The sequence below is a fragment of the Cupriavidus sp. 05T41 genome, assembly GCF_056396525.1.
Genome location: NZ_JBFTLQ010000023.1, coordinates 1 through 91,781, shown reverse-complemented (window position 1 = coordinate 91,781; position 91,781 = coordinate 1). Strand labels below are relative to the sequence as shown.

The following is a 91,781-nucleotide window of genomic DNA, read 5'->3' as shown; positions in this document are numbered from 1 at the left end:
AAGCCGCGCTGGCCGGGTTTGTCGCGGCGCTGTTCGGCGGCGACTACCGGCGCCAGTCCGTCGGCGCGCCGCCTGCGCCCAGCGAGCGCGGGCGCCTGGCCGGCCTGGTGGCGACCCTGCGCGAGCGCCATGCCGAGCCGCTGCCGCTGGCCGAGATGGCGCGCAGCGCCGGCATGAGCCGCTACCAGTTGATCCGCGCCTTCCGCGCCGAGACCGGCATGACCCCGCACGCTTACCAGCTCGACCTGCGCATCAACCACGCGCGCCTGTTGTTGCAGGCGGGCGGCGCGCCGGCGGACATCGCCCAGATGCTGGGCTTTTCCGACCAGAGCCATTTCCAGCGCGCCTTCAAGCAGCGCGTCGCGCTCACGCCGCGCGGCTTCCAGCGCCGCGCCGGCTGAGCCCGCGCGGGCCACCGCGTGCAATTTTCTCCAATACACCTGCCTGCCGCGCCGCCCACACTGGCTGCCTTTCACGAAAGGACCAGCATGGATTTCCTCGTCGCAGCGGGCTTCGGCCAATTCGCCCTGGTGGCGGGCGCGCACTTCCTCGCGCTGCTCAGCCCGGGGCCCGATTTCTTCCTGGTGGTGCGCAGCTCGCTGGTGCACGGCGTGGCCCGTGCCAGCGCCGTCTGCCTCGGCATCGCGCTGGGCAACGGCCTGTTCATCGCGCTGGCGATGGCCGGGCTGGCGGCCACGCGCGCGAGCCACGGGCTGTTCATGCTGCTGCAGTGGGGCGGCTGCCTGTACCTGGCGTGGCTCGGCTGGCGGCTGCTGCGCTCGGGCGGCGAGACCTCGCTGGCGCAGGCCGGCGGGTCGCCGCCGCCGGGCGACTACGCGGCGCAGTTCGCCACCGGCTTCCTGTCGGCCGCGCTCAACCCGAAGAACGGGCTGTTCTACGCCAGCCTGTTTTCCATGCTGGCCGGCAGCCGCACGCCGATCGTGGCGCAGTTCGGCTACGGCCTGTGGATGTTTGCCGTGGTCTTCGGCTGGGACCTGCTGGTGGCCTGGGGGGTACGGCTGCCGCCGGTGCGCGCGCGCTTCGCGCGTTCGGTGCGCGGCGTGGAGCGGGTGACGGGGCTGGTGCTGTGGGGCATCGCGCTGCTGGTGGCCCTGCATGCCTTGCGGGCTGGGGCCTGAGCCTTCGCAAACGCCGGGCGCAGGTGCTCGTGCCCGTACTGCCAGTTTTCAGGTCAACTGTACCGGTACTGTACTGAGTCATCTGGCTAGACTGGCTTGCATCGTTGTCCCAGATGGAGTCAGTCATGGTCGTGCCCCCGTTCGCCGCCGGATCCGGCGTGTTTGCCGCTTTCGCCTTGTTCGCGCTGGTCTCGTCGATCACGCCCGGTCCCAACAACACCATGGTGCTGGCTTCGGGCGTGAACTTCGGCTTTGCCCGCACCGTGCCGCACATCCTCGGCATCAGCGCCGGTTTCGCGCTGATGGTGGCCGTGGTGGGGCTCGGGCTGGGTTCGCTGTTCGCCGCCTTGCCCTGGACCTGGACCGTGCTGCGCGTGGTGGCAGCCCTCTATCTGGCGTGGCTGGCCTGGAAGCTGGCTACCTCGGGCGGGCTGCAGGAGCGCCAGGTGGCGCGGCCGATGGGCTTCCTGCAGGCCGCGGCGTTCCAGTGGGTCAACCCGAAGGCGTGGGTGATGGCGGTGGGCGCGTGCAGCACTTATGTGCTGGACGGCAATGTGTGGCTCAACGTGCTGTTGCTGGCCGGGATGTTTGCCGTGATCAACCTGCCCAGCGTGGCAATGTGGGCGGTGTTCGGCTCGGCCATGCGGCGCTGGCTGGCGCAGCCGCGTGTGCTGCGCCTGTTCAACGTGGCGATGGCGCTGCTGCTGCTGGCCTCGCTGTGGCCGATCCTCAGCGCAAGGCCCTGATGGCGGGCAGGTTGCGCCAGTAGCCGTGGGCGTCCATGCCGCAGCCGAAGACATAGCGCTCCGGCACGGTGAAGCCGCAGAAATCGGGGTGCATGGGCTTGGCCTTCTGCAGCGCCTTCTCGCACAGCACCGCCGCGTAGACGTTGGTGGCGCCCATGTCCATGATGCGCTGGCGGATCGCCGCCATGGTCTCGCCTTCGTCGAGGATGTCGTCCAGCACCAGCACGGTGCGGCCCTTGACGGACTCGCGCGGCGCCACGCGCCATTGCATCTCGCCGCCCACCGTCTTGTTGTTGTAGCGCGAGAGGTGGATGTAGTCGAACTCCAGCGGGAACGCCAGCTTGGGCAGCAGCATGCCGGTGAAGACCACGGCGCCGCCCATCACCGACAGCACCAGCGGAAAGGTGTCGCCCATCTTTTCCGTGATCTCGGCCGCCATGCGGTCCAGCGACTCATGCACGGCTTGCGCGCTGACGATTTCCTCGGAGTTGGCCCACAGTTCGCGGGCCTGTTCGGCGCTCATCATGATGTCGATCCTGTCTCTGACTGTCTTGTAGGTAGCTACCGGTGGCCGCTCAGCGGTTGAAGAGGCCCTTCATGCCGCCCTTCATGCCGCCCATCGAGCGCATCATCTTCATCATGCCGCCGCCCTTGAGCTTCTTCATCATGCCTTGCATCTGGTCGAACTGGTTGAGCAGGCGGTTGACTTCCTGCACCGGCACGCCGGCGCCGGTGGCGATGCGGCGCTTGCGGCTGGCCTTGATCAGATCCGGCTTGGCGCGCTCGGCGGCGGTCATGCTGTTGATGATGCCCTCCATGCGGCGCACCTGCTTTTCCGCCACGTCCATGTTGGCGCCCTGGGCCTGCTGGGCGAACTGGGCCGGCAGCTTGTCCACCAGGCTGCCCAGGCCGCCCATCTTGCGCATCTGGCCGATCTGGGCCTTGAAGTCTTCCAGGTCGAAGTCGCCGGTCTTCTTGATCTTCTTGGCCAGCTTTTCGGCGGCTTCCATGTCCACGCCGCGCTGGGCTTCCTCGACCAGCGCGAGGATGTCGCCCATGCCCAGGATGCGCTGGGCCATGCGATCGGGGTAGAAGGGCTCGAGCCCGTCGAGCTTTTCGCCGACGCCGACGAACTTGATCGGCCGGCCGGTGATATGGCGCACCGACAGCGCGGCGCCGCCGCGTGCATCGCCGTCCAGCTTGGTGAGCACCACGCCGGTGAGCGGCAGCGCGTCATGGAAGGCGCGCGCGGTGTTGACCGCGTCCTGGCCCAGCATGGCGTCGACCACGAAGAGCGTTTCGGCGGGCTTGAGCTCGGCGTGCAGCGCGGTGATTTCCTGCATCATCACCTCGTCGATGCCGAGGCGCCCGGCGGTGTCGACGATCAGCACGTCATGGTAGTGCTTGCGGGCCCAGTCGACCGCGGCGCGGGCGATGTCCACCGGCTTCTGGTCGGGCTGGGAAGGGAAGAAGTCGGCGCCGACCTGCTCCGAGACGGTCTTGAGCTGGGCGATGGCGGCGGGGCGGTACACGTCGCACGATACCGTCAGGACCTTCTTCTTCTTGTTTTCCTTGAGCCATTTGGCCAGCTTGCCCACGGTGGTGGTCTTGCCCGCACCCTGCAGGCCGGCCATCAGGATGATCGCGGGCGGCTGCACGGCCAGGTTGAGCTCGCCGCTCTTGTCGCCGGCCGAGAGGCTTTCCACGCCGCCGATGACCGCGGTCAGCTCGCGCTGCACCACGCCCACCAGCGCCTGGCCGGGGGTGAGGCTGGAAACCACGTCCTCGCCCAGCGCCTTTTCCTTCACGCGGGCGATGAATTCGCGCACCACCGGCAGGGCGACGTCGGCCTCCAGCATGGCCAGGCGCACTTCGCGCAGCATTTCGGCGGTATTGGCTTCGGTCAGGCGAGCCTCGCCGCGCATGGTCTTGACGACCCGCGCCAGGCGTTGAGTGAGATTGTCCAGCATGGCAGAAGTCCGGGGGATAGGCTTTATCGAGGCTTGAGGCTGGCGTCGGGCCCGGCTCAAGCGGGGCGCCACCGGGGCGGGGCGCTAAGGTAAACTGTGCAAATGGCCATTGTACTGTATGCCTTGACGGCACTTCTCTATTGCGGCCTGGCCTTTCATGGCTGGGCGACGCGCAACCCGCAGCTATCGGCTGCCGGCGCCGCCAGCGGCGCCCTGGGGGGCGCGGCAGCTACCGTGCTGCTGCAAGGCGCAGGCGGGGGGCGCGCCGAGGCGCGCCCGGCCTGGTGGCACGCGCTGATGCTGGCCGCGCTGGCCAGCCACGGGCTGCTGCTGCACGAGACCATCTTCCCGGCCGACCGCATGATGTTCGGCTTTGCCTTCGCGCTCTCGGCCATGCTGTGGCTGGGCGTGGGCATCTACTGGATAGAGAGCTTCTTCTTTTCGCTGGCCGGGCTCGGGCTGATCGTGTTCCCGGTGGCGATGCTGGCCAGCCTGATCCCGCTGGCCTTTCCCGGCGCGCAGATCCTGGGCTACGCGGCGGCGCCGCTGTTCAAGCTGCATTTCGTCATTGCCAACGTGGCCTACGGGCTGTTCACGCTTGCCGCCTTCCACGCCTTCCTGATGCTGCTGGCCGAGCGCCGGCTGCACGGCTTCAACCGCGCACCCCATGGCAGGCAGTCCGGGCAGGGTGGGCAGGGCGAGGATTCGGCGCAATGGATGGGGCGCTGGCTGGACCTGCTGCCGCCGCTGCTGACGCTGGAGAAACTGCTGTTCCGGCTGATCGGCGCCGGCTTCGTGTTGCTGACGCTGACCATCCTGTCGGGCCTGCTGTTCTCCGAGCAACTGTTCGGGCGCGCCTTCCGGCTGGACCACAAGACCGTGTTCGCACTGTTGTCCTGGGTGATGTTCGCCGGCATCCTGGCCGGACGCACCTTCTACGGCTGGCGCGGACGCACGGCCCTGCGCTGGGTGATCGCGTCCTTCGGCATCCTGCTGCTGGCCTACGTGGGCAGCCGCTTCGTCATCGAAGTCATCCTGCACCGACTCTGAACCCGGCATGGCACGCATCCTTCTAGTCCTGGCCGTGCTGCTGGGCTTCTTCTGGTGGTTGCGCCAGCGCGCGGAACGGCGCCAGGCCGGGCAAGACACCGTGCGGCCGCGCCAGCCCGCGGCGCCGCAGGAGGCCATGGTGCAATGCGCGTACTGCGCCGTGCACCTGCCGCGCGGCGAAGCCATCGCCTACCGCGGCCTGCATTATTGCCGGCGTGCCCACCTGCCGGCCGACAGCGACGCGGACAATCCCGCCGCATGAAGAGACCCGCCGCGCTCTCGTCCACGCCCACGTCCTCGCCAGGGCCCGGCCTCAAGGCCTGGCACATCGTCGCCGCCATGTGGCAGCGACCGGAACCGCCGGAATTCCACTGGCGACTGCTGCGCTATTTCTCCTGGACCCGGCTGGCGGTGGCCCTGCTCCTGCTCGGCTACGCCTGGCTGCCGTCCCAGCGCGCCGAGAGCGAGCGGCTGGCCGTGGCGGTGGGCCACGGCCTGGCGTCGCTGCCGCTGGCCGTGCCCTATGCCGTGATGGCGCTTGCCATGGCCGCCGCCGCCCTGTGGTGGCGCCGCGGCTTTCACCTGCGCGTGCATGCGCAGGTGCTGGCCGACCTTGTCCTGCTGGGCCTGATCTTCCTTGCCCAGGGCTATCGCGGCGAGGGCATGGCGATGATCTTCCTGCTGCCGGCGCTGCAGGCGGGCGCGCTCACCAGCCTGCTGTTCGCGCTGTCGGTCGCGGCGGCCTCGGCGCTGGTGGTGATGAGCGCCCCGTTCGCGCAGACCTTGCTGCTGCACCAGGCCGATGCGGGCCTGCTGGGCTCGGGGCTGTACGGCCTGGTGTTCATGATCGCGGCGTCGCTGATGTACCTGCTGGCCAACCGCCAGCTTGCGCAGGAACACCTGGCGCTGGCGCGCGAGCAGGAGCTGCGCCTGCAGCAACTGGTCAACCGGCTGATGGTCAACGACATGCAGGACGGCGTGATGCTGCTGCGCGCCAACGGCGCCGTGGTGGCCGCCAACCCGGCCGCGGTGGTGCTGCTCGGCGTGCAGCCGGCCGAGCGCGGCAAGCCTTCGGCCACGCCCGGCACCGGGCGCGACGCGCTGTTCGACGTGCGCCAGATCCCGCGCCTGCAGCCGCTTATGGAGATGCTGCGCGACTGGGTGCGCAGCAAGGATGATGCGCCACGCATCCTGCAGTTGCTGCCGCTGCCGTCGCGGCCCTCGTCGGCCCGCGGCCCGATCCTGCATACGCGCCTGCGGCTGCGCTTCCTGCTGCCGGGGCTGGCCAGCCTGCGCTCGACCTTCGCTTCGTCGCTGTCGGTCTCGCTGAGCGCGCAGCAGGCCATGAACACGGCCACCTGGAACGAGCTCACGCCTGAGGCGGCGGCGCGGCTGCGCCTGGCCATCGCGCAGAGCGAGGCCATGGCCTGGCGGCCCGAGGACGAAGCGCTGCTGCGCAGCGAGATGCGCGACACCGTGCTGGTCCATATCGAAAGCTGGGAGCGCATCGCCGAGCAGGTACAGCAGGAGAAGCTGGCCGCCATGGGCCGGCTGGTGGCCAGCGTCGCGCACCAGATCCGCAATCCGCTGGCCGCCATCAGCCAGGCCAGCGAGCTGCTTGCCGAGACCAGCCGCGGGCGCCCCGAAGGCGATGTCGACGCGCGCCTGCTGCGCATCATCCATGACAATGTGCAGCGGCTCGACCAGGTGGTGTCGGACGTGCTGCAGATGTCGCGCCGGCCGCGCACCGAACGCACCGCGGTGGACCTGAACCAGGCGCTGCCGGAGATCGTTGGCCGCTGGCGGCTGGAAATGCGCGCCCGCTCGACCAGCCATGACCCGGTCGGCGCGCGCCGCACGCCGCGCCCGGCCGAGATCAACGCCAACGCGGTGCGGGTCACGGTGGACGTGGCACGCCCGGTCATCTTCGATCCTTCGCAACTGCAGCAGGTGCTGGGCAACCTGCTCGACAATGCCTGGCGCTATTGCAGCCGCCTGCCCGGCGCGATCCGCCTGCTGGCCCACGCGCTGGACCAGCACCATGCCGAGCTGATCGTCTGGAATGACGGCGTCGAAGTGTCGCGCGAACACCAGCGCACGCTGTTCGAGCCGTTCTTCACCAGCAACGCGCAGGGCACCGGCCTAGGCCTGTTCATGGCACGCGAGCTGTGCGGCGCCAATGATGCCCAGGTGCGCTACGGCACCATCTCGCTCGACGCGCTGCTGGCGCAGACCGGCATGCTGGCCCCGGCGGCACGCGATACACTGCCGGCCAAGGCCTTTGTCCTGACCCTGCGCATCGATGCGCAGGACCAGGCGGGCGGCTGACTCGCCCCGGATCTGCCGATCCCGTTCCGCCAGACCGCACGACTACCACCAGACCCATGCCCGCCAAGACGCCAGGCTCCGATCCGATTCTCGTCATCGACGACGAGGCTGACCTGCGAGAGCTGCTCGATATCTCCATCCGCCGCATGGGCCACGACGTGGTCCTGGCGGGCTCCCTGGCCGAAGCGCGCGAGCAGCTCGCGGCGCGCCGCTACAGCCTGGTGCTGACCGACATGCGCCTGGGCGATGGCCTGGGCATCGACATCGTGCGCCAGCTGTCGAGCGCGCCAGAACGCGTGCCGGTGGCGGTGATCACCGCCTACGGCAGCGCCGACAACGCGGTGGAGGCACTCAAGGCGGGCGCCTTCGACTACATCGCCAAGCCGGTCTCGCTGGACCAGCTGCGCAGCCTGATCCTCAATGCGCTCGGCCGCCAGCAGCGCGACCACGCAGACGGCGGCGAGGGCGCCGCCGGGGCGGGCACGGCGGACCGCGCCTTCAACCTGCTGCCCGGCCATTCGCCGGCCATGCACGACGTGCGCCGCGCGCTGTCGCGGCTGGCGCGCAGCATGGCGCCGATCGTCATCAGCGGGGAATCCGGCAGCGGCAAGGAGCGCGCCGCGCGCGCCATCCACGCGATCAGCACGCGCGCCGCGCATCCCTTCGTGGCGGTGAACTGCGGCGCCATCCCCGAGACGCTGATGGAGTCGGAATTCTTCGGCCACGTGAAGGGCGCGTTCACCGGCGCCGACGCCGAGCGCGGCGGCTTCTTCCAGGCCGCCAACGGCGGCACGCTGCTGCTCGACGAAGTGGCGGACCTGCCGCTGGCCATGCAGGTCAAGCTGCTGCGCGTGCTGCAGGAGCGGCGCGTGCGCAAGATCGGCGCCAGCCGCGAGGAGAACGTGGATGTGCGCGTGCTGTGCGCCAGCCACAAGGACCTGGCCGCGATGGTCGCGGCCGGCCAGTTCCGCCAGGACCTGTTCTATCGCCTCAATGTGCTGGCGCTGCGCATGCCCACCCTGCGCGAGCGCCGCGAGGACCTGCCGGTACTGGCCGGCGCCATCCTGGAGCACCTGGCGGTGCGCTACGGCGACACCCACCCCAAGCGGCTGGCGGTGGCCGCGCAGCAGCGCCTGGCGGACTATCCCTTCCCGGGCAATGTGCGCGAACTGGAGAACCTGCTCGAGCGCGCGTACGCCTTTGCGGAGGGCGAGTCCATCGAGGTGGACGACCTCGGCGCGCTGGATGCCGGCGCGGCCGACGTCGCGCTGGTCGCGCCGCGCGGATACCAGTACCAGCCCGATCCACGCTACGCCGGACGCCACGATGCACCCGCGGCGCCGGCCGCGCCGGTCGATGCGGCGCCGGCGGGTGCCGTGCGCGAGGCCGCGGGCGAGGCTGGCCGCGTCACCTTCCCGATCGACCTGCCCGGCCGCCTGGAAGCGCTCGAGCGCGACCTGATCCTGCAGGCCTTGCAGCAGACCGGCTTCAACCGCACGGCAGCGGCGCCGCTGCTGGGCCTGAGCTTTCGCCAGCTGCGCTACCGCATCCAGCAGCTCGGCATCCGCGAAGGACGCGACGATGGTGCCGACGCGGGCGAGATGGCGGATGGCGTGGCCGGCGAAGGCCTGCGCGAGACCGCGCGCAGTGCCGTGGACGCCACCAGCGGAGTGCGCGATGCCTGAGCACGACATCGGCGGGCCGGCATCTGCGGCCACGCCCGGCAGCGCCGCCACTGACGCTGCTGCTGCTGCTGCTGCCTTCAGCCCCGACCCGTCGGGCTGGGTCCCGGCCGCGCGCCGCGTGCCGTCGCCCAATTTCGATGCCCGTCCCGCCGGCATGCCGGTGGACCTGGTGGTCATCCACAACATCAGCCTGCCGCCCGGGCAATTCGGCAGCGGCGATATCGAAGCGTTTTTCCAGAACCGGCTCGACCCGTCGCGCCATCCCTTCTTCGCCACTATCCATGAGGTGCGTGTTTCGGCGCATTTCCTGGTGACGCGCACAGGCGAACTGGTGCAGTTCGTGTCGTGCCGGGACCGGGCCTGGCATGCCGGTCAGTCGGCGTTCTTCGGCCGGACCCGCTGCAACGATTTTTCGATCGGCATCGAGATCGAAGGCAGCGACGACCAGCCGTTCACGTTGGCCCAGTACCACACCACCGCGGCGCTGGTGCGTGCGCTGCTCGTCGCCTATCCGGTGCGCGCGCTGGCCGGGCACAGCGATATCGCGCCCGGCCGCAAGACCGATCCGGGCCCGCATTTCGACTGGATTGGCTTCGCGGCCGCCGCCGGCCTGGCTCGGGCCATGTTGCCCTACCGCAAAGACGGGCCCTGAGGCAAGGGCCCGGCACGCGGTCTAGGGGGATCGAGCGATCTCGGGAAAACCCTGATAAAGTCCGGCCCCTATCGAAGCGGTCCGGGCAATCAAAAAAATTTCTTTTCATTGTGCGGTAACACACCGTCAGGCGGGATTCCTTACGTCTCTTGGGCTGGCGGGTTTGGCGCGGTGCCGCATGCCGTGGCCGTCACCGGCTTCGGCTCAAAAAGACGCTTGTCAAGACTGGTCAAGCCGCTTCGTTTCACTATACTTAGTCCAGTTTTTCGTATCGACCACTATATCTAGTGGTGCTTTCGGGGAGCCAGCCTAGGTGTGCAGTTACCGCCGCAGCGCTTTACAGCGTTTCACTGCGGCCCCGCCTAAGGACTGGCGCGTCACAAGAGTCCCAGCAGAATCCAGCAATGCAGCCCGCCCCCGGCCGTTCACGGCCCGGCGAATCTTTTCTGTCTTGCGCGTTTTGCTCGGGGCTCTTTGTCACTCATAAAACACGGGTCAGAACAGGAGTTCCTCATGCAGACAGCCCAGAACGAATTTTCCACCGGCGCCACCGCCGCCGGTGTGGCAGCGAACCCGCAGTCGAGCCCCGCTGCTGCCGGCGCTGGCGACTACCAGGACTACAAGATCATCCGACGCAACGGCGCCGTGGTGGCGTTCGAGCCGAGCAAGATCTCGGTGGCCGTGACCAAGGCCTTCCTGGCGGTCAACGGCGGGCAGGGCGCCGCTTCCGCGCGTGTGCGCGAAGTGGTCGAGCAAGTCACCCAGAATGTGGTGCGCGCGCTGCTGCGCAGCCGCCCCAGCGGCGGCACCTTCCATATCGAAGACGTGCAGGATCACGTGGAACTGGCGCTGATGCGCTCGGGCGAGCATGAGGTGGCCCGTTCCTACGTGCTGTACCGCGAGAAGCGCACCCAGGAACGCGCCCAGGCCAATGCCCAGGCGGTTGCCCGCGTGCAGGAAGGCGGCGTCACGTTCAACGTGACCGACGGCGGCGTGGCCCGCGTGCTGGACGTGAGCTCGCTGCATGCCCTGATCGACAATGCCTGCTCGGGCCTGGGCGACGCCGTCAGCGCCGAGCCGATCCTCAAGGAAACGCTGAAGAACCTGTACGACGGCGTGCCCATGACCCAGGTCTACGACTCGGCCATCCTGGCCGCGCGTACCCTGATCGAGAAGGACCCGGCCTACAGCCAGGTCACCGCGCGTATCCTGCTGCACACCATCCGCAAGGAAATCCTGGGCGCCGAAGTGACCCAGACCGAAATGGTGTCGCGCTACGCCGACTACTTCCCCAAGTTCATCGCGCGCGGCATCGAAGCCGAGCTGCTGGACGAGAAGCTGGCCACCTATGACCTGGCCCGCCTGGGCGCCGCGCTGGACGCCCAGCGCGACTTCCAGTTCAACTACCTCGGCCTGCAGACCCTGTACGACCGCTACTTCCTGCACATCGACGAAGCGCGCATCGAAATGCCGCAGGCTTTCTTCATGCGCGTGGCGATGGGCCTGGCGCTGGGCGAGAAGGACCGCGAAGCGCGCGCCATCGAGTTCTACCAGCTGCTGTCGTCGTTCGACTTCATGTCGTCCACGCCGACCCTGTTCAACTCTGGCACCCGCCGCTCGCAGCTGTCGTCGTGCTACCTGACCACCGTGTCGGACGACCTCGAGGGCATCTACGAAGCGCTCAAGGAAAACGCGCTGCTGTCCAAGTTCGCCGGCGGCCTGGGCAACGACTGGACCAATGTGCGCGCGCTCGGCTCGCACATCAAGGGCACCAACGGCAAGTCGCAAGGCGTGGTCCCGTTCCTGAAGGTCGTCAACGACACCGCGGTCGCGGTCAACCAGGGCGGCAAGCGCAAGGGCGCGGTGTGCGCCTACCTGGAGACGTGGCACCTGGACATCGAGGAATTCCTCGAGCTGCGCAAGAACACCGGCGACGACCGCCGCCGCACCCACGACATGAACACGGCGAACTGGATTCCCGACCTGTTCATGAAGCGCGTGATGGAAGCCGGCGAGTGGACGCTGTTCTCGCCCGCCACCTGCCCGGACCTGCACGACAAGGTCGGCCGCGCCTTCGAAGAAGCCTACCTGGGCTATGAAGCCAAGGCCGCCCGGGGCGAGCTGAAGCTGTTCAAGAAGATCCCCGCCATGCAGCTGTGGCGCAAGATGCTGGGCATGCTGTTCGAGACCGGCCATCCCTGGATCACCTTCAAGGATCCGTGCAACATCCGCAGCCCGCAGCAGCACGTGGGCGTGGTGCACAGCTCCAACCTGTGCACGGAAATCACGCTCAACACCAACGAGAGCGAGATCGCGGTATGCAACCTGGGTTCGGTGAACCTGGTCGCCCACCTGAAGCAACTGGCCGACGGCACCCAGGTGCTCGACCACGCCAAGCTCGAGAAGACCATCCGCACCGCCATGCGCATGCTCGACAACGTGATCGACATCAACTACTACGCGGTCGACAAGGCGAAGAACTCCAACCTGCGCCACCGCCCGGTCGGCATGGGCATCATGGGCTTCCAGGACTGCCTGCACCTGCTGCGCCTGCCGTACGCCAGCGACGCCGCCGTGCAGTTCGCCGACACCTCGATGGAAGCGGTGTGCTACTACGCCTACCGCGCCTCCAGCGAGCTGGCCGAGGAACGCGGCCGCTATAGCACGTACGAAGGCTCGCTGTGGGATCGCGGCATCCTGCCGCAGGACTCGCTCAAGCTGCTGGCCGAGGAACGCGGCGGCTACCTGGAAGTGGATCATTCCTCGACCATGGACTGGGACAGCCTGCGCGCGCGCATCAAGCAGCACGGCATGCGCAACTCGAACTGCATCGCGATCGCGCCCACGGCAACGATCTCGAACATCATCGGCGTGTCGGCCTGCATCGAACCGACCTTCCAGAACCTGTACGTCAAGTCCAACCTGTCGGGCGAGTTCACGGTGGTCAACGACTACCTGGTGCGCGACCTGAAGGCACGCGGCCTGTGGGACGAAGTGATGGTCGCCGACCTGAAGTATTTCGACGGCAAGCTGGCCCGCATCGACCGCATCCCGCAAGACCTGCGCGACATCTACGCCACCGCCTTCGAAGTCGAGCCGAGCTGGCTGGTGGAAGCCGCCAGCCGCCGCCAGAAGTGGATCGACCAGGCCCAGTCGCTGAACATCTACATGGCCGGCGCCTCGGGCAAGAAGCTGGACGACACCTACAAGCTGGCCTGGCTGCGCGGCCTGAAGACCACGTACTACCTGCGCACCATGGCAGCCACCCACGTGGAGAAATCCACCGTGTCGCGCGGCTCGCTCAACGCCGTGTCGTCGGGTAGCGACAGCGGTATCAGCGCCGCCGGCATCGACCAGGCCGCCGCCGCCGCCCCGGCCATGCCGGAAGCCGAAGGCGCGGTCTGCACGATGCGCCCGGGCGACGCCGGTTTCGACGAGTGCGAAGCCTGCCAATAAGCTGAAAGCCGCCCCCGTTAGCCCAGAGTGGGCCGCGGGTGCGGCCCACTGAAGAATTCCACGGAGAACCACATCATGCTGAGCTGGGACGACGACGTTCAAGCCACCCCGCAGGCCGCACCGCAGCCTGCTCCCCAACCCGCCCTGCCGGCCGGCCTCGCCGCCGACCAGCAAGGCGTGCTGCCGCCTGCCGCCACCCAGCCGGCCGGCTCGGGCATCCTTGGCAACCACCCGAACGCCGCCGCCGTGCAAAGCGACCGCCGCGTCAACGCTGCCGACAAGCGCGTGATCAACGGCTCGACCGACGTCAACCAGCTGGTGCCGTTCAAGTACAAATGGGCCTGGGAAAAGTACCTGGCCGGCTGCGCCAACCACTGGATGCCGCAGGAAATCAACATGTCGCGCGACATCGCGCTGTGGAAGGACCCGAACGGCCTGACCGAAGACGAGCGCCGCGTGATCAAGCGCAACCTCGGCTTCTTCGTCACCGCCGACTCGCTGGCCGCCAACAACATCGTGCTGGGCACCTACCGCCAGATCACCGCGCCGGAATGCCGCCAGTACCTGCTGCGCCAGGCCTTCGAGGAAGCGATCCACACGCACGCCTACCAGTACATCGTGGAGTCCCTCGGCCTCAATGAAGCCGAGATCTTCAACGCGTACCACGAGGTGAAGTCGATCCGCGACAAGGACGAGTTCCTGATCCCGTTCATCGACACGCTGACCGATCCGGCCTTCAAGACCGGCACGCCCGAGAACGACCAGAAGCTGCTCAAGTCGCTGATCGTGTTCGCCTGCATCATGGAAGGCCTGTTCTTCTACGTGGGCTTCACGCAGATCCTGGCCATGGGCCGCCAGAACAAGATGACCGGTGCCGCCGAGCAGTACCAGTACATCCTGCGCGACGAGTCCCTGCACTGCAATTTCGGCATCGACCTGATCAACCAGATCAAGCTCGAGAACCCGCACCTGTGGACCAACGAGTTCAAGGCCGAGATCACCGAGCTGTTCAAGAAGGCCGTGGACCTGGAATACCGCTACGCCGAGGACACCATGCCGCGCGGCGTGCTGGGTCTGAACGCGCCGATGTTCAAGGGCTACCTGCGCTTCATCTGCAACCGCCGCTGCCAGCAGATCGGCCTGGAGCAGCTGTTCCCGAACGAGGAAAACCCGTTCCCGTGGATGAGCGAGATGATCGACCTGAAGAAGGAACGCAACTTCTTCGAGACGCGCGTCATCGAGTACCAGACTGGCGGCGCGCTGTCGTGGGATTGAGTTGTTGTCGGCCGGCTGCCGGCGGTAGCGTAGCGATACGCCGAGCGGCACGAGGGCGCACTGGATAGCCGGTCTCGGGTCCGGACGCCAGGCTGACGCAGATGGGGGGTGGCAATCAACGGATTGCCACCCCCTGTTTTTTTGTCGCTTCGCCGGTCTGCGCGACGACTGACAAGGCGCAAAGGCGGCAGTCCTGGTGCCGCGGCGCGGCTCCCCATGCGGCCCGCCGGCTCAGGCGCCGATCTGCCGCAGCGCCTTCTCGATGGCCTCCGCGCTGTCCGGGCGTACCAGCCGCGCCACTTCCGCGCCGTCACGCATGAACACCAGCGTCGGCCACAGCTTGACGCGGAACGAGCGGCCCAGGGGCCTGCCGCTGCCGTCCTCGACCTTGAAGTGCTGCACGCCGGGGTGGCTGGCCAGCGCGCGGGCCAGGTGCGGCTGGGCGCGCAGGCAGTAGCCGCACCAGGGCGCGCCGAATTCGATCAGCGCCGCGCCCTTGATGGCGTCGATATCGGTTCGCGCGGGCTCGCGCGCGGCGTATTGCTCGGTCATCGTCATGCTGGAGTCTCCTGGTGCGTGGCGCATGCAGTGCGCATCGCGCCGCCGTCGCCGGCAGTCATTCTGGCATGAGGGCTGCGAAGCCGTGAAACGCATCCGGGAGCCGGCACAAGCTCACGCCTGCGATTGCCGGGGCAGCCCTGCGGGCGCGGAGGGCGGCGTGCCTTCGGCTGCTGCCTTGCCCCAGCGCACCGTCGCCAGCAGCGAGGCCGCCACGATGAGACCGCCGCCGATCCAGGCCGTGGCCGTGATCCGCTCTCCCAGCCAGATGGTGGCGAACACGGCGCCGAACGCGGGTTCGCTGCCCATCAGCAAGGCCACGCGCGTGGGGTTGCTGCGCTTGATGGCGTAGTTCTGCGCGAAGAAGGCGAACAGCGTGCAGGCGAGCACCAGGTAGAGCACGCTGGCCCAGAACGGGGCATGGCCGGCCAGCGAGGGCAGCGGCTGCCAATGCGCCGGCATCAGCACCAGTGCGGCCAAGGCGCTGCCGCCCGCCACCACGCCGGCCTGTACCGCGGTCACCGTCAGCGCCGGCAGCGGCGTGGCGCGCAGCACGCGCTTGGTTACGCAGACGATCACCGCGCGCAGCGCCGCGGCGGCCAGGATCAGCGCATCGCCGGGGTTGAAGGCAACGGCGCCGTCGCCGGCCAGCAGCCATGCGCCCGCCAGCGAGAGCGCCACCGCGGCCCATTCGATGCGCGCGGGCCGGCGCTTGAGCAGCAGCCATTCGGCCAGCGGCGTCAGCACCACGCACAAGCTGATGAGGAAGGCCGCGTTGGCCGCGTGCGTGAGCAGCACGCCGAAGGTCTCGCACAGGAAGATGCCGAGCAGCAGCACGCCGCTGCCGAGCACGCCGCGCAGCGTCGCGGCGTCAACGCGGCGCAGGGCGCCCAGCGCGGGCGAGAGGATCACGAAGGTGATGCCGAAGCGCAGCGCCAGCAGTCCCAGCACCGGATAGAAGAGCAGGGCGCCCTTGACGACGCCGTAGCTGCTGCCCCAGACGACAGCGACCGCGAGCAGCATGAGGTCGGACAGTATCAACAGGCGCTTTGGGGTAGGCATGATGGGTTCGGAGGTCGCAAGGGCGCGCAAAGGCCGGGAGAAGCATTGTCTGGCTTTGCGGCGGCGATGATAATCATGGTTGCATGCACATCTTTTATGTCGTGGGTGCATCAATGCCGGCTGACTCGCCTGGCCGTCGCCTCCGGAGCCATCCCTATGAACCCGACCGATTTCCTCGCCTTGCTGCCCGACATGGCCGTGTTCGCGCGCGTGGTGGACGCGGGTAATTTCTCGCTCGCCGCGCGCCAGCTCGGCAGCACGCCGTCGACGGTGAGCCGCCAGATCAAGCGGCTGGAGGAGGCGCTGGCCACGCGCTTGCTCGAGCGCTCCACGCGCCGGGTGCGCGTGACGGAATCCGGTGCGCAGGTGTACCGCTACTGCCGCGACATGGTGGGCGCGGCAGCGGGTGCGGTCGACGCGGCGGGCCAGTTGTCCGGCCGGCCCCAGGGCAGGGTCAGCGTGAGCGCGCCGACCGCGTTCGCCAAGACGGTGATCCATCCGCTGGTGGCGGGCTTCCTGCGCGCCTACGGCGAGATCGACCTGCAGTTGATGTTCACCGACCACGAGGTCGATCCACTCGAGCACGACCTCGACCTGGTGATCCGGCTGACCGAGCGGCCGCCGCCCGGTCTGGCCGGGCGCCGTCTCGGCGCGGTGCGCTGGGTCTTGTGCGCGTCGCCGGCTTACCTGGGCGCGCGCGGCACGCCCGTGCATCCGCGCGAACTGGCCTTGCACGACTGCCTGTACCTGGGGGAGACCGCCGACGACAACCGCTGGCGCCTGCGGCGCGAGGCGGAGACCCATACGGTGGCGGTGCGGGGGCGCTACATTGCCAATCACGCTGGCGCGCGCCTGGAAGCGGCGCAGCAGGACCTGGGCATCGCCTCGCTGCCCGAGTTCACCGCCGCCGGCGCGCTGCGCGACGGCACGCTGGTGCGCGTGCTGGCCGACTGGGAGTTGCAGGCGCGCGCCTATGTCGGGCCGGTGTGGCTGCTCTATCCGCCCAATCGCTTCCTGCCGCCCAAGGTGCGTGTGCTGATCGACTACCTCGCCGCGCATATCGGCGGGGCTGGCTGAGCGGCGGCGCAACGGCGTGGCGCGGTGCGGTGCGGTGCGGTTTTTCCCGCGCGCCGATCGGCGTGCGAGGAAAGTGAACGGCGCGAGCCTGTAGACTCATATTCCGTTTCGCCGTCTTGCTGTTTTGCAGTTTCGTTATTTGGCGCAGTTCTTCCCATCGTCCCCCGTTTTCAGGAGCCACAATCCATGTCGCAGCCCGAAATCACCCTGTACCACTCCCCCAACACGCGTTCCACCGGCGCGCTGATCCTGCTCGAGGAACTGGGCGTGCCATATCGCCTGCACCCGCTCAATATGAAGACGGGCGAGCAGCGCGAGCCGGCCTACCTGGCCATCAACCCGATGGGCAAGGTGCCGGCGATTCGCTACGGGGACGCGCTGGTGACCGAGCAGGCCGCCATCTTCATTTTCCTGGCCGACCTGTTCCCGCAGGCCAGGCTCGCCCCCGCGCTGACCGATCCGTTGCGTGGGCCGTACCTGCGCTGGCTGGCCTTCTACGGATCGAGCTTCGAGCCGGCGATCGTGGACCGCTCGCAGCAGCGCGAGACCCCGCGCGCGATGTGCCCTTACGGCGACTACGACACCGTCATCGGCACCCTGCTGGGGCAGCTCGAAAAGGGTCCTTACCTGCTGGGCGACACCTTCAGCGCGGCCGACGTGCTGTGGGGCACCGCGCTGGCCTGGATCACCCACTTCAAGCTGGTCGAGGCGACGCCGGCGGTGAAGGCGTATATCGAGCGCACCACCTCGCGGCCGGCGGTGGCGCGCGCCCGCGAGATCGATGCGAGGCTGGTGGCGCAGCAGGGCGCCTGACAGGCTGACAGCCCGGCACGCGCCGGCGCGCCGGCCCTGGCTATAGCTCCAGCACCAGCCGCTTGCAGGCAGCGCGCGAGCAGCAGGTCATCATCCTGCCGTTGGCCTCGCGCTCGGCGCGCGTCAGCACCACGTCACGGTGGTCGATCTCGCCGGCCAGCACACGCACCTCGCAGGAGCCGCACAGGCCTTCCTCGCAATCGCTCTGCATGTCGATATTGGCGGCGCGCAACGCCGCCAGCACGGTCTGGTCCGCCGCTACCGTGACCACGATGCCGGAGTCCTTCAGCTCCACCTCGAAGGCCTGCTCCCTGGCGGGGTCGAGCGTGCCCAGGGCGGATTCGAAATGCTCGATGCGCAGCGCGTCGCCGGGCCAGCTGGCGCAGCATTCCTGCAGCGCGCGAAGCATGGGCGCCGGGCCGCAGGCGTAGATCTGCGTGTGCGGGTCGGGCTGGCCGAGCAGTGCCTGGAGATCGGCGCGGCGGCCCTCGTCGCTTGCGTGCACGTGCAGGCGGTCCGCGTGCAGCGCCGCGAGTTCGTCGAGCAGCGCCATCGACGCGCGCGAACGGCCGCTGTAGTGCAGGGCGTAGTCGATCCCCAGCTGCCTTGCGCGCCGCGCCATCGCGCTCACCGGCGTGATGCCGATGCCCCCGGCGATGAAGATCAGCTTGCGCGCGCTCTCGTCGAGCCGGAAGTGATTGCGCGGACCGCGGATCTTGAGGCGGTCGCCTGGTTTCACATTGTCGTGCACCCAGGCCGAGCCGCCGCGGCCCTGCGCCTCGCGCAGCACGGCGATTTCCAGCGCGCTGCTGTCGGCCGGGTCGCCGCATAGCGAGTACTGGCGCGACAGCCCGGTGCCGCCGCATTCCACGTCGATGTGCGAGCCCGGTGTCCAGCGCGGCATCGGCCGGCCGTCGGGCGAGACCAGCCGCAGCCGGACGATGCCGTTGGCCGCGCGGCTCACGGCCTGCACCACCACTGGCCGGCTGGCCGCGTGCGCGGACGGTTCGCCGATGCGCACCTGCGCCTGCGCATCGAGCAGGGCGCGATCGGCGCGCTCGGGGTTCCGCGCGGGATCCCATTCCACCCACACATGCTCGGGGCCGCGGAACGAGGTGTTGGGCACGTAGCTGAAGCGCTGCTCGGCCAGGCGCATATGGGGCAGGCGCCGCGTGAGCTCCTGCAGGAAGACCTGCATCTCCATGCGTGCCAGGTTCTTGCCCATGCACTGGTGCGAGCCGTAGCCGAAGGTAAGCTGGTCGCTGGCGTTCTCGCGGCGGATATCGAAGAGATCGGCGTCGGTGAAGTGCCCTTCGTCATGGTTGGCCGACGAGGTCACGATCAACAGTTTCGAGCCGGCCGGGATGTCCACGCCGCCGACCTGCACGTCGCGCGTGGCCAGGCGCCGCCACGCCGCGACCGAGCCGTTGTGGCGCAGGCATTCTTCCACCGCGTTGGGGATCAGGCCGGGGTCTTCGCAGATCTCCTGCCAGGCGCGCGGATGCTGCAGCAGCAGCTTGATCGCATTGGCGGTCGCATTGGCCGTGGTCTCGTGCGCGGCGACGATGCCGGCCATCATCATCGAGTGCAGGTAGGAGTCGGTGACGACCTCCGGATGCTCCTGCTGCTTGCGGATGCCGTAGCGCATCCAGCCCGGGCCGGACGGATCCTGCCGCATCTTGTCGAGTATCTTGCCGGCGAGCTGCCAGAAGTTGCCCACCGCGTGCGCGACCTCCACCTGCTCCTCCGGCTTCGGCCGGCCCCAGGTGTTGACCGTATGCGCGATGGAATACTTGCGCAGCAGGTCCATGTCTTCCTCGGGCACGCCGAGGAAGTGCAGCGCCACCGTCAGCGGCACTTCCCACAGCATCTGATCGACCAGGTCGGCGCGGCCGTCATCGATGAAGCGGTCGACGTATTCGCGCGCCAGGCGGCGCACCATGGGCTCGTGGTGCCTGAGCTCCTCCGGTGTGAAGGGTTCCATCAGCACCCGGCGGCGCGGCATGTGGGCAGGCTCGTCCTCGTTGACCAGCGTGCGGTTCATCGCGTAGCCGTACGACGCGAGCACCGCGTTGGCCTCGGGCCCGGTGGGCGTGATCTTCTCCAGCGCGATCGACGGGCTGAAGGTGAGGTTGTCGCGGAAGATGGCCTTGATGTCGTCGTAGCGGGTCACCACCCAGTAGCCGAGCTTCGGGCTGTAGAAAACCGGCTCCTGCTCGCGCGCCCAGCGCACGTACTCGGGCGGGTCCTGCTGGTAGCCGTCCCCGAACGGGTCGAATTCCGCGGCGCGCGCGCTGACCGGGCAGCCGCTCGGCGTGCGCTGCGCCGTCAGCAGGCTGTGGTCAACGGGGCATCCCGATGCGCGCGGATTGTGGGTGTCGTTGGCCATCTGTGCTGCTCCGGTGTTCGTTGCTCAAAGGTTCAGGCGTTGCGCCGCTTGCTCAGTCCAGCGTGATCTTCAGGTCGCGGATCAGCTTGTGCCAGCGCGTGGTCTCGCTGCGCAACAGGTCGGCATATTGGGCCGGCGTATTGCCAACCGGCTCCACGCCGAAGTCCACCAGCCGCTTGTTGACGGCCGGCTCCCTGATGGCGGCAACCACTTGCTTGTTCAGCGTGGCGATCACTTCGGGCGGCGTGCCGGCGGGCACCACCATGCCTACCAGCGCCGCCGCTTCCACATTCTTGTAGCCGGCTTCGGCGAAGGTCGGCACGTCCGGCAGTTGCGGCAGGCGGGTCGGGTTTGCCACTGCCAGCGCCTTGACCTTGCCGCCCTTGATGAAGCCCGCGCCCGCGGCCAGGTCGACCATCATGGCCGGGACCTGTCCGCCGGCCACGTCGGCCAGTGCCGGCGCCGCGCCGCGGTAGGGCGCGTGGACCATGTTCAGTCCGGCCTCCACCTTGAGCAGTTCCATCGCGAGGTGGTGCGGGCTGCCGGCGCCGGCGGAGGCGTAGTCGATGCCGCCGCTCCTGGACTTGGCCTTGGCGATGAACTCCTGCACGGTGTTGACCGGCATGCCGGGACCGACCACGAGGATCATCGGGAACTTGCCCAGCAGCGTGACCGGCGCCAGATCCTTGACCGGGTTGTAGGAAAGCGTCTTGTACAGCGCCGGGTTGAAGACCAGCGTGCCGTTGTCCGCCGACAGCACCGTATAGCCATCGGCCGGTGCGCGCGCGGTCTCTGCCGCGGCGATCGCGGTGTTGCCGCCCGGCTTGTTGTCGACCACCACCGGCTGGCCCAGCCGGGCCGAAAGCGCCTGGCCGATCGAGCGCGCCAGGAAGTCCGAGCCGCCGCCGGCGGCGTACGGCACGATCCAGCGCACCGGCTTGGTCGGGAAGGCGGGGTCGGCAAAGGCGGCGCCCGGCAGCCAGGGAAGGGCGGCCAGGCCCAGGCCGAGGGCCATGAATTTGCGGCGGACGATGATCATCTTGTCTCCTGTTTCCGGTTCTCTTGTTTTTCCGGTCTGGATTCGTCCCGGCGTGCTTGGCGTCCGGGTTGTGTTTTGCGTAAATGATATACGCATTGCGTAATTTGGTGATGCGGGTTAACGTGAGGATCGGCACAAGGGGCCAGATGACGGCCAGTTGACGGCCATATGGCTACGCCGGCCTCGCCGCACGGCATTCTCCGCACTAGAATCTCCGCCCATGACGACATCACCCGATCCCATCGAAGCGGGCGCTCCCGCCGGCCCGCAGGCGCGCGAGCGCCGCCAGCGCGTGCAGTCCGCGCAGACCGGCATGGCCGTGCTCAAGGGCCTGGCCCGGCTCGGCGGGCGCGCCACGCTGACCGCGCTGGCCGCGCATGTCGGCGAGAGCCCGGCCAAGGTGCACCGCTACCTGGCCAGCCTGGTCGAGGAAGGGCTGGTGGCGCAGGAGGCCAGCACGCAGCAGTATTCCCTCGGCATGGAAGCCATGCTGATCGGGCTGGCGGCCATGCGGCAGGTCGATCCGGTGCGGGTGGCCGAGCCTTCCCTGGTCCGCCTGCGCGAGGCGCTGGGGGTGACGTGCTTCGTCGCGGTGATGGGCAACAAGGGGCCGACCATCGTGCGCTTCGAGGAGCCGGGCCTGCCGGTGACGGTGAACGTGCGGGTGGGTTCGGTCATGCCGCTGCTGTGGTCGGCCACCGGCCGCACCTTCCTGGGCATGCTGGACGAGCCGCCGGTGCTGGCGATGGCGGAGGCGGAACTGGCGGTGGCGCCGGCCGAGCTGCGCGCGCAGCTCGACGCCGGGGATCCCATCGGGCAGCTGCGGCGCGAAGTGCAGGCCGCCGGCTGCGCGGTGGTGCGCGATACCAACCTGAAGGGCATCAGCGCGGTGGCCGCGCCGCTGTACGACTACACCGGCCGCGTGTGCGCGGTGATCACGGCGCTGGGCGCCACGGGCGGCTTCGATGCCGCGATGGACGGGCCGGTCGGCACGGCAGTGCGCCGGGAGGCGCGGGCGGCCAGTGCGTTGCTGGGCCATCCGGGGGCGCCGCCTGCCGCATGACCTGGCGCCCGGACCAGCCGGGCAGGGGGCTCAGGCGGCCTTGCGTTCGGCGGCTTGCGCGCCGGCGGTGTCGGCCGTCTTGCGTTCGCCGCCCAGCGCTTCGGTCAGGTCGGCCAGCAGGCTGGCCAGCTCGCCCGCCATCATGGTGAAGTCGCCGTCGAAGCGTTCGTCCTCGTCGCGCGCGCTGGCGTCGGCCTGTTCCTTGATCACGTCGAGCGGGGCCACTCGCTTGATGGTCAGCGACTCGGTCAGCACGAAGGACACGCGGTCGTTCCAGGTCATGGCGAGGCGCGTGCAGCGCTTGCCCGCGGCAATGTGGCGGCGCAGGTCCTCGGCATCGAGCGGATGGCGCACGTAGCGCACCGTGGCCTTGCTCTCGGCGCTCGATTGCAGCTCGATTTCCTGGTCCACGGTGAAGCCGGCCGGCGCCGTGTCATTGGCCAGCCAGTCGGTCATGGCGGCGACCGGCGACTGGTTCACATGGAGGTTTTCCAGCGGCAGCGGGTCGATCGCCTTGAACAGCAGGCCCCGCACTTCGTCGGCCTTGGCCGGGGCGGCGGCATCGATGGCCAGCCAGCCGTTGACCGGGTCGATCCACACCCGGGTATCGCGGCGGATGCTGAAGGCGCGCGGCAGCAGTTCCTCGGTGACCTGCTCCTTGAGCTCGCGCATTTGCTTGCGGCCGGGCTTGAAGCCTTGCTGTTCCTCGAGTTCGAGGGCGCGCGCCTTGGTGACCTGGTTGACCACGGTGGACGGCAGCAGCTTCTTCTCGGTGCGCATGGTCAGCAGCATCTGCTTGCCGACCTGGTGGACCAGGGCGCCGTTTTCACGCGGCGAGGCCCAGCCCTGGGTCTGCATTTCCAGGCTGGTGCCCGGGAAGAAGGCATGGCGCGCCAGGCAGGCCTCGACTTCGTCGGCGGCGAGGGACCACGGTGCGGACAGACGGTGCAGCTGGAGATTCTTGAACCACATGGGAATTCGGCCAAAGGGACCGATTCTAGCCGGTTAGCGTGGCCGATGCGGTAACAATGCGTGAAAGCGGCGGATAGAAGGGCTGCACGGGCAACGGAGCGGCGCCGGGCGGGCCGGCGGAATGCGGCAGGGGCCGGGCTGCCTGCCGCAACCCGGCCCCTGCCGCGTGCCGGAGCCTCAGATGTCGAGCTTGCTGATCTTCGAGCCTTCCAGCGACAGGCCTGCCATCAGGCCGGCGTTGGTCACCACGAAGCCGATGATCGGCTGCTGGGCCGTGTTGGTGTCGATGGTGCCGTTGGCGCCGATCGTGGCCAGCGCCACTGTGGCATCGCCGCCAACGGTCCAGCCGCTGCTGTTGACGAACTTGTCGAGCGAGTCCTGAGTCATGAACATCAGGATGATGGCCTTGGACTGCGCGCCGATCTGCCAGCCCACCGAACCCGAGATGATGCGGTAGTAGCCATGCGTGGCGCCGCCCGCGCGCAGCGAGCCGTCGCCGTATTCGCCGCCCACCACGAAGCCGGCCGAGATGGTGTTGGGAAAGACCAGGATGCCGCGCGCGCGGTTGGCCAGCTGCCGCGAGCTGCTCGCCGTGGCGTACAGCTTGCTGAGCGCGCCGTCCACGCCGCCGTCGATCTCGCGGCGCTTGGCCGCCTTGTCCGTGGGGGCGCCCGGCGTGGTGGTGCAGGCACCCAGCAAGCCTGAAGAAGCCAGCACCAGGCCTGCGCCCGCCGTCAGAAACGATCTGCGTTCCATACTCACTCTCCTGATTGTTTTACGTCACAATGCACCGCTAACAGAGCACCGGTACCGGAGCCTTCCGTCCCCTCTCGCCTGCAAACTCGCTTTATCCAAGGATAGGCGTAATCGGCACTTGTAGAAACGTGAAATCGCAGGGCAGGAATTCCTCTCGGTTTTCCCTAAAGTGCCACTGGAATCCTCCGTTTCTGGAGAAATATACAAGCCTGCAGACCGAAGCGGTGTAGGACGAAGCTGCATTTCGCGACGAACCTGTCCTACAGATTCGTGCCCGACGCGGCGACATGTCCGTGGCCCGGCGGCGGGCCAGGAACCCGGGCGCGCCAGGCGTGTCCATCAAAGATGAAATCCGTGAAATTCCTCAAATCCGTGAAGTCCCTGACGTCCCTGAAGTCCAGTTTCGTCCTGATCCCCGTCACCCTGCTGGCCGCTGCCTGTGCCTCGCATTCGCCCGCTCCCGACCCGCAAGCCGCAGGCGAAGCCAATGCGCAGTGGCAGTCGCTGCGTGCCGACTACACCGCCTGCGCCAAGGGCCAGACCGACGCCGGCTTGTCCGGCAGCGCCTCGCCGCAGGATCTCGCCGGCGCCGCGCTGAAGGCGTGCCAGCCGAAGCTGGATGCCATGCGCAGCGCGTTCCGCGAATACCTGGATGCGCAGATGGTGTCCGCGCACGGGCGCGACGGCGCGCGCCAGGCCGCCGACCGCGTTTCGCGGGATACCGAGGCCAAGACCCGCAGCTACCTGGTTCGCTATGTAGAGGTGGAACGCTACAACGCCAAGCCGCACTAGCCCGCAAGCTGACCGGCCGGCGCGGGCCGCCGCGGCCTGCTGTGGTGTAATGCGCGGACGCGTCCCCTCAACACCCATGGCAGTCCATCCCGATGACCCTCTCCCCCGAACGCCTGCAGCTCGCCCACGAGCGCTTCCTTGACGAAAATCCCGAAGTGGTTTCGCTGCTCAAGGCCATCACCGAGCGTCATGCGCGCGCAGCCGGCATGAGCGTGGAAGCCTTCCAGCTTTCCGAACTGGAGCGCGCCATCGGGCGCGAAGCGCGGCTGCGGCGCATGACTGCAGACGAACTGTTGCTGGTCTACCTGGGGGAGCGCACAGCGCCGGCGCCCCGCCGCTGATGCGCATGGCCGCGCCGCCGCCTCAGGGCTTGGCCGGCGGCGCGCCAGCCGCATCTTCAGCCGCATCCTCTTGCGCCGGCCGCAACAGCAGCCACGCGCACGCCGCGCCACCGGCCGCCAGCAGCGCGGACAGCAGCATCACCCGGCGAAAGCCCGCCACGAAGGCATTGCTTACCGCATGACGGACGGCCTGCGCCGCCCGTGGCTCCGCCGTCGCGGGGATCTCGATGGCGGCAAGGCGGCCGCGCTGCGCCTGCACCGCCTGCACGACCTGCGCCGGCACCACCGCGCCGGACCCCGCCAGCGCGCGCTCCAGCCTGCGATCGAACACATTCGCCATCACGATCCCCAGCACCGCGATCGCCAGCAGCGTCGCCACCCGCGCGGCGGCATTGTTGATGCCGGATGCCGTGCCGGCCGAGCCAGGCGGTACCGCATTCATGACCGTGGTCGTCAACGGCGCCACGCTGATCGTCATGCCCGCGCCGAGCACCAGCACGGCGGGGAAGAACGTCGTCCAATAGCTGCCGCCGCCTGAGCCTGGCAGTGCGAACAGGGCAAAGCCCGCCGCCGCGACCAGCGGCCCCACGATCAGCGGGCCGCGCGCACCGTGCCGGTCCACCAGTCCACCCGCCCAGCCCGAGAGCAGGAACATCAGCAGGATGAAGGGCAGCAGCGCGGCCCCCGCGGCGGTCGATGAATAACCCTGCACCTGGATCAGGTTGAGCGGAAAGAAGAACAGGCCGCCGCCGAGCGCGGCGTAGAGCAGCAGGGTCAGCAGATTGGCCCCGAGAAAGGCGCGCGAGCGGAACAGCGCGGGCGGCATGATCGGATTGGCGACCCGCGTCTGCACCCACGCGAACAGGCCCAGCGCGAGCATGCCGGCGGCGCCGGGCAACCATACTTGCGCATGGCCCCAGCCCTGCCCCGGGGAAGCGATCAGGGCGTAGACCACACCACCCAGCCCCAGCGCCACCAGCAGGCTGCCCGCCCAGTCGAGCGACCCCGCCTGCCCGGGCGCGCGGCTTTCCGGCACGCGCCAGAACGCGATCACCAGCACCGCCGCGGCCAGCGGCAGGTTGACCAGGAAGGCGGCACGCCACGACAGATGCTCGATCAGCCAGCCGCCCGCCACCGGGCCGAGCGCGGCGGTCATGGCGGTGGCGCCGGACCAGGTGCCGATGGCCTTGCCGCGCCGGCTCTGGTCGAATGACGCGGACAGCAGCGCCAGGCTGCCCGGCACCAGCAGCGCGGCACCCACGCCCTGCGCCGCACGGGCCGCGACCAGGTGGCCGATATTGCCGGCCAGCCCGCACCAGGCCGAACTGGCGGCGAAAACCGCCACGCCCAGCGCGAACACGCGGCGCCGGCCGAAGCGGTCTCCCGCCGCGCCACCCACCAGCAGCAGCGCCGCCAGCAGCAGCGCATAGGCCTCCACCGCCCATTGCATGCCGCTCAGGCTGGCACCGAGATCCTTCTGCAATGCCGGCAGGGCCACGTTGACCACGGTGCTGTCGATGAACGCCATGCTCGACGCCAGGATGGTCGCGGCCAGCACCCATGGCTCGTCGGCGCGCGCGCAGCCGGCGCCGCCAGGCCGGGCCCGGATCGCGCTGTCGTCGCAGGGGCCCTGGGCCAGCGGCGTGGTCGACATGGCCGGCGACGCGCGGGCGCTATGCCACCGGCGCCAGCGGGCGCAGCTCGCCCAACATGGTCGGCACCAGCTCCGCTACGGTGGGATGGATGTGCATGGCGCGCTGGAGCACCGCGTAGGGCGCGCGCGCATACATGGTGTCGAGAATGCAGTGGATGACTTCGTCGCCGCCCACGCCCAGCACCATCGCGCCCAGGATCTCGCGGCTGTCGGCATCGACCAGGATCTTCATGAAGCCCAGCGTCTCGCCTTTTTCCACGGCGCGCCCCACCCGGGTCATGGGGCGCGTGCCCACCAGCACCCGGCGCCCGGACTGTCTTGCCTCGTGCTCGGTCATGCCGACGCGGCCCAGCGGCGGATCGGTGAAGAGCGCATAGGCAGGGATGCGGTCGTCCACGGTGCGCGGCGGCTCGCCTGACGCCGTGTCCAGCAGGTTCGCGGCGACGATCTCGAAGTCGTTATAGGCGGTATGGGTGAAGGCACCGCGCCCGTTGCAGTCGCCCAGCGCCCAGATCCCGGGCACATTGGTGCGCAGCTGCGTATCGACCTGGATATACCCGTGCGCATCGGTGGCGACGCCGGCGCGGTCCAGGCCGAGATCGTCGGTGTTCGGCCGGCGGCCCACCGCCAGCAGCACGTGCGAGCCGGCGATCTCGGGCGCGCCGTGCACGCAGTCCATCTTCACCACCACTTCGCCGCCGCGCTGCTCCAGCGCGATGCATTCGGCATCCAGGCGCAGGCCGATGCCCTCGGCCGCCAGGATGTCGCGCACCGCCTCGGACACTTCGGGGTCTTCGCGCTCGATCAGGCGCGGGCCGCGCTGCACGATGGTGACTTCGCTGCCGAAGCGGCGGAACATCTGGCCGAACTCCAGCCCGATGTAGCTGCCGCCCACCACCAGCAGGTGGCGCGGCAACTGGTCCACGCGCATCATGCCGGTATTGGTCAGGTAGTCCACCTGGTCCAGCCCCGGCATGGGCGGGGTGGCCGCGCGCCCGCCGACATTGATGAAGATCTGGGCGGCCCGCAGCACGGCATCGCCCACGCGCACGGTGTCCGGGCTCTCGAAACGGGCATGTCCAAGATAGACGGTGCCCCCTTCCAGCCTGCGCACCCACGCTTCCACGCCCCGGCTGGAGTTGCCGACCACGCCGTCCTTGCGCGCCTTGACGCGCGCCATGTCGACCGTCACCGGTCCGCCGGTGATCACGCCGAAATCGGCGCCGCGCCGCGCCAGATGGGCCGCGTAGGCGCTCGCCACCATGGTCTTGGTGGGGATGCAGCCATTGTTGACGCAGGTGCCGCCAAAGGCCAGGCGCTCGATCACGGCGACTTTGCGGCCGGCCGCGGTCAGGCGCTCGGCCAGCGGCGGGCCAGCCTGGCCGGTGCCAATGATGATGGCGTCGTAGTCGGTGGGCATGGCGAGGCTCCTGTGACTGCAAAGCGTGGTGCGCGGCCCGCGCGCGGGGTCAGAGCATATCCAGCGGGCGCGGGCCGCGCGGCGGCGGGAAGGCGGCATCCAGCGCCGCCAGCTGCTCCGGCGCGAGCCGGCAGGCGAGCGCGCCGTGGTTCTCGCGCAGGCGGTCGCGGTGGCTGGTCTTCGGAATGGCGACGACATCGTCGCGCGCCAGCAGCCAGGCCAGCGCGGCCTGGGCCGGGCTCATGCCGTGCTGCTCGGCAAAGCGCGCCAGGCGCGGGTTGCGCAGCAGCGCCGCCTGCTCGATCGGCGAGTAGGCCATGAGCGGCACATGGTGGCGTCGCAACCACGGCAGCAGGTCCCACTCGATGCCGCGGCGCGCGAGGTTGTAGAGCAGCTGGTTGACTGCTACCCGGTCGCCGCCAGGCACGCGCCACAGCGCTTCCATGTCGCCGAGGTCAAGGTTGCTGACGCCGAAATGACGGATCTTGCCGGCCTGCTGCAGAGCCAGGAAGGCGGCCACGGTTTCCGCCAGCGGCACGCCGCCGCGCCAGTGCAGCAGGTAGAGATCGAGGCGGTCGGTGCCGAGCCGGCGCAGGCTGTGCTCGCAGGCCGCCACCGCCCCCTTGCGCCCGGCGTTGTGCGGGTAGACCTTGCTGACCAGGAAGACCTCGTCGCGGCGCCCCGCAATGGCTTCGCCCACCAGTTCTTCCGAGCGGCCCTCGCCGTACATCTCGGCGGTGTCGATCAGGCGCAGGCCAAGTTCGAGGCCGAGGCGCAGCGTGGCGAGCTCTTCCGCGCGCGCGGCCGGATTCTCGCCCATGTTCCAGGTGCCCATGCCCAGCGCGGGAACGGCTTCGCCGCCGGGAAGATTCACGGTTTTCATGCTGGTATCCGTCGGGGGAGGGGGGGATGGCGCGCGTGCCGTGCAAGGCACGCGCCGCCGCGCGCCTACCCACCCAACACTAGGCAAGGACGGCGCGATGCACAAGGACAGCGGGGCGGGGGCGGCGGCCTGCCGCCGTGCTCAGACCAGGCCGGTCGCGTAGTAGGCCGTTTGCGTGCTGTTCGGGGCTTGCCGGCTCATCCGTGGTGATAGCGGTATTCCTGGGTCAGCCCGCCGTAGCCATAGGTGGCGGCGCGCGCGTCCACCACATGGATATACGACACCGGGTGCACGTTGCCGATCAGCTCGGCCATGGTGTCGAACACTTCGCGCAGGAACTGCGCTTTCTCGGCCTTGGTATTGGTCTCGTCGGTCACGCTGATATCGAGGTGGAAGGCGTTGCGCTTTTGCTCCGACAGCGGCGCGCCGCCGACGATCCAGGCGTCGTGGTCCACGTACTGCACGGCCACGACGATCACCTCCGGTTTCTTGCCGAGCACGCGCTGCGTGATCTCCGCCACGGCGGCGGCGGTGCGGCGGGTGAGGGCGGCGTCGGGTTTGCCGGAAATCTGCAGATTGATGTGGGGCATGGCTGGCTCCTGTTGGTCCGGGTCGGCGGCTGGGGATTCAGCCGCCTGGTGATGCCAGTCTAGGGCTTCCTGTTCAATCGAAAAAACGGGAATTTGCGATACTATCCATCGGAATATACGAAACATGCCGGAGATAGCCATGCGCGTCCTCGAACTCGATCAGCTACGTACCTTCGTGACGGTGGCGGAGGCCGGCAGCCTGTCGGCCGCGGCGCCACGGTTGTTTCTTTCGCAGTCGTCCGTCAGCGAGCAACTGCGCAAGCTGGAGGAGCGCGCCGGCGTGCCGCTGCTGGTGCGCGGCAAGCAAGGTGCCGCGCCCACGCCTGCCGGGCTGCGCTTGCTGGAACACGCACGGCGCATCCTTGCGCTGTCCGAGCTGGCGCTGCAGGATCTGCGCGGGCATACGCTCGACGGTGAACTGCGGCTGGCCGTGACGGACTACTTCCGCCCCGGCGAGATCGCCGGCATGCTGCGCCGGCTGCGCGAGCGCTATCCCTACCTGCGCCTGCACGTGACCGTGATGAAGAGCGGCATGATCGAAGCCGGCGCCGAGACCGACGCCTTCGACATCGGCCTGTCGATGCGCTTTCCCGGCGCGCGCGCGGCCGACAAGACGGGCAAAGGCGAACGGGGCGCGCGCGGCACCGTGCTGCGTCGTGAAACCCTGGCCTGGGTGGCTGCGCCGGGAGAGGCCGAAGGGGCCGAGGGCGCCGGCGCGCCGCTGCCGCTGGTGCTGCTGCCCGATACCTGCTCCCTGCATCAGTACGTGGTGCAGACCTTGTTGCGGCGCCGGCTCGACTACGTCATCGCGCATTCCGCCTCCGGCGTGGCCGGCCTGCAGCTGGCGCTGGCCGCAGGCCTCGGTATTTCCTGCCTGAACGAGTCCGCCATCGGGCCCGGCGTGGCGCGCATCGATGCCGCCACGATCGCCCGTCTCAGGCTGCCTGCGTTGCCGACGGCGGAGTTCTTCCTGCTGCCCGCGCGGGTGGGCGAAGCACCGCTGGTGGGCCAGGTGCGGGCCGCGCTGGCGGAACAATTTGCCTGAGCCCGCGGCGCCGGAGCCCCTCTGTTGCAGGGCGTGATCAAAAAAGAGCTTCATCAGCCGCTTTAATAAAAGATCACCATACTGCGCTTCGTTCCCATTGACATCTGTTGTAAATGAAAATGATAATGCGTCGCATTTGTAGTAAAACTATTACAATTCATTACACATGCGACTTAATCTACGCCCGATCCACGCCGCCGTATTGGGCGCCTTCGTTTCGCAAACCGCCGTGACCGGCACGGCCCTGGCACAGGAAGCCGGCGCCGCCAGCCTGCCGGAGGTGACAGTCAAGGCTGCGGCCGCCAGCGATCCGGGCGTGGGCTACAACCCGCCTTCCACCCGCAGCGCCACCAAGATCGATGCGCCGCTGCGCGATATCCCGCAGACCGTCAACGTGGTGACCGCCGAGGTCATGCGCGACCAGCACGCCACGTCGATCCAGGATGCCCTGAAGAACGTGCCAGGCGTGAGCTTCTCCACCGGCGACGGCCAGCGCGACCAGGTCAGCATCCGTGGCTTCTCGGCCATCGCCGACCAGTTCGTCGACGGCATCCGCGACGATGCGCTGTACTTCCGCGATCTCTCCAACGTAGACCGGATCGAAGTCATCAAGGGACCCGCGGCCGTGCTCTACGGACGCGGCTCGTCGGGTGGCCTGATCAACCGCGTCACCAAGAAGCCCGGCTTCGACGTCACCGATTTCGCGCTTAGCTACGGCTCCTGGCAGAATCGCCGCGCCGAGGCCGACGTAGGCCGCGTGATCAACGACGCTGCCGCATGGCGCATCACCGGCGCGGCGGAGCGGGGCAACAGCTACCGCGACCAGCAGTTCATCGACCGCTTCGCCGTGGCGCCGTCACTGGATCTGCGCCTGGCGCCCGAGACAACCCTGCTGCTGCAGGCCGACTACCTGCAGGACCGCCGCGTGACCGACTTCGGCATCCCGGCCTACCGGGGCCGCCCGGTCAACGTGCCGGCCTCCACTTACTACGGCGCGGCCAATGCGCGCGATGTGGACTACAGCCAGTCGCGCATCTATTCGGGCACCGCCACGCTGGACCACCGCTTCAACGAGCAGTGGTCGCTGCGCAACGCCACGCGCTACTACCACTACACGCTGGACCGCAACAACACGCTGCCGGGCGTGGTCAACGAAGCGCGCCAGACCGTCACGCTCACGCGCTCGAACGTGGCGCGCGCCGAGCGCGGCTGGTTCAATCAGACCGACCTGACGCAGAAGGCTTCGCTGTTCGGCATGAAGCACGAACTGCTGTACGGCGTGGAAGTCGGTCAGCAGAACAAGGACCTTGTCAGCTATTCGTCCGGCACGGTGGCGACCGTAGCGCTGTTCAACCCGGTGCTGCCCACGCTGCCGCTGCAGGGCGGCGCGCTGACCGCCAACAGCCTGGGCACGTTCAAGACGCTCGCCTTCTATGCGCAGGACATGGTGTCCCTGACGGAACACTGGAAGGCGCTGGTCGGCCTGCGCCATGACCGCTTCCAGCAGGAGACGGTCGACCACCGTCCCGGCCAGCCGGGCCTGTCGCGCACCGACAATGCCTGGAGCCCGCGCGCCGGCCTGGTGTGGCAGCCGAGCAAGGCACAGTCCTACTATGTGTCGTGGAGCCGTTCGTTCCAGCCTTCGGGCGAGGCCTTCGCGCTGGCGGCCAACAATGCCGACATCGCGCCGGAAAGCACGCGCAATACCGAAGTGGGCGCCAAGTACGACTGGCTCGATGGCCGCGCCAGCACCACGGTGTCGGTGTTCCGCCTCGAGCGGACCGGCATCAAGGCCACCAACCCGCTCACGCTGCAACTGGTGCCGATCGGCGAGCAGCGCACCGACGGCGTGGAGCTGTCCACCTCGGCGGACCTGTCGCAAGGCTGGCGCGTGCTGGCCGGCTATGCCTACCTCGATGCGCGCGTGACGCAGTCGGTCGCGGTCGACGCCGGCCAGCAGGTGCAAGGCAAGCGCGCCACGCTTACGCCGATGCACAGCGGCAATGTGTGGCTGACCAAGGCGCTCGGCAACGGCTTCGGCGTCGGCGGCGGCCTCAACCTGGTCGGGGCGCGCTTCGCCAATCCGGGCAACACCGTCACGCTGCCCGGCTACGTGACCGCCGACATGATGGCGTGGTACCGCCGCGGCCCGTTCGAAGCCCAGCTCAATCTCTACAACATCTTCAACCAGGGCTATATCGTCTCGGCCCACGGCACCAGCCCCAACCTGAACATGCCGGGCGCGCCGCGCAGCGTGATGGCGACCTTGCGCTATCGCATGTAAGAAAGCGAAAAGGCCTCGCAGCAAGCGAGGCCTTTTCGTATCGACGGTGCCGGAGCAAGGGGCGCGGAAATCGTAGCGGGCATCGCAGGGCCGGTCGCGCGCCGTGCGGCGGATCCATCCGTGCCTCTCAGGTCTCCGACCACTGGCGCAGCAGGTTGTGGTAGCAGCCGACCAGCGAGCGCCGCGCGCCTTCGTCGGCGCCGGTCTGGTTCAGTTTCTGGATGGCATTGTCCATGTCGAACAGCAGCGCACGCTGGCCATCGTCGCGGATCAGGCTCTGGATCCAGAAGAAGCTGGCCACGCGCGTGCCGCGCGTGATGGGGGTGACCTGGTGCAGGCTGGTGGCCGGGTAGACCACCATGTCGCCCGCTTCGAGCTTGACGCTGTGGATGCCGTAGGTGTCTTCCACCTGCAGCTCGCCCCCGTCATAGCTGGCGGGATCGCTGAGGAACAGCGTGGCGGAAATGTCGGTGCGCAGCTTGCGGCCGTTGTGCGGATGGATGCGCACGCTGCCGTCCACGTGGGCGCCGAAGGTCATGCCCTCGCCGTAGCGGTTGAACATCGGCGGGTAGACGATATTGGGCAGCGCCGCGCTGATGAACAGCGGATTGCGCTCCAGCATGGCGAGGATCAGCTGCTGACATTGCAGCGCCACGTCCGAACGCTCGTCGATCTGCTGGTTGAACTTGACGGGGGCGCCGGAATAGCCGGCGGTGACGCGGCCATCGACCCAGGCCTCGCCGGCCGAATCGAGCTGCTGGCGCAGCATGGCGAGCTGCTCGGCGTTGAGGACCTTGGGAATGCAGACAAGCATGGCGATCTCGGCAGGGTGTTGCGCCGGCGCCGGCAGGGGATGCGGCGCCGGGTGGCGTGACTTGGCGTCACGCCACTTTACCTCAGCTTATTGCCTTGGCTGCTTGCCTCGGCTTTACTGGCCCAACTTACATGCGATAGACGAAGGACAGCATGGCGGTGCGGCCCGTACCCGGCACCGAACGGCCACCGTCCGACTGGATCAGCGCATCGTAGTACTTCTTGTCGAAGATGTTGAACAGGTTCAGGCGCACATCGTACTTGGGCTGGTGGTAGGCGATCATGCCGTCCCAGCGCACGTAGCCGCCGACCTGCACGGTGTCGGTATTGTTGGCATAGCGCTGCGACATATAGAAGGCGCCGCCGCCGACTTCCCAGTTCGGCAGGACGGCATAGCTGGTCCAGGCCGTGGCGGTGTGCTTGGGCGTATTGCCCGGGATCTTGCCCTGCGTGCCGGCGGCGATGCCGTTCTCGATCACCGCATTGAGGTAGGTGTAGCCCGCGAAGACCTGCCACTTCGGCGTGATGCGACCCGTGGCGCCAAAGCGGAAGCCGTCCACCTGGATCTTGCCGGTCAGCGCGTAGGTGGTGGCGTCGATCTGGCTGCGCGCGTTGTCCTTGGTGATGCGGAAGATCGCCGAGCTCAGCGACAGATCGCCGCCGGCCAGGTCCCACTTGCCGCCCGCTTCATACGACTTGTTCTTTTCCGGGTCCAGGTTCTGCTGGCCGACGGTGCCGACCAGTTGCTCCAGCGAAGGATTGAACGAGGTGCCATACGACACATAGTAGGACTGTGCCTCGGTCGGCTGCCAGATGCCGCCCAGGCGCACGCTGGTGAAGTTGACGGTCTGGTCCGCATTGGCCAGCGCGGTGTTGCCAAGCGTGTTGGTCGAGTTGACCGAGTTGGTGATGCTGGCCATGTAGCGGTCATAGCGCAGGCCGGCCACCAGTTTCCACTGCTTGGTGAACTCGATCGAGTCGTTGGCGTAGACGGCGACGGTGTTGGCCGAGGCGCCCTGCAGGTTGCCGGTCGACTTCGGCACGTTGCTGGGCGAATCCATATACGTCGGGTTCACCACCGGCTCGCAGGCCACATAGCCGGAAGTGCCGGCCGCCGCCGTGGCCGTTGCCGGCGGGTTCAACGGCACGCCATTGCAGGTGCCGTTGCGATAGAAGTTCTGGTTGTTGTAGCCGTCGTGCCCGAGCTCCACGCCGGTCAGCAGCGTGTGCTTGATGGAGCCGGTTTCGAACTTCGCGGTCAGCTCGGTCTGGTTGAACACCGAGTAGTCGCGGATGCTGCGGTCATGGCTTTGCTGGCGCACGTACAGCGCGGACAGCGGCAGGTTGGTGGTGGTCAGCGGGATGAAGCCGGTGGCGCCGCCCAGCGTGCCGACCGCGTTCGGCGCGGTTTCGCGCGCATCGGTCTCTACATAGTTGAACTGGGTCTGGTTGCGCAGGCGCAGGTTCGGCGAGAACTTGTGATCGATGCCGGCGGACAGCGTTGCGATGTTCTGGCGCGTGTGATCGTTGTTGAAGCCGTAGAAGGTCTTGCGGTCCACATTCACCGGATGACCGTTGATGGCCGGCAGGCCGTAGTCGGGCATGTCCTCGTTGTGCTGCAGCAGCGCGGACAGGGTGATCTCGGTGGAGGTGCCGATGCCGTACTTCCACGACGGCGCAATGCCGAAGTCCATCACGGTCATCGCGTCGCGCGTGCTCGGCGGGCCATCCTGCGCCATGGCGGAGATGCGGAACGCGGAGGTGTCGCCGGTCGGCGTGTTGACGTCGGCGGTGGCGCGCACCAGGCCATTGGTGGTGACCGAGCCCGTCACTTCGGTGGCCGCCTTCAGCGACGGCTTCTTGGTGACCTGGTTGATCACGCCGCCGGTCGATCCACGTCCGAACAGCATCGACGACGGGCCCATCAGCACTTCCACGGAATCCAGCGCATACACGTCGCGATAGTACTGGCCGCGGTCGCGGAAGCCGTCCAGGTAGATGTCGGTGCGCGCGGAGAAACCGTTGAGGTTGATGTTGTTGCCAATCTGCCCGCCCTCGGCGCCGCCGATGGTGATGCCCGGGACGTTACGCAGCGCATCCGCCAGCGAGGTGGCGCCCTGTGCGTCGATCAGTGCCTTGTTGACCACCGTCACCGACTGCGGGACGTCGCGCAGTTCCGCGGGGAGCTTGCTCAGCGACGTCTTGCCCGTGTTGTAGTCGCCGGTGGACCGGTCGCCTTGCACCACCACCTCTTTCAGCGTCGCGGGGCTCTGCGCCGTGGCCGGCTCGGTCGCGGCCGTCTGGGCCAGGGTCACAACGGGAGTGGCGAAGAGCGCGAGCAGTGCGGTCGCGATCGGAGTGCGGCGATTCATGTCGTTTCTCGATTCCGGGTACGGCCGTGGGAGCGATCCGGCGGCTGCGGGAGAGACGTTGCATGCTTTCGGTTCGGCCAACGGCGGGGGCAAATTGGTTGGGCGAGGCGGAATATAAATGCGAATGATTTGCGTTGCAATTCAGCTTGGCTTTTTTATCACAGACATTACAAGCACACGCTGAATGTACTAAGTACAAAACAAAGCAATTACAGATAGTTACAAGGCCTCACATTTATTTCGCAAAGAGCCGCATAAGACGCAAACCGGAAATAAAAAAAGGCCTGTGTGTAACAGGCCTGATACAGACAATTGCCGCCGCCCAGCCGGGCGGCCGAAAATATTTCTTAATCTGCCGTCATATTGGCGGCCTTGGCGATGCGGCCCAGGCGTTCGCGCTCCGACTTGATGAAGGCGACAAAGCTCTCCTGGGAGCCGCCGGCGGGCTCGATGCCGTTGGGAATCAGGCGGTCGCGCGTTTCCTGCGTCTGCATGGCGATGCTCATCTCGGCGTTCAGCTTCTTCAGGATGGCGGGGTCGGTGCCCTTGGGTGCGAAGATGCCCGCCCAGTGGCCGATGCGCACTTCCGGCATGCCCTGCTCGGCGGTGGTCGGGATATTGGGTGCCGCGCTCATGCGCTTGTCCCAGGTTGCGCCGAGCGCCTTGAGCTTGCCCGCCTTGATGTTGGGCAGCACCACCACGCTGGCTTCCGAGGTGGCAGCCACCTGCCCGCCGATCACGGCGGTGATGCTTTCCGAGCCGCTCTTGTACGGTACCACCGTCAGCACCGCGCCTTTTTCCTTGAGCATCTCCTCGACGAAGTGCGGCGTGCTGCCGCTGCCCGCAGTGGCGAAGTTGGCGCCCGCGGCGCCCTGTTTCTTGGAGTACTCGACCAGTTCCTTCAGGTTGTTCACCGGCAGCGAGGGCGAAGCGACGATCACCGACGGGCTCACCGCGACCAGCGACACGGGGATCAGGTCGTCTTGCGCGTAAGGCATCTTGCTGCGGATCAGGCCGTTGGTGACGGTGCCCACGGCGCCAACCAGGAAGGTGTAGCCGTCCGGCTTGGCCTTGGCCACATAGTCCGCGCCCACCACGCCGCCGGCGCCGGGGCGGTTCTCGATTACCACGGCCTGCCCGAGCCGCTTGCCGACCGCATCGGCCGCGGCGCGCGCCACCAGGTCGTTGGCGCCACCGGCGGTGAACGGCACCACGAACTTGATCACGTGGGTGGGCCAGGCGTCGGCGGCGTGCGCGGGCGCGCCGGCGGCGAACAGGGCGCAAAGGGTGGGCAGGGCGAGCGCCAGCGCGCGGCTGGTGGGGGAAATACGCATGGTTGTCTCCATTGGCACTATTGCCACTTTCGGCATCGATAGTTCTGGTTGCCGCGCGCCGTGCTCCTGGTCCGGAGCCGGCACTGCGGCTTGCGAGCGATGATAAACAGCAAAGCTGTCAATTTGCTGAACCCGCCGCAAGGACAGACCCTACTGGCCTTCCGAACTCTGTTGCGCCAGCCAGTGGCGGAAGGCGCGCGCCGCCGCACCCTCGGCGCGGTCCTGGGGCCACACCGCATAGTAGCCACCGCCCAGGCTCGCGCTGGCGTCGCAGGCGCGCACCAGCAGCCCCTGCGCCACGCAGCGGTCGATCATGTGGCGCCATCCCAGCGCGATCCCCTGGCCTTCCATCGCCAGCTGCAGCAGGATCGGATACTGGTTGGCCACCAGCGTGTGCGTCGCGCGCGCGTCGGCCACGCCGTTTTGGGCCAGCCAGACCTGCCACGACATCCACTGTCGCTGGCCATCCTCCAGCATCAGCAAGGTCTCGCCGGGCAGGTCGGCCGGCGCGAGCCGGCGGCCGCCAAGATAGCCCGGCGCGCAGACGGGAAATACCTCCTCGTCATACAGGCGGCGCGAAGCGAGACCCGGCGGCGGGCCCTCGCGCAGGAAATACATGCCGACATCGAACTCCGCGGGCGAGAGCGAGGCCAGGCTGTCGTTGACCAGCAGGCGCAGGTGGATGTCCGGATGAGCGGCGCGGAATCTCGGCAGCCGCGGCGTCAGCCACAGCACGGCCACGCCGGACGAGCATGCAACCGTCAGCTCGCCGTGGCCCTTGCGCTTCATCACGTCCTCGGTGGCCGCGGCGCATGCCGCCAGCAGGCGCTGCACCTCCTCGGCATAGGCCTGGCCGCTGACCGTCAGGCGCAGCGCGCGCGGCTCGCGCACGAAGAGCTTCTTGCCGAGGAAGCGCTCGAGCTGCGCGACCTGCCGGCTGATCGCGCTTTGCGTGAGATGCAGTTCGCTGGCGGCACGGGTGAAGCTGCCATGCCGCATGGCGGACTCGAAGGCGACCAGGCAGGGCAGGGGAGGGAGCGGAGAGATGCGCATGGCGGCAGGCGAGACGGTCCAGCCGCCATGATAGTCCGCGATGCCAGCCGCCCGCGTTGCGCGGGCGCAGGCGGGACACCGGTCAGGCGGGCTGGCGGTGCAGCCGGCCGGCCTGCATCACCAGCGCGAGATGCTCGCCCTGGCCGCACAGCAGACCGATGTCGGCGAGCGGGTTGCCGTCCACGGCGATCAGGTCGGCCAGCGCGCCGGCACGCACGGTGCCGAGCTCGCCCTCGCGCTGCAGGATCGCGGCGGCGACAGAGGTTGCGCTGCGGATCGCCTCGAGGTTGCCGAGCAGTTCGGCGCGGATGCGGAACTCGTCGGACTGGTCGCGGTGCATTTCCCCCAGCAGGTCGGAGCCGAAGCCCATCGGCACGCCGGCCTCCGCGTAGATGGCCAGCGAGTCGCGCCCGGCCTGGCGCACGGTCTCGATCTTGGCGACCGATTCGGCCGGCAGGCCGAGCCGCGCGCCGTCGCGCGCAAGCGACTCGTAGGTGACAAGGGTGGGCACCACGAAGGCGCCATGCTCGCGCATCACGCGCGCGGCCTCGCGGTCGACCAGGTTGCCGTGCTCGATGGTGCGGACTCCGCAGCGCACCGCGCGAGCGATGGCGCGGCCGGTGTAGGCGTGCGCCATCACGTAGGTCTGGGCGGCCTCGGCCTCGGCCACGATGGCGCGGATCTCGTCCTCGCTGTATTGCGTGTTGCCGATCGGGTCGGTGGGCGAGGCCACGCCGCCCGACGCCATGATCTTGATCTGCGTGGCGCCCTTCTGGATCTCCTCGCGCACCGCCAGGCGCACGGCATCCACGCCATCGGCCACACGGGCGATGGCGCCGGCGCGGAAAGCGCAGGAACATGGCTCGAGCACGTCGGCGCGCGGGCGGAAGTCGCCATGCCCGCCGGTCTGCGAGAGCGCCCTGCCCGAAGGGAAGATGCGCGGGCCGGGCACCAGGCCGGTCTCGATGGCTTGCGACAGGCCCCAGTCGGCGCCGCCGGCATCGCGTACGGTGGTGAAGCCGCGCTCGAGCATGGCCTTCATGATCGGCATGGCGCGGAACGCCACCAGCACATTGGGCTGCACCGCGTTCAGGCCAAGGTTGGCGAGCGACGCCAGCACGTGCACATGGCAGTCGATCAGGCCGGGCATCACGGTCTTGCCGGCCAGGTCGATCACCTGCGCGCCGGGCGCGTGGACCGGCGTGGCCGACACCTGGGCGATGCGCTCGCCTTCGATCAGCACGTCGTGGCGTTGCAGGAGCGTGCCGTGGGCGGGGTCGAGGACGTTGCCGCCCCTGAGGAGAATCTGTTTCATGCGATGACGCTCGATCTATGCGGGTTGGGTGGCGCGGCTGGCCTGCGCCGTGCGCAGGTAGGCAGGCTCGCGCACGAAGCGCGTGCCGGCGAGGCTGATGGCGGCGGCGAACATCACGTAGAACGCCGGCGCCATGGTGCTGCCGGTGCTGGCGATCAGCCAGGTGATGATGAACGACGCGAAGCCGCCGAAGATGGTGACCGCCAGGTTGTAGGCGACCGAAAGGCCGGTGGACAGCACCTTGGCGGGGAACAGCTCGGAGAACGCAGCGAGGATCGGACCGGTGTAGGCGGCGATCAGCACGCCGAACACGAGCTGGAACACCAGCAGCGAAGCCAGCCCCGGCGCCTGGTTGATATAGACGAACATCGGGTAGGCCAGCAGCAGGATCAGCAGGGCCGAGCCGGACAGCAGCACGCGCCGCCCGATGCGATCGGCCAGCAGGCCGACCAGCGGCGAGCACACCATGATGGCGAGGCCGCCGACCATGCCCGCGACGAAGCCGGTCGACTGCGGCACATGGAGCACTTTGACCGAGTACGTCGGCATGTAGAACAGCAGCACGTAGGTGCAGACCGTCCACAGGATCACCATCGAGAAGCTGGCCGCGGTCTGGCGCGGGTAGTCGCGCAGCACTTCTGCCAGCGGCGAGTCGGACTTGTCGTCGCTGTCGCGGAACGTCGGGGTCTCGTCGAGATGATGGCGGATGTAGTAGCCGACCGGCCCGATCACGATGCCGAGCAGGAAGGGCAGGCGCCAGCCCCAGCTGTTGAGCGCTTCGGTGCTCAGCGCGGAGGTCACAAAGGTGCCCACTGCCGCGCCCAGCAATACGGCGACGCCGATGCTGGCCTGGATCCAGCTCGAGTAGTAGGCGCGCCGCTCGGCGGGTGCGTACTCGGTCAGGAAGGCGGTGGCGCCGCCCATCTCACCGCCGGCGGAGAAGCCCTGCAGCAGCCGCGCCACCACGATCAGCAGCGGCGCGAAGATGCCGATGTGCTCGTAGGTGGGCGCCAGGCCGATCAGTGTGGTGCCCAGCGCCATCAGCAGGATGGTCAGCGACAGCGCGGCCTTGCGGCCCACGCGGTCGGCGTAGACGCCGAGGATGATGCCGCCGACCGGCCGCATGAAGAAGCCCACGCCGAAGGTGGCGACCGCCAGCAGCAGTGACGAGAGGTCGTTGCCGGTGGGGAAGAAGAGCTTCGCGATGATGACGGCGAAGAAGCTGTAGACGGTGAAATCGAACCACTCGAGACCGTTGCCGATCACGGTGGCGACGATGGCGCGGCGGCGTTGCTGGCCGCTGACGATCGGTGGCGCTTCTGGGCGGGCGCTTGCGTGCATCACTTCCTCCTGGTTGTCGGACTGCGCTGTGCGGACCGCGGGATGCCGGGCCGGCGTGGCAGCGCCGCCCGGCGCGGTCGGGAGATACATCGGCGCACGGCAGGTAGAGCCGATGTTAGGAGCAGCGCGGCCGTGCCGGAAACGAATTCTGCGCATGTCGCCATGCGGGCAGCGCATGGCAGGCGGGGACGCTGCGGGGACGCTGCGGGGACGCTGTGGAGATGCTGTGGGGGTGAGACCAGGGCGTGCGGCGGGAGGACGCGGAAGGAAGAGACGGAAGGAAGAGGCGGAAGGATGCGGAGCCGGCGCCGCCGCGGGCGCCGGCTCCACCGCGGGCGAGACTAGCGCTCGCGCTCCCAGGTCTGGGTGCGGCCAAGCAGGCTGATGCCGATGAAGCCGCGCACGTTGAGCTTGTTGCCGTCGTTCGCCAGCGACAGCTTGGTCTTGTAGACCTTGCCATTCTCAGGGTCGAGGATCTCGCCGCCGCCCCATTCGTTGTCGGCGGTCTTGCGCACGCCGGTGATGATGGTCAGGCCGATGATGGGCTGGTCGTGCCGTGCGTCGGTGCACTTGTCGCACACCTTGGACTTGCCCTCCATGTCGACGAAGCTCTTGACCAGCTTGCCGGTGTAGACGCCGTTGCTCTCGGTGATCTCCACCAGGCCGCGCGGCTTGCCAGTGGCATCGTCGATGGTCTTCCACGAGCCGGCTGGCGAGGCCTGGGCCAGCGCCGCGGCGCTACCCAGCAACGCGCCGGCAAGCACGGCAATGCGCGCCGCCATGACGGCGCCGCGTGCGGCGCGGCGGGGGGCAGTAAAGTGCATCGGGTTCTCCTCTGTTCAAGTTGGTGGACGCGCCAGCGTGGCGCGCTCACGCCAATCTACTGGCGAAGCGCGTCAGCCGCAATCCGAGGGGCGCATTTGCGTACGCACCAAAGCAACCCTGGGAGCCGGCCGCAAACCGGCGCCGTTGCTGGAAGAGGGGATATTTTGTCGTGCAGCAAAACCGACCCCTTCACCGCCCCCGAAGCAATCCTCTAGGCGTTCGTTTCAAGTGAGGGCAGGGCGTTGCGCCGTCACGCATCTGCCCGGGCCGCCTGGTGCGCGCCGCTGCGGTTGAACTCCTGCCCGGCATGGCTCGCGTGTCGAAGCGCGGGACTTCGATCAGTGCGCGGTACTTGCGCGCTCGCGCGCAGCGCAACGACATCGCGGGAACGAACGCGGCGTGGCGCGTCGGCGCGAGTCGGACGAAGGCCGGCAAGCAGAGGAAGCGATGAGCGATCGTGCGGCAGCACCGGTGCATCGCCGCGCCCGTCTCGAGAGGGCATTCGTTCTTCGCGGTGTTCGCGACGATGGCGTACGACGATGCGCGACGCACGCTTCGTGCTGCTCGCATCGCGGTGACGATGCGCCGACCGTTGCGTCGACGCATCACTGTTCGCGCTGCTCGCGGGCACGCGCGGTGCGCGTCGAAGCAAGCAGCGCGCGCGCAGCGCCGAAGCGTCGTGGCGAGACGGCGCGCGCAACGTCGCGACGATGCGCGACGCGTCCGCCGGCGATGCTGCGGAACACGCGCGCGCCAACGCGCGACGTTACGCGTCGCGCTTTCCCAGGAAATTTCCGACTTCCCGGAAAGCCTTTATTCATGCGGGTTCCGGTGATCGCGACGAGAGACGGCGAAGGTGTTGCCGCTGCGTGTTGCCCGCAAGCGCGACGATGCGCGCACGGAAAATTCCGAGTCGCGTCGACGATGACTGCGCGCTCGCGCGGCGCTGTTTTTTTTCGCGGCGCCGAGTTCGTGCCAGGCGATTTTCATGTGCGATGGAACGCGTCGAGAGTGCGTCGCGCAGGTGCGAAGTCGAGGAAGGCGAAGCGCAACGCTGACGATGAAGAAGTTGTCATGCGCGTGCGCAAGTTTTTTTGCACTTTTTTCTTAACATCGCCCAACAAACGAATTATGATTCGCCTTGACAAGAGTCTCACTTCATTGCATGGCTGTGGTTGTAGTTGTGATGGTGGTTGGCAAGATCGATGCTGATCGAACGATGATGTTGGACGCGATGCAGAACGATGAGCGCCACCAGATTCGATGCAATGGAACAGGTAGCTCAGGAGCACTAGAACTTTGACGCAGACCAAGCCGTACTGGTTTTCAAAAACGCGTGCAGTCTCCTTTGGCCCAGTAACGGGATGGGCGAACTACCCCCAAACGAATGCCGACCGCGGTGCGCGTGGCTTAGCCCGCATCGCGGCAGTGCCGGCCGATAACTCTTCAATTCATGCTGCGCGCCGATCCGACGGATGGCGCGGGCAGATCGAATATTCCAGGGCGCGGCAAGCGTCAGAAGCCCGGCTGCGGGCTCCGCTTGGCCACTTTCGCACCGCGCGCCGCGGTGCCCCTGCCACCGAATTCATTAGCGTGCGGACGCCGTGTAGCCGCGCGCCGATGAATCGCTCGCTCGATTGGGGTCGCAGCGCTGTATCGCGCCTCGGGTCGGTCGGGTCGCCAACTTAGGTCATTCGATATTCACTCTCTAGTGAAGGAGTTATCCATGGCAACGACTGCAAAGAAGAAACCGGCGGCCAAGAAGGCCGCCAAGCCTGCCGCCAAGAAGGCAGCAGCCCCGGCCAAGAAGGCCGCAGTGAAGAAGGTCGCCGCCAAGAAGGTCGTGGCGAAGAAGGCTGCGCCGGCTGCTAAGAAGGCTGCACCGGCGAAGAAGGCTGCTGCCAAGAAGGTCGTAGCGAAGAAGGCAGCGCCGGCGAAGAAGGCCGCACCGGCCAAGAAAGCCGCCGCCAAGAAGGTCGTAGCGAAGAAGGCCGCACCGGCCAAGAAAGCTGCCGCCAAGAAGGTCGTAGCGAAGAAGGCCGCACCGGCCAAGAAGGTTGCTGCTAAGAAGGCTGCGCCGGCCAAGAAGGCTGCTGCTGCCAAGAAGGCCGCGCCGGCCAAGAAGGCTGCACCGGCCAAGAAGGCTGCTGCCAAGAAGGCCCCGGCCAAGAAGGGTGCTGCCAAGAAGGCTGCGCCTGCCGGCAAGCCTGCCGCGGCCCCTGCCGTTGCACCTGCTGCGGCTGCCAAGACCGCGCTGAACCCGGCCGCGGCATGGCCGTTCCCGACGGGTACCCGTCCGTAAGCGTGCCGTTGTCGACGGCTCTCGCTGGGAATCGCCAAGGCACGCATGGCGTGCCGCACTGACCGGATACTGCGTATCCGGTCCGCAAGACGCTAGTCTTGCCAACCCGCCGATGGTGCAAGCCCGGCGGGTTTTTTCATGGTCGCGCAGCATCGCTGCGGGAGACGGCGCGGGCAAAGAAAAAGGCGCCGTTCCGTGCCGGGAGCGGCGCCTTCGCAAGGCCGGTACGACAATCCTGGGGCCACCGCGGCCAAGGCCGCGCAACGGCGCCGGAAACGTTCCGGGGAGCCCGCTTAGTGGGTCACGCGGGTGGTACCGCCCGAGGACAGCAGGCGCACCCGCTCGCCCGGATGGAAGCCTTCGTCCGCATCCTGCACGATCGCACGCATCTCGCCGTTGTCCAGCCTGACGGTGATCTCCAGGCCACGGCGCTGGCTGATCTTGTTCTCGGCCATGCTGCCCGCGATGCCGCCAAGCACGGCACCCAGTACGCCGGCGGCGACCGAGCCGCCGCCGCCGCCGATGGTGCTGCCGGCGGCGATGCCGCCGATCGCGCCGCCCGCGATGGTGCCGGCGCCGGTCTGGTCACCCTGAATCAGCACTTCACGTATGCTCTCGACCACGCCATAGCGCAGGGTCTGCTCGCGCTGCGCCTGCCCAGGCGTGTAGATGCTGGCGGAGTTCGATTGCGATGCGCAGCCGGCCACCAGCGTGGCGGCGACGGCAAGCGCGAGGGCGCTGGTGCGAATCAGGGTGTGCATAGGATCGATCCCGGAAAAGTGTTACTCGTACCGATAGCCGAAAGCCGCCTCGAAGCGCTGGCCGATTTCGTCGCGCGACAGCTTGTGGTTCTGCGGACCCTGGTGCGCGATCTTGATGGAGCCCATCAGGCTGGCGAGGCGGCCGGTGGTCTCCCAGTCGAAGCCCCGCTCGATGCCGTACAGCAGTCCGCCGCGGAAGGCATCGCCGCAGCCGGTCGGATCGACGACGCGATCCGCTTGCACGGCCGGAATATTGTACTGCTGACCGTTGGCGTGCACGGTGGCGCCCTTCTCGCCGTGGGTGACGATGTAGGCGCGGACCTGCGCGGCAACCTGCTCGCTGGTCCAGCCGGTGCGCGACAGCAGAACCTGGGCTTCGTAGTCATTGACCGTCACGTAGCTGGCGAGTTCAACGAACTGGCGCAGGTCGTCGCCGTTGAACAGGGGCATGGCCTGACCCAGGTCGAAGATGAACGGCACGCCGGCATCGGCGAACTGGCGCGCGTGGTGCAGCATCCCCTCGCGACTGTCGGGGGCGACGATGCCCAGGCCCGGCGGGGTGCCGCCCTTGAGCGCGTCCTGCACGTGCGAGAGCTGCGACTGGCTCATTGCGCCCGGGTGGAAGGCCGTGATCTGGTTGTTGTCCAGGTCGGTGGTGATCATCGCCTGCGCGGTGAAGGTGTCGGGCAGGGTGCGGATGTGCTCGGTGCTGATGCCGAGCGCGCGCAGGTATTGCAGATAGGGCTCGGCATCGGTGCCGACGGTGGCCATGACCACCGGATCGCCGCCCAGCAGCTTGAGCGTGTAGGCGATGTTGCCTGCGCAGCCGCCGTACTCGCGGCGCATGGCCGGGACCAGGAACGACACGTTCAGCATATGGATCTGGTCGGGCAGGATGTGTTCGCGGAAGCGTCCCTCGAACGTCATGATGGTGTCGTAGGCGACGGAGCCACAGATCAGGCTGGACATGCTCTCTCCAAATGCTGGCAAAAATGCGTGATGGCGTACGCCGTCACGATCGCTGGCGGCCGCCGAAAAAAAGGCCACCCATGATACAGGGTGGCCGGGGCCTGCTGGCGGGGCGCTTACTTCAGCGCGGCCAGGGCGGCGTCGTAGTTCGGTTCGTTCTTGATTTCGGACACCAGCTCGCTGTACTTGACGGTGTCGTTCTCGTCCAGCACCACCACCGCGCGCGCGGTGGCGCCGGCCAGCGGGCCGGTCTTGATGTCGACGCCATAGCTGTCCTTGAAGCCGGCGCCGCGCATCAGCGACAGCGTCACCACATTGGCCAGGCCTTCGGCCGTGCAGAAGCGGCCCATGGCGAAGGGCAGGTCGGCCGAGATGGTCAGCACCACCGTGTTGGCCAGGCTGCTGGCGGCCTCGTTGAACTTGCGCGCCGATGCCTGGCACACCGGGGTGTCCAGGCTGGGGACGATGTTGAGCACCTTGCGCTTGCCGGCGAAATCGGCCAGCGCGACGTCCTTCAGGTCCTTGCCGACCAGTGAGAATGCGGGGGCCTTGTCGCCGGCTTGCGGAAACTTGCCGCCGATTTCGATGGCGTTGCCGCCGAGGGTGACGTTGCTCATATGTGCTCCTGTAGCAGAAGGGGGCCGCATGTCGGGGATGCGAGCCGGGGAGGCAAATCGGGGCGCCCGGCACTGGCGGCGGCCCCGGCGGAATTCAGGGGTAGAAGATCAGCACGCGGTAGTTGGCGGCCGCCTGCTGCGTTCGGAATCGTACCCGAACCGGCAGCTCCGTGCCCGCGCGCAAGCCTTGCGTGGCGAAGGCCTTCTGCCCGGGTTCGAGGTAGTCGGCCGGTTGCAGGACCTTGCGCAGCAGGAGCTGGTCCTGCAGGTCGGTCATCACCAGCTCGATGGCGGGCAGCGCCACGGTGGCGCGGCTCTGGTTGCGCATGGTGACGGCGAGCAGGAAGACGTCGGATTCCTCGTCCTGCTTCTGCAGCTGCGAGCTTTCGATGCGCAGGGCGTCGATGTCGCGCCATGGCGCCACCTCGCAGCCGAGCGGCGCGCACAGCGCCTCGAAGGCGGGACGCAGCGCGGGGAACTGCCCCGACAACTGGCTGCGGGCAAGGAAGGCGATCTGCGCCAGCGCTGCCGCCACCAGCACGCCGATCGCCAGCTTCTGCAGCGTGCGCTTGCGCCTGGCGGGGCCGGGATCGCGCTCGCGCGCATGGCGCAGGAAGTCGGGCGCGAACACCGGCACGTCGGGTACATCCTGGCGCGTCCACTGGCGCACGGCCTGCTCACGGGCGATGGCGGCGGGAATCTCGGGAAAGTCGTCCTGCGCCTCCGCGCGCAGGTAGCCGCTCGCGCTCGGGACGGGCGCAGGTGCTTCGTGCGCGGCGGGCGAGGCTTGCCTGGCAGGCGCTGGCCCGGCGTCGTCCTGCCGTGCGAGAGCCGGCTCGGCGGGCCTCTGCGTGTCGGCGCTGTCCGTGATGTCCGCGGTGTGCGTGGCATCGTCGATGCTGGCTTCCAGGGGCGGCAGCTGCGGCAATTGCGCGGCGACGTCAGGGCTGACCTCGGGCGCGACCTCGGGGCCGACTTCGGGGGTGGCTTCCAGAACGCTGTGCGCGGCAGCCTGCGCCTCGCTTGCGATGTCTTCGGCCGACGCCAGGGATCCGGGGGCGACAGCGGCATCCGGTGCCTGGGCCATTGCCCATGCTCCGGATGCCGCGGGAGGCAGATCGTCCGACAGCGTGCGGGGATCCAGTGCGGGCCAGGGCGTCGCTGCCTCCTGGGCGAGGATTGCCTCGGCAGCGGCTTCGTCGACGTGCGGCTCCGCGGTGGACTGGCTGCTGGCGGTCTCGGTGGTCTCGGTGGTATCGGTGGTTTCAGTGGTCTCGGCGGTACCTGCTGTACCGGCGGCACCGGCCGCATTGACGGTATCGGCGACGTCCTTGACCGCGTCAGCCTCGCCAGGGGTCGCGGGCATGCTGTCGGTGCCGGCGCGCTCGAGGCTTTCGGCATTTTCAGCGCTTTCTGCCACTTCGGCCTGCCCGGCGATCTCCGCGGGCATGGCGTGATCGTCGTAGGCAGCCTGTTCGAGAGGCTGGCCCGGTTCGTCCTCGATCACGCCAGGAACGAAGACTGCGGAGGGCGCATCGTCTTCGGCGCTGGCCGCGCTGGCTTCGCTTGCGGCCTGCCGCCTGGCCATCCCGGCGGCTTCCGCGGCCTGGTCGGCTTCGGCCTGTGTCTGGTACAGCATGATGGTGGGCGCATCGAGCGCCGGCACGTCATAGCCTGGGTCGAAGGGCGGGACGAAGGGCGAGGCGGGGGCGGGCGCGGCGGGAAGCTCGCCGTGCGCGTCGCCCGCTTTCGCCTCTGCTTCGGGATGCGCCGGAGCATGCGCCCGCTTGCGCGGGGCGCGCGGCGCACGCGCATGCGCATGCGCGGCCTCGTGCGGGCTTTCATGGGCGCCCTGGTGATCGTCCTGATGGCCGTCCTGATGGCCATCCTCATGGGTGCTGTCGTGGGCGCCGTCGCGGGCATCCTCGAACGTCTTTTCGTGCGGTGTGCGCGGGGCCCGGCGGCGCGCGCCGGCGTGCGCAGGGGGAGATGCCGGCGCCACTGCTTCCTGGCTGGCTTCCTGCGCGGGTTCCTGCGGAGCGATGGCGACGGGGCTTGGCTCGGGACTTGGCTCGGGACTGGGGACCGCCTCAGGCGCCGGCAGCTCGATCAGGTGTTCGCGCGCATCGAAGACAGTGTCGCACTGGCCGCAGCGCACCAGCCCCTGGCGCAGGCGCAGCTGGTCTGCTACCAGCCGGAAAGCGGTGCGGCAAGCCGGACAACGCGTGACGAGCTTGGCTGCGGCCATCGGCGGCGCTCAGTGCTTGACGCCGGGGCCTTCGCCGCGGGTGCCGTGCAGGCACACCCAGCCCTCCTCGCTGCGCCAGACCGACATGGCGAGCCAGGGCGCATAGGCGGCGGCGACTTCGTCGGCCTGGCGCTCCAGCACGCCGGACAGCACCAGGCGTCCGCCCGGGCGGACCCGCGCGCTCAGCATGGCGGCCATCAGCTTGAGCGGATTGGACAGGATATTGGCCACCACCAGGTCATAGCTGGCGTCGGAGACGCTCTCCGGCAGCGCGAAGGCGGCTTCCACGCGGTTGCGCTGCGCGTTGTGGCGCGAGGCTTCCACCGCGTTGGGGTCGATATCGATGCCGAGCGTGTCGCCCGCGCCCAGCTTCTTCGCCACGATGGCGAGGATGCCGGAGCCGCAGCCGTAGTCGAGCACCGACTCGCCGGACTTGATGTTCTGTTCCAGCCACTGCATGCACAGTCGCGTGGTGGGATGGCTGCCGGTGCCGAAGGCCAGGCCCGGATCGAGCTCCAGCACCACTGCGTCGGGTTCCGGCGCTTCATGCCAGGATGGCACCACCCAGATGCGCTCGCCGATGCGGATGGGCGTGAACTGGGATTGCGTCAGGCGCACCCAGTCCTGGTCCTCGACCGGGCGCAACTCGTAGGGGGGCACCTCACCGGCGCCTAGCGCGTTGGCGGCGGCGGCCACCACCAGCGCGGGATCGGTGACGTCGTCGAACAGCGCCACCACGCGCGAGCGGTTCCATGCCAGGCGGGTGGGTTCCAGCCCGGGCTCGCCGAACAGCGGCTGCTCGTCGGGCGTGTCGGCATCGGCGTCTTCCACCGAGACCGACAGCGCGCCGAGGTCGAACAGCGCGTCAGACCAGGCTTCGGCCTGGTCTTGTGCGATTTCGATCACACATTCCTGAAATGCCACAGGCGATCCTTGTCGATCCGTTGTTGCTTGGCTGCGCCGGGCTTCAGATCTTGCCGCCCTTGGCCACGTTCTTCTGGGCCAGGCGGTGCTCGAGATAGTGGATGCTGGTGCCGCCTTCGACGAAGTTGGCATCGAGCATCAGCTCGCGGTGCAGCGGTACGTTGGTCTGGATGCCGTCCACCACCATTTCCGACAGCGCGATCCGCATGCGGGCGATGGCCTGCTCGCGGGTGGCGCCGTAGGTGATGATCTTGCCGATCATCGAATCATAGTTGGGCGGCACGAAGTAGCCATCATACGCGTGCGAGTCCACCCGCACGCCGGGGCCGCCCGGCATGTGCCAGGCGGTGATGCGGCCCGGCGACGGAGTGAACTTGAACGGATCCTCGGCGTTGATGCGGCATTCGATGGCGTGGCCGCGCAGTTGCACGTCCTTCTGGCGCCAGCGCAGCTTCTCGCCGAAGGCGATGCGGATCTGCTCCTGCACGATGTCGATGCCGGTGATCATCTCCGTGACCGGGTGCTCGACCTGCACGCGCGTGTTCATCTCGATGAAGTAGAACTCGCCGTTCTCGTACAGGAACTCGAAGGTGCCGGCGCCGCGGTAGCCGATTTTCTTGCAGGCCTCGGCGCAGCGGTCGCCGATGCGCTCGATCAGGCGGCGCGGGATGTGGGGTGCCGGCGCCTCCTCGATGACCTTCTGGTGGCGGCGCTGCATGGAGCAGTCGCGCTCGCCCAGCCAGATCGCCTGGCGGTGCTGGTCGGCCAGGATCTGGATCTCGACGTGGCGGGGGTTCTCCAGGAATTTCTCCATGTAGACCTCCGGGTTGCCGAAGGCACGGCCGGCTTCCTCGCGCGTCATGTTGACCGCGTTGACCAGGGCCGCCTCGGTGTGCACCACGCGCATGCCGCGTCCGCCGCCACCGCCAGCCGCCTTGATGATGACCGGATAGCCGACGCTGCGGGCAGTCGCCAGGATTTCCTTCGGGTCTTCCGGCAGCGCGCCTTCGGAGCCCGGCACGCAGGGCACGCCGGACTTGATCATGGCTTGCTTGGCCGAGACCTTGTCGCCCATCAGGCGGATGTTCTCGGAGCTCGGGCCGATGAAGACGAAGCCGGATTTTTCCACGCGCTCGGCGAAGTCGGCGTTTTCCGACAGGAAGCCGTAGCCCGGATGGATGGCTTGCGAGTCAGTCACCTCGGCGGCCGAGATGATGGCCGGCATGTTGAGGTAGGACAACGGCGAAGGCGCCGGGCCGATGCACACGGCTTCGTCGGCCAGCTTGACGTATTTGGCTTCCTTGTCGGCTTCCGAATACACCACGACGGTCTTGATGCCGAGTTCGCGGCAGGCGCGCTGGATGCGAAGGGCGATTTCACCGCGGTTCGCGATCAGAATTTTTTCAAACATAGTCACTCTCTGCGAGGAGAAGGGCAGTCCCACCGCTGCGGATCGTGGCGCCCCCGGCGGCGCGGCCGGTATGGGGGCGGGGGAACTGGCACCGGGACGAGATGCGTCCGGTTCGCCTGCGCCGGCGCGGCCGTTCCGGAATCTCCGGCGCAGGCTGCGGGCGGCGCGGCATGCCGATCAGTATCAGCCGATGATGAAGAGCGGCTGGCCGTATTCGACCGCCTGGCCGTTCTCGACCAGGATTTCCTTGATCACGCCGGCCTTGTCCGATTCGATTTCGTTGAGCAGTTTCATCGCTTCGATGATGCAGACCGTCTGGCCTTCCTTGACGGTGTCGCCCACGTTGACGAAGGCGGCGGCGCCCGGCGACGGCGCCCGGTAGAAGGTGCCGACCATCGGCGAGGTCACGACATGGCCGGACGGCAGTTGTGGCGAAGCGGGCTCGGCGCTGGCGACTGCGGCGGGCGCGGCGGCCGCGGGCGGCAGTGCCTGCATCGGCTGCATGGCCATCGGCGCGGCGATCACCTGGGGCGGTGCCTTGACGATGCGCACCTTGCCTTCGCCTTCGGTGACTTCCAGCTCGGAGATGCCGGACTCGGCCACCAGGTCGATCAGCGTCTTCAGCTTGCGCAGGTCCATCTTCTATCCTCCTGAATCGGGTTGTCCGGCGCGCGCCGCTGTGGCGGCCGCATCCGGGTAAATTTCATGCTTTCATGCGTCCGGCAACCTGCTTGCGTGCACCGCGGTCAGCGGGGCCGGGCAGCGCCAGGGCGCGGTCATCGTCTACGAAATCGAAATCAGCCGGCGGGCTCAGGCCTTGGGCGGCGCCTGTTCAGGCTCCTGCCCGAGGACATAGTCCAGCGCCAGCAGGTAGCCTTGCCAGCCAAGTCCGCAGATCACTCCCACCGCGATATCGGAGAAGAAGGAGTGATGACGGAAGTTCTCGCGGCGATGCACGTTCGACAAATGGACTTCCACGAACGGAATCGCCACCCCGGCCAGCGCGTCGCGCAAGGCTACGCTGGTATGCGTATAGGCGGCCGGGTTGATGATGATGAAGTCGACTCCCTCGTCGCGTGCCGCGTGGATGCGATCCACCAGCGCGCCCTCATGGTTGGACTGGAACGTTGCCAGGGCGAGGCCGGTTTCCCGTGCACGTTGCGCCAGGGCCAGGTCGATGTCGACGAGCTTCGTATGCCCATAGGTTTCCGGCTCGCGCGTACCCAGCAGATTCAGGTTGGGCCCGTGCAGGACCAGCACCTTGCGGTAGCGGGCGGAGCGGCGTTCTGGAGGCGTATCGATCACGGCGGCTCGACCATTTCAACGAAATTGCGCGGAGATTACCGTAGCTTAGAGTGATTTGTCTAGCAGCGCAGACATAGGAAAGCCCGCATGCGGCGCGCTCCCTGAGCATTCTGGCGACGCAGCCGGTACTTTTCACTGCGATGGGCGAATTTCACTCAAATTGCGGGACGATTGATGAAGGTTAGTTTAAATTCACCGCAAATCAAGGATCTTGCCACTATCCGCGCGGCAGGGCGGCGCGCAGCTCATCGGTGGAAACCCTACCCATTTTTCGGTAGGTGACAGTGCCGTCCGGCGCGATCACGACCGTATAGGGCAGGCCGCCGGCCGCGTTGCCGAAGTTTCGCGACAGCTCCGTGCCAGCAAAGCCGGCGACCGCGAGCGGGTACGCAACCGGCACTTTCTTGATGAACTGCTGGATATTGCTGGCAGAATCGATGCCGATGCCGACAAATTCCACCTTGGGGCCCGACACCTCCTTATAGAGCGCGGTCAGGTCCGGCATTTCCTCCACGCAGGGCCCGCACCAGGGTGCCCAGAAATTCACCACCACCGTCTTGCCGCGGAAATCGGCCAGGCTGAGCTTGCCCCCCTGTGGGTCGGGTAGTTCGGTGCGCAGGAACGTCTCCACCGCGGCATCGGACGCAGGCTTGGGCGAGAACACGTAGTGGCTGGCAAGGGCACCGGCCACTGCCGCGGCGACGGCGACGAGCCAGATCCAGAGGCGGCTGCGGCGAACGGGTTGGCTGGAAGAGGTCATGGCAATGGGTGGCGGGTGGCGTCGGAGGTCGGTGAAGTCGTGTGGGCCGGAAGCGAGGCGACGGCCCTCTCTCTATCTATATGACTGGACGATGGCTGTGACGATAGCGGGACCAGCCTGGCGGCCCGGCCAGGGCGTCAGGCGGCGGCGGGCGTGTCCGGCATGTCCGGCACGCTGGCTGCCAGCGCCTGCACCGCGGCCAGGTCGGCTCGGGCCACGCGGCCACCGGCATCGGCCCTTACCGCGCCGCGTTCGTCGTCCGCATCATACAGGGCGATATGAATGCCGACCGGCTGGCCCAGTTCCGCACGGATCTCGCCGGCCAGCACGCGCGCTTCGCGCTGCGCCGGCCACTGGCCTTTCCACAGGAAGCTGAGCGTCTCGACCTCGCCGCGGCCGGCAAAGTGACGCGTTTCGCTGGTATCGAAATCGACACCCGCGTTCAGCAGGTGCAGGGTTAGGTCCTTGGGGCTGTCGCAAAAGCACTGCAGGTACACGTCCGAGTGCTCGGTGGCGGTGCCGTTGAGCACCGCGCCGGCCAGATAGGGCCGGAAGGCGGCCAGGTCGCGCATGGCCAGCAGCGCCAGGCGCCGCAGCAAGGCCAGGATGCGCGGCTGGCTCTCGCCATGGAACAAGGCCTGGTACGCGCGCACTTCCGCCTCCACCATCTCGTTGTCCGGCAGCCACTCGCCCGCCACGCGCACGTCACCCAGCAACTGGCGGGCAGCCTTGCGCTTGGCTGAGGCGTAGTCGGCGCCGTCTTCCGCGATCATGCGGGCGGCGGCCTGGGCGATCTCCTCGCGCAGGCGGATGGGGTCGAGGCTGGGGCGGCGGGACATGGGGGGATCATACCGGAGGGAGTGGCCTGGACTTTTAGAGTTTTTGCCTCTGCAAGGGTTCTGTCCAGGCTGACAAAAGTCAAAGACCGTCGCCCCGGCGGCCAGGCGCGGGGGTGGCCCGCCATACCCCTCAGGTACAATTCGTCTCCATCCCGTAGCAACAGGGGCCAGGCCGCCCAGGCCCGCCCCGAGACCCAAATTCCCATGCATATTCACATCCTCGGCATCTGTGGCACGTTCATGGGCGGCCTGGCCGTGCTGGCCAGGCAGGCTGGCCATCGCGTGACCGGTTGCGACGCCAATGTCTATCCCCCGATGAGCACCCAGCTCGAGGCGCAGGGCATCGACCTGATCGAGGGGTTCGATCCGGGGCAGCTGTCGCTGGCGCCGGACCTGTTCGTGATCGGCAACGTGGTGTCGCGCGGCAATCCGTTGATGGAGGCCATCCTCAACTGCAACCTGCCCTATGTCTCGGGCCCGCAGTGGCTCGGCGAGCATGTGCTGCGTGGCAAGTGGACGCTGGCGGTGGCGGGCACGCACGGCAAGACCACCACCACTTCGATGCTGGCCTGGATACTGGAAGACGCGGGCTACCAGCCCGGTTTCCTGGTCGGCGGGGTGCCGCAGAATTTCGGCGTGTCGGCCCGGGTGACGGAATCGGACTTCTTCGTGATCGAGGCCGATGAATATGACACGGCGTTCTTCGACAAGCGCAGCAAGTTCGTCCACTACCGTCCGCGCACGGCCATCCTGAACAATCTCGAATACGATCACGCTGACATCTTCCCGGATCTTGCAGCGATCGAGACCCAGTTCCATCATCTCGTGCGCACCGTGCCCGAGCAGGGCCGGCTTATCGTGAATGGCCTGGAGGAAAGCCTGGCGCGCGTGCTCGAGCGCGGCTGCTGGAGCGAGACAGAACAGTTCGGCCTGGGCGACTGGCGCGCGGGCGAACCGGCCGAAGCCGCCTTGGGGCCCCAGAGCCAGGACCGCTTCGACGTGTGGTTCGGCGATGCCTTGCAGGGCCGGGTCGAATGGGCGCTGCAGGGCATCCACAACCGCATGAACGCGCTGGCCGCGATCGCCGCGGCGCGCCACGTGGGCGTGCCCCCCGCGCAGGCCATTGACTCGCTGTCGCGCTTCGCCAATGTGAAGCGCCGCATGGAAGTGCGCGGCGTGGTCGGCGGCATCACGGTCTATGACGACTTCGCCCATCACCCGACCGCCATCCAGACCACGCTGGAGGGCCTGCGCAAGCGCGTCGGCGACGCGCGCATCCTGGCGGTGCTCGAACCGCGTTCCAACACCATGAAGCTGGGCGTGATGAAGGCCCAGTTGCCCGCCAGCCTGGAGGCGGCCGACCTGGTGTTCGGCTACGGCGCGGCCAGCGGCAAGGACGCGCTCGGCTGGGACCTGGCCGATTCGCTGGCACCGCTTGGCGAACGCGCCGCTGCCTTCAGCGACCTGCCTGCGCTGGTGCAGGCGGTGCGCGCCGTCGCGCGCCCGGGCGACCACGTGCTGGTAATGAGCAACGGCGGCTTCGGCGGCGTGCACCAGAAGCTGCTGGACGCCTTCGCCGCCGGCGCAGCGGCCTGAGCGGGGCACGGCATGTTGCTGTACCTGCACGGTTTCCGTTCCTCGCCGCAATCGTTCAAGGCGCGTATGGTCCAGGAGCGCATGCGCGCATGGGGCGTGGGGCGCTACTACGCCTGTCCGGTCCTGAACGTGTCGCCGGCCGCGGCCATCGCCCAGGCCGAGGCCGCTATCGCGGCTTCGCAGGCGGGCGGCGCCCAGCCCCTCACCATCATCGGTTCCTCGCTCGGCGGCTTCTACGCGCGCTGGCTGGCCGAGCGCCACGGCTGCCGCGCGGTGCTGCTCAATCCCGCCACGCATCCGTGGACCGACCTGGAGCATTACCTGGGCGACCAGCCGCTGTGGCACGGCGGCGGCTCGGTGCGGGTGGAGCGCCATCACCTGGACGAACTGCTGGCGCTGCGGGTGGAGCCGGTCACCCGGCCCGAACGCTATTTCCTGCTGGCTGCCACCGGCGACGAAGTGCTGGATTACCGCGAGATGCTGGCCGCCTTTCCCGGCGCGCGCACACGCGTGATCGAGGGCAGCGACCATGGCATCAGCGAATTCGCCGACTACGTCGATGAAGTGCTGGCTTTCTGCGGCTATGGACCGGCCGGCCTGATCGAACCGGAGCCGCTGGCATGAGCGCAGCATGAACGCGGCGCAAGTGCGCCGCTGCGCGTGGCATGCCCATTTGCCCGAAGATCCCGCCATCGACGCCAATCTGCGGCGCTGGGTATGCGCTGAGGGCTCGCTGACGGCCAGGCTGGTGGCCGCCTCGGACCGTTTCCGCGTGCGCCGCCTGGCGCAGCACATGGAGCTGGCCCTGCCCGATGAATGGCAGGCCCTGGGCCTGCCGGCGCAGCGCCGCGCGCTGGCGCGCGAGGTGCTGCTGCTGTGCGACGGCACGCCCGCCATCTTTGCCCACACCGTGGTGAAAGCCGAGCATGCCCGGCGCGACTGGCCCTTCCTGCGCGGCCTGGGCGAACGCCCGCTGGGCGGGGCGCTGTTCGTCGACCCGCGCGTGCGGCGCGAGCCGTTCGCCTTCGCGCGCCTGCGGGCGCATCACCCGCTGCGGCTGCGGCTGCAGCAGGCGGTGCCCGCCATGCGCGAGCTGGATCCCGGCGCGGCGCTGCCGGCGCGGCGCTCGGTGTTCCGGCGCGGCGGCGGCGTCATGCTGGTGACCGAGGTCTTCCTGCCGGACCTGCTGGCGCGCCGCGCGCCGGAGCTTGCCGGCAAGCGGTGAAACAGTCATCGTAGCAAGAACGCCAGCAAGAACGCCAAAAAGAACATCAACAAGAGCATCAACAAAAACGCAAACAAGAACGCAAACAAGAAGAAGAGACCGACATCATGAAATTGCAGGGACGAGTTGCCATCATTACCGGCGCGGCTGCCGGCATCGGCTTTGCCACCGCGCAGCGTTTCGCCGCCGAAGGCGCGATCGTGGTGCTGTGCGACGTGCAGGAAGAGCGCGTGCGCGCCGCGGCCGCGACACTGGCCGCTTCCGGTGCCGACGCGATGGCATGCAAGGTGGACGTGACGCGCCGTGACGAGGTGGATGCCGCGGTCGCCGCCACGCTGGCCAGGCATGGCCGCATCGACATCCTGGTCAACAACGCGGGCATCACCAAGGATGCGCGCCTGACCAAGATGAGCGAAGCCCAGTTCGACTCGGTCATCGACGTCAACCTCAAGGGCGTATTCAATTGCGCGCAGGCGGTGGCGGACATCATGACCGAGCAAGGGCGCGGTGTGATTCTCAATGCATCCAGCGTGGTCGGTCTCTATGGCAACTTCGGCCAGACCAACTATGCCGCCAGCAAGTTCGGCGTGATCGGCTTTACCAAGACCTGGGCGCGCGAGCTGGGTCCCAAGGGCGTGCGCGTGAACGCGGTGTGCCCGGGCTTCGTGTCCACCGAGATCCTGCAGACGGTGCCGGAGAAGGTGCTGGAGGGCATGAAGTCGTCGTGCTGGCTGCGCCGCCTGGCCGAGCCGGCCGAGATCGCCAGCATCTACACGTTCCTGGCCAGCGACGACGCCAGCTACGTCAACGGTGTGGCGATCGAGGCCAGCGGCGGCATGTCGCTGTAAGGTCCGGGCGTTGCTTTGTCCCGCGCCGGGCTTGTGCACGGCGCGGTGCGGTATCATCTGAGGTCCGGTCGCCGCCTCGCCTGAAGGCGGCCTCGCATCATTTCTCTCCCCGGGCCGTTCCCGAGAGGCGTCACTTAGCGCCAGGGCGCGCTGGTTCGCCAGGGCGGCTCCCGGCATTTCTGAAAGTACCGATCCATGCAGTTGCTGTTCGAAGAAGGCGGCGAGATTCGCGCCGGCACCGTGCTGACCCAGCAGGGCGAGGCTTACCAGGTGGAGTTGCCCGCGGGCAAGCGCACCAAGGTGAAGTCGCGCGATGTGCTGTTGCAGTTTGCGCAGCCCTCGGCGATCGAGCTGGTGCGCCAGACCGCCGAGCTGGTCGGCGAGATCGACCTGGATTTCCTCTGGGAATGCGCGTCGGACGAAGAATTCGGCTTTGCCGACCTGGCCGCCGAGTATTTCGGCGCGGGTGCCGGCGTGGTGCAGCAGGCCGCACTGGCGCAGGCACTGCACGGCAATCCGGTCTATTTCCGCCGCAAGGGACGGGGGCGCTACCAGCGCGCGCCGGAAGACCAGCTCAAGGCGGCCCTGGCCGCGCTCGAGCGCAAGAAGCAGCAGGCCCTGGTCCAGGCCGAGTACGAAACCCAGCTCAAGGCCCTGACCCTGCCCGACGCCTTCCGCGGCAAAGCGCTGCAACTGCTGTTCAAGCCCGACAAGAACAGCCTCGAGTACAAGGCGATGGACGCTGCCTGCACGGCGCTCGGCATGTCGCCGATGCGGCTGATGGTGGCGGTGGGCGGCATCGCCAGCCCGCGCGCGCTGCACGAGGCCAAGTTCCTCTCGGAATGCTTCCCCAAGGGCACCGGCTTCCCCGACGTGGTCGTGCCGGAACCCGCCGGCGAGCTGCCGCGCGCCGACGTGCAGGCGTTCTCGATCGACGACGTCACCACCACCGAGATCGACGATGCGCTGTCGGTCACGCCGCTGGACGGCGGCAAGATCCGCGTCGGCATCCACATCGCCGCGCCGGGCCTGGGTATCCGCCGTGGCGAGCCGCTTGACGCGGTGGCGCGCCAGCGCCTGTCCACGGTCTACTTCCCCGGCGACAAGATCACCATGCTGCCCGACGCGGTGGTGGAGCGCTACACGCTGCAGGAAGGGCGCGAATGCCCGGCGTTGTCGCTTTACGTGGACTACGACCCGGCCCTGCAGATGATCCTCGGCAGCCAGACCCGCGCCGAGATGGTCATGATCGCGGCCAACCTGCGCCACAACCTGCTGGAAGACGTGGTGACCGAGGCCGCGCTGACCGACGGCACCGGCGACTACGCGTTCCGCGCCGAGCTGGCCCAGCTCTGGCATTTCTCCGGCTGGCTGCACGACGAGCGCCAGAAGGCGCGCCTGGCCAGCGGCCTGCGCCCGGAATCGCACAATCGCGCGGACTACAACTTCTACCTCGACGATCTGCCCGACGGCGGCGAGCGTGTGCGCATCGAGCAGCGCCGGCGCGGCTCGCCGCTGGACAAGATCGTGGCCGAGCTGATGATCCTGGCCAACAGCACCTGGGGCAAGCTGCTTGCCGACCACGGCGTGCCGGGCATCTACCGCACGCAGAAGGCCTGGGGCATGCACCGCACGCGCATGCAGACGTATCCGGCCCCGCACGAAGGCCTGGGCGTGGCGCAATATGCCTGGAGCACCTCGCCGCTGCGCCGCTATGTCGACCTGGTCAACCAGTGGCAGATCCTGGCGGTGGCCCAGCACGGCGTCACGGCCAAGCTGGTGGCGCCGTTCAAGCCCAAGGACGCTGACCTGCTGGCGGCCGTGGCCGACTTCGAAGGCACTTATGCGGCCTATGCCGACCACCAGTCCACCATGGAACGCTACTGGTGCCTGCGCTGGCTGGGCCAGGAAAAGCGCGAGCGCCTGATGGCCTCGGTGCTCAAGGAAGGCGCGGTGCGCTTTACCGAGATCCCGCTGGTTACGCGGGTGCCGGAGCTGGTCCAGGCTTCGCGCGGCACCCAGGTGCTGCTGGAGATCGGCGCCACCGACGAGATCTCACTCGAGGTATCGTGCCGCGTGCTGGAGGTGTTCGCCGGCGAAGGCGAACTGCCCTCGGAGGAGCTGGAAGGCGATGACGAGGCTGCCGAGGTGTCCGCTGAGGCAGCCGCCGAAGCCGCTGCCGAGGAGGCCGCGGAAGCGGCGGCCGAGGGCGCCGGCGACGCCGCCGCCCGGTCTGCCGATCAGGCCGGCCCGGATGGTCCGGATGGTCCGGAAGACCTGGCAAGCGCCGCCGACGGCGCTTCGTCGGGCGCGCGCGACACCGGCACCGGCGAGGCCGGCTGAGTCCCTCGGAAAAAACGGGGCGCTCCCTTACAATCGCAGTCTGAACCGGGGCTGGTCCGAGAGGACCCCTGCCCCGGCCCGGTTCCGCCTTCCCGACGCCCCATTCCAACCACGCCAGCCATCGTGAAAGCCGTCTTTTCTCCCCGCCAGTGGTGGAACGCCAGCAGCACGATGAGCAAGGCGCTGGCCGTTTCGGTGCTGGCCCATGTCCTGCTGCTGACCGTGCGCGTGGTGGCTCCCGAGGCCTTCGAGATCAAGCGCACCGATGCCGCGCTCGACGTGGTGCTGGTCAACTCCAAATCCGCACAGCGCCCGCAGAACCCGACCGTGCTGGCCCAGGCCAATCTCGACGGCGGCGGCGAGCAGGACCAGCAGCGCGCCACCACGCCGCTGCCGGCCCAGACCAACACCAAGGACGGTGACCTGGTGCGCCAGATGCAGCGCCGCGTGGACCAGCTCGAGCAGGAGCAGCAGCGCCTGCTGACGCAGGCGCGCGAGGCCGCGCCCGCGGTCCACAGCCAGCCGCTCAAGCCCGGCCAGCAGCGCACCGAGACGCCGCTGCGCGGCCAGGACGAGCGTACCTCGCTCGACGAGATGGCCAAGCTCGAGGCCGAGATCGGGCGCAACCTCGAACAATACGCCAAGCGGCCCAAGCGTTACCAGCTCACCGCCACCAGCGCGCAGGAGGTGGAATACGCGCAGTACTACGACCGCCTGCGCCAGAGGATCGAGGCGCGCGGCACCACCGATTTTCCCCAGCGCAACGGCAAGCCGCTGTACGGCCAGCTGATCCTGGTGATCAACGTCAACCGCCAGGGCAGGCTCGGCTACAACCGCGATGGCTACAACATCGAATCGATCGACGTGGCCAAGAGCTCGGGCGACCCGGCATTGGACCGCCAGGCCGTGGCCATCGTGCGCGCGGCCGCGCCGTTCGGCTCCTTCACCCCGCAGATGCAGGCGCGGCAAGATATTCTCGAAGTGATCTCTACCTTCAAGTTTTCGCGCAACGGCCTGGACATCCGCCTACAGGCCAGATGACGCAAGATGATGTCTACAGAAAACACGCAGATCCCCGCTGATACCGACCGCTATGTGGTGGTTGGCAATCCCATCGCGCACAGCCGTTCGCCGGCCATCCACGCCGCGTTCGCGCAGCAGACCGGCGAGGCCATCTCCTACGAGCGCCTGCTGGCGCCGCTGGACGGCTTTGCCGACACCGTGCGCGCGTTCTTCGCCGGCGGCGGCCACGGCCTGAACGTGACGGTGCCGTTCAAGCTCGAGGCCTACGACCTGGCCGACCGTCTCACGCCGCGCGCGGAGAGCGCCGGCGCGGTCAACACCATGTGGATCGAGGATGGCCTGATCCACGGCGACAACACCGACGGCGTCGGCCTCACGCGTGACATCGAGATCAATCTCGACACGCTGCTCGAAGGCCGCCGCATCCTGCTTCTGGGCGCCGGCGGCGCGGCCATGGGCGCCATGCTGCCGCTGGTGATGTGCCGGCCGGACCGGATCGTGGTGGCCAACCGCACGCCGGAGCGCGCCAGCTTTATCCTCGAAGACGTGGCGCAGCAGGCCGACGAATACGGCGTGGAACTGTGGGGCGGCGGCTTCGACGCGCTGGCCGCGCTGACGGGCGACGACGCCTGCGACGTGGTCATCAACGCCACCAGCAGCAGCCTGCAGGGCGAATTGCCGCCGGTGCCGGCGGAACTGCTGGGCAAGGATGTGCTGGCCTACGACATGATGTACGGCGCCGAGCCCACCGTATTCCTGAAGTTCGCCGCGCAAAGCGGCGCGCGCACCAGCGACGGGCTGGGCATGCTGGTCGAGCAGGCCGCCGAGGCCTTCTACAACTGGCGCGGCGTGCGACCCGCCACTGCGCCCGTGCTGGCGAAGCTGCGCGCGGAGCTGCAGGCCGAAGCGGCACGCTGAGCGCAGCAGGCTGCCGCCCGCAACCACCATGGCAGAGCTCAGGCGCACCGCCCGCTCCAGCGCCGCGCCGCGCAGCGGTGGCTTCAATCCACTGCGCTGGCTGGCCTACCTGATCGGTATCCTGGTGGCCGGCGTGCTGGCCATGCAGGTCTATTTCTTCCTGCAGATCGCGGCCTGGCAGTACGTCGATCCGTCTGCCACCTCGTTCATGCGGGCCGAACGCTGGCGCCTGTGCGGCTTCAACTTCTGGAGCTGCCAGGTGGACCGGCGCTGGGTCGGCTACGACGAGATCTCGCGCAACCTCAAGCGCGCGGTGATCGCCAGCGAGGACGCCGACTTCGTCAACCATCCCGGCTACGAACTCGACGCCATGCTCGATGCCTGGGAGCGCAACAAGAAGCGCGGGCATATCGTGCGGGGCGGGTCCACCATCACCCAGCAGCTGGCCAAGAATCTCTTTCTCTCGTCCGAGCAGCACTACCTGCGCAAGGGGCAGGAGCTGGCCATTACCTGGATGCTGGAATTCTGGCTGGACAAGCAGCGCATCTTCGAGATCTACCTGAACTCGGTGGAGTGGGGCGAGGGCGTATTCGGCGCCGAGGCCGCCGCCCAGCACTACTTCAAGACCAGCGCGGCGAAGCTCAACGTGGGCCAGGCGGCGCGCCTGGCCGCCGCGCTGCCGGCGCCGAAGTGCTTCGACAAGAAGCAGTACTGCGCCAATGTGCGGGTCAACTTCAAGGTCAAGGCCAACATCATCGCGCGCCGCATGGGCGCGGCCACGCTGCCGGACTGAGCGTCCCTTCACGCCGGGCGCGGTCTTTCAGAGGCGTGATCGGAATGAAGCGAAGCGGTCCTGGCCAGGCGCGCGGCCGCACACAGTGCAAACCGGCACGGCAAGGCCGCGCAACGACGCCAGGATCTGTTCGATTGCGCCGTTCAGCTGAGCCAGCCCTTGCGGCGGAAGTAGATCAGCGGCACCGCCGCCGACACCGCCATCAGCGCGATCGCCCACGGATAGCCGGCGACCCAGTCCAGCTCCGGCATCAGCTTGAAGTTCATGCCGTAGATGCTGGCGATCAGCGTGGGCGGCATCAGCGCGACCGACACCACCGAGAACAGCTTGATGATCTTGTTCTGGTTGATGTTGATGAAACCGACCGTGGCATCCATCAGGAAGTTGATCTTGTCGAACAGGAACGCGGTGTGGTTCTCGATCGAGTCGATATCGCGCAGGATCTGGCGCGCTTCGTCCTGCTGCTCGGCCGACAGCAGCTGGCTGCGCATCAGGAAGGAGACCGCGCGGCGCGTGTCCATGACGTTGCGGCGGATGCGGCCGTTCAGGTCTTCCTCGCGGGCGATGGTTTCCAGCACGTCGGCCGCGGCGGCGTCGGTCACGTTCTCGGCCAGCACGCGCTTGCTGGCTTCCTCGAGCCGCTCGTAGACTTCCTCGATGGAGTCGGCCGAATATTCCGCGTCGGTGGCGTACAGATCCATCAGCACGTCCTTGGCGTTGCGCACCGAGCCCGGACGCATGCGCGCGCGCAGGCGCACCAGCCGGAACACCGGCAGGTCTTCGTCGTGGATGGAGAACAGCACGTCGCGCGTGAGCACGAAGGCCACGCGCACGTTGCGCGAGATGTCTTCCTCGTCGAGCAGGAAGTCGGTGCGGATATGGATGTTCTCGTCCTCGCCTTCGAAGTAGCGGGCCGAGGCTTCCAGGTCGCCCAGGTCTTCGAGTTCGGGCAGGGCTACGCCGTACGCTTCCTTGATCCAGGCGAGTTCCTCGTCATCAGGGCTGATGACGTCGATCCAGATCGGCTTGTGCTGCAGCAGTTCATTGCGGTCATCGACCTGCTCCTGTGCGAGCCGGCCTTTCTGCAGGACGAACAGGTTGATCATCCCAGGGCTTCCTTGTTGCGTTTGGCGAAGAAACGCGCAGGCGTGGCTTGCCGGGCCCGGAGGCGAACCAGTCCTTCGCGGCGAGGCGACGAAGGCGGAATGCCGCTGGCAAGCGTGATCGCGCTGCGCGTCGCAAAGGCGCGCGCAAGGCGATGGCGTTTGCCGTTCATGGCTGGCAAGCCGGGAGAGGGAAGGTCCGGGACGAGGCGGCGCGCACAGGCGGTGCGCCGGCTGGGACACGGAAAAACGCTCACCCGCAGTATTTTCTGCGGGCAAGTCCGACGAGGCGGTGGAAGCGGCGTGGGCCGGCTCCGGCGGTCGTCGTTACGCAGCCCGCAGTGACATGGCATTCGGTGCAGTCGCAGTCTGGTTGCGGCAACTCGAACACCCGATGCTACTGCCCACGTAGTTTCTCCGGGATTATGATGGCCGCGAGTGTAGCCCAACGAGGGGGGCTTGTTAAGTGAAATCTGGGTGAATGCCGCCGCCGCCGCACGTTGTGCGACGGGTCCGCGCCAGCGCCCCGGATCATCCGGCGCGCGCGCGCACGAGCCGGCGATGCAGCAACGGCACGAGCAGCACGGAGGCCAGCGCGGCGAACATCAGCACGATGGCCGCATAGTCCTGCCAGTGCGGCTGTTCGCCCAGCATCCACATGCCCGAGAACACGCCGACCACCGGGATGAACATCACCGACAGGCTCGACACCACCGGCGGCAGGCTGCGCGCGAGCACGAACCACACCAGGTGGCAGTAGGCGAACACCACCACCGCGTTGTAGGCGATGGCGCCCCATTCCACGGCGTTGGGAAGGCGCCAGCCTTGCTCGAGCAGCAGCGTGCCCAGCAGCAGGAAGGGCAGCGTCACCACCAGCATCCAGAAGGTCAGCACGCCCACCGACATCTCGATCCGGCTGCGCTTCATCAGTTGCGTGCCCAGGCCCCAGCCGGCCGCGGCGCAAAGCATCAGCAGCGTACCGGCCGGGCTGCCGGTCAGGGCGGCGATCTCGCCGGACAGCAGCAATACTGTGCCGGCCAGCGCGCAGGCGATGCCCACCCAGGCCGCGCGGCCGATGCGCTCGCGGTACAGCACCAGGCCCCATACCACGGCCCAGATCGGCATGGTGTAGCCGAGGATGGCGGCGCGCCCGGATGACAGCATCTTGACCGCGCAGATCGCCAGCAGGTGCCAGATCACCATGTTGAACAGGGCGAGCTTGAAGATGGTGGGCCACTGGCCCGCCGGCACCCGCAGCGTCTCGCCGCGCACGCGCAGCGCCACGCCCAGCGCCAGCACGCCGCCGGCCATGCACAGCAGGCGAAAACCCATGGCGGGGAAATGCGCCACGCCGATTTTCATGACGGGCCAGTTGACGCCCCAGGCGATGGTGAGGACGACGAGCAGGATGATGCTGCGGCGGTCGAGAGACATGGCGGGCAGGCGGCTGTGTGCGATGCCGCTCTTTGTATCCGGGAAGAACGGCAGAAGATAGCACGCAGCGGGTAAAATCGCAGGCATCGATCGTTGCCGCGCTGCGCCGGCCCGGCCTCCGGGGCCGCCAGCCAGCCGCCGCGGCACACCCAGAATAGCGAGCATCCCATGACCTTCACCGAGCAGCTGGCCTCAGCCTGGCAGCGCAACGATTCCCTCCTGTGCGTCGGGCTCGATCCCGATCCCGCCAAGCTGCCCCTGTCCATGACGGGCACCGGCGGCGCGATCTTCTCCTTTTGCCGCGAGATCGTCGACGCCACCGCGGACCTGGTGTGCGCCTTCAAGCCGCAGATCGCGTACTTCGCCGCGCAGCGCGCCGAAGACCAACTCGAACAGCTGGTGGCCTATATCCACGATGCCCATCCGGGCATCCCCGTGATCCTGGACGCCAAGCGCGGCGATATCGGCTCGACCGCGCAGCAGTACGCCATCGAAGCCTTCGAGCGCTACCGGGCCGACGCCGTCACGGTGAACCCGTACATGGGCCTGGATTCACTGGAGCCTTACCTGGCCTACGGCGACCGCGGCGTGATCGTGCTGTGTCGCACTTCCAACCCGGGTGGCTCGGACGTGCAGTTCCTGCCGGTGGACGGCAAGCCGGTCTACCAGGTGGTGGCCGAGGCGGCCGCCACGCGCTGGAATACCAACGGGCAGATGGCGCTGGTGGTGGGAGCGACCTTCCCGGCGGAGATCGCCAAGGTACGCGAGATCGTGGGCGACATGCCGCTGCTGATTCCGGGCATCGGCGCCCAGGGCGGCGACATCGAGGCCACCGTCCGTGCCGGGCGCACGGGCGCCGGCGTCGGCATGATGATCAACTCGTCGCGCGCCATCCTCTACGCCAGCCGCGAGAAAGACTTCGCCGCGGCCGCGCGCAATGTCGCGCTGCAGACGCGCGAGACCATCAACCGCTTCCGTTCGGCCTGAGGGCCGGCGCGGCGCTTCAGGCTTCGTTGCGGACCAGTTCGAGCAGGCCGCGAATGGCGTGCTCGGCCGCCTGGCGCCGGATCTGCTGGCGGTCGCCGCGCAGGCGCTGCGTCTCCACCTTGGTGGTAATGCGGTTGCTCCAGCCGAAGCAGACCATGCCGACCGGCTTGTCCGGCGTGCCGCCGTTGGGGCCGGCCACGCCGGTGATCGACAGCGCCACCTGGGCGCGGCTGTTGAGCAGCGCGCCTTCGGCCATGGCGCGGGCAACCTCCTCGCTGACCGCGCCGTGGTCGCGGATCAGCTTGGCTGGCACGCCCAGCATGGTGGTCTTGGCTTCGTTCGAGTAGGTGACGAAGCCGCGCTCGAACCAGCCCGAAGAGCCCGACACATCGGTGATCGCCGCGGCCACCAGGCCGCCGGTGCAGGATTCCGCCGTGGCGAGCAGCAGCGATTTCTCGTTCAGGGAGATGCCGGCCTGGACGGCGAGTTGATCGAGCAAGCGGCTGACGGACATGATGGCGGATTCGGTAGAAATGGTTGCAGGGGAGGCGTGTAGGCCGGCGTAAACCAGTGTGAGGCGGGCCCGCTCAGAGCGAACGCCACAGGGCGAACACCAGCAGCGTGTAGAACGCGGCCATCACGTCGTCGAACATCACGCCAAAGCCCCCGCGCAGGCCCGGACCCTTGAGCGTGCGGTCCAGGTGGCCGATCGGGGCCGGCTTGACGATATCGAACAGGCGGAACCACAGGAAAGCGGCGAGCTGGCCCCAGAAGCCGGTCGGCATGACGAAGAGCAGCACCAGCCAGAACGCCACGATTTCGTCCCACACCATGCTGCCATGATCGTGCACGCCCATGTCGCGCGCGGTGCGGGCGCAGGCCCACAGCCCGAGCAGGAAGCCGCCGCCGATGATCCACAGCCAGGTTTCCGGCTGCACCCACATCGAGATCACCAGGTAGGACAGCCACGCGTAGAGCGTGCCGACCGTGCCGGGGCCGGCGGGCGAAAGCCCGGAGCCGAAGCCCAGTGCGATCAGGTGGGCCGGGTGCGACAACATGAAGCGCGCGGTGGGGCGCAAGACCTTGGCGGCTTGGCCGGCTTCGAGGGTCAGGGCGGGATCGTGCGCGGCGGGCCCGGGCGGGTAGGCGGACATCAAGGGTTGGCTCGTCTGGTTTGGATGGGATTGTCCCGGGCGCCTTGGCCCGGGCGGGGTCTGGCGCCCCGCATGGCAACATCATGACACGGCCGCATGCCGCTTGTCAGGGGGATGCGAAGTGGTCGAAGCTGTTGCCGCTGTATGCGCAGGGATTGCCCTCCCGGTCGACCAGGCGCAGGCCCGGCTCCGGCGTGATGGTGCCGGCGCGCGTTACCTGCAGCCCGAGCCGCGCGCCGATGGCGGCGATCTTCTCGCGGGCGCCCGCGGGCGCGGTGAAGCAGAGTTCGTAGTCGTCGCCGCCGGCCAGCGTGCATTCGCGCTGGAGCGCTTCCGGCTGGTCGGCCAGCACCGCCGAGCGCGGCAGCGCGTCGACGTCGAGCAGGGCGCCGGCTTGCGAACTCGCCAGGATGTGGCCGAGATCGCCGAGCAGGCCGTCGGATATGTCGAGTGCGGCATGCGCCACGCCACGTAGCGCCATGCCCAGTGCGATGCGCGGCGTCGGCATGTCCATGCGCGGGCGGACCTGCGTGAAGTCCGGCTCCGGCAGCAGCCATTCGCCGCGGCAGTCGCCAAGCGCGAGGCGCGCATCGCCGAGCGTGCCGGAAATCCAGATATCGTCGCCGGGGCGTGCGGCATCACGTCGCAGCGCCATGCCGGCAGGCACATCGCCGAACACCGTCAGGCTCAGCGTAAGCGGCCCGCGCGTGGTGTCGCCGCCGATCAGCTCGCAACCGTGGGCGTCGGCCAGCGCCAGCATGCCCGCGGCCAGTTCGGCCAGCCATTCCGGCTGCGCTTCCGGCAACGCCAGCGCCAGCGTAAAGGCGCGCGGCTCGGCCCCCATCGCAGCCAGGTCAGACAGGTTGACCGCCAGCGCCTTGTGGCCCAGCGCACGGGGCGCTACGTCAGGAAAAAAGTGACGCCCGCTTACCAGCATATCGGTGCTGATCGCCAGGTGGTGGCCCGCGCGTGCCTCGATGAGCGCGCAGTCGTCGCCGACGCCGAGCACCGCCTTGCGCGCGGGGCGGGTGAAATAGCGGCGGATGAGGTCGAACTCGGAGAGCGGGGCGCCCGGATTGCTGGAAGCGCTGGAATAAGCTGGCATGGAAAGGGTCGGGCGGGGAGAATCGGCAAGAGCCACGTGAGCGCCTGCAGGTTGCCGGCGCGGGGCTTGTCGATGCCGGTGACGCCCTGCTGTTCAGCGCTGGCGGCATGCGGCATATTGTACCGAAACGCAAAGCTGCCACGCGCAAAACGCTTATTGTGAAATAATATTTCACAATATAAAATGCCAGGTTCAAAAGGAAGAGAACGCGGGTACGTGGAACCGGCCCGCCCTTTCGTTTCCGACAACGTCAATAACGGTTCCACCGACCGGAAGATGCGCCGATGACCAGTCCCCAGCAGCCCACGCCCCAAGACGACCTGAAGCAGCAGCAGCGTGAGGCGCTGCGCAAAGCTGCCCTGGAATATCACGAGTTTCCGACCCCAGGGAAGATCTCGGTCACGCCGACCAAGCCGCTGTCGAACCAGCGCGACCTGGCGCTGGCCTACTCGCCCGGCGTGGCCGCTGCATGCGAGGAGATCGTGGTCGACCCGGCCAACTCCTTCCGCTATACCGCGCGCGGCAACCTGGTTGGCGTGATCACCAACGGCACTGCCGTGCTGGGCCTGGGCGATATCGGCCCCGCGGCCTCGAAGCCGGTGATGGAAGGCAAGGCCGGCCTGTTCAAGAAGTTCGCCGGCATCGACGTGTTCGACATCGAGATCGACGAGAAGGACCCCGAGAAGCTGGTCCAGATCATCGCCGCGCTGGAGCCGACCTTCGGTGGCATCAACCTCGAAGACATCAAGGCGCCGGAGTGCTTCTACGTCGAGCGCAAGCTGCGCGAGCGGATGAAGATTCCCGTCTTCCACGACGACCAGCACGGCACCGCGATCGTGGTGGGCGCGGCCGTGATCAACGGCCTCAAGGTGGTCGGAAAGGATATCGGCAAGGTCAAGCTGGTGGCGTCGGGCGCGGGCGCCGCGGCGCTGGCCTGCCTGGACCTGCTGGTCGACATGGGCATGAAGCTCGAGAACATCTGGGTGACCGACCTGGCCGGCGTGGTCTATGAAGGCCGCACCGAGCTGATGGACCCGGAAAAGGCGCGTTTCTCGCAGAAGACCGACAAGCGCAAGCTGGCCGAAGTCATCGACGGCGCCGACATCTTCCTGGGCCTGTCCGCCGCCGGCGTGCTCAAGCCCGAGATGATCAAGGGCATGGCCGACAAGCCGCTGATCCTGGCGCTGGCCAACCCCAATCCGGAAATCATGCCGGAGCTGGCCAAGGAGGTGCGTCCCGACGCCATCATGGCCACCGGTCGCACCGACTACCCGAACCAGGTCAACAACGTCCTGTGCTTCCCCTTCATCTTCCGTGGCGCGCTGGACTGCGGCGCCACCACCATCACGCGTGAGATGGAAATTGCTGCCGCCAACGCGGTGGCGGAACTGGCGCGCCAGGAGCAGAGCGACATCGTCGCCACTGCCTATGGCATCCAGGACCTGTCGTTCGGCCCCGAGTACCTGATTCCCAAGCCCTTCGATCCGCGCCTGATCGTCAAGATCGCACCGGCCGTGGCCGAGGCCGCCATGAAGTCCGGCGTGGCCGCGCGCCCGATCGCCGACATGGACGCCTACCGTCTGCAACTGCAGCAGTTCGTCTACCATTCGGGCACCCTGATGAAGCCGATCTATGCGGCCGCCCGTCAGGTCGACATGGAGAAGAAGCGCATCGTCTTCGCCGAGGGCGAGGAAGAGCGCGTGCTGCGCGCGGTGCAGGTGATCGTCGACGAAAAGCTGGCCAACCCGATCCTGATCGGTCGCCCGGCCGTGATCGCCCACCGCATCGAGCGCTTCGGCCTGCGCCTGCGCGGCGGCGTTGACTTCACCGTGGTCAACCCGGAGAACGACCCGCGCTTCCGCGACTACTCCGAGGCCTACTTCAAGATGATGGCCCGCCAGGGCGTCACCCAGCAGTACGCCAAGCTGGAAATGCGCCGCCGCACCACGCTGATCGGCGCCATGCTGGTCAAGAAGGGCGAGGCCGACGGCATGATCTGCGGCACGGTCAGTACCACTGCCGCGCACCTGCGCTATATCGACCAGATCCTGGGCGGCACCAATGAGGTCTACGCCGGGATGAACGGGCTGGTCCTGCCGGGCCGCCAGATCTTCCTGGTCGATACGCACGTCAACGTCGACCCGACCGCCGGCCAGCTGGCCGAGATCACCATCATGGCCGCGGAAGAGCTCAAGCGCTTCGGCATCGAGCCCAAGGTTGCATTGCTGTCGCATTCGAACTTCGGCACCTCGGAGGCCGCTTCGGCGCAGAAGATGCGCGAAACGCTGGCGATCCTGCGCGAACGTGCGCCGGAGCTCGAGGTGGACGGCGAGATGCACGGCGATTGCGCTCTCGATCCCAAGCTGCGCGAGACGCTGGTGCCGGATGGCGCGCTCAAGGGCGAGGCGAACCTGCTGGTGTGCCCGAATATCGACGCCGCCAACATCTCGTACAACCTGCTCAAGGTCGCGGCGGGCAACAATGTGGCGATCGGGCCGATCCTGCTCGGGGTCAAGGCGCCGGTGCACATCCTGACGCCTTCGGCCACCGTGCGGCGTATCGTCAATATGACGTCGCTGGTGGTGGTGGACGCGGCCGCCAAGCGCTAAGCCGCTACCTGCCGAGAAAAGCCGGGCTTGCCCGGCTTTTTTTTCGTCCCGCCCCTTGTGCCCCGGTGTGACGCAAAGCCTGGGGTAAGTGGGTGCACACATGTTAATAACACCTTGAAACAATTGGAGTTTTCGTCTGTTCCGAGGGGCGGGGATTGATTATTTAGCGGCATGCGCGTAACCTTATGGCCTTGAAGTGCGCGCGGAATGCACATTTGCGCGATGCCATCGTTATCGCGTCCTCCCCAACAAGACAAGCAACGTGGGTTCCCAGATTTCTCTGACGCAGCGCGCATCGCGATGGATTTCAGCCGCAGGGCTGGCACGGGCAGCAGGCCGGGTGCTGGCGGTCGCGGCGGTATCGTGCGCGCTGGCCCAGCCAGTGCTGGCGCGGCAGACGGCAGACGCCGGCACGGGAACCATCTCGCTGCAGCAGTTGCCCAACGAAGCGCAAACGACGATGGAGCGTATCGAAGCGGGTGGCCCGTTTCCCTACGCCAAGGATGGCTCGAGGTTCGGCAACTACGAGCGCATCCTGCCGCAGAAGTCGCGCGACTATTACCGCGAATACACGGTGAAAACTAACAGCCGGAACCGGGGAGCCAGACGCATCGTATGTGGCGGTGATCAACGCGCCACCAACGACTGCTACTACACGGACGACCACTACAACAGTTTCAAACGGATAGCCAAATGATGACTGACATTTTCGGATTGGGCGACGCCCTTGCCGCCCGCGAAGAGCGCGGCGCCGGAGATGGCTGGCAGCGGGCCCAGACCCAGGCCCAGAATCTTTACGACAACGTGTTGATGATGCCTCGCAACGAGCTCTCGCACCAACCGCCGCTCGCACCCGTTCCCGCAGCCGGCACCGACGGCAGCCAAGAGGGAGCCATGAACCTGTTCAAGACGGTGCGTCCGAACATCGTCCAGTCTATCCGCGCGTTCCGCGTGCCCGAACTCGCCCAGGCGGCGGCGGAGCTCGGCCAGCATTTCCTGTACGCCAACTGCGCGCATTGCCAAAGCAAGGCGGAGGTGCTGGACACCATCGCCACCAGCTTCCTGTTTCCGAAGCACTTCGGCAAGAACTTCGATGCCCTGGCTGACTGCCTGACCGACCTGATCCACAAGGCCGGTGCGCAGCCCGGCTTCGTGATCGTGCTCGAAGGCCTGCCCATTGCGCAGAAGTTCGACAAGGAAGGCCGCGAGGTGCTGCTCGACGTGTTCCGCGACGCGGCCGAGTTCTGGGCCGAGCGCAAGGTCCAGTTCCGCGTGTTCTACTCGTTTGCCTGACACCCGCCTCGCCTGATACCGCGCCAGCCGCGGCGGGCGCGCAGCAAAGACAAAGGCCCGCCTGAGCGGGCCTTTCGTCTACCCGGAGCCGGTCGGCGCCCTGCGTTTCAGCGCCGCCTTCGTCCGCACTTCACGCAGCAGGCGGTACGTGGCCCTGCGGGGTGAGCTTGTCGATCAGTTCGGGCAGGCCTTCGCTCAGGTGCGCGGCCACATCATCCGCGGACATGCCGGTGGAACTGGCCAGCGATTCCAGCGCGCCCGTGTCGCCGAGCGCCCCGGCCAGCTGTGACGGCGAGACCGGCTGATTGGCACCCGTGCCGATCCACGAATTGACCTGCTCGCCCAGGCCGGCCCGCGCCAGGACTTCCTGCAAGGCACCGATGCCGCCAGCCGCGGCGCCCAGCGCGGGCGCATCGCCCTGCTGGCCCTGGCCGCCGAGCAACCCGCCCAGCAAGCCGCCGAGGTCCATTCCGCCGGACGGGCCGCCGGCAGCGCCGCCACCGCCGCCGAGCAGGCCGCCCAGCAGGCCGCCGAGTCCACCAAGTCCACCGAGCCCACCGCCGCCTGCCGCGGACGGATCCTGCGGCACGGCCGCTCCCGCGTCGCCGCCTTTATGGCGCATTGCCAGCATGGCGATCAGGCCCAGCGCCATCATCATCTTCGGGTTCAGGCCGCCCGCGCCTGCTTCGCCGCTGCCGCGCTGCCCGAGCACCCCGCCCAGCACGCTATCGAGTAGTCCCATGGTCGACTCCTTCGGTGAAATGCGGCAACGGACCCGGATGGTCCCTTGCCGTCAAAATCCGCCCAGTACCGCGTTGAGCGCGGCCAGGCAAGCCAGCCCCGCGGTCTCGGTACGCAAGATGCGCGGTCCGAGTGACACGCCGGTGAACCCCGCGCGCAGCGCCGCCGCTTCTTCGTCCGGCGCCAGCCCGCCCTCGGGCCCGATCAGCAGCGTCACGCCGCCGTCCAGCAGGCGCTGGCGCTGCTCTGTTGCAAACGATACCAGCGATTGCGTGGCGCGCGGCGAGACCAGCAGGCGCGCGCCGGCGCCCGCCGCCGGCTTGCCCTGTTGCGCCAGCCAGCCTTCCAGGCTGGCCACCGGCGCCACGACGGGGAGCCGGTTGCGCCCGCATTGCTCGCAGGCCGCTTCCACCAGCGCCTGCCAGTGCGCCTGGCGTTTCTGTGCCCGCTCGGCCGACAGCCGCACCACCGAGCGCGCCGCCTGCAGCGGCTGGATCGTGCCGATGCCAAGCTCGACCGCTTTCTCGATCAGCCAGTCCATCTTGTCGCCGCCTGCCAGGCCTTGTGCCAGCGTGACGTGGAACGGCAGTTCGGTTTCGGCGGGATCGTGGTCGCCGATACGCGCCAGCGCGTGGCGCTTGCCGATATCGACCAGCGTGGCGGCGTGGCTGCCGCCACGGCCATCGAACAGGGTGACGTCGTCACCGGGGTTGAGCCGCAGCACCTGCACATGGCGGACCACGGCTTCCGGCAGCGACAGCTCGGTCTGCGCGGCCAGCGCGCCATCGACGAAGAAACGAGGCGGCATCAGACAGTTCCGTCCTGGCCGGTCGTGGCTAGCGTCTGCGCCGCCGCCGGATTGTCCAGCGGCTTGCCGAAGCCCCAGCGGTAGCCGTCGGGATCCTCGACCATGCAATAGCGGTCGCCCCAGAACTGGTCGGCGGGCGCCATCAGGCTGACCGCGCCGGCGGCGATGGCACGCGTGTGCATGGCATCGACATCGTCGCAATAGACGTAGAAGGTCTGCGGGCATTCGACGCCGAGCGAGCGCGGCGTGCGCGCGGTACTGCCCCAGGCGCCCTCGGGCGCGAACATCACGACCAGTTCGCCGCGATAGTGCATCTCGGCATGGGTGGGCACACCGTTTTCGTCGACTACGTTCCCCGCACTGAAACCGAAGGCGCGGTGATAGAAGTCGAGCGCGCTGCGCCCGTTACCCACCGTCAGGTAGGGAGTGAGCCAGGGGGTGTTGGCCGGTCTTGTCATGATCGTCTCCTGTCATCTCCGGTTGCGGGAAGCCGCGCGGGGCCTGCCTGGGCGGCAAGACCGGCGGTGCGAATGAGCATCTTACGCGGGTGCGCCAGCGCTGTCGAAGAGGGCCTGCAGGTGCAGGGGCAGGGCGAACAGCGCCGGGTGGGGCGCCACGTGGTGGCAGCGCAGCGCGCCGCAGCCGGATCGGGCCCGGCGTCGTGCCGATGCCGGGCGAGAGCCATCCGGTCCACTGCAGGCGGCCCCCGGGCGGCCCCGCCGGGGGGCCAGACTGCCGCGTTCCTTCTGGTAAAATTGCGCTTTTCCCGCCGCCAGGTTCCCGCCGCATGTCCCACCTCGCTCATCCCGCCGCCAGTCCGCACGCTTCGCAGCCCGTCCAACTCATGGCCAACGCCATCCGCGTCCTGGCCATGGACGCCGTCCAGCAGGCCAATTCAGGCCATCCCGGCATGCCCATGGGCATGGCGGATATCGCGGTGGCGTTGTGGGGCCGTCATCTGAAGCATAACCCGGTCAATCCCAAGTGGGCCGACCGCGACCGCTTCGTGCTGTCCAACGGCCACGGCTCGATGCTGCTCTACGCGCTGCTGCACCTGACCGGCTACGACCTGCCGCTGGCCGAGCTGAAGAACTTCCGCCAGCTGCACAGCAAGACCGCGGGCCATCCGGAATACGGCATCACGCCGGGTGTCGAGACCACCACCGGCCCGCTGGGCCAGGGCCTGACCAACGCGGTCGGCATGGCGCTGGCCGAACGCCTGCTGGGCGAGGAATTCAACCGCCCAGGCTTCGACATCGTGAACCATCACACCTATGTGTTCATGGGCGATGGCTGCCTGATGGAAGGCATCAGCCACGAGGCCTGCTCGCTGGCCGGCACGCTCAAGCTGAACAAGCTGATCGCCCTGTGGGACGACAACGGCATCTCGATCGACGGCGACGTCGAGCACTGGTTCGCCGACGACACGCCGAAGCGCTTCGAAGCCTACGGCTGGAACGTGATCCGCGCGGTGGACGGCCATGACGCCGCCGCCGTCGACGCCGCCATCGCGCAGGCCAAGTCCAGCGACCGCCCGACCCTGATCTGCTGCCGCACCCTGATCGGCAAGGGCGCGCCCAACAAGGAAGGCGGTCACGATGTGCATGGCGCGCCGCTTGGTGGCGCTGAAATCCTGGCCACGCGCGAGGCCCTGGGCTGGACCCATTCCCCGTTCGAAGTGCCTGCCGAAGTCTATGCGGCGTGGGACGCCAAGGCCCGCGGTGGCTCGCTCGAGAAGGCCTGGAACGCGCTGTTCGAGGCTTATGCCGAGCGTTTCCCGTACGAAGCCGGCGAATTCCAGCGCCGCATGCGCGGCGAGCTGCCCGGCGCCTTCGACGCTGCCGTGGACGCCTTCCTGGCCAAGTGCGAAGAGAAGGCCGAGACCATCGCCACCCGCAAGGCCAGCCAGAACACCATCGAGGCCTTCGGCCCGGTGCTGCCCGAGTTCCTGGGCGGCTCGGCCGACCTGACCGGCTCCAACCTGACCAACTGGTCGGGCAGCAAGGCCGTGCGCGCCGAAGCCTGGGGCAATCACATCAACTACGGCGTGCGCGAGTTCGGCATGAGCGCCATCATGAACGGCATCACGCTGCATGGTGGCTACATTCCCTACGGCGGCACCTTCCTGACCTTCTCCGACTACAGCCGCAACGCGCTGCGCATGGCGGCGCTGATGAGGATCCGCACGCTGTTCGTGTTCACCCATGACTCCATCGGCCTGGGTGAAGACGGCCCGACCCACCAGTCGATCGAGCATGTCGCCAGCCTGCGCCTGATCCCCAACATGGATGTCTGGCGTACCGCCGACACCACGGAAACCGCGGTGGCGTGGGCCCAGGCCGTGCGCCGCGAGAACGGCCCGAGCTGCCTGATCTTCAGCCGCCAGAACCTGCCGTTCCAGAAGCGCAGCGACGCCACCCGCGCCAATATCGCGCGCGGCGGCTATGTGCTGCGCGAAGGCAACAATCCCAGGACCGGCCTGCCGGACGCCGTGGTCATCGCCACCGGCTCGGAAGTCGGCCTGGCCGTGGGCGCGGCCGAGCAACTGGCCATCGACGGCGTGCACGTGCGCGTGGTCTCGGTGCCGGCGACGACGGTGTTCGACAAGCAGGACGCCGCCTACAAGACCTCGGTGCTGCCGGCGGGCGTGCCGCGCGTGGCAGTCGAGGCTGGGATCACCGATTTCTGGTGGAAGTACCAGGTCCAGGCCGTGGTCGGCATCGACACCTTCGGCGAATCGGCTCCCGCTGGCGTATTGTTCAAGCACTTCGGCTTCACGGTCGAGAACGTCGTGCGCACGGTGCGCGACACGCTCGGCCAGTAATACGCAGCTCCGGACCGATGTGGCGGCCGCGGCCGCCCGGTCCGGCAAACGCTTTCTTGCATCCATCGATCGTTAGCCTACTCAGGAGATAGACATGACCATCAAGATCGGCATCAACGGCTTCGGCCGCATCGGGCGCATGGTGTTCCGCGCCGCCGCCGCCAACTTCAAGGAAATCGAAGTGGTCGGCATCAACGACCTGCTCGAGCCTGACTACCTGGCGTACATGCTGAAGTACGACTCGGTGCATGGCCGCTTCGACGGCGAAGTGTCGGTCGACGGCAATACCCTGGTCGTCAACGGCAAGAAGATCCGCCTGACCGCGGTCAAGGATCCGTCCGAGCTGAAGTGGGGCGAGATCGGCGCCGACGTGGTGATCGAGTCCACCGGCATCTTCCTGACCAAGGAAGGCGCGCAGAAGCACATCGACGCTGGTGCCAAGAAGGTCATCATGTCGGCGCCGTCCAAGGACGACACCCCCATGTTCGTGTACGGCGTGAACCACGAGACGTACAAGGGCGAGGCGATCATCTCCAACGCCAGCTGCACCACCAACTGCCTGGCGCCCGTGGCCAAGGTGCTGAACGACAAGTGGGGCATCAAGCGCGGCCTGATGACCACCGTGCACGCCACCACCGCCACGCAGAAGACCGTCGATGGCCCGTCCAACAAGGACTGGCGCGGTGGCCGCGGCATCCTGGAAAACATCATCCCGTCGAGCACCGGCGCCGCCAAGGCCGTGGGCGTGGTGATCCCCGAGCTGAACAAGAAGCTGACCGGCATGTCGTTCCGCGTGCCGACCTCCGACGTGTCGGTGGTCGACCTGACCGTCGAGCTGGAAAAGGGCGCAACCTACGCCGAGATCTGCGCCGAAATGAAGGCACAGAGCCAGGGCGCGCTCAAGGGCGTGCTGGGCTACACCGAAGACAAGGTGGTCGCCACGGACTTCCGCGGCGATGCACGCACCTCGATCTTCGATGCCGAAGCCGGCATCGCGCTGGACGCGACCTTCGTCAAGGTCGTGAGCTGGTACGACAACGAGTGGGGCTATTCCAACAAGGTGCTGGAAATGGCCCGCGTGGTGGCCAAGTAAGCTGTAAGGCTGCCTGCGCCGGCAGGAAGTAGGCGCCGCCGTGGTCCGGGGTTTGCGGATCATCATGCTCGCTTCCTGCCGGCAATTCCGGCGATCGTGCGCTGGGGCGTGGCCGGCGATGCCAGTGGAAACGCTGTTCCGCTCCCGGCTTTGCTCTTACACTGATAAAGTGCTGGAAATACCAATGTGCAGCCTATGCAAGTGACCCATAATTCATTTGCAACTTCCAATCTAACCTGGGCGAGATCATGGTGAATGTGGATACCAAGCTTCTCGTGATTTTCACCGAGTTGCTGAGCAAGCGAAACGCGACCTATGTCGCGGAAAAAATGCACATGACCGCGCCCGCGGTATCGCATTCGCTGGGTCGCCTGCGCGAGATCTTCGACGATCCCCTTTTCATCCGCGTGCCGCACGGCCTGACGCCGACGCCGCGGGCCCTGGAGCTGGGCCCCAAGATCCGCGACATGCTCGACCTGTGGTCCTCGATCAACGAGGGCGACGCCGACAATTTCGATCCCGCCGTTGCCACTGGCACGCTCAATATCGGCTTCGCCGCCGAACTGGGCGATACGGTGTTCAACCGCTTCATCCTGCGCATCAAGCAACTGGCGCCGGAACTGCATATCAAGCTGGTCGAGTCCCACTCGTGGGAATCCGACGTGGCCGCCATGCGCGGCAACGAACTGGACCTGGCGTTCTCGCCGTTCCCGACCCGGCATCCCGAGATCGTGGAAGAGATGGTGACCTCGCTGAACCTCTGGGTTTGCGCGCGCAAGAACCATCCCGTACTCAAGGGCACCTGCACGCTGGAGCAATACCTCGACTGCGGCCACATCTTCATGGCGCATTCGGGTGGCAGCGGCCGTCCCGCGCCGTCGCTGATCCCGCTGGACTACGCCTTGCAGCAGCGCGGGCTCAAGCGCAACGCCACGCTGACGGTGCATTCGTGGCGCGCGCAGTCCGAGTTGGCGGCGCAGACCGACATGATCTTTACGGTCAATGCGCTGACCAAGGACATGGCCTGCGAGACCTACGGCCTCAAGGCCTTCCCGTTACCCGCCGAGCTCAATACCACGCTGGGCCTGAACATGTTCTGGCACCGCAGCCGCAACACCCATCCGATGCTGGTGTGGGCGCGCGGCCTGTTCCGCCAGGTCGTCGGCGAATTCGTCGGCGTGCCGGCCGCCGCGCGTGGCGGCCTGCATATCGTGGCCGAGCAGGACGAGCGCGAGACCTGAGCACAGCCCCGGGGGCGATTGCCCGAGGCAAAGAAAAACCGGCGCGGTGCGCCGGTTTTTTTTATGTTCGTCCGCGGCGGATGCAGTTACCGCCGGAAGGCCAGTGTCAGCGCTTGGGGCGGAACTGGCAGTCGTGCTTGGTGCAGTTGCCGTACAGGGACAGCGCGTGTTCCTGCAGCGCGAAGCCGCGCTCGCTGGCGATGCTCTGCTGGCGGCGCTCGATCTCGGAATCGTAGAATTCCTCCACGCGGCCGCAGTCGATGCAGACCAGGTGGTCGTGATGCTTGCCTTCGTTCAGTTCGAAGATGGCCTTGCCGGACTCGAAGTTGTTGCGTGAGAGCAGGCCTGCCTGCTCGAACTGGGTGAGAACGCGATAGACGGTTGCAAGGCCGATATCCATCTGTTCGCTGAGCAGGATGCGGTAAACATCTTCCGCGCTCAGGTGGCGCTGCTCGCTGGTCTGAAAGATCTCGAGGATCTTCAGGCGTGGAACGGTCGCTTTGAGACCGATATTTTTGAGGTCCGCCGGACTCGGCATGGGCGTGACTCCCTAGAGTACAATGTCTGGATTATTGAATCATAAGGGTTTTGGCGGTAAAAGTCGCCTCGGGGGTTGCCTGGGGCGCCGCCGGCTGCCCTAGGCTGCTCCCGCGATGATGCATCGCCCCAGCCGTCTCGTGGCAAACGCCGCGAGGGCCGGAATCGGCACTTTCCTCTCCCTTCTAGAAGCGAGATACATGCGTTCATTTCGTTCGTCCGCCATGCGTCCGACGCTGGTTACCTCTGTGCTGGCTGCTGCTCTGCTGACTGCAGCATGCTCCACTTACGACAATACGTCACGCAAAGTCGCCAACGCGATCACGCCGTACCGTATCAATATCGTGCAAGGCAACTTCGTCTCGCGCGAGGCCGTGTCCCAGCTGCGTGAAGGGATGACGCGCGACCAGGTCAAGTTCCTGCTCGGCACGCCGCTGCTGGCGGACGTCTTCCACGGCAATCGCTGGGATTACGTCTTCTCGTTCCGCCGCGGCAACACCCCGGTGGTGCAGCAGCGCCGCTACACGGTGTTCTTCGACGGCGACAAGCTGGCCAAGTTCGGCGGGGACGAACTCCCGTCCGAATACGAGCTGATCGCGGAAATCGACGGCTACAAGGCCATGCAGGCCAACCAGCGCCCGCTGCGCAAGGACATGGATGTGGTTGCGCCGGCTTCGGCGCCTGCCGCGGCGCCGGTGGATTCGACGGCCGCCGTTGCGCCGGGCGCAGCCAGCCCGTCCGTGCCTGCCGACACCGCGCCGGCAGGCGCTGCCGCGGCCCCCGCTGGCAGCGCGACCGCCGCCGGCAGCAAGTTGACCGAAGAATCGGCATCGGCGCCGGTAGCCGGCCCGAACTCCGCCAACTGAGCAGCCCGCAAGGCAGTCCGCCCGGCCGCCAGTGCAGGCGGCCAGGCGGGCTTGCCGACCCCCGAATACCGGCCGGCCTCACCGCCGGCTTTTTTATGATTGCTGACACGCCATGAATATCGCCATCGCAGGTGCCTCCGGCCGCATGGGCCGCATGCTGATCGAACACGTCCTCGCCACCGAAGGCGTGACCCTGTCGGGCGCGCTGGATGTGCCGGGCGCGCCGGCCCTGGGCCAGGACGCCGGGCTGGTGCTGGGCCGCAACACCGGAGTGACGATCACTTCCGACATCGAAGCGGCACTGGCCGGCGCCGATTGCCTGATCGATTTCACCCGCCCCGAGGGCACGCTGGCGCACGTCGCGGTGGCCGCGCGGCTCGGCGTCAAGATGGTGATCGGCACCACTGGCTTCGACGAAGCCGGCCGCGCCGCGCTGGCGGAGGCCGCCAAGCGCATCGGCGTGGTCTTCGCCGCCAATATGAGCGTTGGTGTCAATGCCACGTTCAAGCTGCTGGAAATGGCCGCCAAGCTGCTGTCCTCCGGCTACGACATCGAAGTCATCGAGGCGCATCACCGGCACAAGGTCGACGCGCCGTCCGGCACCGCCCTCGCGATGGGCGAAGTGGTGGCCAAGGCGCTGGGCCGCGACCTGAAGACCTGCGGCGTGTTTGCGCGCGAAGGCCATACCGGGCCGCGCGACCCCAACTCCATCGGCTTCGCCACCGTGCGCGGCGGTGATATCGTGGGCGACCACACCGTGATGTTCGCCGGCATCGGCGAGCGCATCGAGATCACCCACAAGTCGTCGAGCCGCCAGTCCTACGCCGACGGCGCGGTGCGCGCGGCGCGCTTCCTGGCCGACAAGCCCGCCGGCCTGTTCGACATGCAGGACGTGCTGGGCCTGAAGTAACGGGGCCCGCCGCGCCGTCTGCCCCGACGGTTATAATCGGCGTTTTCGGCATTCCAGCGCAGGCGGGCGCCGCAAGGCAGCCCGCCGCTTTTCTTTTCCACGCTTTGGCCCGCCAACGCGCTTCGCCCGCTGTCCTGAACATGCAAGACAAATACCTTCCCTCCGCCGTTGAACAAGCCGCCCAGCAACACTGGCAAGCGATCGATGCCTACCGCGTGACGGAGCAGGCGAAGCTGGCCGACGGCAGCGAGAAGCCCAAGTTCTATGCCTGCTCGATGCTGCCGTACCCGTCGGGCAAGCTGCATATGGGGCACGTGCGCAACTACACCATCAACGACGTGATGGCGCGCCAGCTGCGCATGACGGGACACAACGTGCTGATGCCGATGGGCTGGGACGCGTTCGGCATGCCCGCCGAAAACGCCGCGCTCAACAACGGCGTGGCGCCGGCGGCCTGGACCTACGACAACATCGCGTACATGAAGCGCCAGATGCAGTCGATGGGCCTGGCCATCGACTGGTCGCGCGAGGTCGCCACCTGCAGCCCGGACTACTACCGCTGGAACCAGTGGCTGTTCCTCAAGATGCTGGAAAAGGGCATCGCCTACCGCAAGACCGGCACCGTCAACTGGGACCCGGTCGACCAGACCGTGCTGGCCAACGAGCAGGTCATCGACGGGCGCGGCTGGCGCTCGGGCGCGCTGGTGGAGAAGCGCGAGATCCCGATGTACTACCTGCGCATCACCCAGTACGCCGAAGAGCTGCTGGGCGACCTCGATGGCCTGGGCTGGCCCGAGCGCGTCAAGATCATGCAGCAGAACTGGATCGGCAAGAGCGTCGGCGTGCGCTTCGCCTTCCCGCACGCGATTGCCGGCGATGACGGCAAGCTGATCGGCGACGGCAAGCTGTACGTGTTCACCACGCGCGCCGACACCATCATGGGCGTGACCTTCTGCGCGGTTGCCGCCGAGCATCCGCTGGCCACGCACGCGGCTGCCACCAACCCGGCGCTGGCTGCCTTCATCGACGAGTGCAAGCACGGCTCGGTGATGGAAGCCGACATGGCCACCATGGAAAAGAAGGGCATGCCCACCGGCCTGAAGGTGGTGCATCCGCTCACCGGCGAGCAGGTCGAGGTGTGGGTCGGCAACTACGTGCTGATGAGCTACGGCGACGGCGCCGTGATGGGCGTGCCCGCGCACGACGAGCGCGACTTCGCCTTCGCCAACAAGTACGGCCTGCCGATCAGGCAGGTCGTCGATGTGAAGGGCCAGCCCTTCTCCACCGAAGCCTGGCAGGAGTGGTACGGCGACAAGGAGCACGGCGTCTGCGTCCACAGCGGCAAGTACGACGGCCTGGCTTACCAGGCCGCGGTGGAGGCCATCGCCGCCGACCTCGGAGAGAAAGGCATCGGCGAGAAGAAGACCACCTGGCGCCTGCGCGACTGGGGCATCTCGCGCCAGCGCTACTGGGGCACGCCGATCCCGCTGATCCACTGCGAGGACTGCGGCGTGGTGCCGGTGCCCGAGCAGGACCTGCCGGTGGTGCTGCCCGAGGACCTGGTGCCGGACGGCACCGGCAACCCGCTGGCCAAGGATCCGCGCTTCCTCGCGTGCACCTGCCCGTCGTGCGGCAAGCCGGCGCGCCGCGAGACCGACACCATGGATACCTTCATCGATTCGTGCTGGTACTACATGCGCTATACCAGCCCGGACGCGGCTGCCATGGTCGATGGCCGCAACGATTACTGGATGCCGATGGACCAGTACATCGGCGGCATCGAACACGCCATCCTGCACCTGCTGTACGCCCGCTTCTGGACCAAGGTCATGCGTGACATGGGCCTGGTCAAGTTCGGCGAGCCGTTCACCAACCTGCTCACCCAGGGCATGGTGCTCAACGACACCTACTACCGCGAGGACGCGGCCGGCAAGAAGACCTGGTACAACCCGGCCGAGGTGGACGTCAGCACCGACGAGCGTGGCCGTCCGCTGGGCGCCGTGCTCAACGCAGACGGCCAGCCGGTGGTGATCGGCGGCGTGGAGAAGATGTCGAAGTCCAAGAACAACGGCATCGACCCGCAGGCGCTGATCGACCAGTATGGCGCCGACACCGCGCGCCTGTTCGTCATGTTCGCCGCGCCGCCCGAGCAGCAGCTCGAGTGGAGCGGCTCCGGCGTGGAAGGCGCGTCGCGCTTCCTGCGCCGCGTGTGGAACTACGGCCATGCCAATGCCGAGGCAATCGCGGCGGCCGGCAATGGCGCGCAGTATGGCGATGGCGACAGCACGCTGCGCCGCGAGCTGCACAGCGTGCTCAAGCAGGCCAACTACGACTACCAGCGCATCCAGTACAACACGGTGGTGTCCGCCACCATGAAGATGCTCAATGCGCTGGAAGACGCCAAGGCCGCCACCCCGGCCGCGCGCCGCGAAGGCTTCGGCATCCTGCTGCGCGTGCTGTATCCAGTGGTGCCGCACATTACCCACGGCCTGTGGCAGGAACTGGGCTACGCCACGCAGTACGGCGACCTGCTCGACGCTCCGTGGCCGCAGGTGGACGAGTCCGCCCTGGTGCAGAGCGAGCTCGAACTCGTGCTGCAGGTCAACGGCAAGGTACGCGGCAGCCTGACGGTGCCGGCCAGTGCCGACCGTGCCGCCATCGAGGCCATGGCCGCCGCCAGCGAGATCGTGGCCAAGTTCGCCGCCGGCGCCGCGCCGAAGAAGATCGTGGTGGTGCCGGGGCGTCTCGTCAACGTGGTGTTGTAAGACGCTGCCGCCAAGCTCATGCCCGTGACCAAGCCAACGAGGGAGTTGCCCGGTATGGATCGACAATCCGATCGACAAGCCGATCGACCGACCGACCGACAGGCCGACCGGCAGACGGATCGAAAGACGCCGGGTGAGCCCGTGCGGGGCCGCCGCATGGCCCTGGCGGCACTGCTGGCGGCCGGCCTGGTGGCCGGCTGCGGCTTTCACATGCGGGGCAACGCGGATTTCGTGTTCAAGAAGCTGTACCTGAGCATCCCGCCCAATACGCTGATGGGCTCGGACCTGCGCCGCGCCATCCGCAATGGCTCGGATACGCAGGTCGTGGCCGATCCCAAGGAAGCCGACGCGCTGCTGGACGTGCTGCAGGACACCCGTACCAAGACGGTGCTGTCGCTCACCACCACCGGCGTGGTGCGCGAATACCGCCTGACGCAACGCTTTACCTTCCGCCTGCGCGATGCCGGCGGCCAGGAACTGATCGCCCCGTCGCAACTGGTGCTCACGCGCGACCTGACCTACAACGAAGCCAACACGCTGGCCAAGGACTACGAAGAGCAACAGCTCTACCGCGACATGCAGCGCGATATCGTGCAGCAGCTGATCCGCCGGCTGGCCGCGGTCAAGGCGATCTGAGCCACGCCCGGCATGCAGCTCAAACTCGACGGACTCGACGCCCATCTGCGCCAGGCCAAGGGACGTGGCCTGGCGCCGCTCTACGTGGTGCACGGCGACGAACACCTGCTGGTGCTGGAGGCGGTCGACCGGCTGCGCCAGGCGGCACGCGAGTCTGGCTTCACCGAGCGCGAGGTGCTGTCCGCCGAGCGCGGCTTCAACTGGGGCCAGGTGGTCCAGGCGCAGCAATCGATGTCGCTGTTCGGTGACCGCAAGATCGTCGAGCTGCGCATTCCTTCCGGCAAGCCCGGCAAGGACGGCGGCGAAGCGCTGCGCGCGGTGGCGGCCCAGCCCTCGCCGGATGTCGTGATGCTGGTCACATTGCCGCGGCTGGATTTCGCCACGGCAAAGTCGGCCTGGTTCCAGGCACTCGAAGGCGCCGGCGTCTCGCTCAAGATCGATGCGGTCGACCGCACCCGCCTGCCGGCGTGGGTCGGCGAGCGGCTGGCACTGCAGCAGCAGCGCGTGGAGCCGGGCGAGCCGGGCCGGCGCGCGCTGCAGTTCGTCGCCGACAAGGTGGAGGGCAACCTGCTGGCGGCCCACCAGGAAATCCAGAAGCTGGGCCTGCTCTATCCGGCCGGCGCGCTGACGTTCGAGCAAGTGCACGATGCGGTGCTCAATGTGGCGCGCTACGACGTGTTCAAGCTATCTGAAGCGATGCTCGGCGGCGACGTGCCGCGCCTGGTGCGCATGCTCGAAGGGCTGCGCGGAGAAGGCCAGGCCACGGTGCTGGTGCTGTGGGCGCTGACCGAGGAAATTCGCGTATTATCCAAGGTCCGGCAAGGGTTGGCGGCAGGCAAGCCGATCGGCGTGCTGACCCGCGAACTGCGTATCTGGGGCCCGCGCGAGAAGCTGGTGCCACAGGCAGCACAGCGGCTTTCAACGGCGCAGCTCGAAAGCGCGCTCGCCATGGCCGCCCGGCTGGACCGCCAGGTCAAGGGCCTGCGCGCCGAGGGCATGCCGGCCGAACCCTGGGACGGCCTGCTGCAGCTGGCTTTGCTTATCGCCAGGTAGGTTGCGCGCCAGGTACGCCCTGCGCACCGCGCACGCGTTCCTGCCAGCCCATCGCCTGCAAAAAACACGCATTGAGGGCCGGTATCGCCCGGCCAGGACTATGAACGAGCTCGATCTCAAGCAATACATGGAACGCGTCGGCCAGCAGGCTCGCGCCGCTTCGCGCGCCATGGCGCGCGCCTCCACCGCCGACAAGAACCGCGCGCTGCTGATCATCGCCGCCGCCATCCGCCGCGATGCCGCGCACCTGAAGGCAGTCAATGCCGGCGATGTCGAGCGTGCCCGCGCCAACGGCCAGGACGCCGCCTTCATCGACCGCCTGACGCTGTCGGACAAGGCCATCGACACCATGGCCGCCGGTCTCGAGCAGATCGCCGCGCTGGCCGACCCGATCGGCGAGATCAGCAACATGAAGTTCCGTCCCACCGGCATCCAGGTGGGGCAGATGCGCGTGCCACTGGGCGTCATCGGCATCATTTACGAGTCGCGTCCCAATGTGACCATCGATGCGGCCGCGCTGTGCCTGAAGTCGGGCAACGCCACCATCCTGCGCGGCGGTTCCGAGGCCATCGGTTCCAATACCGCGCTGGCCGCGCTGGTGGCCGAGGGCCTGGCGGCCGCCGGCCTGCCGCAGCAGGCCGTGCAGGTGATCGAGACCACCGACCGCGCCGCGGTCGGCCGGCTCATCACCATGACCGAATACGTCGACGTGATCGTGCCGCGTGGCGGCAAGAGCCTGATCGCGCGCCTGATGGAAGAAGCGCGCGTACCGATGATCAAGCACCTCGACGGCATCTGCCACGTCTACATCGACGCCGACGCCGACCTGGACAAGGCCGTGCGCGTCTGTGACAACGCCAAGACCCAGCGCTACGCCCCCTGCAACACCATGGAGACGTTGCTGGTCGCCGCCGGCGTGGCCGCCGCCGCGCTGCCGCCGCTGTGCCGCATCTACCAGGAAAAGGGCGTCGAGCTGCGCGTGTGCGCCGCCACCCGCGCTACGCTGGAAGCCGCCGGCTTCACCGGCCTGGTCGACGCCACCGAGGAAGACTGGCGCCTGGAATACCTGGCGCCGGTGCTGGCGATCCGCACCGTGGCCGGGCTGGACGAGGCCATCGCGCACATCAACACCTACGGCTCGGCGCATACCGATTCCATCATCACCGAGAACTACAGCACCGGCATGCGCTTCCTGCGCGAAGTCGACTCGGCCAGCGTGATGATCAATGCCTCGACGCGCTTCGCGGACGGCTTCGAGTACGGCCTCGGTGCCGAGATCGGCATCTCCAACGACAAGCTGCACGCGCGCGGCCCGGTCGGGCTGGAAGGCCTCACTTCGCTGAAATACGTGGTGTTCGGGCACGGCGAGATCCGCACCTGAGTTCGGCCTGGCTGGCGGGCTGTCCCGCCGCCTGCCGGCGCCTGTCCGGCGCCTTTTCCGGCCCGGACGTGCCTTGCAGTCGTCACGCATCACGGTCATCGTCCTGGCCGCACCATCAACCCCACACAAGAAGCCAGATGCTCTGGGTCAAAGCGCTGCATATCGTCTTCGTCGTCTCCTGGTTTGCCGGCCTGTTCTACCTGCCGCGCATCTTCGTCAACCTCGCCATGGAGACCGACGCCGCCGGCGTGCAGCGGCTGTTGCTGATGGCGCGCAAGCTCTATCGCTTCATGACCATGCTGGCGGTGCCGGCGCTGGTGTTCGGCCTGTGGCTCTATCTCGGCTACGGCATCGGGCGCGGCCCGGGGCAGGGCTGGATGCACGCCAAGCTGGCGCTGGTGCTGGTGCTGATCGGCTATCACCACGGCTGCGGCGTGCTGCTGAAGAAGTTCGAGGGCGGGCGCAACACGCGTTCGCATACCTTCTACCGCTGGTTCAACGAATTGCCGGTGCTGGTGCTGCTGGCGGTGGTGATCCTGGTGGTGGTCAAGCCGTTCTGAGCCGACCGGCGTGAAACGCAGGGGAAGCCGCGCGGCGGCCGCAAGCACGGCGCGGCGTTTTCCCGTATTGTTCCCGGTTCGGTTTCCGGATCGCTGTTCGCATTGCCGTTTTCCCCACAGTCCAAGGCGCTGTTGACGCGCGCCGCCCCCGTCCAGAGGACATGATGAGCAAGCAGGTCGACTACTATCTTTCCCCGCAATCGCCGTTCGTCTACCTTGGGCACGCACGCTTCACCGCGCTCGCGGCCAAGTACGGCGTGCAGGTCAATCTCAAGCCCAGCGACCTGGGCAAGGTGTTTTCGGTCTCGGGCGGACTGCCGCTGGCGCAGCGCCCGCCCCAGCGCCAGGCCTACCGGCTGGTGGAACTGGCCCGCTGGAGCGAATTCCTGGGCCTGCCGCTGAACCTGCACCCGACCTATTTCCCGGTGTCCGGCGACGCCGCCAGCAAACTGATCATCGCCGTGCAGCTGGCGCACGGCACCGCGCGCGCCATGGAGCTGGTCGGCGCGATCGGCCGCGCCCTGTGGGCCGAGCAGCGTAATATCGCCGACGCCCCCACGCTGGTCCAGCTTGCCGACGGCATCGGCCTGGATGGCGCCGCGATGCTCAAGGCCAGCGAGGCCCAGGCCGTGCAGGCGGACTACGCCCAGCACACCCAGGATGCGATCTCCGCCGGTGCCTTCGGCGCGCCATGGTTCGTCTACGAAGGCCAGTCGTACTGGGGCCAGGATCGCCTGGACTTCCTCGAGCGCGCCTTCGCGGCTGGCTGAAGCCCCGCGGCGCGGTACACTGCGCGCTATCCGACCCCGTCCGCCACGGCGGACGTTTTTGTTTGCAGGAATACCCAATCCATGTCCCAAGCCTTCTTTGCCCCTTGCCCGCGCGGTCTGGAAAGCGCGCTCGCCGAAGAGCTGCGCGAAATCGCAGCCCGGCCCGGCATGGCCGCGCTCGCGCCGTTCCAGGTCCATCGCGAGATGCCGGGCGGCGTCACGTTCTCGGGCGAGATGGTGGCGGCCTACGCAGTAAACCTGCATTCGCGCATTGCCAGCCGCGTGCTCATGCGCGTGGCCGCACGCGGCTACCGCCGCGAGGACGATATCTACGACCTGGCGCGCGGCCAGCGCTGGGAACAATGGTTCTCGCCAGACGAGACATTGCGGGTGGACGTGACGGCACACCGCTCGCCGCTGCAGAGCCTGAACTTCATCGGGCTGCGCGTGAAGGACGGGGTGTGCGACGCCATGCGCGAGCGTCTCGGCGCGCGGCCCAGCGTGGATACCGTCAGTCCCGATGTGCGCATTTATGCCCACCTGACCGAGCACGACGTCACGCTCTATCTCGACACCTCCGGCGAGCCGCTGTTCAAGCGCGGCTGGCGCATGGAGAAGGGCGAGGCGCCACTGAAGGAAAACCTTGCCGCCGGCATCCTGCGCCTGGCCGGCTGGGTGCCGGGCCAGACCGAACAACCCTTCTACGATCCGATGTGCGGCAGCGGCACCTTCCTGGTGGAGGCGACCCAGGTCGCCCTGGGCATCGCGCCGGGCGCCGGGCGCAGCTTCGCCTTCGAATGGCTCAAGGGCGCCGATACGCGCGGCTGGCAGGCCCTGAAGGCGGCCGCACAGGCGGACATCGAGGCCGCGCGCGCGCGCGCCGTGGCAGAGCCGCTGGAGATTGCCGGCAGCGATATTTCCACCGACCTGCTGTCGATGACCGAAGCCAACTGGCAACGCGCCGGCCTGCCCGGCGAGCCGCAGCTCAAGCAGGTGGACGCGCGCTTTGCGCAGCCGCCGTTCGCGACGCCGGGCATGTTGCTGATGAACCCGCCCTACGGGGAGCGGATCGCCGTGCGCGGCGAGCGCCGCCGCCCGCTGGAGGAGGCGCCCGACAATGGGGTCGAGGACGAGGCCGCCAACCAGTTTGCCAGCGCCTTTGCCACCACGCTGAAGCAGAATTTCGCCGGCTGGCAGGCCTGGATCTTCACCGGCGACCTCGGCCTGCCGCGTCGGCTGCGGCTCAAGGAGTCGCGCCGCACGCCCCTCTACAACGGCAATATCGAATGCCGGCTGTTCCGTTTCGACATGGTGCGTGGCGGCAATCGCAGCAACAACGGCAACGGCGACAGCGGCGCGGCTTCGGCCTGACGCCCCGCGCAGAGGGTGGTAGCAGGGATGAGGGCAGGGGGGATCCCCTGCCGCCCGTGATGCCGTGTGCCGCTGCCTGCGGCGGCCTGGCGCCGGATCAGTGTCCGCGGCCGGTGATGCGCTCGGGTTCCCGGGCGAAGTCCTTCAGGAAGTCCTGGAAGCTGACGATGGGTTCCTGCAGCAGGTGGCGCGGCAGGTCGAACAGCGCGTAGAAATAATCCTCGCGGCCGGCGCAATGCTCGGCCGGCAGGCAGTACTGCTCCCAGTCGATGCAGGCCGGCGTGTACATGCCGTTACCGGGCCAGAAGAAGGGCACGATGCGGCCCTCGCGCAGGCCTTCGATCAGTGCCGCGGGCGCGTCGTAGGCCTCGGCCGACTCCACCTGGTTCATCAGCCCGGCCCGCGTCTCGATCACCATCAGCGTGGCATGCCCCTGCGCCGTCAGCATCAGGATGCCGGCCGGGTTGGGGTAAAGGTAGTACTCCACGAAGCCATAGCGCGCTGTGATCTGGCGCACCCGGTCGCAGATCACCGGATCGGACAGGAAGGAAAACGAATGCCGCGTCAGCAGGTCGCGCAGCGTGCGCGACAGCGTGGCGAAATACTGCTGCTGCAACGCATCGATCTCCTGGTCCAGCCGCTCCACCATATTGCTGTCGTGCTTCTTGACGTAGCGGTCGATCAGGCCGTGATTGAAGCCTTGCACGGCAATGCTCTCGTCCGCGGTGCCGGTCAGCAGGATGGTCTTGCACGGCAGGTCCTGCAGCGCCTGGCAGAACTCCAGGCCGTTCATCTGCGGCATCGAATAATCGACCACGATCACGCCCGGCTGCACGTAGCGGTTGATGTCGTGGATCTGCCGGTAGATGCGGTCGATATCGAGCTGCACGGTACGCCGCTCGGTCAGGAAAGTCAGGTCATCGTGCGTCACCCGCACCGGCAGGAAACCGGTGAAGCGCGCGTAGGTGTCGCGGATCCACTGCAGCGCCTCGCGCGGGTCGGTGAAGGTCACCACCGGCCGCGACGGATCCATCTGGAACGCCAGGCTGTCGATAAACGACTTGCTGTCGTCGACGAGCACCGTCAGGATCGGGTGGTGGAAGACCGACAGATTCCTGTCCTGGGGGTTGAATGTCATGTTGCGTTCGGCTTGAGCGTCTCTCGGACACTTCGGGCGGGTGGGTTCGGCGCGGCAGGGGACGGACCTGTGCGGCCGGGCCGGTGGCGGATCGGCCCGCGAACACTCCGTGGCCGAAGACCGGAACCAGTATAGCGCGCTCGCGCCCCCGCGCAACCGCAGTGCGGCGGGGTTGAAGGAGGGGGGTGACGCCGGGGCGTGGCGCGTGTGGCGTGCGGGCAGCGGCGCCGGGCACGGGCGTGGCCCGCGCCCGGCGCCCTGGCGTGCTCAGTCGACGGCCTTGCCCATGTCCTCGACCACCTTCTTGGCGTCGCCGAACACCATCATGGTCTTGTCCATGTAGAACAACTCGTTGTCGAGACCGGCATAGCCGGCCGCCATCGAGCGCTTGTTCACGATGATGGTCTTGGCCTTGTAGGCTTCCAGGA

The 91,781-nt window shown here is 67.7% G+C and carries 85 protein-coding genes; 42 read left to right on the top strand and 43 right to left on the bottom strand.

The features are described from left to right. The 3 genes from AC1DKV_RS15815 to AC1DKV_RS15805 form a co-directional block, all read left to right on the top strand. On the top strand, window positions 1-401 hold a 401-nt coding region (locus AC1DKV_RS15815; RefSeq protein WP_477137630.1), incomplete at its 5' end, for a helix-turn-helix domain-containing protein. Window positions 402-488: 87 nt separating this feature from the next. Continuing rightward, on the top strand, window positions 489-1,139 hold the full coding sequence (locus AC1DKV_RS15810) for a LysE family translocator (protein ID WP_441617816.1): 651 nt from the start codon (window positions 489-491) through the stop codon (window positions 1,137-1,139). A gap of 125 nt (window positions 1,140-1,264) precedes the next feature. Next, window positions 1,265-1,885 carry a LysE family translocator gene (locus AC1DKV_RS15805; protein WP_441617814.1) on the top strand — a complete coding sequence of 207 codons (621 nt, stop codon included), beginning with the start codon at window positions 1,265-1,267 and terminating at the stop codon, window positions 1,883-1,885. Here the strand turns inward: AC1DKV_RS15805 and AC1DKV_RS15800 are convergent. Both AC1DKV_RS15800 and ffh read right to left on the bottom strand, forming a co-directional pair. Then, complete coding sequence (locus AC1DKV_RS15800; protein WP_441617812.1) at window positions 1,869-2,411, bottom strand: hypoxanthine-guanine phosphoribosyltransferase; 543 nt, start codon at window positions 2,409-2,411, stop codon at window positions 1,869-1,871. The two genes, AC1DKV_RS15805 and AC1DKV_RS15800, sit on opposite strands and share 17 nt — an antisense overlap. A gap of 49 nt (window positions 2,412-2,460) precedes the next feature. Continuing rightward, window positions 2,461-3,855, bottom strand: coding sequence for a signal recognition particle protein (gene ffh / locus AC1DKV_RS15795; protein ID WP_441617810.1), 1,395 nt, complete (start codon window positions 3,853-3,855; stop codon window positions 2,461-2,463). 102 nt (window positions 3,856-3,957) lie between these two features. Here ffh and AC1DKV_RS15790 point away from each other — a divergent pair, with 102 nt between their 5' ends. The 7 genes from AC1DKV_RS15790 (at window position 3,958) to AC1DKV_RS15760 (ending at window position 14,301) form a co-directional block, all read left to right on the top strand. Continuing rightward, on the top strand, window positions 3,958-4,905 hold the full coding sequence (locus tag AC1DKV_RS15790) for a cytochrome C assembly family protein (protein WP_441617808.1): 948 nt from the start codon (window positions 3,958-3,960) through the stop codon (window positions 4,903-4,905). Between the two features lie 7 nt (window positions 4,906-4,912). Further along, window positions 4,913-5,167, top strand: a complete 255-nt coding sequence (locus AC1DKV_RS15785) for a PP0621 family protein (RefSeq protein ID WP_441617806.1) — start codon at window positions 4,913-4,915, stop codon at window positions 5,165-5,167. Next, window positions 5,164-7,233 carry a sensor histidine kinase gene (locus AC1DKV_RS15780; protein WP_441617804.1) on the top strand — a complete coding sequence of 690 codons (2,070 nt, stop codon included), beginning with the start codon at window positions 5,164-5,166 and terminating at the stop codon, window positions 7,231-7,233. The genes AC1DKV_RS15785 and AC1DKV_RS15780 overlap by 4 nt, the downstream gene beginning before the upstream one ends. Before the next feature lie 56 nt (window positions 7,234-7,289). Next, window positions 7,290-8,918: a sigma-54-dependent transcriptional regulator gene (locus AC1DKV_RS15775; RefSeq protein WP_441617802.1), complete on the top strand. Its 1,629-nt coding sequence runs from the start codon at window positions 7,290-7,292 to the stop codon at window positions 8,916-8,918. Beyond that, a complete protein-coding gene (gene ampD / locus AC1DKV_RS15770) occupies window positions 8,911-9,570 on the top strand; it encodes a 1,6-anhydro-N-acetylmuramyl-L-alanine amidase AmpD (protein WP_441617800.1) in 660 nt (219 codons plus the stop codon). Before AC1DKV_RS15775 ends, ampD begins: the two co-directional genes overlap by 8 nt. A 513-nt stretch (window positions 9,571-10,083) precedes the next feature. Further along, on the top strand, window positions 10,084-13,026 hold the full coding sequence (locus AC1DKV_RS15765; RefSeq protein WP_441617798.1) for a ribonucleoside-diphosphate reductase subunit alpha: 2,943 nt from the start codon (window positions 10,084-10,086) through the stop codon (window positions 13,024-13,026). Between the two features lie 75 nt (window positions 13,027-13,101). Continuing rightward, entirely contained in the window at window positions 13,102-14,301 is a 1,200-nt protein-coding gene (locus AC1DKV_RS15760; RefSeq protein ID WP_441617796.1) for a ribonucleotide-diphosphate reductase subunit beta, read from the top strand. A 231-nt stretch (window positions 14,302-14,532) separates the two neighbouring features. Here the strand turns inward: AC1DKV_RS15760 and AC1DKV_RS15755 are convergent, their stop codons facing one another. Then, a complete protein-coding gene (locus AC1DKV_RS15755) occupies window positions 14,533-14,859 on the bottom strand; it encodes a thioredoxin family protein (RefSeq protein WP_441617794.1) in 327 nt (108 codons plus the stop codon). A 114-nt stretch (window positions 14,860-14,973) separates the two neighbouring features. Further along, on the bottom strand, window positions 14,974-15,921 hold the full coding sequence (locus AC1DKV_RS15750) for a DMT family transporter (protein WP_441617792.1): 948 nt from the start codon (window positions 15,919-15,921) through the stop codon (window positions 14,974-14,976). 156 nt (window positions 15,922-16,077) lie between these two features. On the opposite strand from AC1DKV_RS15750, the gene AC1DKV_RS15745 reads away from it, so the two are divergent. After that, window positions 16,078-16,998 carry a LysR family transcriptional regulator gene (locus tag AC1DKV_RS15745; RefSeq protein ID WP_441617790.1) on the top strand — a complete coding sequence of 307 codons (921 nt, stop codon included), beginning with the start codon at window positions 16,078-16,080 and terminating at the stop codon, window positions 16,996-16,998. A 186-nt stretch (window positions 16,999-17,184) separates the two neighbouring features. Further along, entirely contained in the window at window positions 17,185-17,811 is a 627-nt protein-coding gene (locus AC1DKV_RS15740) for a glutathione S-transferase family protein (RefSeq protein WP_441617788.1), read from the top strand. 40 nt (window positions 17,812-17,851) lie between these two features. Here the strand turns inward: AC1DKV_RS15740 and AC1DKV_RS15735 are convergent, their stop codons facing one another. Together AC1DKV_RS15735 and AC1DKV_RS15730 are read right to left on the bottom strand one after the other, a co-directional pair. Continuing rightward, the gene (locus AC1DKV_RS15735; protein WP_441617786.1) at window positions 17,852-20,200 is read right to left on the bottom strand and encodes a cytochrome P450/oxidoreductase; all 2,349 of its coding nucleotides are present in this window, start codon (window positions 20,198-20,200) and stop codon (window positions 17,852-17,854) included. Window positions 20,201-20,252: 52 nt separating this feature from the next. Then, a complete protein-coding gene (locus AC1DKV_RS15730) occupies window positions 20,253-21,239 on the bottom strand; it encodes a Bug family tripartite tricarboxylate transporter substrate binding protein (protein WP_441617784.1) in 987 nt (328 codons plus the stop codon). Window positions 21,240-21,459: 220 nt separating this feature from the next. On the opposite strand from AC1DKV_RS15730, the gene AC1DKV_RS15725 reads away from it, so the two are divergent. Then, window positions 21,460-22,302: an IclR family transcriptional regulator gene (locus AC1DKV_RS15725; RefSeq protein ID WP_441617782.1), complete on the top strand. Its 843-nt coding sequence runs from the start codon at window positions 21,460-21,462 to the stop codon at window positions 22,300-22,302. Window positions 22,303-22,332: 30 nt separating this feature from the next. On the opposite strand, the gene AC1DKV_RS15720 is transcribed toward AC1DKV_RS15725, so the two are convergent. Together AC1DKV_RS15720 and AC1DKV_RS15715 are read right to left on the bottom strand one after the other, a co-directional pair. Further along, entirely contained in the window at window positions 22,333-23,274 is a 942-nt protein-coding gene (locus AC1DKV_RS15720) for a recombination-associated protein RdgC (protein ID WP_441617780.1), read from the bottom strand. A gap of 177 nt (window positions 23,275-23,451) precedes the next feature. Continuing rightward, a complete protein-coding gene (locus AC1DKV_RS15715; RefSeq protein WP_441617778.1) occupies window positions 23,452-24,030 on the bottom strand; it encodes a BPSL1445 family SYLF domain-containing lipoprotein in 579 nt (192 codons plus the stop codon). A gap of 354 nt (window positions 24,031-24,384) precedes the next feature. Between AC1DKV_RS15715 and AC1DKV_RS15710 the strand changes: the two genes are divergently transcribed. Beyond that, complete coding sequence (locus AC1DKV_RS15710) at window positions 24,385-24,822, top strand: hypothetical protein (protein ID WP_441617776.1); 438 nt, start codon at window positions 24,385-24,387, stop codon at window positions 24,820-24,822. Between the two features lie 92 nt (window positions 24,823-24,914). Then, complete coding sequence (locus AC1DKV_RS15705) at window positions 24,915-25,163, top strand: DUF6388 family protein (RefSeq protein ID WP_441617774.1); 249 nt, start codon at window positions 24,915-24,917, stop codon at window positions 25,161-25,163. Between the two features lie 22 nt (window positions 25,164-25,185). Here the strand turns inward: AC1DKV_RS15705 and AC1DKV_RS15700 are convergent, their stop codons facing one another. The 4 genes from AC1DKV_RS15700 to AC1DKV_RS15685 form a co-directional block, all read right to left on the bottom strand. Beyond that, window positions 25,186-26,817, bottom strand: a complete 1,632-nt coding sequence (locus AC1DKV_RS15700) for a DHA2 family efflux MFS transporter permease subunit (protein WP_441617772.1) — start codon at window positions 26,815-26,817, stop codon at window positions 25,186-25,188. A 19-nt stretch (window positions 26,818-26,836) separates the two neighbouring features. After that, window positions 26,837-28,237: an FAD-containing oxidoreductase gene (locus AC1DKV_RS15695; protein ID WP_441617770.1), complete on the bottom strand. Its 1,401-nt coding sequence runs from the start codon at window positions 28,235-28,237 to the stop codon at window positions 26,837-26,839. 49 nt (window positions 28,238-28,286) lie between these two features. Further along, the gene (locus AC1DKV_RS15690) at window positions 28,287-29,120 is read right to left on the bottom strand and encodes an aldo/keto reductase (protein WP_441617768.1); all 834 of its coding nucleotides are present in this window, start codon (window positions 29,118-29,120) and stop codon (window positions 28,287-28,289) included. 197 nt (window positions 29,121-29,317) lie between these two features. Then, complete coding sequence (locus tag AC1DKV_RS15685; RefSeq protein WP_441617766.1) at window positions 29,318-29,710, bottom strand: tautomerase family protein; 393 nt, start codon at window positions 29,708-29,710, stop codon at window positions 29,318-29,320. Between the two features lie 139 nt (window positions 29,711-29,849). Here AC1DKV_RS15685 and AC1DKV_RS15680 point away from each other — a divergent pair, with 139 nt between their 5' ends. Then, window positions 29,850-30,755, top strand: a complete 906-nt coding sequence (locus tag AC1DKV_RS15680; RefSeq protein WP_441617764.1) for a LysR family transcriptional regulator — start codon at window positions 29,850-29,852, stop codon at window positions 30,753-30,755. A gap of 166 nt (window positions 30,756-30,921) precedes the next feature. Then, a complete protein-coding gene (locus AC1DKV_RS15675; protein WP_441617762.1) occupies window positions 30,922-33,039 on the top strand; it encodes a TonB-dependent receptor in 2,118 nt (705 codons plus the stop codon). Between the two features lie 127 nt (window positions 33,040-33,166). Here the strand turns inward: AC1DKV_RS15675 and AC1DKV_RS15670 are convergent, their stop codons facing one another. The 9 genes from AC1DKV_RS15670 to AC1DKV_RS15630 form a co-directional block, all read right to left on the bottom strand. Further along, on the bottom strand, window positions 33,167-33,853 hold the full coding sequence (locus AC1DKV_RS15670) for a Fe2+-dependent dioxygenase (protein WP_441617760.1): 687 nt from the start codon (window positions 33,851-33,853) through the stop codon (window positions 33,167-33,169). Window positions 33,854-33,980: 127 nt separating this feature from the next. Further along, entirely contained in the window at window positions 33,981-36,224 is a 2,244-nt protein-coding gene (locus AC1DKV_RS15665) for a TonB-dependent receptor (RefSeq protein WP_441617758.1), read from the bottom strand. A gap of 347 nt (window positions 36,225-36,571) precedes the next feature. Further along, complete coding sequence (locus tag AC1DKV_RS15660) at window positions 36,572-37,558, bottom strand: Bug family tripartite tricarboxylate transporter substrate binding protein (protein WP_441617756.1); 987 nt, start codon at window positions 37,556-37,558, stop codon at window positions 36,572-36,574. A gap of 150 nt (window positions 37,559-37,708) precedes the next feature. Further along, entirely contained in the window at window positions 37,709-38,611 is a 903-nt protein-coding gene (locus AC1DKV_RS15655) for a LysR substrate-binding domain-containing protein (RefSeq protein WP_441617754.1), read from the bottom strand. 82 nt (window positions 38,612-38,693) lie between these two features. Next, window positions 38,694-39,926, bottom strand: coding sequence for a metal-dependent hydrolase family protein (locus tag AC1DKV_RS15650; RefSeq protein ID WP_441617752.1), 1,233 nt, complete (start codon window positions 39,924-39,926; stop codon window positions 38,694-38,696). 15 nt (window positions 39,927-39,941) lie between these two features. Further along, window positions 39,942-41,267: an MFS transporter gene (locus AC1DKV_RS15645; RefSeq protein WP_441617923.1), complete on the bottom strand. Its 1,326-nt coding sequence runs from the start codon at window positions 41,265-41,267 to the stop codon at window positions 39,942-39,944. A gap of 341 nt (window positions 41,268-41,608) precedes the next feature. After that, on the bottom strand, window positions 41,609-42,091 hold the full coding sequence (locus AC1DKV_RS15640) for a DUF2147 domain-containing protein (RefSeq protein WP_441617750.1): 483 nt from the start codon (window positions 42,089-42,091) through the stop codon (window positions 41,609-41,611). Between the two features lie 606 nt (window positions 42,092-42,697). After that, window positions 42,698-42,838, bottom strand: a complete 141-nt coding sequence (locus tag AC1DKV_RS15635; RefSeq protein WP_441617748.1) for a hypothetical protein — start codon at window positions 42,836-42,838, stop codon at window positions 42,698-42,700. A gap of 67 nt (window positions 42,839-42,905) precedes the next feature. Further along, window positions 42,906-43,082 (bottom strand): hypothetical protein, encoded by a 177-nt coding sequence (locus AC1DKV_RS15630; protein ID WP_441617746.1) that lies wholly within the window; start codon window positions 43,080-43,082, stop codon window positions 42,906-42,908. A 736-nt stretch (window positions 43,083-43,818) separates the two neighbouring features. On the opposite strand from AC1DKV_RS15630, the gene AC1DKV_RS15625 reads away from it, so the two are divergent. Next, window positions 43,819-44,394: a histone H1-like DNA-binding protein gene (locus AC1DKV_RS15625; protein WP_441617744.1), complete on the top strand. Its 576-nt coding sequence runs from the start codon at window positions 43,819-43,821 to the stop codon at window positions 44,392-44,394. Between the two features lie 293 nt (window positions 44,395-44,687). On the opposite strand, the gene AC1DKV_RS15620 is transcribed toward AC1DKV_RS15625, so the two are convergent. The 10 genes from AC1DKV_RS15620 to AC1DKV_RS15575 all read right to left on the bottom strand — a co-directional run bounded on the left by AC1DKV_RS15620 (window position 44,688) and on the right by AC1DKV_RS15575 (window position 54,228). Further along, window positions 44,688-45,155, bottom strand: a complete 468-nt coding sequence (locus AC1DKV_RS15620) for an outer membrane lipoprotein (protein ID WP_441617742.1) — start codon at window positions 45,153-45,155, stop codon at window positions 44,688-44,690. A gap of 21 nt (window positions 45,156-45,176) precedes the next feature. Beyond that, window positions 45,177-46,124, bottom strand: a complete 948-nt coding sequence (locus AC1DKV_RS15615; protein WP_441617740.1) for a carbohydrate kinase family protein — start codon at window positions 46,122-46,124, stop codon at window positions 45,177-45,179. A 116-nt stretch (window positions 46,125-46,240) separates the two neighbouring features. Next, complete coding sequence (tpx, locus tag AC1DKV_RS15610) at window positions 46,241-46,741, bottom strand: thiol peroxidase (RefSeq protein ID WP_441617738.1); 501 nt, start codon at window positions 46,739-46,741, stop codon at window positions 46,241-46,243. Between the two features lie 94 nt (window positions 46,742-46,835). Beyond that, a complete protein-coding gene (locus AC1DKV_RS15605) occupies window positions 46,836-48,989 on the bottom strand; it encodes a DUF3426 domain-containing protein (RefSeq protein WP_441617737.1) in 2,154 nt (717 codons plus the stop codon). 9 nt (window positions 48,990-48,998) lie between these two features. Further along, window positions 48,999-49,913 (bottom strand): 50S ribosomal protein L11 methyltransferase, encoded by a 915-nt coding sequence (gene prmA, locus AC1DKV_RS15600; RefSeq protein ID WP_441617735.1) that lies wholly within the window; start codon window positions 49,911-49,913, stop codon window positions 48,999-49,001. 43 nt (window positions 49,914-49,956) lie between these two features. Beyond that, the gene (accC, locus tag AC1DKV_RS15595; protein WP_441617733.1) at window positions 49,957-51,324 is read right to left on the bottom strand and encodes an acetyl-CoA carboxylase biotin carboxylase subunit; all 1,368 of its coding nucleotides are present in this window, start codon (window positions 51,322-51,324) and stop codon (window positions 49,957-49,959) included. A gap of 183 nt (window positions 51,325-51,507) precedes the next feature. Next, on the bottom strand, window positions 51,508-51,963 hold the full coding sequence (gene accB / locus AC1DKV_RS15590) for an acetyl-CoA carboxylase biotin carboxyl carrier protein (RefSeq protein ID WP_441617731.1): 456 nt from the start codon (window positions 51,961-51,963) through the stop codon (window positions 51,508-51,510). Between the two features lie 171 nt (window positions 51,964-52,134). After that, on the bottom strand, window positions 52,135-52,629 hold the full coding sequence (gene aroQ, locus AC1DKV_RS15585) for a type II 3-dehydroquinate dehydratase (RefSeq protein ID WP_441617729.1): 495 nt from the start codon (window positions 52,627-52,629) through the stop codon (window positions 52,135-52,137). 217 nt (window positions 52,630-52,846) lie between these two features. Further along, on the bottom strand, window positions 52,847-53,389 hold the full coding sequence (locus AC1DKV_RS15580) for a TlpA family protein disulfide reductase (RefSeq protein ID WP_441617727.1): 543 nt from the start codon (window positions 53,387-53,389) through the stop codon (window positions 52,847-52,849). Between the two features lie 137 nt (window positions 53,390-53,526). Further along, window positions 53,527-54,228 carry a UDP-N-acetylmuramate--alanine ligase gene (locus AC1DKV_RS15575; RefSeq protein WP_441617725.1) on the bottom strand — a complete coding sequence of 234 codons (702 nt, stop codon included), beginning with the start codon at window positions 54,226-54,228 and terminating at the stop codon, window positions 53,527-53,529. A 204-nt stretch (window positions 54,229-54,432) separates the two neighbouring features. On the opposite strand from AC1DKV_RS15575, the gene mpl reads away from it, so the two are divergent. The 8 genes from mpl (at window position 54,433) to mtgA (ending at window position 62,974) form a co-directional block, all read left to right on the top strand. Next, a complete protein-coding gene (gene mpl, locus AC1DKV_RS15570) occupies window positions 54,433-55,824 on the top strand; it encodes a UDP-N-acetylmuramate:L-alanyl-gamma-D-glutamyl-meso-diaminopimelate ligase (protein WP_441617723.1) in 1,392 nt (463 codons plus the stop codon). Between the two features lie 12 nt (window positions 55,825-55,836). Next, entirely contained in the window at window positions 55,837-56,448 is a 612-nt protein-coding gene (locus AC1DKV_RS15565) for a YqiA/YcfP family alpha/beta fold hydrolase (RefSeq protein ID WP_441617722.1), read from the top strand. A 7-nt stretch (window positions 56,449-56,455) separates the two neighbouring features. Then, window positions 56,456-57,049 carry a chorismate--pyruvate lyase family protein gene (locus AC1DKV_RS15560; protein WP_441617720.1) on the top strand — a complete coding sequence of 198 codons (594 nt, stop codon included), beginning with the start codon at window positions 56,456-56,458 and terminating at the stop codon, window positions 57,047-57,049. 107 nt (window positions 57,050-57,156) lie between these two features. After that, window positions 57,157-57,897 (top strand): 3-oxoacyl-ACP reductase FabG, encoded by a 741-nt coding sequence (gene fabG / locus AC1DKV_RS15555; protein WP_441617718.1) that lies wholly within the window; start codon window positions 57,157-57,159, stop codon window positions 57,895-57,897. 195 nt (window positions 57,898-58,092) lie between these two features. Next, window positions 58,093-60,240, top strand: a complete 2,148-nt coding sequence (locus AC1DKV_RS15550) for an RNB domain-containing ribonuclease (RefSeq protein WP_441617716.1) — start codon at window positions 58,093-58,095, stop codon at window positions 60,238-60,240. A 171-nt stretch (window positions 60,241-60,411) separates the two neighbouring features. After that, complete coding sequence (locus tag AC1DKV_RS15545; protein WP_441617921.1) at window positions 60,412-61,281, top strand: energy transducer TonB; 870 nt, start codon at window positions 60,412-60,414, stop codon at window positions 61,279-61,281. 6 nt (window positions 61,282-61,287) lie between these two features. Next, window positions 61,288-62,181 (top strand): shikimate dehydrogenase, encoded by an 894-nt coding sequence (aroE, locus tag AC1DKV_RS15540; RefSeq protein ID WP_441617714.1) that lies wholly within the window; start codon window positions 61,288-61,290, stop codon window positions 62,179-62,181. Between the two features lie 91 nt (window positions 62,182-62,272). Further along, a complete protein-coding gene (gene mtgA, locus AC1DKV_RS15535) occupies window positions 62,273-62,974 on the top strand; it encodes a monofunctional biosynthetic peptidoglycan transglycosylase (protein ID WP_441617919.1) in 702 nt (233 codons plus the stop codon). Window positions 62,975-63,117: 143 nt separating this feature from the next. Here mtgA and corA read toward each other — a convergent pair whose 3' ends face one another. From corA to AC1DKV_RS15520, 3 genes are all read right to left on the bottom strand, one after another. Then, window positions 63,118-64,080 carry a magnesium/cobalt transporter CorA gene (gene corA / locus AC1DKV_RS15530; RefSeq protein ID WP_441617712.1) on the bottom strand — a complete coding sequence of 321 codons (963 nt, stop codon included), beginning with the start codon at window positions 64,078-64,080 and terminating at the stop codon, window positions 63,118-63,120. Beyond that, window positions 64,077-64,250: a hypothetical protein gene (locus tag AC1DKV_RS15525; protein WP_441617710.1), complete on the bottom strand. Its 174-nt coding sequence runs from the start codon at window positions 64,248-64,250 to the stop codon at window positions 64,077-64,079. The genes corA and AC1DKV_RS15525 overlap by 4 nt, the downstream gene beginning before the upstream one ends. A 358-nt stretch (window positions 64,251-64,608) precedes the next feature. Beyond that, window positions 64,609-65,511 (bottom strand): DMT family transporter, encoded by a 903-nt coding sequence (locus tag AC1DKV_RS15520; protein ID WP_441617917.1) that lies wholly within the window; start codon window positions 65,509-65,511, stop codon window positions 64,609-64,611. Window positions 65,512-65,679: 168 nt separating this feature from the next. Here AC1DKV_RS15520 and pyrF point away from each other — a divergent pair, with 168 nt between their 5' ends. Then, window positions 65,680-66,498 carry an orotidine-5'-phosphate decarboxylase gene (pyrF, locus tag AC1DKV_RS15515; protein WP_441617708.1) on the top strand — a complete coding sequence of 273 codons (819 nt, stop codon included), beginning with the start codon at window positions 65,680-65,682 and terminating at the stop codon, window positions 66,496-66,498. A 16-nt stretch (window positions 66,499-66,514) separates the two neighbouring features. Here pyrF and AC1DKV_RS15510 read toward each other — a convergent pair whose 3' ends face one another. The 3 genes from AC1DKV_RS15510 to thiL all read right to left on the bottom strand — a co-directional run bounded on the left by AC1DKV_RS15510 (window position 66,515) and on the right by thiL (window position 68,757). Beyond that, window positions 66,515-67,012, bottom strand: coding sequence for a CinA family protein (locus AC1DKV_RS15510; protein ID WP_441617706.1), 498 nt, complete (start codon window positions 67,010-67,012; stop codon window positions 66,515-66,517). 73 nt (window positions 67,013-67,085) lie between these two features. Further along, a complete protein-coding gene (locus AC1DKV_RS15505; protein ID WP_441617704.1) occupies window positions 67,086-67,652 on the bottom strand; it encodes a phosphatidylglycerophosphatase A family protein in 567 nt (188 codons plus the stop codon). A 106-nt stretch (window positions 67,653-67,758) separates the two neighbouring features. Then, the gene (thiL, locus tag AC1DKV_RS15500) at window positions 67,759-68,757 is read right to left on the bottom strand and encodes a thiamine-phosphate kinase (protein WP_441617702.1); all 999 of its coding nucleotides are present in this window, start codon (window positions 68,755-68,757) and stop codon (window positions 67,759-67,761) included. 284 nt (window positions 68,758-69,041) lie between these two features. On the opposite strand from thiL, the gene AC1DKV_RS15495 reads away from it, so the two are divergent. The 3 genes from AC1DKV_RS15495 (at window position 69,042) to AC1DKV_RS15485 (ending at window position 72,659) form a co-directional block, all read left to right on the top strand. Then, complete coding sequence (locus AC1DKV_RS15495) at window positions 69,042-71,366, top strand: NADP-dependent malic enzyme (RefSeq protein ID WP_441617700.1); 2,325 nt, start codon at window positions 69,042-69,044, stop codon at window positions 71,364-71,366. A gap of 340 nt (window positions 71,367-71,706) precedes the next feature. Continuing rightward, window positions 71,707-72,063, top strand: a complete 357-nt coding sequence (locus tag AC1DKV_RS15490; protein ID WP_441617915.1) for a guanyl-specific ribonuclease — start codon at window positions 71,707-71,709, stop codon at window positions 72,061-72,063. Continuing rightward, on the top strand, window positions 72,060-72,659 hold the full coding sequence (locus AC1DKV_RS15485) for a barstar family protein (RefSeq protein WP_441617698.1): 600 nt from the start codon (window positions 72,060-72,062) through the stop codon (window positions 72,657-72,659). Before AC1DKV_RS15490 ends, AC1DKV_RS15485 begins: the two co-directional genes overlap by 4 nt. A 130-nt stretch (window positions 72,660-72,789) precedes the next feature. Here the strand turns inward: AC1DKV_RS15485 and AC1DKV_RS15480 are convergent, their stop codons facing one another. The 3 genes from AC1DKV_RS15480 to AC1DKV_RS15470 are packed head-to-tail and all read right to left on the bottom strand — an operon-like array spanning window position 72,790 to window position 74,666. Next, window positions 72,790-73,401, bottom strand: coding sequence for a YidB family protein (locus AC1DKV_RS15480; RefSeq protein ID WP_441617696.1), 612 nt, complete (start codon window positions 73,399-73,401; stop codon window positions 72,790-72,792). 51 nt (window positions 73,402-73,452) lie between these two features. Continuing rightward, window positions 73,453-74,208: a 16S rRNA (uracil(1498)-N(3))-methyltransferase gene (locus tag AC1DKV_RS15475; protein WP_441617694.1), complete on the bottom strand. Its 756-nt coding sequence runs from the start codon at window positions 74,206-74,208 to the stop codon at window positions 73,453-73,455. After that, window positions 74,208-74,666 (bottom strand): VOC family protein, encoded by a 459-nt coding sequence (locus AC1DKV_RS15470; protein ID WP_441617692.1) that lies wholly within the window; start codon window positions 74,664-74,666, stop codon window positions 74,208-74,210. Before AC1DKV_RS15470 ends, AC1DKV_RS15475 begins: the two co-directional genes overlap by 1 nt. A gap of 329 nt (window positions 74,667-74,995) precedes the next feature. Here AC1DKV_RS15470 and tkt point away from each other — a divergent pair, with 329 nt between their 5' ends. The 3 genes from tkt (at window position 74,996) to AC1DKV_RS15455 (ending at window position 79,366) form a co-directional block, all read left to right on the top strand. Further along, window positions 74,996-77,032, top strand: coding sequence for a transketolase (gene tkt / locus AC1DKV_RS15465; RefSeq protein WP_441617690.1), 2,037 nt, complete (start codon window positions 74,996-74,998; stop codon window positions 77,030-77,032). Window positions 77,033-77,126: 94 nt separating this feature from the next. Then, entirely contained in the window at window positions 77,127-78,125 is a 999-nt protein-coding gene (gap, locus tag AC1DKV_RS15460; protein ID WP_441617688.1) for a type I glyceraldehyde-3-phosphate dehydrogenase, read from the top strand. Between the two features lie 248 nt (window positions 78,126-78,373). Continuing rightward, window positions 78,374-79,366, top strand: a complete 993-nt coding sequence (locus AC1DKV_RS15455) for a LysR family transcriptional regulator (protein ID WP_441617686.1) — start codon at window positions 78,374-78,376, stop codon at window positions 79,364-79,366. Between the two features lie 106 nt (window positions 79,367-79,472). Here AC1DKV_RS15455 and fur read toward each other — a convergent pair whose 3' ends face one another. Then, window positions 79,473-79,904, bottom strand: a complete 432-nt coding sequence (gene fur, locus AC1DKV_RS15450) for a ferric iron uptake transcriptional regulator (RefSeq protein ID WP_441617684.1) — start codon at window positions 79,902-79,904, stop codon at window positions 79,473-79,475. 199 nt (window positions 79,905-80,103) lie between these two features. Between fur and AC1DKV_RS15445 the strand changes: the two genes are divergently transcribed. From AC1DKV_RS15445 to AC1DKV_RS15405, 9 genes are all read left to right on the top strand, one after another. Beyond that, the gene (locus AC1DKV_RS15445; RefSeq protein ID WP_441617682.1) at window positions 80,104-80,769 is read left to right on the top strand and encodes an outer membrane protein assembly factor BamE; all 666 of its coding nucleotides are present in this window, start codon (window positions 80,104-80,106) and stop codon (window positions 80,767-80,769) included. Window positions 80,770-80,881: 112 nt separating this feature from the next. Beyond that, window positions 80,882-81,679: a 4-hydroxy-tetrahydrodipicolinate reductase gene (gene dapB, locus AC1DKV_RS15440; RefSeq protein WP_441617680.1), complete on the top strand. Its 798-nt coding sequence runs from the start codon at window positions 80,882-80,884 to the stop codon at window positions 81,677-81,679. Window positions 81,680-81,819: 140 nt separating this feature from the next. Beyond that, window positions 81,820-84,444 (top strand): leucine--tRNA ligase, encoded by a 2,625-nt coding sequence (leuS, locus tag AC1DKV_RS15435; protein ID WP_441617678.1) that lies wholly within the window; start codon window positions 81,820-81,822, stop codon window positions 84,442-84,444. A gap of 156 nt (window positions 84,445-84,600) precedes the next feature. Beyond that, window positions 84,601-85,080: an LPS-assembly lipoprotein LptE gene (locus AC1DKV_RS15430; protein WP_441617676.1), complete on the top strand. Its 480-nt coding sequence runs from the start codon at window positions 84,601-84,603 to the stop codon at window positions 85,078-85,080. A 12-nt stretch (window positions 85,081-85,092) separates the two neighbouring features. Next, window positions 85,093-86,133: a DNA polymerase III subunit delta gene (gene holA / locus AC1DKV_RS15425; RefSeq protein WP_441617674.1), complete on the top strand. Its 1,041-nt coding sequence runs from the start codon at window positions 85,093-85,095 to the stop codon at window positions 86,131-86,133. Between the two features lie 100 nt (window positions 86,134-86,233). Beyond that, on the top strand, window positions 86,234-87,514 hold the full coding sequence (locus AC1DKV_RS15420; RefSeq protein ID WP_441617672.1) for a glutamate-5-semialdehyde dehydrogenase: 1,281 nt from the start codon (window positions 86,234-86,236) through the stop codon (window positions 87,512-87,514). 137 nt (window positions 87,515-87,651) lie between these two features. Next, on the top strand, window positions 87,652-88,074 hold the full coding sequence (locus tag AC1DKV_RS15415) for a CopD family protein (protein ID WP_441617670.1): 423 nt from the start codon (window positions 87,652-87,654) through the stop codon (window positions 88,072-88,074). A 164-nt stretch (window positions 88,075-88,238) separates the two neighbouring features. Next, on the top strand, window positions 88,239-88,844 hold the full coding sequence (locus AC1DKV_RS15410; protein WP_441617913.1) for a 2-hydroxychromene-2-carboxylate isomerase: 606 nt from the start codon (window positions 88,239-88,241) through the stop codon (window positions 88,842-88,844). Between the two features lie 81 nt (window positions 88,845-88,925). Further along, complete coding sequence (locus tag AC1DKV_RS15405; RefSeq protein WP_441617668.1) at window positions 88,926-90,215, top strand: THUMP domain-containing class I SAM-dependent RNA methyltransferase; 1,290 nt, start codon at window positions 88,926-88,928, stop codon at window positions 90,213-90,215. A gap of 97 nt (window positions 90,216-90,312) precedes the next feature. Here AC1DKV_RS15405 and AC1DKV_RS15400 read toward each other — a convergent pair whose 3' ends face one another. Both AC1DKV_RS15400 and AC1DKV_RS15395 read right to left on the bottom strand, forming a co-directional pair. Next, window positions 90,313-91,353: a response regulator gene (locus AC1DKV_RS15400; RefSeq protein WP_441617666.1), complete on the bottom strand. Its 1,041-nt coding sequence runs from the start codon at window positions 91,351-91,353 to the stop codon at window positions 90,313-90,315. Window positions 91,354-91,620: 267 nt separating this feature from the next. Continuing rightward, window positions 91,621-91,781 (bottom strand): NAD(P)(+) transhydrogenase (Re/Si-specific) subunit beta (locus AC1DKV_RS15395; RefSeq protein ID WP_441617911.1); only part of this gene is annotated, 161 nt, incomplete at its 5' end.

Coding starts and splice junctions, on each gene's coding strand:
- AC1DKV_RS15735 (WP_441617786.1), bottom strand. CDS start 20,200: ATGGCCAACGACACCCACAATCCGCGCGCATCGGGATGCCCCGTTGAC.
- AC1DKV_RS15505 (WP_441617704.1), bottom strand. CDS start 67,652: ATGTCCGCCTACCCGCCCGGGCCCGCCGCGCACGATCCCGCCCTGACC.
- AC1DKV_RS15695 (WP_441617770.1), bottom strand. CDS start 28,237: ATGCCCACCGACTACGACGCCATCATCATTGGCACCGGCCAGGCTGGC.
- AC1DKV_RS15780 (WP_441617804.1), top strand. CDS start 5,164: ATGAAGAGACCCGCCGCGCTCTCGTCCACGCCCACGTCCTCGCCAGGG.
- mpl (WP_441617723.1), top strand. CDS start 54,433: ATGCATATTCACATCCTCGGCATCTGTGGCACGTTCATGGGCGGCCTG.
- AC1DKV_RS15550 (WP_441617716.1), top strand. CDS start 58,093: ATGCAGTTGCTGTTCGAAGAAGGCGGCGAGATTCGCGCCGGCACCGTG.
- AC1DKV_RS15805 (WP_441617814.1), top strand. CDS start 1,265: ATGGTCGTGCCCCCGTTCGCCGCCGGATCCGGCGTGTTTGCCGCTTTC.
- AC1DKV_RS15420 (WP_441617672.1), top strand. CDS start 86,234: ATGAACGAGCTCGATCTCAAGCAATACATGGAACGCGTCGGCCAGCAG.
- AC1DKV_RS15755 (WP_441617794.1), bottom strand. CDS start 14,859: ATGACGATGACCGAGCAATACGCCGCGCGCGAGCCCGCGCGAACCGAT.
- AC1DKV_RS15605 (WP_441617737.1), bottom strand. CDS start 48,989: ATGGCCGCAGCCAAGCTCGTCACGCGTTGTCCGGCTTGCCGCACCGCT.
- AC1DKV_RS15405 (WP_441617668.1), top strand. CDS start 88,926: ATGTCCCAAGCCTTCTTTGCCCCTTGCCCGCGCGGTCTGGAAAGCGCG.
- fur (WP_441617684.1), bottom strand. CDS start 79,904: ATGCCGAGTCCGGCGGACCTCAAAAATATCGGTCTCAAAGCGACCGTT.
- AC1DKV_RS15470 (WP_441617692.1), bottom strand. CDS start 74,666: ATGACAAGACCGGCCAACACCCCCTGGCTCACTCCCTACCTGACGGTG.
- AC1DKV_RS15690 (WP_441617768.1), bottom strand. CDS start 29,120: ATGAAAACCGTGAATCTTCCCGGCGGCGAAGCCGTTCCCGCGCTGGGC.
- dapB (WP_441617680.1), top strand. CDS start 80,882: ATGAATATCGCCATCGCAGGTGCCTCCGGCCGCATGGGCCGCATGCTG.
- AC1DKV_RS15750 (WP_441617792.1), bottom strand. CDS start 15,921: ATGCCTACCCCAAAGCGCCTGTTGATACTGTCCGACCTCATGCTGCTC.
- corA (WP_441617712.1), bottom strand. CDS start 64,080: ATGATCAACCTGTTCGTCCTGCAGAAAGGCCGGCTCGCACAGGAGCAG.
- accB (WP_441617731.1), bottom strand. CDS start 51,963: ATGGACCTGCGCAAGCTGAAGACGCTGATCGACCTGGTGGCCGAGTCC.
- AC1DKV_RS15580 (WP_441617727.1), bottom strand. CDS start 53,389: ATGACCTCTTCCAGCCAACCCGTTCGCCGCAGCCGCCTCTGGATCTGG.
- AC1DKV_RS15620 (WP_441617742.1), bottom strand. CDS start 45,155: ATGCACACCCTGATTCGCACCAGCGCCCTCGCGCTTGCCGTCGCCGCC.
- AC1DKV_RS15745 (WP_441617790.1), top strand. CDS start 16,078: ATGAACCCGACCGATTTCCTCGCCTTGCTGCCCGACATGGCCGTGTTC.
- gap (WP_441617688.1), top strand. CDS start 77,127: ATGACCATCAAGATCGGCATCAACGGCTTCGGCCGCATCGGGCGCATG.
- AC1DKV_RS15720 (WP_441617780.1), bottom strand. CDS start 23,274: ATGTGGTTCAAGAATCTCCAGCTGCACCGTCTGTCCGCACCGTGGTCC.
- AC1DKV_RS15800 (WP_441617812.1), bottom strand. CDS start 2,411: ATGATGAGCGCCGAACAGGCCCGCGAACTGTGGGCCAACTCCGAGGAA.
- AC1DKV_RS15510 (WP_441617706.1), bottom strand. CDS start 67,012: ATGTCCGTCAGCCGCTTGCTCGATCAACTCGCCGTCCAGGCCGGCATC.
- AC1DKV_RS15715 (WP_441617778.1), bottom strand. CDS start 24,030: ATGGAACGCAGATCGTTTCTGACGGCGGGCGCAGGCCTGGTGCTGGCT.
- AC1DKV_RS15790 (WP_441617808.1), top strand. CDS start 3,958: ATGGCCATTGTACTGTATGCCTTGACGGCACTTCTCTATTGCGGCCTG.
- AC1DKV_RS15785 (WP_441617806.1), top strand. CDS start 4,913: ATGGCACGCATCCTTCTAGTCCTGGCCGTGCTGCTGGGCTTCTTCTGG.
- AC1DKV_RS15415 (WP_441617670.1), top strand. CDS start 87,652: ATGCTCTGGGTCAAAGCGCTGCATATCGTCTTCGTCGTCTCCTGGTTT.
- AC1DKV_RS15400 (WP_441617666.1), bottom strand. CDS start 91,353: ATGACATTCAACCCCCAGGACAGGAATCTGTCGGTCTTCCACCACCCG.
- AC1DKV_RS15700 (WP_441617772.1), bottom strand. CDS start 26,817: ATGTCGACCACGCCGCTGGCCCAGGGCCCCTGCGACGACAGCGCGATC.
- AC1DKV_RS15740 (WP_441617788.1), top strand. CDS start 17,185: ATGTCGCAGCCCGAAATCACCCTGTACCACTCCCCCAACACGCGTTCC.
- AC1DKV_RS15725 (WP_441617782.1), top strand. CDS start 21,460: ATGACGACATCACCCGATCCCATCGAAGCGGGCGCTCCCGCCGGCCCG.
- AC1DKV_RS15480 (WP_441617696.1), bottom strand. CDS start 73,401: ATGGGACTACTCGATAGCGTGCTGGGCGGGGTGCTCGGGCAGCGCGGC.
- AC1DKV_RS15625 (WP_441617744.1), top strand. CDS start 43,819: ATGGCAACGACTGCAAAGAAGAAACCGGCGGCCAAGAAGGCCGCCAAG.
- AC1DKV_RS15545 (WP_441617921.1), top strand. CDS start 60,412: ATGAGCAAGGCGCTGGCCGTTTCGGTGCTGGCCCATGTCCTGCTGCTG.
- AC1DKV_RS15575 (WP_441617725.1), bottom strand. CDS start 54,228: ATGTCCCGCCGCCCCAGCCTCGACCCCATCCGCCTGCGCGAGGAGATC.
- AC1DKV_RS15445 (WP_441617682.1), top strand. CDS start 80,104: ATGCGTTCATTTCGTTCGTCCGCCATGCGTCCGACGCTGGTTACCTCT.
- AC1DKV_RS15565 (WP_441617722.1), top strand. CDS start 55,837: ATGTTGCTGTACCTGCACGGTTTCCGTTCCTCGCCGCAATCGTTCAAG.
- AC1DKV_RS15520 (WP_441617917.1), bottom strand. CDS start 65,511: ATGTCTCTCGACCGCCGCAGCATCATCCTGCTCGTCGTCCTCACCATC.
- tpx (WP_441617738.1), bottom strand. CDS start 46,741: ATGAGCAACGTCACCCTCGGCGGCAACGCCATCGAAATCGGCGGCAAG.
- AC1DKV_RS15660 (WP_441617756.1), bottom strand. CDS start 37,558: ATGCGTATTTCCCCCACCAGCCGCGCGCTGGCGCTCGCCCTGCCCACC.
- AC1DKV_RS15685 (WP_441617766.1), bottom strand. CDS start 29,710: ATGCCCCACATCAATCTGCAGATTTCCGGCAAACCCGACGCCGCCCTC.
- ffh (WP_441617810.1), bottom strand. CDS start 3,855: ATGCTGGACAATCTCACTCAACGCCTGGCGCGGGTCGTCAAGACCATG.
- AC1DKV_RS15640 (WP_441617750.1), bottom strand. CDS start 42,091: ATGCACTTTACTGCCCCCCGCCGCGCCGCACGCGGCGCCGTCATGGCG.
- AC1DKV_RS15705 (WP_441617774.1), top strand. CDS start 24,915: ATGACCCTCTCCCCCGAACGCCTGCAGCTCGCCCACGAGCGCTTCCTT.
- pyrF (WP_441617708.1), top strand. CDS start 65,680: ATGACCTTCACCGAGCAGCTGGCCTCAGCCTGGCAGCGCAACGATTCC.
- tkt (WP_441617690.1), top strand. CDS start 74,996: ATGTCCCACCTCGCTCATCCCGCCGCCAGTCCGCACGCTTCGCAGCCC.
- AC1DKV_RS15630 (WP_441617746.1), bottom strand. CDS start 43,082: ATGAAAATCGCCTGGCACGAACTCGGCGCCGCGAAAAAAAACAGCGCC.
- AC1DKV_RS15650 (WP_441617752.1), bottom strand. CDS start 39,926: ATGAAACAGATTCTCCTCAGGGGCGGCAACGTCCTCGACCCCGCCCAC.
- AC1DKV_RS15655 (WP_441617754.1), bottom strand. CDS start 38,611: ATGCGCATCTCTCCGCTCCCTCCCCTGCCCTGCCTGGTCGCCTTCGAG.
- AC1DKV_RS15670 (WP_441617760.1), bottom strand. CDS start 33,853: ATGCTTGTCTGCATTCCCAAGGTCCTCAACGCCGAGCAGCTCGCCATG.
- ampD (WP_441617800.1), top strand. CDS start 8,911: ATGCCTGAGCACGACATCGGCGGGCCGGCATCTGCGGCCACGCCCGGC.
- leuS (WP_441617678.1), top strand. CDS start 81,820: ATGCAAGACAAATACCTTCCCTCCGCCGTTGAACAAGCCGCCCAGCAA.
- AC1DKV_RS15810 (WP_441617816.1), top strand. CDS start 489: ATGGATTTCCTCGTCGCAGCGGGCTTCGGCCAATTCGCCCTGGTGGCG.
- AC1DKV_RS15475 (WP_441617694.1), bottom strand. CDS start 74,208: ATGCCGCCTCGTTTCTTCGTCGATGGCGCGCTGGCCGCGCAGACCGAG.
- AC1DKV_RS15665 (WP_441617758.1), bottom strand. CDS start 36,224: ATGAATCGCCGCACTCCGATCGCGACCGCACTGCTCGCGCTCTTCGCC.
- AC1DKV_RS15560 (WP_441617720.1), top strand. CDS start 56,456: ATGAACGCGGCGCAAGTGCGCCGCTGCGCGTGGCATGCCCATTTGCCC.
- aroE (WP_441617714.1), top strand. CDS start 61,288: ATGATGTCTACAGAAAACACGCAGATCCCCGCTGATACCGACCGCTAT.
- AC1DKV_RS15485 (WP_441617698.1), top strand. CDS start 72,060: ATGATGACTGACATTTTCGGATTGGGCGACGCCCTTGCCGCCCGCGAA.
- AC1DKV_RS15775 (WP_441617802.1), top strand. CDS start 7,290: ATGCCCGCCAAGACGCCAGGCTCCGATCCGATTCTCGTCATCGACGAC.
- AC1DKV_RS15765 (WP_441617798.1), top strand. CDS start 10,084: ATGCAGACAGCCCAGAACGAATTTTCCACCGGCGCCACCGCCGCCGGT.
- AC1DKV_RS15680 (WP_441617764.1), top strand. CDS start 29,850: ATGCGCGTCCTCGAACTCGATCAGCTACGTACCTTCGTGACGGTGGCG.
- AC1DKV_RS15645 (WP_441617923.1), bottom strand. CDS start 41,267: ATGCACGCAAGCGCCCGCCCAGAAGCGCCACCGATCGTCAGCGGCCAG.
- AC1DKV_RS15730 (WP_441617784.1), bottom strand. CDS start 21,239: ATGATCATCGTCCGCCGCAAATTCATGGCCCTCGGCCTGGGCCTGGCC.
- AC1DKV_RS15410 (WP_441617913.1), top strand. CDS start 88,239: ATGAGCAAGCAGGTCGACTACTATCTTTCCCCGCAATCGCCGTTCGTC.
- AC1DKV_RS15760 (WP_441617796.1), top strand. CDS start 13,102: ATGCTGAGCTGGGACGACGACGTTCAAGCCACCCCGCAGGCCGCACCG.
- AC1DKV_RS15455 (WP_441617686.1), top strand. CDS start 78,374: ATGGTGAATGTGGATACCAAGCTTCTCGTGATTTTCACCGAGTTGCTG.
- AC1DKV_RS15525 (WP_441617710.1), bottom strand. CDS start 64,250: ATGAACGGCAAACGCCATCGCCTTGCGCGCGCCTTTGCGACGCGCAGC.
- accC (WP_441617733.1), bottom strand. CDS start 51,324: ATGTTTGAAAAAATTCTGATCGCGAACCGCGGTGAAATCGCCCTTCGC.
- fabG (WP_441617718.1), top strand. CDS start 57,157: ATGAAATTGCAGGGACGAGTTGCCATCATTACCGGCGCGGCTGCCGGC.
- holA (WP_441617674.1), top strand. CDS start 85,093: ATGCAGCTCAAACTCGACGGACTCGACGCCCATCTGCGCCAGGCCAAG.
- AC1DKV_RS15615 (WP_441617740.1), bottom strand. CDS start 46,124: ATGTCCAGCCTGATCTGTGGCTCCGTCGCCTACGACACCATCATGACG.
- AC1DKV_RS15495 (WP_441617700.1), top strand. CDS start 69,042: ATGACCAGTCCCCAGCAGCCCACGCCCCAAGACGACCTGAAGCAGCAG.
- AC1DKV_RS15675 (WP_441617762.1), top strand. CDS start 30,922: ATGCGACTTAATCTACGCCCGATCCACGCCGCCGTATTGGGCGCCTTC.
- AC1DKV_RS15430 (WP_441617676.1), top strand. CDS start 84,601: ATGGCCCTGGCGGCACTGCTGGCGGCCGGCCTGGTGGCCGGCTGCGGC.
- thiL (WP_441617702.1), bottom strand. CDS start 68,757: ATGCCAGCTTATTCCAGCGCTTCCAGCAATCCGGGCGCCCCGCTCTCC.